This is a genomic window from Paenibacillus filicis (genome assembly GCF_038070315.1).
Classification (GTDB): Bacteria; Bacillota; Bacilli; order Paenibacillales; family NBRC-103111; genus Paenibacillus_G; species Paenibacillus_G filicis.
The window spans coordinates 1-115,343 of the sequence record NZ_JBBPCC010000011.1; the positions used below are offsets into that span (position 1 = coordinate 1).

General features: G+C 55.7%; 110 protein-coding genes, 1 other RNA gene and 1 other annotated feature (1 of these 112 running past the window's edge). Of the genes, 94 read left to right on the top strand and 17 right to left on the bottom strand.

All coding sequences use genetic code 11. The features are described 5' to 3' along the window. On the top strand, window positions 1-2,673 hold a 2,673-nt coding region (locus WMW72_RS17260; protein ID WP_341416772.1), incomplete at its 5' end, for an SbcC/MukB-like Walker B domain-containing protein. Between the two features lie 146 nt (window positions 2,674-2,819). Beyond that, the gene (locus tag WMW72_RS17265; protein WP_341416773.1) at window positions 2,820-5,009 is read left to right on the top strand and encodes a stalk domain-containing protein; all 2,190 of its coding nucleotides are present in this window, start codon (window positions 2,820-2,822) and stop codon (window positions 5,007-5,009) included. Window positions 5,010-5,209: 200 nt separating this feature from the next. Here WMW72_RS17265 and WMW72_RS17270 read toward each other — a convergent pair whose 3' ends face one another. Next, window positions 5,210-7,126, bottom strand: a complete 1,917-nt coding sequence (locus tag WMW72_RS17270; RefSeq protein ID WP_341416774.1) for an FAD-dependent oxidoreductase — start codon at window positions 7,124-7,126, stop codon at window positions 5,210-5,212. Window positions 7,127-7,320: 194 nt separating this feature from the next. On the opposite strand from WMW72_RS17270, the gene WMW72_RS17275 reads away from it, so the two are divergent. From WMW72_RS17275 to rnpB, 24 genes are all read left to right on the top strand, one after another. Continuing rightward, the gene (locus WMW72_RS17275; RefSeq protein ID WP_341416775.1) at window positions 7,321-7,662 is read left to right on the top strand and encodes a histidine triad nucleotide-binding protein; all 342 of its coding nucleotides are present in this window, start codon (window positions 7,321-7,323) and stop codon (window positions 7,660-7,662) included. Window positions 7,663-7,794: 132 nt separating this feature from the next. Then, a complete protein-coding gene (gene rpsU / locus WMW72_RS17280) occupies window positions 7,795-7,968 on the top strand; it encodes a 30S ribosomal protein S21 (protein WP_010491812.1) in 174 nt (57 codons plus the stop codon). A 12-nt stretch (window positions 7,969-7,980) separates the two neighbouring features. Further along, a complete protein-coding gene (locus WMW72_RS17285; RefSeq protein ID WP_341416777.1) occupies window positions 7,981-8,424 on the top strand; it encodes a GatB/YqeY domain-containing protein in 444 nt (147 codons plus the stop codon). A gap of 163 nt (window positions 8,425-8,587) precedes the next feature. Beyond that, on the top strand, window positions 8,588-9,982 hold the full coding sequence (locus WMW72_RS17290; RefSeq protein ID WP_341416778.1) for an NfeD family protein: 1,395 nt from the start codon (window positions 8,588-8,590) through the stop codon (window positions 9,980-9,982). Window positions 9,983-10,024: 42 nt separating this feature from the next. Then, window positions 10,025-11,020, top strand: coding sequence for a flotillin-like protein FloA (gene floA / locus WMW72_RS17295; RefSeq protein ID WP_423227566.1), 996 nt, complete (start codon window positions 10,025-10,027; stop codon window positions 11,018-11,020). Between the two features lie 38 nt (window positions 11,021-11,058). After that, on the top strand, window positions 11,059-11,592 hold the full coding sequence (locus tag WMW72_RS17300) for a hypothetical protein (RefSeq protein ID WP_341416780.1): 534 nt from the start codon (window positions 11,059-11,061) through the stop codon (window positions 11,590-11,592). Window positions 11,593-11,811: 219 nt separating this feature from the next. Next, on the top strand, window positions 11,812-12,090 hold the full coding sequence (gene yqfC / locus WMW72_RS17305) for a sporulation protein YqfC (RefSeq protein ID WP_341416781.1): 279 nt from the start codon (window positions 11,812-11,814) through the stop codon (window positions 12,088-12,090). Window positions 12,091-12,111: 21 nt separating this feature from the next. After that, window positions 12,112-13,293, top strand: a complete 1,182-nt coding sequence (gene yqfD / locus WMW72_RS17310; RefSeq protein WP_341416782.1) for a sporulation protein YqfD — start codon at window positions 12,112-12,114, stop codon at window positions 13,291-13,293. A gap of 23 nt (window positions 13,294-13,316) precedes the next feature. After that, window positions 13,317-14,279, top strand: a complete 963-nt coding sequence (locus WMW72_RS17315) for a PhoH family protein (RefSeq protein ID WP_341416783.1) — start codon at window positions 13,317-13,319, stop codon at window positions 14,277-14,279. A gap of 20 nt (window positions 14,280-14,299) precedes the next feature. Then, on the top strand, window positions 14,300-16,534 hold the full coding sequence (locus WMW72_RS17320) for an HD family phosphohydrolase (RefSeq protein WP_341416784.1): 2,235 nt from the start codon (window positions 14,300-14,302) through the stop codon (window positions 16,532-16,534). A gap of 21 nt (window positions 16,535-16,555) precedes the next feature. After that, entirely contained in the window at window positions 16,556-17,140 is a 585-nt protein-coding gene (ybeY, locus tag WMW72_RS17325) for an rRNA maturation RNase YbeY (RefSeq protein ID WP_341416785.1), read from the top strand. Next, entirely contained in the window at window positions 17,137-17,838 is a 702-nt protein-coding gene (locus WMW72_RS17330) for a diacylglycerol kinase (RefSeq protein WP_341416787.1), read from the top strand. Before ybeY ends, WMW72_RS17330 begins: the two co-directional genes overlap by 4 nt. Window positions 17,839-17,862: 24 nt before the next feature. Then, the gene (locus WMW72_RS17335) at window positions 17,863-18,279 is read left to right on the top strand and encodes a cytidine deaminase (protein ID WP_341416788.1); all 417 of its coding nucleotides are present in this window, start codon (window positions 17,863-17,865) and stop codon (window positions 18,277-18,279) included. Continuing rightward, window positions 18,279-19,202, top strand: a complete 924-nt coding sequence (gene era, locus WMW72_RS17340; protein ID WP_341416789.1) for a GTPase Era — start codon at window positions 18,279-18,281, stop codon at window positions 19,200-19,202. The genes WMW72_RS17335 and era overlap by 1 nt, the downstream gene beginning before the upstream one ends. Window positions 19,203-19,354: 152 nt before the next feature. Beyond that, window positions 19,355-19,501 (top strand): YqzL family protein, encoded by a 147-nt coding sequence (locus tag WMW72_RS17345; protein ID WP_341416790.1) that lies wholly within the window; start codon window positions 19,355-19,357, stop codon window positions 19,499-19,501. A gap of 48 nt (window positions 19,502-19,549) precedes the next feature. Continuing rightward, the gene (recO, locus tag WMW72_RS17350; RefSeq protein ID WP_341416791.1) at window positions 19,550-20,302 is read left to right on the top strand and encodes a DNA repair protein RecO; all 753 of its coding nucleotides are present in this window, start codon (window positions 19,550-19,552) and stop codon (window positions 20,300-20,302) included. Between the two features lie 234 nt (window positions 20,303-20,536). Further along, on the top strand, window positions 20,537-21,349 hold the full coding sequence (locus tag WMW72_RS17355) for a pyruvate, water dikinase regulatory protein (RefSeq protein ID WP_341416792.1): 813 nt from the start codon (window positions 20,537-20,539) through the stop codon (window positions 21,347-21,349). A gap of 129 nt (window positions 21,350-21,478) precedes the next feature. Beyond that, the gene (locus tag WMW72_RS17360) at window positions 21,479-21,931 is read left to right on the top strand and encodes a YaiI/YqxD family protein (RefSeq protein WP_341416793.1); all 453 of its coding nucleotides are present in this window, start codon (window positions 21,479-21,481) and stop codon (window positions 21,929-21,931) included. Window positions 21,932-21,980: 49 nt separating this feature from the next. Then, window positions 21,981-23,819, top strand: coding sequence for a DNA primase (gene dnaG / locus WMW72_RS17365; protein WP_341416794.1), 1,839 nt, complete (start codon window positions 21,981-21,983; stop codon window positions 23,817-23,819). Window positions 23,820-23,867: 48 nt separating this feature from the next. Beyond that, a complete protein-coding gene (gene rpoD, locus WMW72_RS17370; protein ID WP_341416795.1) occupies window positions 23,868-24,992 on the top strand; it encodes an RNA polymerase sigma factor RpoD in 1,125 nt (374 codons plus the stop codon). Window positions 24,993-25,125: 133 nt separating this feature from the next. After that, complete coding sequence (locus tag WMW72_RS17375) at window positions 25,126-25,968, top strand: hypothetical protein (protein ID WP_341416796.1); 843 nt, start codon at window positions 25,126-25,128, stop codon at window positions 25,966-25,968. Further along, window positions 25,965-26,750 (top strand): tRNA (adenine(22)-N(1))-methyltransferase, encoded by a 786-nt coding sequence (locus WMW72_RS17380; RefSeq protein ID WP_341416797.1) that lies wholly within the window; start codon window positions 25,965-25,967, stop codon window positions 26,748-26,750. Before WMW72_RS17375 ends, WMW72_RS17380 begins: the two co-directional genes overlap by 4 nt. Further along, a complete protein-coding gene (locus tag WMW72_RS17385) occupies window positions 26,717-27,832 on the top strand; it encodes a Nif3-like dinuclear metal center hexameric protein (protein WP_341416798.1) in 1,116 nt (371 codons plus the stop codon). The genes WMW72_RS17380 and WMW72_RS17385 overlap by 34 nt, the downstream gene beginning before the upstream one ends. Window positions 27,833-27,939: 107 nt before the next feature. Next, window positions 27,940-28,383: RNase P RNA component class A (gene rnpB / locus WMW72_RS17390), an RNA gene on the top strand. Window positions 28,384-28,472: 89 nt separating this feature from the next. Here the strand turns inward: rnpB and WMW72_RS17395 are convergent. After that, the gene (locus WMW72_RS17395) at window positions 28,473-30,374 is read right to left on the bottom strand and encodes a S8 family peptidase (protein ID WP_341416800.1); all 1,902 of its coding nucleotides are present in this window, start codon (window positions 30,372-30,374) and stop codon (window positions 28,473-28,475) included. Window positions 30,375-30,588: 214 nt separating this feature from the next. On the opposite strand from WMW72_RS17395, the gene WMW72_RS17400 reads away from it, so the two are divergent. The 13 genes from WMW72_RS17400 to WMW72_RS17460 all read left to right on the top strand — a co-directional run bounded on the left by WMW72_RS17400 (window position 30,589) and on the right by WMW72_RS17460 (window position 41,071). After that, complete coding sequence (locus WMW72_RS17400) at window positions 30,589-31,089, top strand: YpuI family protein (RefSeq protein ID WP_341416994.1); 501 nt, start codon at window positions 30,589-30,591, stop codon at window positions 31,087-31,089. A gap of 119 nt (window positions 31,090-31,208) precedes the next feature. Beyond that, the gene (locus WMW72_RS17405) at window positions 31,209-32,369 is read left to right on the top strand and encodes a glycoside hydrolase family 15 protein (protein WP_341416801.1); all 1,161 of its coding nucleotides are present in this window, start codon (window positions 31,209-31,211) and stop codon (window positions 32,367-32,369) included. A 96-nt stretch (window positions 32,370-32,465) separates the two neighbouring features. Then, window positions 32,466-32,678, top strand: coding sequence for a DUF1540 domain-containing protein (locus tag WMW72_RS17410; protein WP_341416995.1), 213 nt, complete (start codon window positions 32,466-32,468; stop codon window positions 32,676-32,678). Window positions 32,679-32,701: 23 nt separating this feature from the next. After that, window positions 32,702-33,169 (top strand): hypothetical protein, encoded by a 468-nt coding sequence (locus WMW72_RS17415; RefSeq protein WP_341416802.1) that lies wholly within the window; start codon window positions 32,702-32,704, stop codon window positions 33,167-33,169. A gap of 159 nt (window positions 33,170-33,328) precedes the next feature. Further along, window positions 33,329-34,024 carry a lytic transglycosylase domain-containing protein gene (locus WMW72_RS17420; RefSeq protein ID WP_341416803.1) on the top strand — a complete coding sequence of 232 codons (696 nt, stop codon included), beginning with the start codon at window positions 33,329-33,331 and terminating at the stop codon, window positions 34,022-34,024. A gap of 98 nt (window positions 34,025-34,122) precedes the next feature. After that, on the top strand, window positions 34,123-35,322 hold the full coding sequence (locus WMW72_RS17425; RefSeq protein ID WP_423227567.1) for a cysteine desulfurase family protein: 1,200 nt from the start codon (window positions 34,123-34,125) through the stop codon (window positions 35,320-35,322). Then, entirely contained in the window at window positions 35,319-36,533 is a 1,215-nt protein-coding gene (thiI, locus tag WMW72_RS17430) for a tRNA uracil 4-sulfurtransferase ThiI (protein ID WP_341416805.1), read from the top strand. Before WMW72_RS17425 ends, thiI begins: the two co-directional genes overlap by 4 nt. 25 nt (window positions 36,534-36,558) lie before the next feature. Then, window positions 36,559-37,221 (top strand): TerC family protein, encoded by a 663-nt coding sequence (locus WMW72_RS17435; protein WP_341416806.1) that lies wholly within the window; start codon window positions 36,559-36,561, stop codon window positions 37,219-37,221. A 217-nt stretch (window positions 37,222-37,438) separates the two neighbouring features. Next, window positions 37,439-39,286, top strand: coding sequence for a translational GTPase TypA (gene typA / locus WMW72_RS17440; RefSeq protein WP_341416807.1), 1,848 nt, complete (start codon window positions 37,439-37,441; stop codon window positions 39,284-39,286). Window positions 39,287-39,413: 127 nt separating this feature from the next. Continuing rightward, window positions 39,414-39,683 carry a YlaH-like family protein gene (locus WMW72_RS17445; protein ID WP_341416808.1) on the top strand — a complete coding sequence of 90 codons (270 nt, stop codon included), beginning with the start codon at window positions 39,414-39,416 and terminating at the stop codon, window positions 39,681-39,683. A gap of 24 nt (window positions 39,684-39,707) precedes the next feature. Further along, window positions 39,708-40,196, top strand: coding sequence for a hypothetical protein (locus WMW72_RS17450; RefSeq protein WP_341416809.1), 489 nt, complete (start codon window positions 39,708-39,710; stop codon window positions 40,194-40,196). A gap of 8 nt (window positions 40,197-40,204) precedes the next feature. After that, complete coding sequence (locus tag WMW72_RS17455; RefSeq protein ID WP_341416810.1) at window positions 40,205-40,477, top strand: hypothetical protein; 273 nt, start codon at window positions 40,205-40,207, stop codon at window positions 40,475-40,477. A 141-nt stretch (window positions 40,478-40,618) separates the two neighbouring features. Then, entirely contained in the window at window positions 40,619-41,071 is a 453-nt protein-coding gene (locus WMW72_RS17460; protein ID WP_341416811.1) for a pyridoxamine 5'-phosphate oxidase family protein, read from the top strand. A gap of 70 nt (window positions 41,072-41,141) precedes the next feature. On the opposite strand, the gene WMW72_RS17465 is transcribed toward WMW72_RS17460, so the two are convergent. Then, a complete protein-coding gene (locus WMW72_RS17465) occupies window positions 41,142-41,693 on the bottom strand; it encodes a YhcN/YlaJ family sporulation lipoprotein (protein WP_341416812.1) in 552 nt (183 codons plus the stop codon). 109 nt (window positions 41,694-41,802) lie between these two features. Between WMW72_RS17465 and WMW72_RS17470 the strand changes: the two genes are divergently transcribed. Then, the gene (locus WMW72_RS17470; RefSeq protein WP_341416813.1) at window positions 41,803-43,137 is read left to right on the top strand and encodes a PhoH family protein; all 1,335 of its coding nucleotides are present in this window, start codon (window positions 41,803-41,805) and stop codon (window positions 43,135-43,137) included. A 92-nt stretch (window positions 43,138-43,229) separates the two neighbouring features. Here WMW72_RS17470 and WMW72_RS17475 read toward each other — a convergent pair whose 3' ends face one another. The 3 genes from WMW72_RS17475 to WMW72_RS17485 all read right to left on the bottom strand — a co-directional run bounded on the left by WMW72_RS17475 (window position 43,230) and on the right by WMW72_RS17485 (window position 45,977). After that, on the bottom strand, window positions 43,230-43,775 hold the full coding sequence (locus tag WMW72_RS17475; RefSeq protein WP_341416814.1) for a hypothetical protein: 546 nt from the start codon (window positions 43,773-43,775) through the stop codon (window positions 43,230-43,232). A 40-nt stretch (window positions 43,776-43,815) separates the two neighbouring features. Continuing rightward, on the bottom strand, window positions 43,816-44,928 hold the full coding sequence (locus WMW72_RS17480; protein ID WP_341416996.1) for a hypothetical protein: 1,113 nt from the start codon (window positions 44,926-44,928) through the stop codon (window positions 43,816-43,818). A gap of 113 nt (window positions 44,929-45,041) precedes the next feature. After that, window positions 45,042-45,977: a hypothetical protein gene (locus WMW72_RS17485; RefSeq protein ID WP_341416815.1), complete on the bottom strand. Its 936-nt coding sequence runs from the start codon at window positions 45,975-45,977 to the stop codon at window positions 45,042-45,044. A 92-nt stretch (window positions 45,978-46,069) separates the two neighbouring features. Between WMW72_RS17485 and WMW72_RS17490 the strand changes: the two genes are divergently transcribed. Beyond that, a complete protein-coding gene (locus tag WMW72_RS17490; protein WP_341416816.1) occupies window positions 46,070-47,194 on the top strand; it encodes a class I SAM-dependent methyltransferase in 1,125 nt (374 codons plus the stop codon). 56 nt (window positions 47,195-47,250) lie between these two features. Here the strand turns inward: WMW72_RS17490 and WMW72_RS17495 are convergent, their stop codons facing one another. After that, window positions 47,251-47,481: a DUF2626 domain-containing protein gene (locus WMW72_RS17495; protein ID WP_341416817.1), complete on the bottom strand. Its 231-nt coding sequence runs from the start codon at window positions 47,479-47,481 to the stop codon at window positions 47,251-47,253. Between the two features lie 304 nt (window positions 47,482-47,785). On the opposite strand from WMW72_RS17495, the gene WMW72_RS17500 reads away from it, so the two are divergent. From WMW72_RS17500 to WMW72_RS17545, 10 genes are all read left to right on the top strand, one after another. Further along, a complete protein-coding gene (locus WMW72_RS17500) occupies window positions 47,786-48,427 on the top strand; it encodes an RsfA family transcriptional regulator (RefSeq protein ID WP_341416818.1) in 642 nt (213 codons plus the stop codon). A 173-nt stretch (window positions 48,428-48,600) separates the two neighbouring features. Next, window positions 48,601-49,596, top strand: coding sequence for a ketopantoate reductase family protein (locus WMW72_RS17505; RefSeq protein WP_341416819.1), 996 nt, complete (start codon window positions 48,601-48,603; stop codon window positions 49,594-49,596). Between the two features lie 27 nt (window positions 49,597-49,623). Beyond that, window positions 49,624-50,019, top strand: a complete 396-nt coding sequence (locus WMW72_RS17510; RefSeq protein WP_341416820.1) for a DUF3397 domain-containing protein — start codon at window positions 49,624-49,626, stop codon at window positions 50,017-50,019. 389 nt (window positions 50,020-50,408) lie between these two features. Then, window positions 50,409-52,073 carry a peptide ABC transporter substrate-binding protein gene (locus WMW72_RS17515; RefSeq protein WP_341416821.1) on the top strand — a complete coding sequence of 555 codons (1,665 nt, stop codon included), beginning with the start codon at window positions 50,409-50,411 and terminating at the stop codon, window positions 52,071-52,073. A gap of 239 nt (window positions 52,074-52,312) precedes the next feature. After that, a complete protein-coding gene (locus WMW72_RS17520) occupies window positions 52,313-53,248 on the top strand; it encodes an ABC transporter permease (RefSeq protein WP_341416822.1) in 936 nt (311 codons plus the stop codon). Further along, window positions 53,245-54,162 (top strand): ABC transporter permease, encoded by a 918-nt coding sequence (locus WMW72_RS17525; protein WP_423227560.1) that lies wholly within the window; start codon window positions 53,245-53,247, stop codon window positions 54,160-54,162. Before WMW72_RS17520 ends, WMW72_RS17525 begins: the two co-directional genes overlap by 4 nt. 28 nt (window positions 54,163-54,190) lie before the next feature. Further along, on the top strand, window positions 54,191-55,222 hold the full coding sequence (locus WMW72_RS17530) for an ABC transporter ATP-binding protein (RefSeq protein ID WP_341416824.1): 1,032 nt from the start codon (window positions 54,191-54,193) through the stop codon (window positions 55,220-55,222). Then, the gene (locus tag WMW72_RS17535; RefSeq protein ID WP_341416826.1) at window positions 55,219-56,175 is read left to right on the top strand and encodes an ABC transporter ATP-binding protein; all 957 of its coding nucleotides are present in this window, start codon (window positions 55,219-55,221) and stop codon (window positions 56,173-56,175) included. Before WMW72_RS17530 ends, WMW72_RS17535 begins: the two co-directional genes overlap by 4 nt. A 218-nt stretch (window positions 56,176-56,393) precedes the next feature. After that, the gene (gene bshC / locus WMW72_RS17540; RefSeq protein WP_341416827.1) at window positions 56,394-58,037 is read left to right on the top strand and encodes a bacillithiol biosynthesis cysteine-adding enzyme BshC; all 1,644 of its coding nucleotides are present in this window, start codon (window positions 56,394-56,396) and stop codon (window positions 58,035-58,037) included. Window positions 58,038-58,070: 33 nt separating this feature from the next. Next, window positions 58,071-59,339: an adenosylhomocysteinase gene (locus WMW72_RS17545; protein WP_341416828.1), complete on the top strand. Its 1,269-nt coding sequence runs from the start codon at window positions 58,071-58,073 to the stop codon at window positions 59,337-59,339. 276 nt (window positions 59,340-59,615) lie between these two features. Here WMW72_RS17545 and WMW72_RS17550 read toward each other — a convergent pair whose 3' ends face one another. After that, window positions 59,616-60,005: a hypothetical protein gene (locus WMW72_RS17550; protein WP_341416829.1), complete on the bottom strand. Its 390-nt coding sequence runs from the start codon at window positions 60,003-60,005 to the stop codon at window positions 59,616-59,618. 183 nt (window positions 60,006-60,188) lie between these two features. Between WMW72_RS17550 and WMW72_RS17555 the strand changes: the two genes are divergently transcribed. The 20 genes from WMW72_RS17555 (at window position 60,189) to WMW72_RS17650 (ending at window position 84,042) form a co-directional block, all read left to right on the top strand. Beyond that, a complete protein-coding gene (locus WMW72_RS17555; protein ID WP_341416830.1) occupies window positions 60,189-61,370 on the top strand; it encodes a DUF4349 domain-containing protein in 1,182 nt (393 codons plus the stop codon). 127 nt (window positions 61,371-61,497) lie between these two features. Next, window positions 61,498-61,935: a division/cell wall cluster transcriptional repressor MraZ gene (gene mraZ / locus WMW72_RS17560; RefSeq protein WP_341416831.1), complete on the top strand. Its 438-nt coding sequence runs from the start codon at window positions 61,498-61,500 to the stop codon at window positions 61,933-61,935. A gap of 33 nt (window positions 61,936-61,968) precedes the next feature. Then, on the top strand, window positions 61,969-62,925 hold the full coding sequence (gene rsmH, locus WMW72_RS17565; protein ID WP_341416832.1) for a 16S rRNA (cytosine(1402)-N(4))-methyltransferase RsmH: 957 nt from the start codon (window positions 61,969-61,971) through the stop codon (window positions 62,923-62,925). A gap of 47 nt (window positions 62,926-62,972) precedes the next feature. Then, the gene (locus WMW72_RS17570; RefSeq protein ID WP_341416833.1) at window positions 62,973-63,416 is read left to right on the top strand and encodes a cell division protein FtsL; all 444 of its coding nucleotides are present in this window, start codon (window positions 62,973-62,975) and stop codon (window positions 63,414-63,416) included. Between the two features lie 28 nt (window positions 63,417-63,444). After that, window positions 63,445-65,826: a penicillin-binding transpeptidase domain-containing protein gene (locus WMW72_RS17575; protein ID WP_341416834.1), complete on the top strand. Its 2,382-nt coding sequence runs from the start codon at window positions 63,445-63,447 to the stop codon at window positions 65,824-65,826. A 74-nt stretch (window positions 65,827-65,900) separates the two neighbouring features. Continuing rightward, window positions 65,901-67,910 (top strand): stage V sporulation protein D, encoded by a 2,010-nt coding sequence (locus WMW72_RS17580; RefSeq protein ID WP_341416835.1) that lies wholly within the window; start codon window positions 65,901-65,903, stop codon window positions 67,908-67,910. Window positions 67,911-67,980: 70 nt separating this feature from the next. Beyond that, window positions 67,981-69,474, top strand: coding sequence for a UDP-N-acetylmuramoyl-L-alanyl-D-glutamate--2,6-diaminopimelate ligase (locus tag WMW72_RS17585; RefSeq protein ID WP_341416836.1), 1,494 nt, complete (start codon window positions 67,981-67,983; stop codon window positions 69,472-69,474). Then, window positions 69,471-70,880, top strand: coding sequence for a UDP-N-acetylmuramoyl-tripeptide--D-alanyl-D-alanine ligase (locus WMW72_RS17590; protein WP_341416837.1), 1,410 nt, complete (start codon window positions 69,471-69,473; stop codon window positions 70,878-70,880). The genes WMW72_RS17585 and WMW72_RS17590 overlap by 4 nt, the downstream gene beginning before the upstream one ends. Before the next feature lie 3 nt (window positions 70,881-70,883). Further along, a complete protein-coding gene (gene mraY, locus WMW72_RS17595; protein ID WP_341416838.1) occupies window positions 70,884-71,846 on the top strand; it encodes a phospho-N-acetylmuramoyl-pentapeptide-transferase in 963 nt (320 codons plus the stop codon). A gap of 2 nt (window positions 71,847-71,848) precedes the next feature. Continuing rightward, window positions 71,849-73,270: a UDP-N-acetylmuramoyl-L-alanine--D-glutamate ligase gene (murD, locus tag WMW72_RS17600; RefSeq protein ID WP_341416839.1), complete on the top strand. Its 1,422-nt coding sequence runs from the start codon at window positions 71,849-71,851 to the stop codon at window positions 73,268-73,270. Window positions 73,271-73,372: 102 nt separating this feature from the next. Continuing rightward, complete coding sequence (gene spoVE / locus WMW72_RS17605; protein ID WP_341416840.1) at window positions 73,373-74,470, top strand: stage V sporulation protein E; 1,098 nt, start codon at window positions 73,373-73,375, stop codon at window positions 74,468-74,470. A gap of 8 nt (window positions 74,471-74,478) precedes the next feature. Further along, window positions 74,479-75,552: an undecaprenyldiphospho-muramoylpentapeptide beta-N-acetylglucosaminyltransferase gene (locus tag WMW72_RS17610; protein WP_341416841.1), complete on the top strand. Its 1,074-nt coding sequence runs from the start codon at window positions 74,479-74,481 to the stop codon at window positions 75,550-75,552. Between the two features lie 205 nt (window positions 75,553-75,757). Beyond that, the gene (murB, locus tag WMW72_RS17615) at window positions 75,758-76,663 is read left to right on the top strand and encodes a UDP-N-acetylmuramate dehydrogenase (RefSeq protein WP_341416842.1); all 906 of its coding nucleotides are present in this window, start codon (window positions 75,758-75,760) and stop codon (window positions 76,661-76,663) included. A gap of 15 nt (window positions 76,664-76,678) precedes the next feature. After that, window positions 76,679-77,947, top strand: a complete 1,269-nt coding sequence (murA, locus tag WMW72_RS17620) for a UDP-N-acetylglucosamine 1-carboxyvinyltransferase (RefSeq protein WP_341416843.1) — start codon at window positions 76,679-76,681, stop codon at window positions 77,945-77,947. Between the two features lie 111 nt (window positions 77,948-78,058). After that, window positions 78,059-78,907, top strand: a complete 849-nt coding sequence (locus WMW72_RS17625) for a cell division protein FtsQ/DivIB (RefSeq protein ID WP_341416844.1) — start codon at window positions 78,059-78,061, stop codon at window positions 78,905-78,907. 219 nt (window positions 78,908-79,126) lie between these two features. Next, window positions 79,127-80,377, top strand: a complete 1,251-nt coding sequence (gene ftsA, locus WMW72_RS17630) for a cell division protein FtsA (protein WP_341416845.1) — start codon at window positions 79,127-79,129, stop codon at window positions 80,375-80,377. A gap of 65 nt (window positions 80,378-80,442) precedes the next feature. Beyond that, window positions 80,443-81,588, top strand: coding sequence for a cell division protein FtsZ (gene ftsZ, locus WMW72_RS17635; protein ID WP_341416846.1), 1,146 nt, complete (start codon window positions 80,443-80,445; stop codon window positions 81,586-81,588). Window positions 81,589-81,881: 293 nt separating this feature from the next. Continuing rightward, entirely contained in the window at window positions 81,882-82,790 is a 909-nt protein-coding gene (spoIIGA, locus tag WMW72_RS17640) for a sigma-E processing peptidase SpoIIGA (RefSeq protein WP_341416847.1), read from the top strand. A gap of 64 nt (window positions 82,791-82,854) precedes the next feature. After that, a complete protein-coding gene (gene sigE / locus WMW72_RS17645) occupies window positions 82,855-83,577 on the top strand; it encodes an RNA polymerase sporulation sigma factor SigE (protein ID WP_341416848.1) in 723 nt (240 codons plus the stop codon). A gap of 99 nt (window positions 83,578-83,676) precedes the next feature. Beyond that, window positions 83,677-84,042 carry a cyclic nucleotide-binding domain-containing protein gene (locus WMW72_RS17650; RefSeq protein WP_341416849.1) on the top strand — a complete coding sequence of 122 codons (366 nt, stop codon included), beginning with the start codon at window positions 83,677-83,679 and terminating at the stop codon, window positions 84,040-84,042. An 84-nt stretch (window positions 84,043-84,126) separates the two neighbouring features. Here WMW72_RS17650 and WMW72_RS17655 read toward each other — a convergent pair whose 3' ends face one another. The 3 genes from WMW72_RS17655 to WMW72_RS17665 form a co-directional block, all read right to left on the bottom strand. After that, a complete protein-coding gene (locus WMW72_RS17655; RefSeq protein WP_341416850.1) occupies window positions 84,127-84,600 on the bottom strand; it encodes an S-ribosylhomocysteine lyase in 474 nt (157 codons plus the stop codon). Continuing rightward, complete coding sequence (locus WMW72_RS17660; protein WP_341416851.1) at window positions 84,548-85,294, bottom strand: 5'-methylthioadenosine/adenosylhomocysteine nucleosidase; 747 nt, start codon at window positions 85,292-85,294, stop codon at window positions 84,548-84,550. The genes WMW72_RS17655 and WMW72_RS17660 overlap by 53 nt, the downstream gene beginning before the upstream one ends. A gap of 62 nt (window positions 85,295-85,356) precedes the next feature. Then, a complete protein-coding gene (locus WMW72_RS17665; protein ID WP_341416852.1) occupies window positions 85,357-86,394 on the bottom strand; it encodes a MerR family transcriptional regulator in 1,038 nt (345 codons plus the stop codon). 220 nt (window positions 86,395-86,614) lie between these two features. On the opposite strand from WMW72_RS17665, the gene sigG reads away from it, so the two are divergent. The 9 genes from sigG to ileS all read left to right on the top strand — a co-directional run bounded on the left by sigG (window position 86,615) and on the right by ileS (window position 94,865). Further along, window positions 86,615-87,397: an RNA polymerase sporulation sigma factor SigG gene (gene sigG, locus WMW72_RS17670; protein ID WP_159883974.1), complete on the top strand. Its 783-nt coding sequence runs from the start codon at window positions 86,615-86,617 to the stop codon at window positions 87,395-87,397. A 141-nt stretch (window positions 87,398-87,538) separates the two neighbouring features. After that, window positions 87,539-87,838, top strand: a complete 300-nt coding sequence (locus tag WMW72_RS17675) for a YlmC/YmxH family sporulation protein (RefSeq protein ID WP_341416853.1) — start codon at window positions 87,539-87,541, stop codon at window positions 87,836-87,838. Window positions 87,839-87,907: 69 nt separating this feature from the next. Then, window positions 87,908-88,771 (top strand): peptidoglycan editing factor PgeF, encoded by an 864-nt coding sequence (gene pgeF / locus WMW72_RS17680; protein WP_341416854.1) that lies wholly within the window; start codon window positions 87,908-87,910, stop codon window positions 88,769-88,771. 81 nt (window positions 88,772-88,852) lie between these two features. Then, window positions 88,853-89,542 carry a YggS family pyridoxal phosphate-dependent enzyme gene (locus WMW72_RS17685; protein ID WP_341416855.1) on the top strand — a complete coding sequence of 230 codons (690 nt, stop codon included), beginning with the start codon at window positions 88,853-88,855 and terminating at the stop codon, window positions 89,540-89,542. Between the two features lie 53 nt (window positions 89,543-89,595). Continuing rightward, the gene (locus WMW72_RS17690; protein WP_341416856.1) at window positions 89,596-90,024 is read left to right on the top strand and encodes a cell division protein SepF; all 429 of its coding nucleotides are present in this window, start codon (window positions 89,596-89,598) and stop codon (window positions 90,022-90,024) included. Window positions 90,025-90,054: 30 nt separating this feature from the next. Then, a complete protein-coding gene (locus WMW72_RS17695; RefSeq protein ID WP_341416998.1) occupies window positions 90,055-90,324 on the top strand; it encodes a YggT family protein in 270 nt (89 codons plus the stop codon). Between the two features lie 10 nt (window positions 90,325-90,334). After that, window positions 90,335-91,123, top strand: coding sequence for a YlmH family RNA-binding protein (locus tag WMW72_RS17700; protein WP_423227561.1), 789 nt, complete (start codon window positions 90,335-90,337; stop codon window positions 91,121-91,123). Window positions 91,124-91,239: 116 nt separating this feature from the next. Beyond that, window positions 91,240-91,719: a DivIVA domain-containing protein gene (locus WMW72_RS17705; RefSeq protein ID WP_341416857.1), complete on the top strand. Its 480-nt coding sequence runs from the start codon at window positions 91,240-91,242 to the stop codon at window positions 91,717-91,719. A 57-nt stretch (window positions 91,720-91,776) separates the two neighbouring features. Next, window positions 91,777-92,040: a binding site (T-box leader), on the top strand. 50 nt (window positions 92,041-92,090) lie between these two features. Continuing rightward, entirely contained in the window at window positions 92,091-94,865 is a 2,775-nt protein-coding gene (gene ileS, locus WMW72_RS17710) for an isoleucine--tRNA ligase (protein ID WP_341416858.1), read from the top strand. A gap of 85 nt (window positions 94,866-94,950) precedes the next feature. Here ileS and WMW72_RS17715 read toward each other — a convergent pair whose 3' ends face one another. Next, the gene (locus tag WMW72_RS17715; RefSeq protein WP_341416859.1) at window positions 94,951-95,712 is read right to left on the bottom strand and encodes a TraR/DksA C4-type zinc finger protein; all 762 of its coding nucleotides are present in this window, start codon (window positions 95,710-95,712) and stop codon (window positions 94,951-94,953) included. 139 nt (window positions 95,713-95,851) lie between these two features. On the opposite strand from WMW72_RS17715, the gene lspA reads away from it, so the two are divergent. From lspA to WMW72_RS17730, 3 genes are read left to right on the top strand one after another with little or no spacing between them, the layout of a single operon-like run. After that, window positions 95,852-96,391, top strand: coding sequence for a signal peptidase II (gene lspA / locus WMW72_RS17720; protein ID WP_341416860.1), 540 nt, complete (start codon window positions 95,852-95,854; stop codon window positions 96,389-96,391). Continuing rightward, on the top strand, window positions 96,388-97,353 hold the full coding sequence (locus WMW72_RS17725) for an RluA family pseudouridine synthase (RefSeq protein WP_341416861.1): 966 nt from the start codon (window positions 96,388-96,390) through the stop codon (window positions 97,351-97,353). Before lspA ends, WMW72_RS17725 begins: the two co-directional genes overlap by 4 nt. A gap of 15 nt (window positions 97,354-97,368) precedes the next feature. Next, window positions 97,369-98,538 carry an aminotransferase A gene (locus WMW72_RS17730; protein ID WP_423227562.1) on the top strand — a complete coding sequence of 390 codons (1,170 nt, stop codon included), beginning with the start codon at window positions 97,369-97,371 and terminating at the stop codon, window positions 98,536-98,538. Window positions 98,539-98,684: 146 nt separating this feature from the next. Here WMW72_RS17730 and WMW72_RS17735 read toward each other — a convergent pair whose 3' ends face one another. Next, window positions 98,685-99,839, bottom strand: coding sequence for an N-acetyldiaminopimelate deacetylase (locus tag WMW72_RS17735; protein WP_341416862.1), 1,155 nt, complete (start codon window positions 99,837-99,839; stop codon window positions 98,685-98,687). A 164-nt stretch (window positions 99,840-100,003) separates the two neighbouring features. Next, entirely contained in the window at window positions 100,004-100,720 is a 717-nt protein-coding gene (gene dapD, locus WMW72_RS17740; protein ID WP_341416864.1) for a 2,3,4,5-tetrahydropyridine-2,6-dicarboxylate N-acetyltransferase, read from the bottom strand. Window positions 100,721-101,277: 557 nt separating this feature from the next. Here dapD and pyrR point away from each other — a divergent pair. The 11 genes from pyrR to WMW72_RS17795 all read left to right on the top strand — a co-directional run bounded on the left by pyrR (window position 101,278) and on the right by WMW72_RS17795 (window position 113,918). After that, window positions 101,278-101,853 (top strand): bifunctional pyr operon transcriptional regulator/uracil phosphoribosyltransferase PyrR, encoded by a 576-nt coding sequence (pyrR, locus tag WMW72_RS17745; RefSeq protein WP_341416865.1) that lies wholly within the window; start codon window positions 101,278-101,280, stop codon window positions 101,851-101,853. Then, the gene (locus tag WMW72_RS17750; RefSeq protein WP_341416866.1) at window positions 101,850-102,755 is read left to right on the top strand and encodes an aspartate carbamoyltransferase catalytic subunit; all 906 of its coding nucleotides are present in this window, start codon (window positions 101,850-101,852) and stop codon (window positions 102,753-102,755) included. The genes pyrR and WMW72_RS17750 overlap by 4 nt, the downstream gene beginning before the upstream one ends. A 70-nt stretch (window positions 102,756-102,825) precedes the next feature. Then, window positions 102,826-104,109, top strand: a complete 1,284-nt coding sequence (locus tag WMW72_RS17755; RefSeq protein WP_341416867.1) for a dihydroorotase — start codon at window positions 102,826-102,828, stop codon at window positions 104,107-104,109. 88 nt (window positions 104,110-104,197) lie between these two features. Continuing rightward, on the top strand, window positions 104,198-105,379 hold the full coding sequence (gene carA, locus WMW72_RS17760) for a glutamine-hydrolyzing carbamoyl-phosphate synthase small subunit (protein ID WP_341416868.1): 1,182 nt from the start codon (window positions 104,198-104,200) through the stop codon (window positions 105,377-105,379). Continuing rightward, window positions 105,366-108,581, top strand: coding sequence for a carbamoyl-phosphate synthase large subunit (gene carB / locus WMW72_RS17765; RefSeq protein WP_341416869.1), 3,216 nt, complete (start codon window positions 105,366-105,368; stop codon window positions 108,579-108,581). The genes carA and carB overlap by 14 nt, the downstream gene beginning before the upstream one ends. A gap of 129 nt (window positions 108,582-108,710) precedes the next feature. Further along, window positions 108,711-109,442 carry an orotidine-5'-phosphate decarboxylase gene (gene pyrF, locus WMW72_RS17770; RefSeq protein ID WP_341416870.1) on the top strand — a complete coding sequence of 244 codons (732 nt, stop codon included), beginning with the start codon at window positions 108,711-108,713 and terminating at the stop codon, window positions 109,440-109,442. A gap of 54 nt (window positions 109,443-109,496) precedes the next feature. Continuing rightward, entirely contained in the window at window positions 109,497-110,156 is a 660-nt protein-coding gene (pyrE, locus tag WMW72_RS17775) for an orotate phosphoribosyltransferase (RefSeq protein WP_341416871.1), read from the top strand. Between the two features lie 158 nt (window positions 110,157-110,314). Continuing rightward, window positions 110,315-110,830: a sigma-70 family RNA polymerase sigma factor gene (locus WMW72_RS17780; protein WP_341416872.1), complete on the top strand. Its 516-nt coding sequence runs from the start codon at window positions 110,315-110,317 to the stop codon at window positions 110,828-110,830. Between the two features lie 15 nt (window positions 110,831-110,845). Beyond that, complete coding sequence (locus tag WMW72_RS17785) at window positions 110,846-112,003, top strand: hypothetical protein (RefSeq protein WP_341416873.1); 1,158 nt, start codon at window positions 110,846-110,848, stop codon at window positions 112,001-112,003. Next, the gene (locus WMW72_RS17790) at window positions 112,000-113,040 is read left to right on the top strand and encodes an ABC transporter ATP-binding protein (RefSeq protein WP_341416874.1); all 1,041 of its coding nucleotides are present in this window, start codon (window positions 112,000-112,002) and stop codon (window positions 113,038-113,040) included. The genes WMW72_RS17785 and WMW72_RS17790 overlap by 4 nt, the downstream gene beginning before the upstream one ends. Then, window positions 113,037-113,918, top strand: coding sequence for an ABC transporter permease (locus WMW72_RS17795; RefSeq protein WP_341416875.1), 882 nt, complete (start codon window positions 113,037-113,039; stop codon window positions 113,916-113,918). The genes WMW72_RS17790 and WMW72_RS17795 overlap by 4 nt, the downstream gene beginning before the upstream one ends. A 58-nt stretch (window positions 113,919-113,976) precedes the next feature. Here the strand turns inward: WMW72_RS17795 and WMW72_RS17800 are convergent, their stop codons facing one another. The 3 genes in view from WMW72_RS17800 to WMW72_RS17810 are tightly spaced (each overlapping or abutting the next) and all read right to left on the bottom strand, a layout consistent with a single transcriptional unit that may run on beyond the window. After that, window positions 113,977-114,621: a methylthioribulose 1-phosphate dehydratase gene (locus tag WMW72_RS17800; protein WP_341416876.1), complete on the bottom strand. Its 645-nt coding sequence runs from the start codon at window positions 114,619-114,621 to the stop codon at window positions 113,977-113,979. Next, a complete protein-coding gene (locus tag WMW72_RS17805) occupies window positions 114,618-115,283 on the bottom strand; it encodes a 2-hydroxy-3-keto-5-methylthiopentenyl-1-phosphate phosphatase (protein ID WP_341416877.1) in 666 nt (221 codons plus the stop codon). Before WMW72_RS17805 ends, WMW72_RS17800 begins: the two co-directional genes overlap by 4 nt. Continuing rightward, window positions 115,280-115,343: the final stretch of a 2,3-diketo-5-methylthiopentyl-1-phosphate enolase gene (locus tag WMW72_RS17810; RefSeq protein WP_341416878.1), read on the bottom strand. 1,217 nt of this gene lie beyond the right edge of the window; only the last 64 of its 1,281 coding nucleotides appear in the window; its start codon lies beyond the right edge, outside the window — the gene reads right to left on this strand; it ends in the stop codon at window positions 115,280-115,282. The genes WMW72_RS17805 and WMW72_RS17810 overlap by 4 nt, the downstream gene beginning before the upstream one ends.

Here is a 115,343-nt window from a genome sequence, read left to right on the forward strand (position 1 = left end):
GCGGCCGAGCTTGCGGCGGAGCTGGCTACGGCCCGCGAGCGGTTGGCGGCTCTAGCCGCGGAGGCTGGGCGCGCAGGCGCAGCACTGGAAGCGCAGCGCGCCGAGGAAGCGCGCGAGCGCGAGCTGCGCGAGAAGGCGCAGCAGCGGCAGGCGCAGCTCAAGGCCGAGCTGGCGCGGGTGGAGACGCCCGCTGCCGCGCGCAGGCGGCTGCAGGATGCGCTGCAGGCCGCCCGCGAGCTGGAGCGCACGGAGGCGCTGGCCGCCGAGCGGCAGGCGGATGCGGATCGGCAGCGGCAGGAGGCCGCGCGGGAGAGCCGCTTGCTGCAGGAGCAGGCGGTGCAGGAGCGGGTCTGGGACGACCGGGCCGCAGCGTGGATGGCGACGGCGGCAGCTATGCGCCGGTCGGCGGATGCTGTGGAGGCGAGGCTGCAGGAGCTGGAGCAGGCCGAGGCCCGCGAGGCGGAGCTGCGGCGCCGGAGCGAGCTGGCGGCGGAGCGCCAGGCGATGGCAGGCGTGCTGGCTGCGCAGCTGAAGGACGGGGAGCTGTGCCCGGTCTGCGGGTCGGCGGAGCACCCTGCGCTGGCCGGACATCGGCATGAGGATGCCGGGCAAGCTGCTGCCAGTCTGGCCGACGAGGCAACTGAGCCTGTGACTAGAGCGGACCATGATGAAGCTGCAGCTGGCGGTGGAATCGGCATTACGGCTGAAGTGAGGGCCGTAACAGAGGATGGTCTCGAGGGCAGCCGCCAGCAGATGCGGGAGGAGCGGTTCGCCGTGCGCCGGCTGCTGCAGAGGCTCGATTCGCTGGAGCGCCAGTATACGTCTACGTTCGGTCAGGCTGTGGATGGATCCGGTCTGTCAGAGCTGCGAGAGGCAGCCCAGCAGGCTGCTGCAGGCCAAGAGCTGCTCGCGGACAGGTTGGTAGGCCAGGGGACTGACGGTCTGGACGGGCTATCTGGGGATCGACATCCACATTCGCTGGCCGCACATCAGGGCGGCAATCACGGTAGCAGCGAAGACGCCAGCCAAGCTGGAGCAAGCCTGTTGTCCGGTCAGCTTGATTCGGGGTCTTATCGAGCCTTTCTTAACACGTTCGAGGCATCTCCGCTGGCTGAACACTTGAGTCCTGAGTTCGCCGGAGCACTGACGGCTGCTGTGGAACTCTGCTCCGAAGGGCTCCGGCGGCTGGAACGATCGGCCGATTCGCTGGAGCAAGGCTGGCAGGAGCTGCAGCAGCAGGTCCGTCAAGGCGAGCGCAAGCGGCAGGAGCTGGAGACTCGCTTGCATTCCTTGCAGCTATCCATCGAGGCGGAGGACCGGAAGGCCGGTGAGTGGAAGCAGGCTCTTGCAGCTCAGCATGCAGTCTGGCAGCAGACCTTCGGCGAGTGGGAGCCTGCCCAGGTCCCTGAGCTAGCTGAGCAGGGAAGACGGCAGGAGGAAGCCGCGGAAGACATACGCCAGCGCCTGGAGAAAAGCGTGTCTTTTCTCCAGGACAAGGACACGCGTCTCCAGCAGCTTCAGCAGGAACAGTCCGGGCTGGAGAAGCAGTCGGTTCGGCTGAGCGCTGAGCAGGAAACGCTGGAGGGACAAATCCGGCAGCAGGCGGAGCGCCTGCTGGGCCTGGTTGGGGAGCAGGAGCCCGGGCGTTTGGCGGCTGAAGCTAACGCTGAGCTGCAGCGGCTGCGGGAGGATGCCGGCTCTGCGAGCAAGCGCCGCGAGCTTGCGGTCGCAGCCGCGCAGACCACAGCTGCCCAGGCTGCTGCGGCCACGCAAGCAGAGCAGTCTGCACACGCGCTTGAGACTGCGACTGAGGCGGAATGGCAGGAGCAGGCCGCAGAGGCCGGGTTTGCCTCGGCTGCGGATGTGGAGGAAGCGCTCGTCTCAGAGGAGCAGAGGAGCGCCTGGCAGCAAGCTGTAGAGGCACATGGCAAGCAGGAGCATCAGGTAGCCGCGCGACTCCGGGAGCTGGAAGCGACCCTTGCGGGACGTCAGGTTTCTGATGAAGAATGGGAGCAGACCGAGCAGGAGCTGGCGGCCTGCAAGCAGCGCGATGAAGAAGCCTTGCAGCATGGCGCCAGGTCCGAGAGGGACTGCGAGGAACTGAGGAGAAAGCATGACCGCTGGCAGGAGCTGGACAGACAGCGATCCGGTCTGCAGCAGGAGCTGACGCTGCTCGGCAAGCTGCAGAGCGTTCTTCGCGGGAATGCGTTCGTCGAGTTTTTGGCGGAGGAGCAGCTGATGCATGTAAGCCGTGCGGCTTCCGAGCGGCTGGGACAGCTGACGCGCCGCAAATATGCCATCGAGGTCGACTCAGGCGGCGGCTTCGTCATCCGGGATGATGCCAATGGCGGTACGCGCCGTCCGGTGACTACGCTATCCGGCGGGGAGACCTTCCTGACATCCCTGTCGCTGGCACTCGCTTTGTCTACTCAGATCCAGCTCAAGGGCGAGTATCCGCTCGAGTTTTTCTTCCTGGACGAGGGCTTCGGCACGCTGGATCCCGAGCTGCTCGATGCGGTGGTCACCGCACTGGAGAAGCTGCATATGGATAAGCTGACTGTTGGGGTCATCAGTCACGTGCCGGAGCTGCGGGCCAGACTGCCGCGCAGGCTGGTCGTGCATCCCGCCGAGCCTGGGGGCAGGGGAAGCCGAGTCGAGCTGGAGACGATGTAAGACGTTACAGGGGCGGTGTGTTCCGGCCCCGGCTGCTTCTTGTCAACGGCTGCTCCAGGTAAGGTATAACCTTACCGTGACGCGCATACTTCATGATATAATGAGTGGGACATGACGGTACTGCCGCATGAGGGGAGAATGACAGAATGCATCATGCAAGACGGACACGGAAGCAAGCTCCTAAGTCCGGTGGAGCCGGGAGTCAACCTGGCGCATCTACACGGTTGCCGACAGGACGGCGGCTTCGGGCAGCCTCGGCATCTGTGCTGGCGCTTGCGCTGGGAGCGGGTTTGCTGCTGTCCCCTGCGCCTGTGGCACACGCGGACGCGATCTGGGACCGCTGGCAGGCCGCGGACAAGGCGGTTAATGCCGGCAATCCGGCGGCTGCGGTGCCGCATTGGAAGTTTCTGGTTGATCATTACGCTGCCGCAGGCGACTGGCAGAACGCGGCATTGTTCAGCGGCAGATTGAATACGTATTTCGACTCCGCCGGAGATTACGAGCAAGCGATCGTCTACTACGAGCGGGAGAATGAATACTGGTTGAAGGACGGCAAGGATTGGGGGGCCGTCGATCTGCAGAGGGCGGAGCAGATCCGGACAACCGTGGAGGCCTATATCTCCACCTCCGATACGGAGGCTCTGCGCAAGCGGGGTCTTCCAGCCCATGGCAAGCTGTCCAAGTTCGAGCCGGATTACGGGATGTATATCGGGATGTATACGGAGCGGGATCCCAAGATGCTCAATTATTTCGACCGCTCCGAGTCGATCTACGGGAAGAAGCATGCTTTGTATCTGGCCTACTCCCAGGTGGGCAAGCCGTTCCCCAAGGCATATGCGGACCGGGCCAAGCAGGCGGGTGCAGGCTTGCAGATTGCCTGGGAGCCGATGAACGGGCTTGATGCCGTGACGGATGCGGCCGTCCGCCAATGGGCCAAGGAAGCCAAGGCTGCGGGCTTGCCGATCTTCCTAAGGTATGCCAGCGAGATGAATGGGAACTGGGTGCCGTGGCACGGCGATTCGGATAAGTACATTCGCAACTTCCGGATGGTACATGACATCATGGCGCAAGAGGCTCCTAATGTCGCGATGGTCTGGAGTCCAGGCGATGTGCCGATGTACTCCATGGATGCTTATTATCCTGGCGACGATTATGTCGACTGGGTTGGCGTGAGTCTGTATAGTGAGCCTTACGAGAACGGCGATCCGAATCAGGGCAATATGCAGGGGACGAGTCCGGTCGAGCGTCTCGATTATTTGTACAGCACCTATGCCGACCGCAAGCCGCTTATGATCAGTGAGACGGCGGTATCCCATTACGCCAACGTGCCGAAGGAGTCGTTCACGGCCTACGGAACGCTGAATCTGCAGCGATTGTACGGCATCATGCCTTACAAATACCCACGGCTCAAGTCGGTTACCTACTTCAACGTCAACCTGGAGATGACAGAGAGCAAGAACAACTATTTGCTTCGAGACAACGAGGCGATGATGGGCTTGTACCAAAAGCTGATTGCCCCGCCGTATTACTTGACCAAGGTGGAGCAGGGGGTTAGGCCCGCCGATCATGCCGGATTTGTTCCGTTGACCTCGGACGCGGTGTTTTATAAGCAGGCGACGATTACGCCGTTCATCAAGATTCCAGATATTTATATCGGCAAAGTGGAGTATTTGCTCAACGGCAAGCTGATCGGCACGCAAACGGCTCCTCCCTATGGGGTGCAGGTGAAGGCGGGCGATGTTCCGGCCGGGTCCACGCTGGGTATCGTCGTCTACAATGAGGCCGGGAAGCAGGCGGCGGTCAAGACCTTCTCGATCGAATCCGGGATCGCGATTACGCTGGATGGCAAGGATGTAGCCTTCGAGCAGCCCCCGGTGATCCGGGAAGGCAATACGCTTGCGCCGATCCGTGCTATCTTCGAAGCGATGGGTGCGACCGTAGAATGGAATGCATCGACCCGGACGGCGACCGCTAAAAAGGGTCCTACGACCGTCTCCGTGACGGCCGGCAGCCGTGAGGCCTTCGTAGGCGGTCGGTCACAGATATTGGAAGTGCCGGCGCAGCTCATCGGCGGCTCGACTATGGTGCCGGCCCGCTTTGCCAGCGAAGCGTTCGGCGGAGCTGTCGGCTGGGACGGCGCCAGCCGGACGGTTCAAATCCGCAGCGACGGCAAGAAGTCAGCCGCCGCCGTTTCTATCGCCTCCGTCAAGCCGGAGACGGTGATGAGCTCTACGGCCATCCCTTCGGATAGCGCAGCACCATCTTCCAGGGGCTGGTTTGGATGGCTCAAGCAGCAGCTCGGGAGGCTGTCGGGTCTGTGGGAGCGCTTTGCTTGATACAGGGACTGCGTGGCTACTGGATATCGGATTGCCGATGCACGGAGCGAAAGCCCACGTACGATAAACGGTTCACCTAAAGCTGTGACCTTTGGCTGGTCTGTAGAGTTGTGTTGACCGGCACCAGCTTCAAGCACATAACAAAGAAGCTTCCAGCCTGATCTCAGGCATGGAAGCTTCTTTGATTTCGCATTTCCCGTTTATGCGTGAACGGCCAGCTCTTCGATCACGGCCTGGGCAGCTTGACGGGCTGTAGAGAAGGCACGCTCGGCGAGCTCTCCCTTGCCATTACATCCGTCGCCACAGAAGAAGAACGGGACGCTTTCCACCCGTGTCGGAAGCAGGCGGTTGCCGGCGATGTTCTTGACGCTGGCGACCATCGCTTTCTTGGAGACGCGCTTGACTTCCGTCACGTCGCGCCAGCCAGGATAGTATTCGTCGAACAAAGCCTCCATCTGCTTGGTCTTCGTATCCAGATAAGCCTTGCGTTCCGCCTCATCTGTGAAGGAATCGCTGAGATAGGCGATGCCCTGGAGCAGTTGTCCGCCTTCGGGCACAAGCGTATGGTCAGTCGCCGATACATCGCTGATAAACAGCTTGTTGTCCATGTCGCTGATATAGCTGAACGGTCGTGCGACGACCTGCTTCAGTCCGATATCGTAGACCATGACCTCGGTAGAGGTATTATGCTCGTATGGAGCGAGGAACGGCTCCCAAGGCGTTTCCTTGAGCAGCTTACATACCTGCTGCACCGGCATGGCGAAGATGACGCGATCGAACGCTTCCTCGCGGTTTTTCGTGCGAATCACATATTGCCGGTCCGCATAGCGGATGCTTTCCACGCCTTCCTGAAGTGCGATCTGCCAATTTCCGGACTGTTCGATTTTTTGCTTGAGCTGGTTCGTGATCACAGCCCAGCTTCCGAGTACGTAGTTAACCGGACGGCTCGACAGGAACAGGTTGTGGTAATAGTCGCTGATTACCGGCCCCGGTACCTTACGCGCCTCTTCCGGAGCGATAAAGAAGTTGGAACAGACCAGATGCTCCCACAATTCCTTAACATCTTCATCTGCGTCCGATTCGGCCAGGTAGTCGCCGAGGGTCGGATAGTTGCGGAGCTGATGAATATTGGCGATAATGGCTGTAATTTCGGCTACGAAGCGTACTTTTTGCATCGGGTTCAGCAGCTCGGTCCGCATCAGATTGACAAAATCGAGCGGTGCTGGAGTTAGCTGTCCGTTCTTCGCGTACATGACCTTGCGCTTGTCGACCTGCTTGGAGCTGAAGGAAAGTCCGAGCTCGCGCTCCATCACGGTCAGCTTGTGGCGGTCGATGCCGTAGACGGCATGAGCCCCGTAATTCAAGGTAAAGCCCGCTTTCTCATAAGTAAAGGCACGCCCTCCAAGCTGCGGGCTCCGTTCGAACAAAACGCCCTGAATACCCTTCTGCTCAGACAAATAGGCGGCCGCAGTCAAGCCTGCAAGTCCGCCTCCGACGATAGCTACTTTCATGTGATAATCCCCTTTCTCTTGATGGTCGGATTCTGTTGTCATCCGGGTGCCCTCATGACGGATTCCCGTCCACACCCAGGTCAATTGAACCTGCATTCTTTCGATTAGATCGCTTCCGTCATCCTGTGAGCACCAGAGCATCAAGGCTCCGAAGTAGGCGGTGACCAGCGCTCCAGCCTTGCCCGGCTCTGGCAGCCAGCGAAGTACGGCTTCGTCCAACGTTTGGCGAAGGCGATCCATCGCTGATTGTAGACTGTCGTTCTGCATAGACAACGCAATCCAACTGCGGATAAAGCGGGCCGAGGGCGCGGCGTGGGCGGCAAGCTCCAGAAACAGGCGGTTGATGTGATGCTCCAAGGAAGGCACCTGGGTCGGCTTCCGCTCCGACCATGCGCGGATAATATCCGTTTGCTGCCGGGGCCAGTCCTGCAGGATCTCGTCTTTTCCCTTGAAATAATGGTAAAAGGTCCCTTTGGACGTACCTGTCGCTGCGATGATATCGTCGACAGAAACCTGCTCGTACCCCCGCTCGATAAACAGTCTGAGAGCTGTTTCCAGCAGATGCTCACGCTTCTTGCGTGTGGCTGCGCGCATGAACCGAGTCACGGAATGGCCTCCTTGTCTGCCTGGCTTCACCTTGCTTATAAGTCTATTATAGGCGAATCCGCCTAGAAATGATACGACATATTAGACTATAAGTCTAATTACAAAAAGCTTGTATCGCGCGCGTTTTCCTTTTTGCCTGAGTTCATGTATCATAGAGGTAATGATTGCTAGAAAACGCAGAGGAGGGAACAGGCTTGGATTGTATTTTTTGCAAAATCGTAGAGGGAACCATTCCTTCCACCAAAGTTTTTGAAGACGAGCGGGTCGTCGGATTTCTGGACATCAGACCGGCGGCACCTGTGCATGTGGTCATCATTCCCAAGAAGCATATCTCCGATATGAACGGGGTAGAGGAAGAAGATCTTCCGCTGATCGCCGATATTCACCGGGCTGCTCGTCAAATCGCGGTGGAGCGCGGCGTTGCCGAGTCCGGCTACCGGCTGGTAAATAACTGCGGTCCAGACAGCGGGCAGGAAGTGTTCCATCTGCATTATCACCTTCTTGGCGGTCATAAACTAGGCTTGCCGATCGCTTAAACAGGTCTTGACGGACGATGTCCGAAGTAGTTCTCAGATTAGGTTGACACACCATAAGCTGTTGCCCTATAATGAGGTGTGATGAATGTCTTTTATCGTCTTGGACGGTCTGTTCGGAGGGAGGGAAAACTGGTGTCAGAAACTCGAGTTCGTAAGAACGAAACGATAGATGCTGCACTCCGCCGCTTTAAGCGTTCCATCGCTAAAGATGGCGTGTTGGCGGAGGTTAAGAAACGTAAGCATTATGAGAAGCCTAGCGTCAAACGCAAGAAGAAGTCTGAGGCTGCTCGTAAGAGAAAGTTCTAGGGGGCTTAATCGATGAGCTTAAGCGACAGATTGAACGATGACATGAAGCTCGCGATGAAGAGTCAAGACAAGTTTAAACTCTCCGTTATCCGTATGGTTCGTGCCGCTATCAAGAACATTGAGATAGATCAGCGAAAACCCTTGGAGGAACAAGAAGTTCTTGATGTTCTGAATCGTGAGGTCAAACAGCGTAAAGATTCCCTCCAAGAATTTGAAAAGGCCGGTCGTGAAGATCTGGCTGAGAGCCTCAGGGCTGAGATCGTCATATTGATGGATTACTTACCGCAACAGCTTTCCGATGAAGAAGTAAAAGCCATTGTACAGCAGACCATCCAAGAAGTGGGGGCTTCTTCAAAAGCGGATTTAGGAAAAGTCATGGGCGCATTGATGCCAAAGGTCAAAGGACGAGCTGACGGCAAAATCGTCAATCAGTTTGTTCAGCAATTGCTTACTTAACGATCATGAGAAACACTCCAGCCGGGGTGTTTTTCTTTGTTTTCGGCAAAATGAATCGTATTGCCGCCCGCTGCGTATTACATAGGCATATAGGCCATTCTATGAGGAAAGGGCAATGATTTCTTGCAGAAGGCAAATGAAGTTGAATAAAGGAGGTGAAGCGATGTTATCCGTTCGTTGGGAGCGCTTTAACGTCCAGGGAGGCCGGGTATGGCTTATTCTTCCCTTGCTTCTGATGCTGTGGACACTACTTGGTCCAGTGGGAGGGAATGCTGCGGCGACTGCGTCATCTCCGCCGATGGCGGCCCCGGTGGTGGTAATTCCGGTACAGCAGACCATCGAGAGCGGTCTTGAGCGATTTCTGCAGCGCTCCTTCCAGCAAGCGTATGATCTGGGCGCGATGCACATCATCCTGGAGATCAATACGCTTGGAGGCAGTCTGGAATCCGCGGAGCATATCGGGCAATTGGTGAAGGAAAGCCAGATTCCCACGATCGCTTATGTGCGGGGCAAAGCCATCTCGGCGGGCACTTACATCGCCCTGAACGCAGAGCGTATCGCGATGGAGCCGGGAAGCTCCATGGGAGCGGCCGCCGTCGTGGATGCAGAGGGGCATGAAGTAGAGCAGGGCAAGGTCATTTCCTACTGGGCAGGCCATATGAAGGCGGCAGCTGAGCTGCGGGGCCGCGATCCTCTGATCGCCCAGGCGATGGTGGATAAGCGGCAGGGGATATCCTTGCCTCAGATCAGCCGGGAGATAGCGGCAGGGGATATTCTCACGCTGACAGCCGGCGAAGCGGTGAAGGTCGGGTATGCGGAAACCTTGGCCGCCGACAGGCAGGCCGTCTATGCGTTTATCGGTGGCGAGGGTCATCCGCTCGTGGAATTGAAGCCGAGCCTTGCCGAGCAGGTATCCCGCTGGGTAACGCAGCCCTGGGTATCGGTCGTCCTGCTGCTGATCGGGATTGCCGGTGTGGCCATTGAGCTATTCGTTCCCGGGTTCGGCATTGCGGGTATTATCGGCGTGCTGGGCTTCGGCCTATACTTTTTCGGCCATTATTTGGCCGGGTTTGCCGGGGTGGAGGAGATCGCATTATTTATAGCGGGCATTCTGCTGCTTGTGATTGAAATGTTCGTCACCAGCTTCGGGATTTTGGGCGTGCTTGGCGCCTTGTGCTTATTCGGCGGAGTCGTACTGTCTGCACATAATATGAAGCTGGGCATGGCTAACCTGGGCATCGCGTTCGTGCTGGCCATTATCGTCGTCGCTATCTTTGTCCGCATCTTCAAGCGCCGCGGAGTGTGGAACAAGTTCATCCTGCGTGAAAGTCTGTCTGCCGATAAGGGCTATGTATCTACGGTTACCCGTTTCGAACTCGTCGGACAAACAGGGCTGGCTATCACCCCTCTGCGCCCCTCGGGAACGGCATCGTTCGGCGAGGAGCGTCTGGATGTCGTCACAGACGGTGAGTTTGTGGCGGCGGGAACCGAGGTTGTCATTCATTCGGTGGAGGGCTCGCGGATCGTCGTCAAGCCCAGGAAAGACCCCTTGGTGTAAAACGTAAAGGTTCAATGAAGAAAAGGAGGAATTTTGTTTATGATGGATACCGGTTTAATCTCTATATTGTTTCTAGTTATCGTCGTGATCATCGCGCTGTCAGTCTTTTTTACCTTCGTCCCGGTTATGCTGTGGGTGGCAGCTCTAGCCTCCGGCGTAAGGATTAGTATCATCACGCTGGTCGCCATGCGTCTGCGCCGGGTTATCCCGAGCCGGATCGTCAATCCGATGATCAAGGCAACGAAGGCCGGTCTGGATGTATCGGTCAACCAGCTGGAAAGTCACTTTCTGGCGGGCGGTAACGTCGATCGCGTCGTCAATGCGCTGATCGCCGCGCATCGCGCCAATATTCACCTCGAATTCGAACGCGCAGCCGCTATCGATCTGGCGGGCCGTGACGTGCTGCAGGCTGTACAGATGAGTGTTAACCCGCGCGTCATTGAGACGCCAACTGTGTCTGCGGTAGCCAAGGACGGGATCGAGGTCAAGGTTATTGCCCGGGTTACCGTGCGTGCCAATATCGACCGGCTCGTCGGCGGCGCCGGCGAAGAGACGATCATCGCCCGTGTCGGCGAGGGGATTGTTACAACGGTCGGTTCCAGCAACTCGCATAAGGACGTATTGGAGAACCCGGATATGATCTCACGGACCGTACTGGGCAAAGGACTGGATGCCGGAACGGCCTTCGAAATTTTATCCATCGATATCGCGGACGTTGACGTAGGCAAGAACATCGGGGCTCACCTGCAGACTGAGCAGGCCGAGGCGGACAAACGGATCGCCCAGGCGAAGGCGGAGGAGCGCCGTGCAATGGCGGTTGCCCAAGAGCAGGAGATGAAGGCGAAGGTCGTCGAGATGAAGGCAAAGGTTGTCGAATCCGAATCCCAGGTGCCGCTGGCGATGGCCGAGGCGCTGCGTGACGGGAAGCTGGGCGTAATGGATTATATGAACCTGCAGAATATTGAAGCGGATACCCAGATGCGCTCCAGCCTGGGCAGAACGGGCGATACCGGGAATAAGCCGGGCGACGAAAGCTAAGGCCTCTCTGCCATGACCGAGAAAGGCGGTGAGCACGGATGAGACTGATTGAATTTCTGCTGAATAATTGGGTATTTGTCGCAATCGCATTTTTCGTGCTGAGTTCCTTGCTCAAGAAGGGCGGCGGCCGTACCGGGAATGCCCAGCGGCCCAATAGTCCCGGTGGCCGGCCGAACTCGATGCCACCGTTCGGAGGAGGCGGTATGGGCTGGCCGTCAAAAGGTGAACCGCCTGCGGCTCGCAGGGCTTCAGCCGAGGCTGAGCCTGCTCCGGGACGTCCTGTGCGGTCTTCCGGCCAGGAATACCAAAGCCCGTCCGGCTCCCGGGAGACATCGGTCTACGACCGGATGGACGAGCCCGCCGGCCCTTCGGCCGCTGCCGTTCCAATCACTCCGCGCTATGCGCGCGAAGGCGTTCAGGCTTCCTCCAGGCCCGCGTCAGACGCGCCTGCCGGCTCTGCTAGCCCCTCTAGCCCTCTGGGCAGCCTGAGGCCTGAGGATGTGGCCCGCGGCGTCATATGGGCCGAGATTCTAGGCCCTCCCCGGGCTAAGCGGCCTTACCGGCGCAAATAAGCAAGCCTGGAACCGTAAATCTGCTCCAGCACGGCCCAGCGCCGTCCTCGCGATTATTCGCAGGGCGGCGCCTTATTTGCGTTTGGCATAAATTCCGATTCACGGCATATCGTGTAAATAGCCCGAGATTTGCTGCCGTATGCGCACACGGATCTTTCCATGTAAGCGCCCTGTATGCGTGCGGCGAACGATATCGCAAGCTGCCGGAGGAGGTGAGGTATGCGCAGTCTGACTCGCAAGATCAATCAGTTTACGGCAAAGCTGCTCGACTTGCCTCAAGATGTCGCCTTGGACTTGCCCCGGATCACGATGATCGGGAACTTGCAATTGTACATTGAAAATCACCGCGGCGTCATTCATTTTTCAAGCGAATCTTTGAAGCTGGCTCTGCCCAAAGGCAGGCTGGAGGTAACCGGCTCCAATCTGGCGATCCGGGCCATCATGCCCGATGAGGTCATGATCGAAGGAACGATCCGCGATGTTCAATATATGCTGTAGTCCGGAAAGGGGAAGAAGAGCTTGAAGCAATCGTTCATTCAGCGCCTGCGGGGTTTTGTGCTCGTTGAGGTTTCGGGCGGCCGGCCCGAGCGTGTGGTCAATCTGCTGTCGGAGAAGCGAATGTCCGTCTGGGACATTCGTTATCTGGACGAGAACCGGATAACCTTTTATGTAACCGTCCGCGACTTTTTCCGGATTCGCCCGCTGCTCAGGGGGACAGGCTCCAGGCTGCGCATCCGCCGCAAGGAGGGGCTTCCGTTCTGGCTGGACAAGCTGGAGAAGCGCAAGTTTTTCGCAGCCGGGCTGCTCGGCTTTGTCATCGGTATCTACCTGCTGTCCTCGCTCGTCTGGCAGGTCAAGGTGGAAGGCAACGAGACGATCCAGGCGGACCGTATCCTACAGGCGGCCAGAGAAGAAGGCGTATTCCGGATGCAGTGGAAGTTCCGGCTGCGCGAGCCCTCTGAACTGTCCAGAGGCCTGCAGAGCAGGCTGCCGGAGGCGGCTTGGATCGGCGTGGAGGTACGCGGCACCCATGTCCTGGTCAAGGTCGTGGAGGCCAAAATTCCCGTGAAGCCCCCGCTGATGAATCCGCGCCATCTGGTCGCCTCGAAGAACGCGCTGGTAACGGAGCTATTCGCCGAGAAGGGGCGACCGCTCGTGAAGCCAAATACGTATGTGCGCAAGGGAGACATTCTGATCTCCGGCATTCTGGGCGACGAGACGCATACCCAGACGGTGGTGGCGAGCGGTGAGGTCAAAGGCATCGTCTGGTACAAGCCGACGATCGAGGTGCCTCTGTCGAGGCAATACAAAGTATATACGGGCGAGAGCAAGACGCGCTCCTATCTCGTGCTGGGAAGCCGCGGCGTTCAACTGACGGGTTACGGGAAAATACCGTTCGAGCAGACGGAGACGCTGCAGGAACGCAAGACGCTCAGCTGGCGCAACTATGCGCTGCCGCTCGGCTGGCTGAAGGAAAAGATCATGGAGGTCCAAATTCAGGAGCATCCGGTCGATCCCAAGGAGGCTGCGGCCATCGGCATGGAACAGGCGAAGTCGTCTATTTTGTCTGAAGCGGGCAAAGGGGCAAGGGTTATCTCGGAAAAAATTTTGCATGAGAAGGCTGAGAATGGTAAAGTTTATATGGAAGTGCTTTTGGAAGTCGAGGAGCCGATCGCAGTGGAACAGCCGATTGTGCCATAACCCTTCATGCTAAGGAGAATTTGATGGAACAAGCGACAACGGTGAAAATATCATTGAAAAACCCGTCCGAGGGCCAGGCGCTCTTCGGGCCACAGGATAAATTCCTGCATCTGATTGAGGAGGAAGTGCAGGCCTCGATCTTTACCCGTGAGGAATCGATTGTCATTCAGGGCTCCGGCGCCGAAGCGGCCCGTCTGGAGCATCTGTTCACGGTACTGCTTGAGTTGATCCGCAACCAGTATGTGCTGACGGAACGGGACGTGAATTACGCGCTTGACTTGTCGCGGGATATGAAGGCCGATCAACTGCTTGACCTGTTCAAGGGGGAGATTGCGGTCACCCATAAGGGCAAGCCTATTCGCGTCAAGACGATCGGCCAGAAGCAGTATGTGAACGAGATCAAGAAGAAGGATATCGTCTTCGGAATCGGACCTGCGGGTACCGGCAAGACGTATCTTGCGGTCGTGCTGGCCGTAGCGGCGCTGAAGGAAGCCAAGGTCAAGCGGATCGTCCTGACCCGCCCTGCCGTGGAGGCAGGCGAGAGCCTCGGGTTTCTGCCGGGCGACCTGCAGGAAAAAGTTGACCCTTATTTGCGTCCGTTGTATGATGCTCTTAACGATGTCCTGGGCCCGGATCAGGTCGTCAAGTCGCTGGAGCGAGGGCTGATCGAGATCGCCCCTCTTGCCTATATGCGCGGAAGAACGCTGGACGATTCTTTCATCATTCTCGATGAAGCGCAGAATACGACGCCCGAACAGATGAAGATGTTTCTGACACGGCTCGGCTTCGGCTCGAAGATGGTGATTACGGGAGACGTGACGCAGATCGATTTGCCGCGCGGGAAATCTTCCGGACTTGTGGAAGCGCAACGCATTCTGGGCAAAATCGAAGAACTTGGGTTCATTACATTTGCAGAGCAGGATGTCGTCCGTCATTCACTCGTGCAAAAAATCATTGTAGCCTACAATGAAGACAAAGAAGGCTGAGAAAGGGCTGACCTTTCATCATGAACAACCGCGTTTCCATTCAGGGCAAATTTCAATACCGGCTTGCCGGCTGGAGATACAGCGCCATCGTGCGCTTTCTTCTATTTTTGGCGCTGGCGGTCTTTCTATATGTGACCTTGCTGCACCGGATTGTTCCGCAGACCTATGATATTCAATTGAACTCGCTGGCCGAGAAAGATATTCCCGCACCGCGGGCCATCCTCAATGAGATAGCGACCGAGAAAGCTAAGGAAGAGGCGGTTGCCCGGGTTCAGCCCGTCTACAAGATCGTCTCGCTGAAGAACGAGACGGCGATTGATCTGATGTTTGAGAAGCTGCAGCAGATTAATGCCGACGCCGAGGTGTCGCTGACCGACAAGGTCAGTATTTACAGGACCGTCATCCCGACGATCTTCAAAGATCATCTAAGCCGTCAGCTCAAGCTATTCGAGAGCAGCGGGCAATACAGTCCGGAGCTGCTTGACGAGATGCGGAAGGCCTTCGAGGATCAGCAGTACCGGATTCCCGAGGAATCGTTCTACAAGCTTCCCCGTCTGACGAAGGACGATCTTACCGCGATGGAGCCTGTTTCCCGCGATATCGTATCGCGTCTGATGACCGATCAATTGCTCGATGCCCAGGTCGGACGCGCCAAGGTGGCAGAGCTGGTCAATGCTTCGACTTTAACCAAAAACAATGTCCGCGAGCTCGTGCAGGAGCTGGTCAGAGCGTCACTGACGCCCAACAAGTTCTATGACCAGAAAGGCACCGACGAAGCGAAGGGACATGCCAGAGACAATGTGAAGCCGGTATATATCAACAAGAATGACGTGCTCGTGCATAAGGGGGAGCAAATCACCGAAGATTTGTACCAGCGTCTGGCTCAGCTGGAGCTGCTGAAAGACGAGCGAAGCTACGGGCCTCATCTTGGACTTTTCATATTCGTAGTGTTGTGCTGCTTGCTGCTGTATATGTATGTGAGGCAAAGCGATTTGCCGGTCAATCACAATAATGCCCAGCTGGTTATGCTCTTGTTGATTTTGTTCGTCACCGTGACGTTCATGAAAGTATTCTCGATGATGCAGGGGCTGGATTACCCGTTTATCGGGTATCTCGCGCCTACAGCGATCGGAGCTATGCTGATTACGATTTTACTTAGTCCTCAGCTTGCTTTTGTCGCTGCGGTTCTGTTCGGGGTGACGGCCAGCATTATTTTCAACTCGGATCATGTCCAGGTGTTCGATTTCCGGTATGGGCTGATGACGCTGGGCACGTCGTTTGCCGCGACCTTCTCCATACAGCGCGCCAGCCAGCGCTCCTCCATCCTCAAGGCGGGCATCATGGTCTCGCTGCTGGCCGTCATGCTGGTTGCCTCTATGGTGCTGTTCGAGGAGCAGGAGACGAAGCGGGATGCGATTTTTGCGGCATCATTCGCTCTGGGCAGCGGTCTGCTCACGGCGGTATTCGTCATTGGACTGCTGCCGTTCTTTGAAGTCGCCTTCGGCATTCTGTCGCCGCTGAAGCTCGTCGAGCTGTCCAATCCGAACCATCCGCTGCTGCGCAAGCTGCTGACGGAGACGCCGGGTACTTATCATCACAGCGTAATGGTCGGTAATTTGTCGGAGGCGGCGGCGGAGGCGATCGGAGCCAACGGGCTGCTCTGCCGGGTCGGGGCGTATTATCACGATATCGGCAAGACGAAGCGACCTAGCTATTTCATCGAGAATCAGACGAATATCGAAAATCCGCATGATAAGATTGACCCGGCGCTCAGCAAGTCGATCATCGTGGCCCATGCCCGGGACGGTTCGGAGATGCTGAAGGAATTCAATATTCCGAAGCCGATCCGCGATATTGCAGAGCAGCATCATGGCACGACGCTGCTTCAATATTTCTATCATAAAGCCCGCAAGCAGGCCGAGGAACGAGGAGAGGAACCTCCGGAGGAGCAGGAATACCGCTACCCCGGGCCCAATTCCCAGACCAAAGAGGCGGCTATCGTCGGCATCGCCGATTGCGTGGAAGCGGCTGTCCGTTCCCTACGCAACCCGACGGTCGAGCAGATCGATTCGATGGTGCGCAAAATTATTAAAAGTCGTCTCGATGACGGCCAATTCAATGAATGCGATTTGACGATCAAGGAACTGGATCAAATCGCCCGTACGCTGAACGAAACGCTGCTAGGCATTTTCCATTCCCGGATCGAGTATCCGGCAGAAGCTACGGTCAAGCAGCCGGATGAGAAGAAAACATAACCAAATGGATGAGGTGTCCCTATGAGTTTGCGTCTGTCATGGAGCAGCGAACAATCTGAAATCGAAATTTCACCGGAGCTGATCGTCAAGCTGGAGGAGCTGCTGAGGCTCGCCGGTCAAGCGGAGGATGTGCCGCATGGTGAGGTGGCGCTGACATTCGTAGACGATGCGGCTATTCAGGAGCTGAATAAGCAGTACCGGGGTCTGGATAAGGCTACGGACGTGTTGTCCTTCTCGATGCAGGAGATGGGCGAGGACGAGATTGAGATTATATACGGCGATGAGGAGTACGATGAAGAGGAGTTCGAATTCGTCGATGCTTCCGAAGGAGCCGAGCTCGACGGGGCTGAAGCTTCGGATATCGCCTTGGAAGAGGATGATGAGGAAGAGAGCTACGAAGAGCCGCTCGGCGACATTATCATTTCCGTGCAGCGCGCCGTAGCACAGGCTGAGGAATACGGCCATTCGGTCGACCGGGAATTGGGTTTCCTGTTCGTTCACGGTTTCCTGCATCTGATCGGTTATGATCACCAGGAAGAGGACGAGGAGAAAGCAATGTTCGGCAAGCAGGAGCTGATTCTGCAGCAGGCAGGCCTAACGCGTTGAGACAGCCTGCCAAGTGGCAGCGCAGCTTCCGGTATGCCTACGAAGGTGTGAAGTATGCGCTCTCGACGCAGCGCAACATGAAGTTTCATTTCTTCGCTGCGTTCGCTGCGTTGGTGCTGGCTCTGCTCTTTGGACTGTCTAAGACAGATGTGCTGTTTATTCTGCTGGCGGTGACGCTGGTCATCGTGGCGGAGCTTATGAATACTGCGATTGAGAAGGCAGTCGATTTGGCTATGCCGGACATTCATCCCCTGGCCAAGATCGCCAAGGACGTAGCTGCAGCCGCGGTACTGGTGACTGCAGCTTTTGCCGTTGTGACGGGGCTCATCGTGTTCTACGAGCCGGTGGACCGGATGATCCGGCTGGGGCGTATGATGGAAGGGCATGGCTTTACGGCCGGTATGGTATGGATTTTGCTATCCTTGGTTATTCTTAGCGTGATCGTGATCCAAACCCGGTTTACCGACAAAGGAACCTGGGTGAAGCCTAGCCTGCTCAGCGCCATCGCCTTCGCGGTTGCGACTCTGATCGCTTACCGTGCGGTCGATACGCTCGTATCGCTGCTCGGCTATCTGCTGGCGGGTGTGCTGACGGCTGCTCTATATGACAAGCGCAGGCGTCCCTTCGGGTCATTGCTGCTGGGGGCGCTGATAGGTACTTTGATTACCGTGTTCAGTTTTTATTTATATGCGAATTAATCGCGGAAAAGGACGTGACACACGATGGAAGCCCGCGAATTGATTGAACTGGCTAGGCAGGCCCGGGAGAGAGCCTATACGCCTTACTCCCACTTCAAAGTAGGCAGCGCCCTGCTGGATTCGGAGGGACATGTGCATCTCGGATGCAATGTGGAGAATGCCGCCTTCGGCCCGACGAACTGTGCGGAGCGCACGGCCCTGCACCGCGCGATCGCAGATGGCGCCGCACCGCGCAGCTTCAAGGCGCTGGCGGTCATCGGCGACACCGCCCAGCCCATCTCGCCCTGCGGCGTCTGCCGGCAGGTGCTGATCGAGCTATGTGCCCCCGATATGCCCGTCTATCTGGCGAACTTGCAGGGGGAGCTGGCGCAAACAACCGTAGGGGCATTGCTGCCTGGCGCTTTTACATCACATGATTTGGACGGAGGACAACGTAACTAATGGCATCATCTTCAACAGGCAATACGCGCAAAGCGCCATTCAAATCCGGCTTCGTCGCCATTATCGGGCGGCCGAACGTCGGCAAATCGACACTTATGAATCAGGTCATCGGCCAGAAAATCGCGATCATGTCCGATAAGCCTCAGACGACCCGCAATAAAATTCACGGTGTGTATACCACTGATCATTCCCAGATTGTGTTTCTCGATACGCCGGGCATTCATAAGTCCCAGTCCAAGCTGGGCGAATACATGATGAAGGCGGCGGAAAGCGCGCTGAAGGAAGTTGAGGCGATTCTGTTCCTGATCGACGTCGTCGATGGCATCGGAGGCGGCGACCGCTATATCATCGAGCAGCTCAAGAAGGTCAAGACGCCGGTCATCCTCGTCATGAACAAGATCGATCAGGTGCATCCTGAAGCTCTTCTGCCGATTATCACCACCTACAAGGAGCTCTATCCGTTCGCTGAGATCGTGCCGATCTCCGCTATGAACGGCAATAATGTCAATACGCTGCTGGAGCAGGTCGTCAAGTATTTGCCCGAAGGGCCGCAATATTACCCGGCGGATCAGATTACGGACCATCCCGAGCAGTTCGTCTGTGCGGAGCTGATCCGGGAGAAGATCCTGCATCTGACCCGTGAGGAAATTCCGCATTCCATCGCCGTGGGCATCGAGGATATGAAGGTGCAGGATAACGGCGTAGTGCATATTTCGGCGGTCATCTATGTGGAGCGCGATTCCCAGAAGGGCATTATTATCGGAAAGAGCGGTGCGCTGCTGAAGGAAGTCGGCAAGAAATCCCGCGCCGATATCGAGGCCCTGCTTGGCTCCAAGACGTTTTTGGAGTTATGGGTAAAGGTGAAGAAGGACTGGCGCAATCAAGAGCGCGTGCTGAAGGATCTGGGCTTCCGCCACGAATAGGCGCGATTCGACGTTTCAAGCTTGACCGAGCAGGGTAAAGAGAGTCATACATGCCAGTTTTTGTGCCGCATACTTCGATGAGCTTCGTATCATCCTAAACCTATAAACAGGTAGTGTATATAAAATACAGGCCATTCAGGGGAGGATGTACCATGAAAGACTTTTCGTGGAAGTATTTTTCAATGACCGGCGACGTGGATGCTTACCTGCTTTATAAAGAATCGAACGGCGACGATGCGGAAACTGCAGAGCCTGAGGAATCCCGGGGATTTGCGGAGGAAACGGACTGGATCCAGTAGCGGGCCTCCCATAGAACTTGCCCCGGGGGAGCAGGAAAGAGGGGAACGATGCAGTACAGACTGCAAGGCATTATCATTCGAAGCATGGATCACGGGGAAGGCAATAAGATCGTGACGATCTTCACCAGAGAATACGGCAAGATGAGTGTAGTCGCCCGCGGCGCCAAAAAAGTGAAAAGCCGCTTCGGGTCAGCCGTTCAACTGTTTACGTTGGGCGACTTTTCTTTTTTCAAATCCGGTCAGAGCGGTCTGGGGTCCATGAGCCTGGCCGAGATTGTAGAAGCGTTTCATCCGCTGCGGGAAGATCTCCATCTCGCGGCGTATGCGTCGTATCTCGCCGAGCTGACCGATAAAATGTTCGGAGACCAAGAGGGGCATCCTTACCTGTACGAGCAGCTGAAAGGAAGCTTCCAGGCGCTCCAGCAAGGCAAGGATATTCAGATTATCGTCCATATGTACGAGATGAAGATGCTGATGCAGGCAGGATATATGCCTGAGCTGAATCAGTGTGTCGTGTGCGGCTCCCAAGCGGAAGCGGTTGCGCTGAGCGTCGGGCTTGGCGGCATACTGTGCGAGCGGTGCAAGCTTCGGGACCCGCAAGCGATCCCGCTTACGCCGGGTGCGCTCAAGCTGCTCCGTGTACTCGGACAAGCCGATGTCAAGCGGCTCGGCTCTATTGACGTGAAGGCGCCGACCAAAGAGCTGCTGAAGCTGGTGCTTCGCACTTATTTCGATACGCATGTCGGCCTCCGGATGAAATCACGTGATTTCATCGATCAGATGGAACGTTATGGCATCTAGCAGACCCTGAAGGCTGTGGAAGAGGGGCTAGGAATAAATTGACTGGCTTTTGCTATACTGTTATTATACAAGGATACGTTTTTTTGAATTTCTCGTTACGGAGTCTGTCAGGATAGGGCAGGGCTTTGGGTAGCGGGATTTTTTGTTGCCTGGATGAAACATCCAGAAGCAAATTCTCGTACATGACAATGAGGGTTTAACGCATAGTTATTTTAGAAGAGGGGCGTGTGCCAGATGGGTACGAAAGCTAAGCCGGTTATTTTCGTGGCATCGGATTCCGCCGGAGACACAGGAGAAGCCGCCGTCCGCGCCGCCGCCGTGCAATTCGATCCGCAGCATGTGGAAATCAGGCGCGTGCCGTTCCTGCATGATACATCCGACATCGACCGATTGATCCGACATGTCGTGGAACGGAGCGGCGCCATCGTATTTACGCTGGTACTGCCTGAGCTGAGGGACTACCTGATTCAGGAGTGTGAGCGTACAGGCGTCACGTATATCGACCTGCTGGGCCCGATCATCCGGCTGCTGGAGCATACGCTGAACCAGGAAGCCCGCCATGAGCCCGGGATGATCCATAGGCTGGACGAGGATTATTTCAAGAAGGTCGAGGCGGTGGAGTTTGCGGTCAAGTATGACGACGGCCGGGACTTCAACGGCGTACTGCAGGCGGACATCGTGCTCGTGGGTGTATCCCGTACTTCCAAAACTCCGCTCTCGATGTATCTGGCCCACAAGACGTTCAAGGTAGCGAATGTTCCGCTCGTACCTGAGATTGCGCCGCCCGAGCAGCTATTCACCGTATCCCGCAACAAGATTGTGGGCCTCCGCATCGACCCGCTCAAGCTGAATGCGATCCGGACGGAACGATTGAAGGCGCTAGGCTTGCCGGGCAACGCCACTTATGCGAATACGGAACGCATCAACAAGGAGCTGGAATTCGCCGATAAGATTATGAAGCGGATCGGCTGCGAGGTCATCGATGTATCCAACCGGGCTGTGGAGGAGACGGCCAGCCTGATCATTGATTTATTCCGTTCCCGATAAAGCGACAAGTTGTTCATTTGTTTGAAGCGGAAAGCAGGATTTTTTGTAATTTCATCGTATTAATATTAGGGACGGCAGCTTCTATGATCATGATCACAGTGTCAAAGTCCTACATCCGGTGGTATCCAAATGACGTATAAACTAATTGTAGATGCTGATGCTTGTCCTGTGAAAGCCGAGATCCGGAGCGCAGCTGCGGCCTTTAAGCTCGGTGTGGTGATGGTCGCCTCGTTCGATCACCGACTTCAGCCGGAAGAGGGCGTCGAAACCGTGCAGGTCGACCGTTCCGACCAGTCCGTGGATCTGTACATCGCCAACCGGATTCGTCCTGGCGATGTGCTAATCACGCAGGACTTCGGACTTGCCGCTCTGGCGCTGGGCAAGAAAGCCTACGCCATCTCGAACCGGGGCCAGCTGTTTACGGAACGAACGATTGATTTTCTGCTGGACAGACGTCACGAGCAGGCGAGACTCAGGCGCGGCGGCAAGCATACGAAGGGTCCTAAGGCCATGACGGCCGTAGACCGGGAGGAATTTCTACAATCTTTGACAAAACTTTTGACCCGGTTGCAGGAGAATTAAACGAAACAGCGAATAGTTATACGTGTTATTGGAATGAAGGTGGATAAGAATGAGTAACGGACGCATACCCGATGATGTCATCGATGCCGTACTTAAGGCTCATGACATTGTGGAAGTCGTCGGCAGGCACGTTCATTTAACGAAACAGGGCCGGTATCTCAAGGGACTTTGTCCATTCCATTCCGAGAAAACGCCGTCCTTTACCGTATCGCCCGAGCGTCAGACTTTTCATTGCTTCGGTTGCGGGGCCGGCGGGAGCGCGATCCGGTTTATATCGGAGATCGAGGGCTTGTCCTTCGGCCAGGCGCTGCGTAAGCTGGCCGAGGAAGCGAAGCTGTCGGTGAGTCTGGGCGGAGACGGCACGGAGCGGAGCGAGCCGAGGGAAAATCCCGAGCGCGCCAGGCTGCAGGCCGGTTATGAGCTGGCGGATAAGCTGTATCAGTACATCCTGCACAATACAGAGCAGGGTAAGGTTGCTAAGGAATATTTGAAGCAGCGCGGGATCGACGACAAGCTGATGGAGGCCTTCGGCATCGGCTATGCGCCTGACCGGTGGGATACGCTGGTCAAGCTGCTGGACAAGAATCAATTTCCGCTGACCCTTATGGAGCAGGGAGGATTGATTTCGGCCAAGCAGGATGGCAGCGGCTATGTCGACAAATTTCGCGACCGTGTCATGTTTCCGATTAAGGATTGGAAGGGGCAGACGATTGCCTTCGGTGGCCGGATCATGGGTCAAGGCCAGCCCAAGTATATGAACAGTCCGGAGTCGATGCTGTTTCATAAAAGCCGGATCTTATACAATCTTCATGCGGCGAGACCGCAAATCCGCAAAACGCAGGAGCTCGTGCTCTTCGAAGGTTATATGGATGTTATGCGATCTTGGGATGCAGGCGTGCATAATGGAGTGGCCACGATGGGGACGGCGCTTACGCAAGAGCATGCGGAAGCGATAAGGCGCCTTGCGGAACGGGTGATCATAGCGTATGACGGCGATGGTGCAGGTCAGACGGCAGCGTACAAGAGCATCCCGATTCTGGAAAATGCGGGCTGCCAGGTCCGGGTAGCGGTGCTGCCGGGCGGACTTGATCCGGATGAGTTTATCGCCAAACATGGTTCTGAGCGATTCGTACGAGAGGTTGTTGAGGCCGCCGTACCGTCGATCAAATATAAACTGCTTTATTATCGCAGAAATTACAGGATGCAGGAGGATGGGGAGAGGCTACGATACATTCAGCAGGCGCTGAGGATGATAGCAGGACTCGTGTCGCCGATTGAGCGGGAGCACTATGTGAAGGATATCACGTCCGAGTTTCGTTATTCCTTTGAAACCGCTATGCAGACGGTCAACGAGATCAGGCTGCAGGCGGAAAAAAGCGACAGTGGCGGGGATAATAAGCCCAATCCGTGGAATAATGTTAGGAATGATGCCAAACCGCGCGAGAAGACTCCGAAGATCATACCAGCCTACCAATTCGCAGAGCGGCAGCTGCTAGCGGTTATGATGCTGGATCGGGATGTGGCGCAGTATGTGGAGCGCCGGCTGGGCGACGGGTTTATCCTCGATGTCCATACCGCTATTGCAGCAGGGCTGTATGCTTATTACGGGCAAGGCTATGAACCCAATGTAAGCATGTTCATCGGGACGCTTCAAGATGACAAGCTCGAGAGCTTGGCAAGCTCCTTGACCTTAATAGATCATCGCGGCGGTGTGAATGAAGCCGTCATCGATGATTATATCCGCGAAATCAAGAAGTACCCGCTGATGCAGGAACTGGAACAAAAGAGAGAATGGGTTAAGCAGGCGGAACGGGAGGGAGATATCCCGAGAGCTGTGCAGCTACTTAGTGAAATCATATCCTTGGAAAAGCAATTGAAGTCATCCTGACAGTTGTGACGGGTTTTCGGGAGTTTCCAAGGAGGAGGGAGTTGTATTATGGCGAACGATCAACGTACTGAGATAGAGACAGAGTTGACGTTGGAGCAAGTGAAAGACCAATTGATTGAGCAAGGCAAGAAGCGTTCGGCCATTACGTACAAAGAGATCATGGAGAAGCTGGCGCCATTCGACCAGGACCCGGAGCAAATCGATGAGTTTTTCGAGCAGCTTCAGGAGATGGGCATCGATGTCGGCAACGAATCCGATGAGGAAGAAGAACTCGGCGGAGGACGGCTCGAGCGAGAGCATGACGAGTTCCACTTCGACGATGACCTTTCCTTGCCGCCGGGGATCAAGATCAATGACCCGGTCCGGATGTACTTGAAGGAAATCGGCCGGGTACCGCTGCTCTCCGCAGAGGATGAGATCGGGCTCGCCAAGCGGATCGAGCAGGGCGATGAAGAAGCCAAGCGCCGCCTGGCAGAAGCGAATCTTCGTCTGGTCGTCAGCATCGCGAAGCGTTATGTAGGACGCGGTATGTTATTCCTGGACCTGATTCAGGAAGGCAATATGGGTCTCATCAAGGCGGTCGAGAAATTCGACCACGACAAAGGCTTCAAATTCAGTACGTATGCGACCTGGTGGATTCGTCAGGCGATCACACGGGCCATCGCGGATCAGGCAAGAACGATTCGGATTCCGGTACATATGGTAGAAACGATCAACAAGCTCATCCGGGTATCCAGACAGCTGCTGCAGGAGCTTGGACGCGAACCTACGCCGGAGGAAATCGCTAAGGAAATGGATCTCAGCACGGATAAAGTGCGTGAGATTATGAAGATCGCCCAAGAGCCGGTATCGCTGGAGACGCCGATCGGCGAAGAAGACGATTCGCATCTGGGAGACTTTATCGAGGATCAGGAGGCGCTCGCTCCCGCTGATGCGGCTGCCTACGAATTGCTGAAGGAGCAGCTCGAGGACGTGCTGGATACGCTGACGGAACGGGAAGAGAACGTGCTCCGCCTGCGTTTCGGTCTCGATGACGGACGGACAAGAACGCTGGAGGAAGTTGGCAAGGTATTCGGCGTAACCCGTGAGCGGATTCGCCAGATTGAAGCCAAAGCGCTCCGGAAGCTCCGTCATCCCAGCCGCAGCAAGCGGTTGAAGGACTTCCTGGAATAGAGCGTTGCCTGTTTTCTCTCGAACCATCCATTGGACCTTCTGCGATCATGCGCAGCAAGGTCTAATTTTTTATGTCCCTGCCGCCGATAATGATTAGAAAGTACATGACAGGGCTTGGGGGAAATTGTTGGATATGGATGAAAAAAAGAAACTGCTTATCCGTGAAATTGAGCATTGGCGCCGCAGCCGGCTGCTGCCGGAGCAATATTGCGACTTCCTGCTGAATATTTATGTAGATGCCGACTCGAAGGCGGCAGGCGATTCCAAGCCAACTATTCTAGGTCTATCCTCTTCAAGTATAAAGAACAGCAATTGGAAAATATGGGTTTTGATTTTGGTGTTGGCTAGCGCTTTATCCTTTGCTGCTCTTAATTTTAACGCTTTTGAATTACCATTGCAAATGGGTATTTCGTTTATCATTCTTGGGGCTTTATACATCTGGGGCGGATCGAAGCGGGAAAAGGAGCCGATGGCGGCACAAATTCTGCTGGGGATGGCCTCTTTGTTCCTGCTATTCATAGGCGTGTATCTGATGAAGCTGCATGGAGCGGAAGCGCCGGTGATCGCCGTGGGGTATGTATTTCTGACCAGCCTGATCTGGATCATAACGGGGCTTGCAGCCAGGTTCGCGCTCTTCCAGCTATGCGGGTGGGTCGCCCTCGTCTTCTGCTACGGATGGCTGCTGCATCATCAGCTTGATACGATAGATTGGATTACGCTGGAGCTCAGTTGGGCACCGCTGGCTGTATTGTTCTGCTGGATGTCCTGGATGGTGCATGAGCGAAGCAAACAGATCGGACTCGTATTTTTCCTACTCGGGCTGATCGTTTGGTACATGCCGGAATTGTATGGTATGCTGTATGCCGAGAAGTACGGAGTGCAGGCTATCCAATGGCTGCTGCTCGGCAAAATGTGCGTACAGGCTATCGTGCTGTTCGCTTGGCGCAAAAAATGGACGGTGTGGGTATTATCATGATACGGTTATCGAAAAGATTGGAATGGATTGCACAAGAAGTGCCGAAGGGAAGCCGGCTGGCGGACATAGGGTCCGACCATGCCCTGCTTCCTTCTTACTTGGCCCAGCAAGGCATCATTACGAGCGGGGTTGCGGGCGAGGTCAACGCCGGTCCGTATGAGGCGGCTTCCCGGCAGGTGCGCGCTGCAGGGCTTAAGGAGCGGATCGAGGTCCGTCTCGGGGACGGGCTGGCTGTACTTGCTCCCGGTGAAGTGGATGTGATCACCATAGCCGGGATGGGCGGCGCACTCATTGCCTCGATTCTCGAGGCGGGTCAGGAGAAGCTGGCTGGCGTAAGCCGTCTCGTGCTTCAACCTAATGTGGCAGAGGACGCCGTGCGTCGCTGGCTGTTGGCTCATGGCTGGGAGCTTGTGTCGGAGCGAATTCTGGAGGAAGACGGGAAAATCTATGAGATCTTGACAGCGGTCTCTTCCGCCCAGGCAGAGGAGACGGGAACGCGTGCCGGAGAGCGGCTGTATGAGCCTCTGAGCTTGGCCGAAGGCATCACGCTTGACCGGGAGGAGCTGCAGAAGTTCGGGCCGCATCTGGTCCGGGAAGCTCCCACGGTCTGGCAGGCCAAATGGCGTCTGGAGCTGGACAAGCTGGAGCATGTCTGTATGCAGATGAGCCGTTCGGATACGGAGGCGGCCCGCTTGAGAGAGCAGGAATTCCGGTTGGAGATGAAACGGATTGAGGAGGTATTGAACGCATGTATGCCAAAGGACAAGCCGTCATTCAATTGATGGAGGAGCTCGCTCCCAAATCCTATGCGGTGGAAGGCGACAAGATCGGGCTGCAGCTGGGTACGCTGCAGAAAGAAATTCCAGTGGCGCTGGTAGCTCTCGATGTGACAGACGAGGTCGTGGAGGAAGCGATCCGCGCAGGGGCTAACCTGATTATCGCGCATCATGCGATCATCTACCGTCCGCTCGCGAATCTGCAGACGGATACGCCTGCGGGCCGGATCTACGAGAAGCTGATCAAGCATGATATCGCCGTCTACATCGCGCACACGAATCTTGATGTGGCGGACGGAGGCATCAATGATATGATGGCTGAAGCTATTGGGCTTCAGGTTACGGAGCCGCTAGATGAGGTGCACACAGACAAGTTGAAAAAGCTGGTCGTGTTCGTTCCGGTCGACCACGCGGATAAGGTTCGCTCGGCGATGTTCGAGGCGGGAGCCGGCAGCATCGGCGACTATAGCCACTGCAGCTTCAATATCGAAGGCGTAGGCACCTTCAAGCCGGGGGAAGGCACGAAGCCTTACCTCGGCAGGCAGGGGAAGCTGGAGCAGGCTCAGGAGATCCGCATCGAGACGATTGTCCCGCAAAGCGCGGAACGCCGCGTCGTCCAGGCGATGCTCAAAGCGCATCCGTATGAAGAGGTCGCGTATGATCTGTACACTTTGGATTTGAAAACCCGCACCTTCGGCTTGGGACGTGCGGGGAAGCTGCAGGCACCGGTCACGCTGGCAGAATTATGCGAACGGGTCAAGGCTGCTTACGACGTGCCGATGCTTCGCGTAGTCGGAGACCCTGACCGGATGGTCCGCAAGGCCGCCGTGCTCGGAGGTTCGGGCAGCCGTTATGTCCGCCATGCGATGTTCGCGGGAGCCGATGTGCTGATCACCGGCGATATCGATTATCATACGGCTCATGATGCGCTGGCCGCCGGTATTGCGCTGATCGATCCCGGCCATAACGTGGAGAAGATTATGAAGCAGGGAATTGCCGATTACTTGCAGCGCAAGCTGGATGCCCGCAAGTGGACGACCCGTGCAATTGCGTCCGAGGTCGAAACGGAGCCGTTTCGATTCGTTTAATACCTGGAGAAAGCGGGCTCTGCCATGATCTGACGCTTGCGCCAGACAGAGGCACTTGAGTTTTCGTAAGAATCCTTGTATACTAGCAAATGCATCTGTTGCAAAAGAAAGTTTGACAGACAATCGCTGGCGGCTTCGCGCCGCGAGAGGAAAGTCCGGGCTCCATAGGGCGATGATGCTGGATAACGTCCAGTCAACGCGAGTTGAAGGCTAGTGCCACAGAAATGGACCGCCGATGGATGACTGGCGGCAAGCTCCGCACTTCGGTGCGAGGGAAAGCCACAGGCATCACAGGTAAGGATGGAACCGTGGTGTAAGAGACCACGAGGAGCCATGGTGACATGGTTCCTGGTAAACCCCATCTGGAGCAAGACCTAATGGAACGCTAGCTCCCTTGAGGGGCAGCCTCGGCCCGGGGCGCGTTCGGGTTGGTCGCTTGAGCCAGGCAGCAATGTCTGGCCTAGATAGATGATTGTCGCTTCCATGGTGGCAGGGTGGCCCCCGTTATGACCACTGGACGCACAGAACCCGGCTTACGGCAAGCTTTCTTTCAGCCATCCGGCAACGGGTGCATGCTATGCAACTTGACAAAGAACCCGCCTCATGAGGCGGGTTCTTTGTGTTTGCCGGCAGCAGGCTTTTAGGAGCCGAACAGGCTGCGCACCCAGTCGGACCATGATGAGGATGAGCCCAGACGGGCTTGGCCGGGGGAGGACGCTTCTTGCTGCCGGCCGGTCTGGCCTGCTGCTTTGGGCTGGGCGGCCTGTAGGGCGCGGGCCACGTCGATCAGCCCGTAGCCGAAGTATTTATCTTTCCCGGGGGAACCGAGGTCGGTAGCGGTATCGCGCATCAACTGCATAACCTCGGTATTTTTCAGCCCCGGGTTCGCGGACCGGATCAGAGCGGCCAGTGCCGTGACGTGGGGACTGGCCATCGAGGTGCCCGACAGAGCCGCATACTGGTTATGCGGGTACGTGCTGGCGATGCTGACGCCCGGCGCCGAGACATCAATATAGTCTCCGTAGTTGGAGAAGGACGCCTTAGTCTTATTGGCATCCACCGCAGCGACGGCGAACACCTCGGGATAAGCTGCGGGATAGCCCGGCCGCTCGGAGTTGTCATTGCCGCTGGCGGCGATCATGACTACGTCGCGGTCGAATGCATAGCGGATGGCGTCATGCAGAAATTCGGCATCGGCATAGTTGCCCAGGCTCATATTGATGACCTTGGCTCCATGATCGGTCGCCCAGATAATGCCCTGAGCTACCGAGTAGGTGCTGCCGGCTCCGGTGGCGTCGAGGACCTTCACCGGCATAATCCGGTTGTACCAGCTCATTCCGGCTACGCCGAGATTATTGTTCACGAGCGCGCCGATGACCCCGGCTACATGTGTGCCGTGACCGACATCATCCTGCGGCTGGGCATCGCGATTCACGACATTATAGCCGCTGATCAACTGATCCTTCAGATCCGGATGGGTCAGATCAGCTCCCGTATCGACAACCCCCACGATTACATTTTCCGAGCCCTTCGTAATGCTCCAGCCAGCCTCCGTCTCGATCTGAGGCAGGTTCCACTGGTACCGCCGGTACAGCGCGTCATTGGGCTGAAACACTTGGTTATCCGTGTGGTCTCCAGGGCCAGAAGGAGCGGGAGTAACGGAAGAGTTGGTCAAATACAAGTAATGAGGCTCGGCGTAAGAGACATTCCATTTGCGGAAATACGCCATAAGTGCCTGAGCCTCCAGCTTGTCGGATTCAAACACGTACGTGTAGCCGAGCTTATGCATCGAGCCGCCGCCGATTTCATCGCGGATCTGCGAGAATTGAGCTTCCGTAGGCTCTTGGTTGAATTTGACGACCACCTGATTTTTGTGATAGTGGCTCGTGCCTTCATTCTCTTCCGGATGATCCACATGCACATCGCGGAGAGTATCGGTATCGACGGATTCGATCTTGTATCTCCCTTCGGCCGGATAAGGGACAAGGCGGAGGTTCTTGCGCTGGTGATCGGCTACCTGGCTGAGAATATGCTGCTGGACGACGGCAAGAACCCCACGGCTTCCATCATCGGCTGGCTCGCCGAGCACGAAATACCGGTGGCCATTCACATCCAGCGGCGGTGATTGATAAGCTTGTCCGGCATCTAGACGCAGCTTGGCCTGGTCAATCTGGGACTGGGTCTGTGTTCTGACCGGCTCTGTTAGCTCTCCGACGGCTTCACCCGGGAGTATGGGTTGTCCGCGCTTCACAGCGGCCAGCCACTCCATATGCGGATGATCCTGCTTGAGCGCTGACAGCTGCTTGGGTGCCGTCGAATCACCGTCTTGTCCGATGGCGCCGGCTACGCGGCGCAGCTCGTAGCTGCATTGCAGCCTGCAGAGCTCATCGGTGCGCTCCAGATCCTGAGTCATAGTCGCTTCCTTCATACGGAGTTCAGCCTGCGGCGAAAGTGCCTGCGGAACGGTCTGTTGGTCGCCTTTGGGGAAAAGCAGCAGCGCGCCTGCCAGCACAACAAGAACGGAAAGTGCATATTTCCACATAAGTCATATAGCCTCCTGCCAAAGGTAGATGGGATAAGGCTACTATGCCCTTGTCCGGTGCGGTACATCAGCAGCAAAGTTACCCAATAGATGAACAAGCAGCGCAAATGTTTTTTTCATGTTACTTTTAGACGTGATTTATGGTACGATATTGATATTACTGTTTGTTTTTATAATCATGTTGGTTTTAAATGTTGAGGAGGTCTATTCAGCCATGGCTGTAGTACATGTTAAAAACCTATGCGAATCGACAAGAGCGAAACTGAGCGAAGCCATCGCCAAAATGGAACAGTTTTTAAATGGAAGCTCCTTACAGCTCCTGAATTCCGAAAATGACACCGCTATGGAAGAGTTTTATAAAGGATATCTCTCCGATACCAGGCATCTGCTGGTTTTCTCCGAGGTTTCTTACGAGAAGCTGGGGGTTGCTCTGCGCCGTCCCAATTTCAACCTTGATTATTCCGAAAAAGTGCTTTACGACGTTTACCACAGCTCGGTCAACAGCTTCTTCTATCCGAAGAACGAATGCTACTCCGAAGACGGCCGCTATGCGTACACCGGTCAGGACGCGATTCGTTTCCGTAAAAAACCGAACCGCGAAGTGCGCGATCTGACAATCGAGCTCTCCAAAATTTTCGAGACGCTTCGTGAAGATTTGGCTTATTACGAGACCGATTATATTACGCAAAAACGGATGCAAGGTGAGAAAGTCTAGCTTAGCTGCCGCGTTCTCACGCATTTTTGTATAAATCATCCCATGATCCATACACTTAAGATAGAGGTGCTGTCTAACCAGCATCTCTTTTTTCATAGGGAAAGGATGTGCAGCAAGCCATGGCAAAGGCATGGACAGCAGAGCAGCTGGCGGAGGAGAGCGTCCGCCTGATCGCATGGAATCAGCATGTAAGGGGAGGTTACACGGCTTCACCCTTATTCGCTCATTATGGATACGGATGGCTGCGAGATGGAAGCTTCACCGCTTACAGTATGGACTTGTCAGGCCGCCATGAGAGCGCAGCACTGTTCCATGAATGGGTCTGCCGGATTATCGAGCGCAAGCGTGCGCAGATTGAGGATCTGATCAGCCGCAAGTCGAGAGGGGAATATATCGAGCGGCGGGATTTCTTACATACGCGTTACCAGTTGGACGGGCGGGATGATGCAGACTCCGAGTGGGGACATTTCCAGCTTGACGGTTACGGTACTTGGCTGTGGGGCTTATCTACTCATCTGCGGATGACCGGTCATAGCTCTATCCCAGCATCCTTCCGCAGTGCGGTGGATGCTGTCTATGCATACCTGGAAGCGTTCTGGGAATATACGAATTTCGATTGCTGGGAAGAGTATAGCGAATTTGTTCATCCTGCTACGCTTGCCTGTATATACGGAGGGTTGCAGGCTATTGCTGAACTAAGCGGCTCTGGAAAAACGCCAGCCCTATGCGAGCATATCCGTGAATTTCTGCTTCAGCATGCGATACATCCGGACGGTTACTTCGTCAAGTCGCTTCGTCCGCTGTATCCTGAGGGCCGGGTAGAGTACGAATTCGGTCTCGACGGTGTGGATGCGAGCCTGCTCTGGCTGTGCGAGCCCTTTCATGTGTTCGAGCCGGAGCATCCTGCCATGCAGGCTACGATCGAGCGGATCGGGGCTGATCTGCGGACCGCCCAAGGTGGCGTCAGAAGGTATGCCGGCGATTCGTATTACGGGGGCGGAGAGTGGCTGCTGCTTACCGCATGGTACGGCTGGACAGCATGGGCTCAAGGTCAGTGGGAGACGGCGGAGGAGACACTCGGCTGGATCGTATCCAAAGCAGACGAACTCGGCAGGATGCCGGAGCAGGTCCCGGATGCGCTGGTTAATCGGAGCGGATATGAGGACTGGGTGAACCGCTGGGGACCCCCTGCCTCTCCGCTGCTGTGGTCTCATGCGATGTTTGTTATTTTACACCATCATATTCGCAAGAGTGCGAGTCAAAGGCAAGCAGAAGGCTAAGCCCCTTTGCAGGTAAGAATTGCGGTTCTGTCTGCGTGTCGCTGGCAGGAATACCCCCTGAATGGAGCGGGCAAGCTGTTGACGGGGGTGATGACAATGCCAGATGTAAAATGCAGCGTGGCCAATTGTGCCTTTTGGGCTCAAGGGAACAACTGCAACGCCAATGCCATTATGATTGATGTGGATCAGCATGCGAAGGTTGCTTTCGATTCTGAGTTTGCATCTGAATTCACCGAACACCAGGACAAGGCGGCCAGTATTCAAAACACCTGTTGCCACACCTTCGAGCCGAAGAAAAAATCCAACTAACTCTTCACAAGGAGGGTCTTGGAATGAAGCGAAAGCTCGGAGGACAAGCGTCAAGCTCGCCCGGTATGACACGTTCGGAGGCGGCTTTGCACCGTTATAAGCTGCAGCAGCTCCATCGTGAGACGGGTGGACGCGGGAAAGAGGAATTTGCTGCAGAAGCCGGCTTCGCAGGCTATCAGACTCCCGTATGGCGGGAGTCTGACGAGCGGAACGATTCGCAGCGAAAGCGGAAGAAGGGGGAGCTGCTCAGGGCAGGCGAAGGACGGTCTCAGCTGGAACAGTATTCGTCAGCGGCCCAGTGGCCGGGCTATGTCGCCCTGCTTCTCTCGGCACTTGCACTGTTTATTTATCCGGCTGCTCTGGCGGCCGCTGGATCCGTGCTGGCCGTATTCGCTTACTGGCAGGGACAGCGGAAGCTGGGGGCTTGGGCGCTCGTGATCGGCTTGCTGGCGCTGGGCGGCTATCTGATTCTGCTGCCGTTCTATTCCTGACCAGCCTCTCTCACCCGGACAGCTTGACTGGACAATCAGGCGACACAGGCAGACCGCGAGCTGCGGCCTGCCTGCTTTTGCATTTCAGGGTGGATGACAAACGCAAAAGCGTGTACAATAGAGCTATGTAAATTATGGACACAAGGGGAATCGCGTTTCATGACCATCAAGGTGGATACGACCGACCCGAAGGTGCTAAGCCAGCTACAATCCCGAGTCGGCAGCAAGACCCATCCCGCTGTATCTGGTGAGTCAGAAGGCCAGACAGGGGCAGCAACAGAGGAATTTGTCAACGTGCTGGACAAGTTGCTCGCAACGCAGGCGGCACAGCAGCAGGCTGCTCAACATCGCTCGCCTGCGACAGCTGCTTCGCCTGGCAGCTCGCCAACCGCTGCATGGGGGGCGTACCGGCCTTCCTTCCTGGAGCCGAGCAAGCCAACCGAGTATGAAAGCCTGATTCAAGAAGCAAGCCAAACCTACGGGGTGGACTCCAGTCTCATTAAGGCCGTGATCCAGGCCGAGTCAGCGTTTAACTCCAATGCGGTATCACGCGCAGGGGCCAAGGGGCTGATGCAGCTGATGGACGAGACGGGAGCGGGACTCGGTGTGACGAATCCGTACGACCCGGCACAGAACATCGCAGGGGGAACGCGTTATTTATCCAATCTGCTGATGAGGTACAACGGCAATCAATCGGTGGCACTGGCTGCCTACAATGCAGGCCCGGGCAGGCTTGACCGGCTTGGAATCAGCACCGATCAGCAGTTGAACGACAAGCTCCAATGGCTTCCTACGGAGACCCAGCAGTATGTGCGCAAGGTGCAGCAGCTGCAGACAGATTTCTTAACCTATTAATACTCAACGGGCCAATCCCCCTCCTTCCCGCTGTGGAAGGAGAGGATTGGTCTTGTTTTTCGTTAGATCAGTACTGTTTGGAAGCGAGGTTCAATAAATTGTTATATATGGATTATGCGGCGACCACGCCGATGCATCCTGATGTCATCGATACGATGACTCAGGTGATGCGAGATCATTATGGAAATCCGTCCTCCCTTCACCGGCTGGGTGTCGAGAGCGAGATGCTCCTGCGGCGCAGCAGGGAGACGATTGCAGAAGCATTGCGCTGCCGGCCGGAGGAGATCCGGTTCACTTCCGGCGGTACGGAGAGTAACAATGCAGCCATACGCGGGGCTGTTTATAAGCACCGTCATCGTGGGCAGCATATCATTACAAGCGCAATCGAGCATTCCTCTGTACACGAAACGTTCTGCCAGTTGGAGAAGGAAGGCTTTCACGTCACCTATGTCCCTGTCTCCCGGACTGGCCACATCGATCTGGATGCGCTGAGTGCCGCATTGTCGGACGATACGATTCTCGTGAGCCTGATGATGGTAAATAATGAGATGGGGAGCGTGCAGCCGGTACAAGCCGTAGGTGAGCTGCTGCGCGGCCGGCCTAAGACATTGTTCCACATCGATGCGGTACAAGCCGTCGGAAAGCTGCCGGTTATTCCTTCCGAGCTCGGCGCCGACTTGCTGACAGGCGCGGCTCATAAGCTCGGAGGCCCGAAAGGGGTGGGGCTGCTCTATGTGCGCTCCGGCCTGGAGCTGGAGCCTCTGTTGTTCGGAGGCGGCCAGGAATTCGGCTGGCGCTCCGGCACGGAGAATGTGCCGGCGATCGTGGGTATGGCCAAGGCCATCCGGCTGGCCGTCGGGCAGCAGGCTGCCTTTGCGGAGCGCACAGCCGCGCTGCGGACGGGTCTGGTCGAGGCGATCTCCCAATTCCCGCAGCTTCGATTGTCGGGTTCGGGAACAGTTACCGGCGAGGCCACGGGTGGAGAGCAGATAGCGCCCCACATCGTTCATTTCGTTTATCCGGGAATGAAATCCGAGGTGCTCGTGCATGCCTTCGAGCAGCAGGGCATCTGCGTGTCCGCACGCTCCGCCTGTTCGTCCTCGGTCGAGAAGCCGAGCCGGGTGCTGCTGGCGATGGGCTATAGCGCGGAGGAAGCGCTCGGCGGGATCAGGGTCAGCTACTCCGCTGACCAGGACCCGCTGGACACAGCGGAGAAATTCCGCATGGCGCTTACCGAGGTCATCGCCAGACTAAGTCCGCAAGCGGCGCCATCAGGCAGGAGAGGGAGAAGAAGATGAAAGAAACAGCTACGATGGCTATACTCCGCTATGGAGAACTGGTATTAAAGGGAAAGAACCGGCATCGGTTTGAGAAAACGGTGTACGAGCAGGTTAAGCGGGCCTTGCGCCCGTTTCCTTCGATCGGTTATGACCGGGAATTTGGACGGATTGTCCTGCATCTGAACGGGACACCCTACGAGGAGGCGCTTGAGCCGCTGCGCCGCATATTCGGCCTCGCCTCGATCAGCCCCGCGGTTACCGTTGAACTCGAATCGCAGCATATCCAGGAGGCCGCAGCCGAGATGATGCAGGAGCTGGAGCCATCTCCGGCTACCTTCAAGGTTACCGTTCGGAGGGTGAACAAACGGTTTCCTCATGATTCCCAGGAGATGAACCGGATCGTCGGAGGCGCCGTGCTGCGGGCGATGCCTGGACTTCGGGTGGACGTGCATCAGCCAGAGGTCGAGCTGAAGGTAGAGCTACGCGAACAGGGAGCGTGGCTCTATGCCCGGACGGACGAGGGAGCGGGCGGCTTTCCGTACGGCTCCAACGGACGGGGCATGCTGATGCTGTCCGGCGGCATCGACAGCCCGGTGGCGGGTTATCTGGCGATGCGGCAAGGCCTGCGGGTGGAGGCTGTTCATTTCCACAGTTACCCCTACACCAGCGAGAAATCGCAGCAGAAGGTTCGCGATCTTGCGGAGAAGCTTACGGCGTTCGGCGGATCGGTGCGGCTGCATATGGTGCCCTTCACGGAGGTGCAGACGCGCATTCATGCCGCCTATTCGGATAATCTGCTGATTACGCTGCTCCGCCGGGCGATGTACCGGATCACCGAGAAGCTGGCCGAAGCCTCTGGTGCCGGTGCCATCGTAACTGGAGACAGCCTGGGCCAGGTGGCCAGCCAGACCTTGTCCAGCCTGGATGCAATTGGCCGGGCCGTCCAGTTGCCTGTTCTCCGGCCGCTGGTCTTTATGGAGAAGAAAGAAATTATCCGCATCGCGGAGAATATCGACACCTTCGAGCTGTCCATTCTGCCCTATGAGGATTGCTGTACGCTGTTCCTGCCGCCGAGTCCGAGCACGAATCCGAATCTGAATGTCATTCGCAGCATTGAGGCGAATATGCCTTGGCTGGATGAGGCGATTGCGGATGCGGCTGCACGCACGGAATCGATCTGGATTGAGAGGGGACAAGTTAAAGAGGATCGCTTCGCCTCGTTTTTCTAAAAGCTGATCATACGGAGGGCTGCACATGTTCTGGGAAGGTCTGCTGCTGTTTTTCGAGATTATGCTGATTAATATCGTGCTGAGCGGAGATAATGCGGTTGTCATCGCGCTCGCCAGTAAAAACCTCCCGGCGGCCCAGCGAAAGCAGGCCATCTGGTGGGGGGCGTTCGGCGCGATCGGCTTGCGTGTCGTGCTGACGATTGTAGCGGTCTATGTGCTTAACATTCCTTATATCCAAGGAGTCGGCTCGCTGCTGCTCCTGTGGATTGCCATCAAGCTGCTGGTCGATGACGAGGGCCATGCGGACGTGAAGGAAGCATCGACGCTCGGCAAGGCGATTGGCACCATCATCCTCGCGGACCTCGTGATGAGTCTCGATAACGTGCTGGCCATTGCTGCAAAGGCCAAGGGGGAGATCGGGATTATTATTCTGGGCATCGGGCTCAGCATCCCGATTATCATCTGGGGCAGCAATCTGGTCGTGAAGCTGCTGAAGAGGTTTCCGCTGCTCGTCTTTCTGGGAGCCGGTATTCTGGGCTACACCGCAGGCGAGATGTTTCTGGCCGATACGAAGGTCTCGCATCTGCTGCTGGGCGACACGCCCCATTTCATCGTGCCCCTTGTGGCGACGGTCATTGTGATCACCAGCGGGCTGATCAAGAAGCTGATCACCCCCAGACATGCGTAGCCGCTGCGGATTTGCGGAGATGGCTGGAATAACTGCCAAGGCTTGTGAGAGTAAGCGTTTCATCCAAAATTCGACGTAAAATGCGGGCTTCTTCCTTGCCTTTTGATCCAAACGCACGTATAATAAATTCGAATGCTAGCGTCGGCGCTTCGGTGGTCGGCGCTTCTTTGATGAACGGGCTGGACAGCCAAACCAGAAGAGAGGATTTTGTACACTTATGCATGCAAGAGAAAAGATCCGCAATATTGCCATCATCGCTCACGTCGACCATGGTAAAACAACGCTCGTCGATAAGCTGCTCCAACAGTCCGGAACATTCCGCGACAACGAAGCCGTACAGGAGCGCGCCATGGACTCCAATGATTTGGAGCGGGAGCGCGGCATTACGATTTTGGCGAAAAACACTGCGATTAATTACAAGGAATATCTGATTAATATCATGGATACGCCGGGCCATGCCGACTTTGGCGGCGAAGTAGAACGGATTATGAAGATGGTTGACGGCGTACTCCTGGTCGTCGATGCCTTCGAAGGTACGATGCCGCAGACGAAGTTCGTACTTCGCAAAGCACTCGAGGCGCATCTGACGCCGATCGTTGTCGTGAATAAAATCGACCGTCCGAATGCACGTCCAAGCGAAGTGGTCGATGAAGTATTGGATTTGTTCATCGAGCTCGGCGCCGATGACGACCAGCTGGAATTCCCTGTCGCTTATGCTTCCGCACTGATGGGTACATCCGGTCTGGAGCCAGACCCCGACAAGCAGGAACACAACATGCAGGCGCTGTATGAGACGATTGTTAATCATATCCCGGCACCGACGGAGAACGTTGAGGAGCCGCTGCAATTCCTCGTTACGCTGATGGATTATAATGAATACCTGGGCCGTATCGCGATCGGCCGTGTCAACCGCGGAATCGTGCGCCAAGGCCAGCCAATCGCCGTCATCAACCGCGAAGGGCAAGTGAAGCAGGCAAGAGTTGAGAAGCTGTTCGGCTTCCAAGGTCTGAAGCGTTTGGAGATCGAAGAAGCGGGAGCGGGCGATATCGTCGCGATTTCCGGTATCAAGGACATCAATATCGGCGAAACGCTTGCTGATCCGGCGAACCCAGAGGCACTCCCCGTTCTGAAAATCGACGAGCCTACGCTGCAGATGACGTTTGTCGTTAACAACAGCCCGTTTGCCGGCCGCGAAGGCAAATTCGTAACTTCCCGCAAGCTGCGTGAGCGTCTGTTCAAGGAACTGGAGACCGATGTATCGCTTCGCGTAGACGAAACCGACAGCCCGGATGCATTCATCGTGTCTGGCCGCGGAGAGCTGCATCTCGGGATCCTGATCGAGAACATGCGCCGCGAAGGCTTCGAGCTGCAGGTTTCCAAGCCTGAGGTTATCATCAAGCAGATTGACGGCCAGAAGATGGAGCCGATCGAGCGCATGGTTATTGATGTGCCGGAGGACAGCATGGGTGCCGTTATGGAAAGTCTGGGAACCCGCAAGGCCGAGATGGTCAATATGATCAACAACGGTAATGGCAACGTACGTCTGGAGTTCCTGATTCCAGCCCGCGGCCTGATCGGTTACCGCACTTACTTCCTGACGCTGACGCGCGGCTACGGCGTCATGAATCATGCCTTCGACAGCTACGGCCCATTCCTGGGCAGCGGTCTAGGCGGCCGTCATGAGGGTGTGCTGGTTTCCAGCGAAACCGGTTCGTCCACCTTCTATGGCATGTTGTCTGTTGAGGACCGTGGTATCCTGTTCCTCGAGCCAGGTACTGAAGTGTACGAGGGTATGATCGTTGGCGAGCATAACCGCGATACCGATATCATCGTCAATATCTGTAAGGAAAAGCAACTGACCAACGTTCGTTCCGCTACCAAAGAAGAAACGGTCAGATTGAAGACTCCTCGCATCCACTCCATGGAGCAGGCACTTGAGTACCTGAACGATGACGAATACTGTGAGATTACACCGAAGTCGATTCGTCTGCGGAAAAAAATCTTGAATAAGAGCGAGCGCGAGCGTGCTGAGAAGCATCGTAAGACGGCTGAAGCCAACGCGTAAGTTCATGCATAGAAACGGAGAAAGCTCTGAGCGATCAGAGCTTTCTTCGCAATATGCGGAGTTTGCAGCATGAGCGTGTCGTATCCAGAAATTACAATGAACTGACTTAGGGGAGGTGTTCCTTGCTATGACGGACTGGTTCCGCGAGTATCCATGGATCGCATATATCCTTATTTTTGTGCTGATTACTTATGTGTACAACAAAGTATTCCGCTCCCGCAAGCTGCCGCTGCTGAAAGATGCCATCATTTATTTGATGCTGGCGCTCGGATCGGTTATGCTGCTGTTTTTTCAATTGGCGGGTTTGCCCATCATTATAAGTCTGTCGGTCGCCGTAGGGCTGATGCTAATGGTTAGAATCCGTTATTTCGTCCAGGAACGGCAACAACGGAAATAGGCCAAGTCCCGGGAGGAAAGCCTTATGACGACGTATTGGCTGGTGCCTGTAAGCTTGGAAGGGCCGGCGGTTATTTTCGGAAGCGAACGCTTTCAACTGGAGCCTGAGGAACTGCGCATGCGGTTCAGCCGCTCACTGCAAGGCGTCCATCCCCGGCTGCTGCTGCCGTTCAAGGCGCATCTGCTGCTGTCTGATGCGGAGGCGGAAGCCTGTGGAACGGATGAACTGCCATTTGCGCTGGGCGATGCTGTTGATATTGTGCTCTATGCTGAGGGTAAGCTGCCCAAGGCCATATCAGAGCCGGATAGCCATTCTGCTGGCGATTTGCTGGCTCACGGAGCCTGGGAAATATCCCACTGTGCGGGCGCTTACCTCTCCGGTCTAATGTCACCGCTGGAGGCTGAGGACAAGCTGAAGCTTGCCAAGGAGGAGCCGGGAGCTGAGGCATGGTATGCTGCGATACGCAGGTGGCTGTCTGAAGGACGCAGGGTGATGATGTTGAGGGAGGATTGAGGCGGATCATGAAGCTGCAAGATGCGATATTCAACTGGCTGCAAATCAGCATGGTGTCGGAAGCCCGCCCGGAAGACGGGGCTGCTAAAGAGACAAAGGATTTTTTCGAATTGATTCTTCGTGAGGATCACAAGCTGGAGCAATTCAGCTACGCATGCGATGAAGACGTTTGCATCATTGAATATAAGCAGGAGGGAGAGCTCGCGAAGGTCCGCTATGACCGGGAGCTGGCCGAGCAATTGCTGACCGATATTATTTCCAATCCCAAATATAATGAATGACATATCTCCCTTCATGTTTAGATAATATAAATCATATGGACGTGAAGGGAGTGTTAAGTTGGTTTGCCGTCAGTAGCTGTTCCATCTACCCTATGGTATAATCGAGGTGCAACAGTGATTTCTATCACGGGAGGGGACCTTATGGCAGAAACGGTCACAGCTTTATCCGACCAACTGATTGAGCACCTGCAGCAAGAGGCGTTGACGCTGCTCAGCACGATTGATCATGAGCACGGCTCGCCGACGATGAACGCGGTCTCCTGGTTGTTTGCCAAGGACGCTTCCACGATTCGCTTTGCCGTGGATCAGCGTTCGCGTATTGGAACGAATATCAAGGTCAATCCGCTTGTGACCTTGACTTATGTTGGCGCTGGTTCGGTCCATGCCATCTATGGCAAAGCCCGCCTAGTCGCCGAAGCGCTTGAGGAAGTACCCTTTAAGCTAGTTTGCTTTGATATCAATATAACGGAAGTACGCGATGCGATGTTTTACGGGGCGCGTATTTCGGTTCAACCTGAATATGAGAAGACGTATGACAAGCGTGCCGCGGATAAGCTGGACACGCAGGTGTTCAGCGCCATGAGAAAAGCCTAGAGCCGATTAACGTTTCTAGGCTTTTTGATTACCTTATCTTGGCACCGCAGCAAGTACAGGGCGGGACAGCTTACAGCGAACGATTCGGAAGCTGAGGCTCAGCCTGGGCCGGCGGATTCTCTATCGGATCCACATCCCTTGGCATCTGCGGGATGATTCTGCCGATGATGGCTGCCATTTCCTCAGCCATGCCGTTAAGGCCCCGGCCGCTTTGCATCTGATCCCGGATTTTATGCAGGCGCTGGCCGAGATCCATATCGGCAGTCACAAAAGCATCTACGCCGTAGGGGTCTTTCTTGAGCGCCTCGGCAACTGAGAGCTTGACGGTACCGACTTTGGCGCGGTCCAGGTCATGAGGCACATTGATGCCAACAATGGCTGTGTTTCCGAATACGACGCAGTTGGCACTTTCCACATTGGGAACCGTAGCCGCGATTTGTTCCAGACGCTGAGCGACCGCTTGCTTATCTGTAATTTCTTTCTTCTGGGGGGCCGTTTGCTGAACCCTCACCTGTCTGTTGACATCCTGGGTTTGGGAAGGGGCGGCGCCGGGTTTCCCCGGGGAACTGCAGCCTGCAAGAGCGGCTGACAACAACAAGATTACCGAGACAAACTTCATCATGGATCATCATTCCTTTCTTTGCGGTATCAGCTTTGGCTAGTTTGTCCTTACAGGCTATTTACTATGTAATGCGCTTTGAGCCAAACACCAAACCCTGGGAGGGACTCGCATGAAAAAAATATATGTATTGGACACCAATGTGCTGCTGCAGGATCCCAATGCGATTTATGCCTTTGATGATAATGAAGTGGTCATCCCCGCGGTGGTCTTGGAGGAAATTGATCTCAAGAAGCGGAATGCAGACGAGCTCGGGCGCAATTCCCGCCAAATTTCCCGTATGCTGGACTCGCTCAGGGAAGGCGGATTTTTATATGAAGGTATCGAGCTGCCCAATGGGGGCCGCTTGAAGGTTGAGCTGAATCATAAGAGCTTTGCGAAGCTGCAGGAGGTATTCGCAGAGGCAACCAACGACAACCGCATATTGGCGGTGGCGCTAAACTACCACTTGGAAGAAAAAGAAAAGTCCGTTCCGCGCCCTGTCATCCTGGTCAGCAAGGATATGCTGGTCCGGATCAAAGCCGATGTGCTCGGGATTACGGCACAGGATTATTTGACAGACCGGGTCGTGAATGTAGCGGATGAGATTTATTCCGGCCACCTGAACCTGCACGTGCATCCGGCCATTATCGACGAATTTTACTCATACAGGTCCCTAAGCGTTAGTTCCCTGAACCTGACCTATCCGCTGCATCCCCATGAGTTCGTCATCCTCAAGGACGAGATGGGCACCAGCAAGTCCGCGCTGCTCAAGGTGAATGCGGACGGGAAGAAGCTGGAGCCGCTATATCTGAGCAATGACCCCGTCTGGGGCATCGCCGCCCGCAACGCCCAGCAGCGGATGGCACTGGAGCTGCTGCTTAACGATGATATACCGCTGGTTACGCTGACGGGCAAGGCCGGCACCGGCAAGACGCTGCTGACGCTTGCGGCCGGTTTGATGAAGGTGGAGGATGAGCGCAAGTACAAGAAACTGCTGATCGCCAGACCCGTCGTGCCGATGGGCAAGGATATCGGGTACTTGCCAGGGGAGAAGGAAGAGAAGCTCCGCCCCTGGATGCAGCCGGTCTACGATAACCTCGAATATTTATTCGATACGAAGAAAACTGGCGATATTGACAAAATATTGGCCGGTCTGGGCAGTATCCAGGTGGAGGCCCTCACGTATATCCGCGGACGGTCGATTCCTGGTCAGTTTATCATTATCGACGAAGCGCAGAATCTGTCCAAGCACGAAGTCAAGACGATCGTCTCCCGGGTGGGAGAGGGTAGTAAGATCGTACTGCTAGGCGATCCGGAGCAGATCGATCATCCGTATCTGGACGCTTCAAGCAACGGTCTGACGTACGTTGTGGAGCGGTTCAAGGAGCAGAGCATTAGCGGGCATATCATGCTGGAGCGCGGAGAGCGTTCCCATCTGGCTCAGCTGGCTGCGGATTTGCTATAAGCACAGGCATTATCTTGATGGGTTGCACCAAAAAGCCGTACGACGCCAGCAATCGCGTCGTACGGCTTTGATTTGTGCTGGGCGGCTGCGGCTTAGGGCCGGTACAGCCACTCGACCCGGCATCCGTAGGCTCTGGCGATGCCTTCCGCCAGTTCGTCATGCTGTGCTTCGAGTGCGAATACGGGGGACCCGTCTGCATCCCGCCAGTCGCCCAGCATATGCTCTCCGAGTTGTGCTACGGCGGAAGCCGGGTTGAAGCTGCGTACGGGTCTGACAGGCTCCTCAGAAGCCTCCTGGAGGCGGAAGAGAACGGCAAGCTCCGCGTACAAGTAGCAGATGCCCTCCAGTCGGCTCACGAAGCCGAAATCTGTGAACGTGGCTCTAGTCCGCAAGGAGCGCGGCAGGCGAAGCAGCTTCAGCTCCTCGGCGGAGGCTTCGTACGCCTCCGCAAGCTGCCGGGCTTCCTCCATATCGTCAGCCGAGGTGAAGACTAGCAGCTCCTTGTCCTGATCGTATCGGATGTTCCTGTTCTTCAAGGCTTGCAAGATCGGCTCGAAGCCGTCGGTACGGGCTTGGTTGGGCGGGCTTAGCTCCAGGGCATAGGCTAGGCGGAACAAAAAATCGACTTGGCTAGACATGATGAAGCATCCATCTCCCTCGTGTGTGCATGGATTTTCCTTACAGGACAAGCTTCAGTACGATCCGAAGCACACCTTCCTCCAGCCGGACATCGGTCGCCTGAAGAACGGGAGCCAACTTCTCGGGATAGATGCTGAGATCCACACTTTTCTCCAGCGATTCTACGGTCGTCGAGGGAAGCAGAAAGCCGTTAAAGCTCAGCTCCTCAATGCGGAACCGGATAAAAGGCTTAGCCTTGGGATCTTCCTTATAAGCAATCGAATAGGAGCCTTGCACGGACAAATCCATGCCTTCGTGACTACCGGAAGCTATGACTTTACCCGTCGTAAACTTGAATGTGAGATGCTGGAACATCGGGTGCTTGGAGCGCAGATAATCGTTAAGCTCGCTATCCGTCAACTGAAAGGTTGAGTTTAATCCATTATCGAATAAACTGAGGTTTTTGCTCTTGGCTCCGGACGTGCCGGGCGACATCGCCTGGGGCAATTCCTGCATCGCCTTGGCCAGCTCGTTCAAGTACGCTTTGAAGGCCGGGAGGCCCTGTTCAAGCCACTTCCGGTTTAAATCGAGCATCTGCGCCTGCAGTGTGGCGGCTTCAGCGTCAGAATGGGCCCGAGCCGCCACCTGCTTATCGAGCTCGGCTTGGAGGGCTATCTGCTTGTCCCGCTGGTCCTGGAAGCGGCGCTTGGCCGTTTGGAGCGCCAGCCCCGATTCAGCCAGCTCTTGCTTGTATTGCGCTTGCTTGCTATAGGCTTCCTTATGCCGGGTTAAAGCGACCCTGTCGTTCCCGAGAATCATCTGTAAATACTCGAAGATCGCCAGCCCGTCCGAAAATGAGCGTGCCGAAAACAGCAGCATCCAAAGGGAATCCCGGTCTCCCATATAATAAGCGCGTACGACCTTGGCCGCGTGCTCACGTGTCGTCTGCACCGCTCCGGCTGAGCCTGCGAGATCGGCCTCCGCTTTGGCTATGCGGACCTGCAATTCGCTCTCGAGTCCTTCGATCCGCTTCAGCTCCTGGTCGATTTCAAAAATCGTTAGTCCTTGCTGCAGCAAATCGCGGTTAGGCTGAGCGGTCTCTGCAGCGACAGGGTGCAGGACTGAGAGGCAGGAAGCAGCCAACAGCAGTACGGTCAGCAATCGTGTTCGCATCTTCACCAATTTGTCCCTCCAATCCTCTCAAGTACAGATTATCATGGGAGCAGGGAAAACATGACAATAACTTCAAAAAAAGCTGCCGACGCATGATCGGCAGCCCTGAAACTTTATTTACCCGGTGCTTTGGGGAGAAGCTTCAGAATATCCGCGAGGGGCTTTGCCTGCTTGGGTGGTTCCTTGGAGAAGGCCGGAGGCTCGTTCACGGCGTCCGTCCGGTGTGTCCAGGTTACGGTATGCACAGGTCCGCCTTCCTTGAGGCTGAAGCGGAGCTCGCCCTTCTGCTGCCGGATGAAGCCTTGGGCGTCGATCCAGATATCCAAGGTAGATGGGGCAGCCAACTGCAGCGAACCGAGCGCTTCCTTCCATGCCTTGGTCTGAGCATCGCTCAATAATCCGCTTGTCGTCCATTCCTCGAGAGCGGCGGGGATCGCCTGGGCTAGATACTCAGAGACCTGCTTCCGGTTTTTATCGGTAACCTGCAGGGTGATTCGGGTGGCAGTCTCTCCGGTTGCTAGCTTCTCGTCCTTGCCGCCTGCTTCCAGCCATGCCGGGTCAACCCCCTGCAGCAGCTTGGAGCTTACAGCGGCAGAGAGCCGTCCGGTCTGATTCAGCCGTTCGGGCTGCGCGGTCAATGGCACCGATACATATTCGTCGGCCTTGCTGATGATTGGCAGGTGTAGGTATAATTTGTTATCTTTAAGTACAACGGGCATATCGAGTCCGGTATCGGACCCTTTCGCCGAGAGCTTGAAATCCGCCTCGGCCTGCGCAGGCTCCTTCAATGAGGCTTTGCCCTGATACGTAAGCTTACCTTCCTTGAAGGCGGAGAGCATAGCGGCGGTCAATGGCTGAGCGCCTTGAAACAAGGACGGGTCCAACTGAAAGCCGGCTTCCCCGGCAAATTGATAGCTTTGCATCTGTTCCTGCTTGGCTGCGGCCTGCAGCCATTCATCCTTTAACTGCTTGCGGTCGGTACAGCCTGAGATGAGCAGTACCGCGAAGCCGATAACGGCCGCTTGACGAATAAAACGCGATGGATTCAAGGCTGCTGCTCCCTTCTGTTTAAACTACCGTATTATTATAACGATTCAGGGAGAGTTTGTCTGTAGGAAGATAGGAAGAGGAGGCGAATCGGATGTCACAAGCAGCAGGTGTGGAAGGAAATACAGAGCTGCTTAGGCGAATAGCGCTTCGTCTGGAGCAGAGCCCGGACGGCTGGCTCTCTTTCCGCGATTATATGGAGATGTGTCTGTATGAGCCGGGTTGCGGTTATTATACCAGTGAACGGGAAAAGCTCGGGCGAACCGGCGATTTCTATACGTCCTCATCGCTAGGAGGGCTGCTGGGCGAATGCTTGGCCCACTACATAGACAGGGAGATGAATCAGGCCGAAGGCCCGCTGCATCTGGTGGAATGGGGGGGCGGCAGCGGCCGGCTGGCCCGGCAGGTGCTGGAGGCGCTGCAGGAGCGAAATCCGGCTTTATACGATAGGCTCACGTATACTGGAGTCGAGACAAGCCCTTATCACCGGCGTCTCCAGAACGAAGCGCTGCAGGCTCACGGAACGCGTATCCGCATTATTCCGCCTGAGGCTTGGAAACCTTCGTCTGGACAGGGACGGACGCTTGTGTTCTCCAATGAGCTGCCGGATGCGTTCCCCGTACACCGGGTCGTATACCGGCCGGAGGGGTGGATGGAATTGGGCGTTAGACGGAGAGTCGTGGACGGACAGCTGGAGGAAGCGGAGAGGCCGGTAAGCGGAGGCGAGCTGGAGCATTATATAACCTCCGAACGATTGCCGCGGCGTGAGGGACAACGCTTTGAAGCGGGATTGGACGCGCTTCGCTGGTACAGAAGCCTAGCCTCCAAGCTAGCGCCGCAGAGCCTCGTTGTGACGATCGATTACGGCGATGTACGGGAGGAGCTTCACGCGGCTCACCGGATGAACGGGACGCTGCTCTGCTACCGTCATCATGCGGCCAGCGATACGCCGCTGATTGACGCAGGTGAGCAGGATATGACGGCGCATGTCAATTTCAGCGCATGGATGGAGACGGGAGAGAGGGCTTCGCTGTCAACCGTGACGTACCAGACACAGAAGCAGTTTCTGGTGGAACAGGGGATTTTGGGCCTCCTGCACGATCATGACGCCAGGGACCCGTTCTCCGAGACGGCCAAGCGGAACCGGGCGATCCGGCAGCTGCTGTTGTCCGACTCGATGAGCGAGCTGTTCAAGGTGCTGATCCAAATAAAAAAGTGAGCCGCATGCCATCATGCGTCTCACTCTGTTTGGCGTTCTTTCGATTTTCGTTCCGATTAGATGGACATCTTGAAGAATGACCAATACGTAACACCAGTGAACGAGAGAATCATGTAACCCCAAAATAATAATATGTAGGTGCGCTCGGACAGCTTCAAGTAACCAAGCAGTACGAAGACGGCAGTCTGAGCGAAAAAGACCAAAGCCATCGGAATCAAATCCCCAGCCAAAGCCATTAAGCCGATAGCGAGCGTCCAGAAGCCGAGTACGCGAAACATGCGATCCATTGTGCATCCCCCTCTCTACAGTCACGTTTCGAAATGAACATTACTATCCAACATTATAACGAAAGCACGGTTTCGTGTAAATGTCCAATCGGTGACGAATTTAAGTCATTTGCAGATGTCTTCTTATAGTATGGGCGCAAATCTGAGGAATGATGTATGAAGGCTGAGAAAAATGGCAATACAAATTACTAGAAAAGTATTCTATGAACTCTACCACAAGCATAGAGTTAAAGTAATACAACACGTTCAGCTATAGTTCAATCATAGATGATGAATAACGCGAGGGGTTAGGAGGCCTGCATGGATGACGGCAATTAGACAGGACGCATGGAGCGACGAGGACGACTTGATCTTGGCGGAGGTTACGCTTCGTCATATTCGAGAGGGAAGCACGCAGCTTTCCGCTTTTGAGGAAGTAGGAGAAAAGATAGGCAGAACGGCTGCAGCTTGCGGCTTCCGCTGGAATAGCTTTGTACGGAAAAAATATGAAGCGGCGATTCAGATTGCCAAGGCACAGAGACAAAAGCGGAGCCAGCAGCGCAAGCATTCGAATGCATTCGCAAGCGTTTCCGGTGCCGTCGAGGTAGCCGAGCCGCCAGGACTGCGTTCCGACGGTGTGGTGGAGGAGCTGTCGATCGACGCGGTCATTCGATTTCTCCGGCAGTGGAAAGGCAGCTACCAGGAGATGGTCCGTCATCTTCGGCAGCTTGAGAAGGAGATCAATGAGAAGCATGACGAGCTGGAGAAGCTGCGCGGGGAAAATGATCTGCTGAGCAGGCAGGTGAACGCTGTATCGACGGATTACCGGGTCGTCAACGACGATTACAAAGCGCTGATCCAGATCATGGACCGTGCCCGCAAGCTGGCGTTTCTGGCCGAGGAGGACGACGAAGCCAAAGCGCGATTTAAGATGGACGAGAACGGAAACCTGGAGCGAATCGATTAAGCAATCGGGTCTGCATACAGAATCATAGGGAAGCCTCGGAATGGGAGTGCGGAGCACGTATCCGTCTATCATTCCGGGGCTTTTTGCGTGCCTATGTTTTTCTCTGGCGACAGCTACGATGAGTAAGAGCTATAATGAGAACAGAATAGGTTGTTTGCGAAGGGGGAGCAAGTGTGAGCCGCTATACGTTGATTGGCGCCGGAGCGTTAGGCATCTTGTTCGCCGTCAGACTGGCCCGGACGGGGGTATCTGTCGAGATGGCGGTGCGCCGGGAGGAGCAGGCCAGCCTTATTGCCGGGCGTGGACTCTCGCTGCTCGAAGCGGGAGAGCACGAGCTTGTGGCAGAGCCGTCTGTACGGTTGCTATCAGATCCAACGGTTAGAGTCAGAGGGGGGATAAAGGAAGCCGAGGACGCCGGACGGGCGGACGGCCCCCACTTCATCATTCTGGCTGTCAAGCAGCATGCCATAACCTTGGAGCTGGCCGAGAGCATACGGGGGCTAATGGGGCCAGACACCTGGGTCGTCTGCCTGCAGAATGGCATCGGGCATGCCGAGAAGCTGGCCCGAAGTATCCATCCGGAGCGTCTGCTGCTGGCTGTAACGACGGAGGCCGCGCTGCGGTTATCGGATAGAGCCTCCTCCCACACCGGACAGGGGGAAACTCATATCGGCTCGTTCACCGATGGGCTAGAGGCCCAGCTTAGCCAGGCAGCCAAAAAAAAACTTGTAAAAGAGCTGGAAATGGCAGGATTCCGCAGTTTTCTGTCGAATAACATCAAAAGCCGTATTTGGCAAAAGCTGCTGATCAATGCCGCGATAAATCCGCTGACAGCGATTCTGCAAGTACATAATGGAACGTTACTTGAGCTGGATGGAGCCCTTGAGCTCATGCATGAGCTGGTGAATGAAGGCACTCGCCTTGCTGAAGCTTACGGCATCGGGCTGGAGAATGACCTGTGGCTGACTGTCCGGGAGGTATGCACGCGTACCGCGGCCAACCGCTCTTCTATGCTTCAGGATCTGGGAGCAGAACGTCCGACCGAGATTGAAGCGATTACGGGCAGTATGCTGGAGCTGGCCCGTGAATCAGGGCTCGAACTGCGCTCTCATCAGAGCGTGTACCTGCTTGTGAAGGCGCTGGAGAGCCGCAAAGCTGCAAACGATTGAACCATTAAGGTCGAATCGGGTGATGGTATGAATGTGATATGGAATCTGCTTCATCAATTGTATACTTTGCTTGCGCTTGTGCCGTTTGTGGCTTTTTTTATCACTTGGTTCATCGTATACCGTATGACCGGCGATAAGCGCAGAGCGACGCATCTCAGTATGGACATCACCACGCTTTTTCTAATCGGTTCGGTAGGCTTTATCAGCCGCAATTTATTCGGCTCTGCTTTTTTACTATGGATGATTATTTTGCTATTTTTGGTGGCGGCTGGACTGCTCGGCAGTATGCAGACCCGGATGAAGGGGCGCGTTAACCTGATGAAAATTACCAGGACGCTGTCCAGACTCGGGTTTCTCATATTGACAGCCTGCTACGTGCTGCTGCTAGTGGTCGGGATCGGGACGTATATGTTTCAATCGTAAGCTATGCCCCTCCGGAAGCAGGGTACATAACGGAATATCTGCTTTTTTACGACCTACATACGCATAAAAAGATACCTGAAAAGGGAGCCTAATCCATAGGCTCTTTTTTTGTTTTTGTGACCAAATGAAGTCTACCATTTTGTAATTTCTAACAAGAATTGACCAATGACAAAAAATAGTACTAGATTTTATTAACCTTCGGTTGTATAATTTCTCATTGATAACGGTTACAGATGTTTACAAAATGTCGAGAAATATGTATGATCAAATGGCTGTCTTTATTTGACCATGTAATTGACCGCGAATTGACCATGTAATTGACCAGATGATAATTCTGGAATATTTTTCAGGATTAACATATAATTACATATTCACAAAGGAGGATTCATATGAAGTTGAATAAACTTCTAGTTCTGGCTTCTGTTACGGCCATGCTGGGCGCAACCGTTGCCGGATGCTCAAGCAGCACGACACAGGAACAAGGGGGCGGCGCAACAAACAACAATAAAGCGCCGGCGCAAGAAATCCGTATCAATTTGGCGGCAGAACCGCCGGCATTGGATAGCTCCATTGCTACTACAAACCCATCATTCACGATCCTCAACGCTGTCAACGAAGGCCTGTACCGTTTGGATGCGGACGGCAAGCCGCAACCTGCTCTGGCCAAGGAGCTTCCTAAAATTTCGCCTGACGGCCTCGTATATACCGTCACGCTGCGCGACGGGCTGAAATGGGCAGACGGATCCGCTCTGACTGCCAATGACTTCGTTTGGGCTTACCAGCGTACACTGGACCCTGCTACCAAGGCCAAGTATGCCAGCATGCTTGCTTGGATCAAGGGTGGTAATGATCTGAACAAAGCAAAGCCTGAAGAGCTGGAAGCTAAGAAAGCTGCTCTGGGCATCAAAGCTAAGGACGACAAAACGCTGGAAATCACGCTGGAGCGTCCGGTTGCGTTCTTCGTAGACCAATTGGCTATGCCATTGTTCTTCCCGCAAAAAGCTGACTTCGTCACCAAGCAAGCCGACAAAAACGGCGCAGATGCGGACAAGGTTCTCGGCGCAGGTCCTTTCAAGCTGGAGAAATGGGATCATGAGCAGCAGCTCGTTATGGTTAAGAACGAAAACTATTGGGACGCTGCCAACGTGAAGCTGAACAAAGTGACCGTCAACATCGTGAAAGACCCTAACACGTCGCTCAACATGTTTGAAACGAACCAAGTGGATCTGACTGTGCTTCGCGGTGAGCAAGCTAAGATGTTCCAAGGCAAGCCTGAGCTGGCGATCAAGAAAGAATTCGTATCCGCTTATGTGATGTTCCAAAACAAGAAGAACCCGGCGTTCGGAAACGCAAAGATTCGTCAAGCGCTCGGTATGGCGATTGACCGCAAGGCCTACAACGAAGTCGTACTCGGCGGAACGTCGATCCCTTCGACAGGCTTGGTTCCGGGAACGATGCTCGACGGCAATAAGCAAGAATTCCGTAAAACAGCTGGCGATACTCAATCCGCTTTCGATGTAGCGAAGGCCAAGGCGCTGCTGGCTGAAGGTCTGAAAGAACTGAACATGACGGCACTGCCTAAGTTCAAGCTGACTTCCGACGATACCGAGACTTCGAAGAAAACGATCGAATTCATTCAAGCTCAATGGAAACAAAACCTCGGCGTTGACGTCGACGGCGAGCCGCTTCCTTTCGCGCTTCGTGTGAAAAACATGCAGGAAAACAACTTTGACGCTCTGATCGCACTGTGGGGCGCGGATTACAACGACCCGATGACCTTCCTCGACATGTGGTTGTCCGATAACAAATCGTTTAACTACGTGCAATATAACAGCCAAGCGTATGACGATCTCGTAAAAGGCGCTGACAAAGAAGTAGACTTGGCCAAACGCGCCAAGCTGCTTGCCGATGCTGAGAAGACGCTGATGACGGATGCTCCGATCTATCCGCTGTACTTCCGTACAAGTCCTTATGCGAAGAACGCTAACGTGGACGGGCTGATTCTGCCTGCTATGTCCAAAGAGTGGGAGCTTCGCTGGGTTAGCATCAAGTAATACGTCTGCCCGAGCTGTGTGAAGTGAAAGAGGGGGGCCGTTCTGATCTTGGAGAACGGCCTCGCTTTTTGCTCGTCATCCCCCGATTCGTGAGGGATCAGGCAATGCGGAGCTGTTTCTCAAACATAGCCTCTTCGGATGACTATGCTTGCGAAGCAGCTCGGCTGCCAGTGGCCGAGCTGTCCGCTATGAAAGTGACTTCGATTCAGTAGTTTTCTTACTAGTTCAGGAGGTGTGCCATGCTTCGTTACTTGCTGCGGCGTCTGGTTTATATGGTGATCACTCTGTGGCTGATCGTAACGTTTACATTTGTTCTGATGAAGAACTTGCCAGGCGATCCGTTTGGGGAAGACTCACAGAAAATGACCGCCGAACAGCGCCAGATTTTATATGCCCAGTATGGTCTGGATAAGCCGGTTTGGGAGCAGTATCTGAAATACATGAATAATGTCCTACATGGCGATCTGGGCGTGTCTTATGCATTCCCGACTCGTAAAGTGACCGACATCATCCAGCAGGCTTTTCCTGCGTCGCTTGAGCTGGGGCTTTGGGCGCTCGCCGTTGCGATTGTGGTCGGACTTATCTTGGGTATTATCGCCGCGCTTAACCATAATAAGGGTCTGGACGTAACAGCGATGTTCACGGCGATCGTGGGGATTTCGATTCCATCTTTCGTACTGGGGCCGCTTTTGTCTTATTTTGTCGGGGTCAAGCTCGGCTGGTTGCCTCCGGGCATGTGGACCGGCCCTTCATCGCGGATCCTGCCGGCGCTTGCCTTATCCTTCGGTACGATTGCCATCCTAGCCAGGCTGATGCGTACCTCGATGCTCGATGTCTTGAATCAGGACTATATCAAGACCGCTAGGGCTAAGGGGTTATCCTCATCGACTATCGTTATACGGCATACGATCCGAAATGCTATTCTGCCGGTCGTTACGGTACTTGGTCCTGTATTTGTCGGTCTGATTACCGGTACGCTCGTTATCGAGCAGATTTTCGTCGTACCTGGACTGGGCAAGCATTTTGTGCAGTCGATTTATTCCAATGACTATACCATGATCACGGGCTTGACGATTTTCTATGCATTTATACTCGTGGTTGTGCTGTTCATTACGGACATCATCTATGGATTGATTGATCCGCGGATTCGTCTGACGAAGGGAGCAAGCAAATGATGCGCGTGTCCAAAGAGCTGTTTCAACCCGCCTCACGTGAGCAGATCGGCCGCGATGCCATCGTGCGGCCTTCGCTGACTTATTGGAAGGATGCCTGGAGGCGCCTGAAGAAAAATAAGCTGGCCATGTTTGGTCTCATTACGCTCTGTACTTTGGCGCTGCTGTCGATCTTCGGGCCGATCTTCTCCAAGTTCGACTATGCTACCCAGAATTATGATATCAAGAACTTGGGTCCTTCCGCTGAACACTGGTTCGGCACGGACGACTTCGGCCGCGACCTGTGGGTCCGGGTATGGTGGGGGACGCGTATATCGCTCGCCATCGGGCTTACGGCAGCGCTGCTCGACTTGGTGTTCGGCGTGATTTACGGAGGCGTCTCGGCATACTATGGGGGACGCGTTGACGATATTATGCAGCGGATCATCGAGATCGTGTATTCGATTCCTTTTCTGCTGATCTCCATTTTGCTCATTATCGTATTAGGACCGGGCTTCAAAACCATCATTATTGCGTATGCAATAACCGGATGGGTACCCATGGCGAGGCTCGTACGCGGTCAAGTCCTGCAGCTCAAGGAGCAGGAGTACGTACTCGCGGCCAGAACGCTTGGTGCTGGCGGGGCCCGCATCATTTTGAAGCATTTGGTGCCTAATGCGCTCGGTTTGATTATTGTTCAAATTACATTTATCGTGCCATCGGCGATTTTTGTAGAGTCCTTCTTAAGTTTTATCGGTCTTGGTATACGGGTTCCGCTCGCTTCGCTCGGCTCGCTTCTCTCCGACGGTGCGAACTCGATCCGGATGTACCCGCACCGGGTCGTTTCCCCGACGATTATTTTCAGCTTGATTTTGATGAGCTTCAACCTGCTCGGCGACGGTCTGCGTGATGCTCTCGATCCGAAGATGCGTAAATAGGCAGTCATTCATTCGGAGGTGACTATAGATGAGTAAGAATAAACCGATATTGGAAGTTAAGGATCTGCGGGTATCCTTCCGCACGTATGCCGGTGAAGTACAAGCGGTACGCGGCGTATCCTTTCATTTGAATAAAGGTGAGGTGCTCGCCATCGTGGGCGAATCCGGTTGCGGCAAGTCCGTTACGGCGCAAACGATCATGCGGCTGATTCCGACACCTCCCAGCTTTATTAAAAGCGGCTCGATCCTGTTCGACGGGAAGACCGAGATCACCAAGCTGTCTAACTCCAAGATGGAGAAGATTCGCGGCTCTGAAATGGGCATGATCTTTCAGGACCCGATGACATCGCTGAACCCGACGATGACCGTAGGCAAGCAAATCACGGAAGGTCTGATCAAGCATCAGGGTTTGAGCCGCGTTGCAGCTGATGAGCGGGCGCTCGAAATCTTGACGCTGGTCGGGATCTCGAATCCGCAAGGACGCATGAAGCAGTATCCGCATGAGTTCTCTGGCGGGATGCGCCAGCGCGTGATGATTGCCATTGCGCTCGCATGTAATCCGAAGCTGCTTATCGCCGATGAGCCGACGACAGCGCTCGACGTGACGATTCAGGCACAGATTATTGATCTGATGAAGAAGCTGTCGGAGCAGACGGACTCCGCGATCATCGTCATTACCCATGACCTGGGCGTCGTGGCGGAGATGGCGCAGCGGGTTGTCGTGATGTATGCAGGCAAAGTCGTGGAGCAAGGAACGGTGGATGAAATCTTCTATCGATCCCGGCATCCGTACACCTGGGGACTTCTGCGTTCCGTTCCGCGTCTTGATCAGGAGAAGAACAGCGAGCTGGTGCCGATACCTGGCACGCCTCCCGATCTGTTCGCTCCGCCGAAGGGGTGTGCGTTCGCTGCGCGGTGTCCATACGCGATGAAGGTATGTCAGGAGTACGATCCGGAACAGACGCAGCTCACCGAGACGCATTCTGCGGCCTGCTGGCTGCTTCATGAGGATGCACCGAAGGTTGAGCGCCCGGTAGAAGCGGGAGGTACGGCACGATGAGCAAACAACCGATTCTGGAAGTGAAACATTTACAGAAGCATTTTGATCTGGGCAGCGGTAAAACGCTGAAGGCTGTGGATAATCTAAACTTCTCGATCGACCGCGGGGAAACCTTCGGGCTGGTCGGTGAATCCGGCTGCGGCAAGTCGACGGCCGGCCGGACGATCATCCGTCTGTACGAAGCGACGAACGGCGAGGTGCTGTTCAACGGCGAGAACGTTCATAAGCTGCGCGGACGCAAAATGCAGGAATTCCGCCGCCAGATGCAGATGGTGTTCCAGGATCCCTATGCATCGCTCAATCCGCGGATGACCGTAGGCAATATCATCGCCGAAGGGCTGGATATTCACGGCATTATCTCCGGCCGTCAGCGCAAGGAGCGCGTGTCTGAGCTGCTGGACGCGGTAGGTCTGAACGAAGAGCATGCGAGCCGTTTCCCGCATGAATTCTCTGGCGGTCAGCGGCAGCGGATCGGGATTGCCCGGGCGCTGGCCATCGAGCCGCAGTTCATCATCGCGGATGAGCCGATTTCGGCCTTGGACGTGTCTGTACAAGCACAGGTCGTCAATCTGTTCAAGAAGCTGCAGAAGGAACGCGGCCTTACGTATCTGTTCATCGCGCATGACCTGGCGATGGTTAAGCATATCTCTGACCGGATCGGTGTGATGTATCTCGGGAAGCTGGTTGAGGTGACGACTGCGGAGGAGCTGTACGCGAATCCGCTGCATCCGTATACCCAATCCCTGCTGTCCGCGATTCCGATCCCCGACCCGGAAATTGAGCGTACGCGCGAGCGGATTATTCTCGAGGGCGAGATCCCAAGCCCGCTGAATCCGCCGAGCGGCTGCCCGTTCCGGACCCGCTGCCCGAAGGCGATGCCTGAATGTGCGGCTGCGATGCCGGAGTTCAAAGAAGTGAAGCCGGGCCATTTTACCGCGTGTCATTTATATTAGAAGAAACAGGCTTGCCGTGAACGCTTCGATGCGTTTCTGGCAAGCTTTTTTTGTCATTCATGAGCTGGCGGGGATTATAACAGGGCTTGTCTCATGGGAGATTACCCAGCGTGTTGTTTTCTTTTGACGATTCTGGTTATCCTGTGTACAATAAAGTTGTTTGCAGCCTTACGTACAAACGGGAGGCAACTAACCAAACATAAGAGAGGCGGGCGGGTATGTTACGGATGGACGAGATCGACTGGAATTCCGGCCAGCCTTTGACGGACGACTACATACGTCGGTATGCCCAGACGGGCGAACTGTTTGATTATAATCCTTGGTCAGCCTCCGGCTGGGAGCAGCGGGCAGCCTGGCTGGATACAGAGCGTGCCTACGGGGCAGACCGCGGCAGGTTGGCTGATGCACTCTATGCGTTCAATGAACGCGCAGGCAATGGGCTTGAGGCTTTGAACGCGATCGAGCGGCTGCGGGATCCCCGTGCGCTTTGCGTGGTAGGCGGACAGCAGGCGAGCTTGTTCACGGGTCCGCTGCTCGTTCTCTATAAGGCGGTCTCTCTGATCCAGGCGGCACGTCAGGCGGAGGCGAGGCTTTCCCGGCCTGTGATTCCGGTATTCTGGATTGCCGGCGAGGATCATGACTTTGAAGAAGCCAATCATGTCCAGGTGCTGACCTCGGACAACAAGCTGGAGAAGATCAAGCTGGCGCATCCGGGCGGCCCACGCACATCTGTGAGCCGGACAGTGATTACGGCGGAACAATGGGAGGAAGCGCTGGCCCTGTTCGAGCAGTCACTGATGCCCACGGAATATAAGGAAGGGTTTGTCGCGCGGCTGCGCGCGGCTGTGCAGGGCTCCTCATCGCTGGTCGATGCGTTCGCGCGGCTGATGGCGTCGCTGCTGGGCGGCGAAGGACTGGTGCTGCTGGATTCCGACGACCCCGCGCTGCGGGAGCTGGAAGGACCGATGTTCCGAAGGCTGGTGGAGCAGAGCGGCGAGCTGAACCTGGCTCTGGCGGAGGGAAGCAGCAAGCTGCAGTCGCTAGGCTACGAGCCTCAGGTAGAGCTGCACCCGCGGGGAGCTAATCTATTCGTTTACGATGACGCCGGAGAGCGCATCCTGTTGTATGCGGACGAATCGGGAACGGGATTTACGGACCGCCGAGGCGAGCGCCGCTTCAGCCGGGATCAGGTGCTGCGGTGGGCAGATGAAACTCCAAGCCGACTGAGCAATAATGTGCTGACGCGTCCTCTGATGCAGGATTACCTGCTGCCCGTATTGGCTACCGTATTAGGTCCGGCCGAGATTGTATATTGGGGACAAACGAAGCTGGCGTTTCATAAGCTAGGTATGCGGATGCCGGTCGTTGCTCCTCGCCTCGTGTTCACCCTCCTCGAAGGCTCTGTTCAGAAAAATATGAAGAAGCTCGAGCTTACGCTTGACGACGTGATGGAGCGGTTGGAGGAGAAGCAGGAGGCTTGGCTGCGACAGCAGGATGAATGGCAGGTGGAGCGCCGGTTTGCAGAGGTTGTAGAGCGCTTCAAGGCCGATTATGAGCCGCTGGTGGCTTCGCTGGGTCAGATTAACCCTGGGCTGCAGGCGCTGGGAGCGACCAATATCGGCAAGATCGTCGAGCAGATGGATTTTTTACGCAACAAGGCAGAGGACGGACTACGTACACAGAACGAGGCTGGACTTCGCCAATTTGCCCGTGTAGGGCAATCCCTGAACCCTGGGGGGAAACCGCAGGAGCGGGTGCTGAATATAGCAGCATATTTGAACAAATACGGGGAGGACTGGCTGTTTGAGCTAGTGCGGGCGAATGTTCCCCTCGACGGCAAGCTGCGTATCTGTTATATGTGATATAGGTGGAATTATATTTAGGAGGTATGCACATTGGCTAATAGCACGGAAAACCGCAGTATTATTCGCGACATCGCGCTCGCACCCGAGGGACATTTGAAAATCGATTGGGTTAATGCCCATATGCCAGTATTGAATAAGATCCGTGAGCAATTCGAGAAAGAGCAGCCCTTCAAAGGGTTGAAGGTAGCGATTGCCCTTCACCTAGAAGCTAAAACCGCTTATCTGGCCAAGGTTGTGCAAGCGGGTGGCGCCGATGTAACCATTTGCGGAAGCAACCCGTTGTCTACCCAGGACGATGTATGTGCGGCGCTGGTGGAAGACGGCATTACCGTATTCGCGAAGTACAATCCGGACCCTGCCGAATACAAGGAACTGATGATCAAGACGCTGGAGACCGAGCCGGACCTGATTATCGATGACGGCGGCGACCTCGTGACGATCCTTCATTCCGAGCGTAAGGATCTGGCTAAGAATGTACGGGGCGGCGCTGAAGAGACGACGACTGGCATTCTGCGTCTGAAGGCGCTGGAGAAGGAAGGCCAGCTGCAATTCCCCATGGTGGCGGTTAACGATGCCTACTGCAAACATTTGTTCGATAACCGTTATGGCACCGGGCAATCGGTCTGGGATGGCATCAACCGGACGACGAACTTGGTGGTTGCGGGTAAAACCGTCGTTGTCGTCGGCTATGGCTGGTGCGGCAAAGGCGTAGCACTTCGTGCAAAAGGATTGGGCGCGAACGTCATCGTTACGGAGATCGATGCGATCAAAGCCGTGGAAGCGTATATGGACGGCTTTGCCGTGATGCCGATGATTGAGGCTGCCAAGCTGGGTGACTTCTTCGTCACCGTGACGGGCAACCGCGACGTGATCCGCGGCGAGCACTACAAAGTGATGAAGGACGGCGCAATCTTGTCCAACGCCGGTCATTTCGACGTTGAGGTGAATAAGCCGGAGCTTGAGGCGCTGTCCGTCTCCAAACGTACGGTACGTCGCAACATCGAAGAATACACGCTGCAGGACGGTCGCAAGTTTTACATTCTAGCGGAAGGCCGTCTCGTGAACCTGGCCGCTGGCGACGGACATCCTGCGGAAATTATGGATATGACGTTCGCCCTGCAGGCAGTGTCCTTGAAATATGTGAACGATAACTACAAGCAGATCGGCAGCAAGGTTGTGAATGTGCCTTACGAGCTGGATGAGCAGGTCGCTCGCTTCAAGCTGGCGGCTCTGGGCTTCGGTATCGACGCGTTGACCGATGAGCAGAAAAACTACCTGGACAGCTGGACTGAGCATTAAAAACAAACAGGCCTGGCGCTTCTAGCGGCAGGCCCTACATAACCCGTACATGCGAAAGAACCGTCCGTCTATGAATGTGCATAGCGGGCGGTTCTTTCGCATGCCTTGCAATTGTGAATGAGCGTACAGCATGAACCGGCGCCTGGTTCAGATCAGCATGTAATATGGCTTCCGGGGCTACCGTCGCGTATCCCCTGCTAATCCGAATAGGCCGCTTCAAATCAGATTTCCTGAAGAGGATGCTTGACCCGATGCATGATGGAGCAAGGCAATCGCCTACCTCTGATAAACGGATTTGGTAACAGCCGTCGTCGTCTTCGTATTTGTCTTCTCGCCTGTTCCCTGCTTCTGAACAGGGGGAGCCTCCGTCTTCGGAGGGGATGGCGGCTTGGTCTCGCTGCCCTGCTGGTTGCCTCCCGGTAAGGTCACCGTGTTGCCGCCTCCTGTTTGTGAGGGGGCAACAGGAGGAATAATCTGCTGCTGATCGGAGACGGAGGGGGTATCCGCTGCCTTCACCGGTGCGCTGTTGAGCGGCTGATTGGCTGCTGATGCGGGTCGCGCTCCCTGCTGGCGAATGGATTGTTCCCAATGCCGATTGCCCCAAACCATGACGATAATAAAGATGACGAAGAGAATAATGACACTCCAACGTTGTGCGTTAATCATGAGAAGCCGTCCTCCTGCTAACTCCGGTATTCGTAACTAGAAGTATAGCACAATTTTACCAGGAAAAAACGCTTAGGTGTAAAGCTGATGCAACAACCGGCGGATCTTGTGCGTTAGAGGGGTAGCGGGTGTATATATTTCCTCGGAAATACACTACCTACATAAGATCAAGGGGGCTGGGATATGCAAAAACACAGAAGCAATCCTTCAGATGCACGACCTGTGGGTATAGGCGGATTTTGGTGGCCAGGTTTGCTGATGGGGCATAAAAGGTCAGGTAAACGGGGAGTAAAGGTTGCGCTCGTAGGTCTGGCAACTATTATGCTTGTTACCGGCTGCGGTGCGGCGGATATGGATAAGTCTAGTTCCAATACAGCCGCGAATAGCAAGCAGGAGTCGCCGCAAGCTGACAACAACCGTCCTGCGGAGGCCAGCTCGGAGGGCAAGCCTTCTGCGAAGGATGCGGGACCGGGGTTTAACGGGAATGGACAGACGGCTGCGGAGGATCCCTTCAGCCGCAAGATTATATACAAAGCCAATCTGAACATGCAGGTTGAAAGTTACAAGGACACGGAGGCACTTGTGCAGGAGGCGGTGCGGAAAGCAGGGGGCTATGTGCTGCAATTCAGCGAGAACACATCGGCCAAGGAGAAGTATGGCTCCTTCGTCATCAAGGTTCCGGCCGCCGGGTTCAATTCTCTATTAACTGAGTTCAGTAAGATCAATCCGACGATGCGCAAATCGATGGAGGGCCAGGATGTAACCGAAGAGTATGTGGATCTGACTTCCCGCCTGAAGGCTAAGGAGCTAATGGAGTCCCGGCTGACTGCCTTCATGGAAAAAGCGACCAAAACCGAGGAGCTTGTGTCCTTCTCCACGGAACTTGGCAAGGTACAGGAAGAAATCGAACGGATCAAGGGAAGGATGCGGTATCTGGAGCAGCATGTTTCTTTCTCCACAATTGAATTGTATATCATTCAAAAGATGGCTTCCGCCGAAGTCATCGGCGCTTCGGACCGCGGTCCGCTCTTCAAGCGCGCTGCCCAGGCACTGGACGGCTCGATGGCGGCGCTGGGCTGGTTGTTCCAGGGTATCGTGGTCGTCGCAGCCGGCGCACTGCCTGTTCTAGTGGTGGTCGTGCTGGTAGGTCTCCCCATCTGGTGGGTCAGACGCAAACGCAAGGCAGGTCAGGCTGAATTGCGGCGTCAACAGGTGGAGGCGAACCGCCTGCTGGAAGCCTCCCGGAGGCAAGAAGAGCCTGCTCCGAAGCTGGCGGATAACGAGGATAGGGGGCAACAAGGCCCACTGACAACGGAACCCAAGACTGTACAGACCACAGAACAAAAGCCTGATCGAATGGAATAGACGGAACGTTCTCAAAAAAATCCTGCTTCTTCTTTCGGAGAAGCAGGATTTTCGTATATTTAGGAGAATAGTTACTGTACAGGTGGTGGAAAGTGGGGTAAAGTGGGTAAAAAGGGGGTGGCAAGTGGTGTTCATGGGGGAATATCAGCATACGATCGACGAAAAAGGCCGAATGATTATCCCGGCTAAGTTTCGCGAAGCCCTCGGAGCATCATTCATCGTCACCCGTGGTTTGGATCAATGCTTGTTCGTTTACCCCATGCAGGAATGGTCGGTTTTGGAACAAAAGCTTAAAGCGCTGCCTTTGATGAAATCGGATGCCCGCGCTTTCACGCGTTTTTTCTTTTCCGGCGCAACGGAGTGCGAGCTTGACAAGCAGGGTCGGGTCAATCTGCCCAATATGCTCGTTGACCATGCCAAGCTCGAGAAAGATTGCGCCGTCATCGGCGTTTCCAATCGGGTGGAGATTTGGAGCAAGGCGATCTGGGAAAGCTATTTCCAGCAGTCCGAAGAATCGTTTGCGGAAATTGCAGAGAAGCTCGTCGACTTCAATTTTGATTTTTAGCCCGGCAGCATGCCGATGTAGGAGGATGAAGCCGTGTTTCATCATGTGACTGTACTTAAACAAGAAGCGGTGGAAGGTTTACATATTCAGTCTGACGGGATTTATGTCGATTGTACGCTTGGAGGTGCCGGGCATAGCCTGGAGATTGCCTCTCGGCTTGGACCGGGCGGGCTGCTCATCGCCTTCGATCAAGACGATGCGGCACTGGCGAATGCCAAGGAACGCCTAGCTGGCGTTTGGGACCGGGTACGGCTGGTGCGCAGCAACTTCCGTTACCTGGAGCAGGAGCTGGCGAAAATACCGGAGGCATGCCGCGACGGTAAGCCCCAGGTGAACGGGATACTCTTCGATCTCGGCGTATCGTCGCCCCAGCTCGATGAAGCCGACAGAGGCTTCAGCTATAACTATGACGCCGAGTTGGACATGCGCATGGACCAGACGGCGCCTCTGACGGCCAAGGATATTGTGAATGATTGGTCGGAGAAGGAAATCGCCGATATTTTATTCGAATATGGCGAGGAGAAGTTCTCCCGCAGGATCGCAGCCAAGATTGTCGCTGCGCGGAGCGTGGCTCCGATCGAGACAACCGGGCAACTGGTCGAGCTGATCAAGGAAGGTATTCCTGCCGCTGCCCGTCGTACAGGCCCTCATCCGGCCAAGCGGAGCTTCCAGGCGCTGCGTATCGCGGTGAACGATGAGCTCGGAGCCTTCGAAGATGCGCTCAAGCAATCGGTACGCTGTCTCGCTCCAGGCGGACGGGTAGCCGTCATCACGTTCCACTCCCTGGAGGATCGGATCTGCAAGCAAACCTTCGCTGGGTACATCGCGAAGTGTACATGCCCGCCGGATTTCCCTGTGTGCATCTGCAATCCGCAGGGGGAGCTAAAGCTGGTGAACCGCAAGCCTATCGAGCCGGGCAGCGAGGAGCTGGAAGCTAATCCGCGTGCAAGATCCTCCAAGCTAAGAGTCGCCGAGAAGCTGTCAACCTAACGTATCGATACAGAAAGCTGATAGAAGGAATAAAGGAGGAAACCTAGTTGCCGGCATACATGCATGGGAATCTCGCAGTAGAACAGCGGACGGAGCAGCAGCAGAAGCCCAAGGTTCAGGAAACGAAGCGGGTCGTTTATCGCAGGAAAACGCTGCCTCTGCAGGAGAAGCTGCTATATTTATTCACCGTTGCCATTTGCGTTGTTGTAGCGGGCGTCATTATTTTCCGCTACGCGCAAATCTATGAGATGAGCTCTCAGATCCGAACGATCGAGCAGAAGATTACGAAGCTGGAGTCGGAAAACAGCATTCTGAAGCAGAAGCTGGATGCTGCGATTGAGCCCCACCGCATGCTGGAGCAGGCCAAGGAGCTCGGCTTCAGCACGGCCGATCCGAACCAGGTGAAGCCAAACGCCGGCAAGGCTGCGAACTCCAAGACGACGGACACGAAATCGACGGCAACTGCGAAGAAGACGAAGGATCAGCCCTGATCCGAGAGGAACAAGGGGGATATAAGCGATGACGAAAAAAGTAAAACTACGTTCGCTGCTGATCGGAGGGGCATTCACCCTCCTTTTTGCTGTTGTGGTGGTCCGGCTCTATTTCGTGCAGGTTGTGCAGGGGGAATGGCTGCTCGCCCAGGCGAAGACAAAATGGGAATTGGATGAGAAGATTCCGCCTATTCGCGGATCGATTATGGACCGCAACGGTAAGCTGCTTGCCGAGGACGCTCCGGCCTATACGATTGTCTTGTATCCGCAGACGATTCAAAACCAAGGATTAGAGCTTGATATCGTCAAAGGTTTGGCGCCTATCCTTGCACCAGAGAATGATCCGGGAGCTGTGTCGGCCATGGAGGCGTTTATTCGTTCACGGCTGAATAAAACGCGCGAAGACGGGAAAACCCTTCTAGGAGAAACGATGCTGGGAAACGATGGCTGGAAGATCGATGCTGTCGTCGGCGACAGAGTCAAGGCGCTGCGCGAGGAACTGAAGCTCAAGCTGAAAACTCAGCAGGATGCCTTGAAGCTCACACCTAATCAGCGGAATATCGATACCGGAATCGTGCTGCTTCCCGAGCAAAAGCGCTTTTATCCAGCCGAAAAGCTCGCTTCCCACCTGATTGGCTATATGAACAAGGAAAATAAGCCGATTATGGGGCTCGAGCAAACGCTTAACGACTATCTGAAGGGAGAGCCGGGTGCCCTTTACTACGAAAAAGCGCCAAGGGGTGTCGGGCTTCCTGATCCCAAGAACCGCTATACCCCGGCCGTCAATGGTAATAACATCAAGCTGACGATCGACAAAAACATCCAGTTTTATATGGAAAGCGCGATTGACAAAATGTATGACAAGTTTAAGCCCAAAAGCATGACCGCCATTGCCGTAGACCCGCACACGATGGAGATCCTCGGGATGGCTAACGCTCCGAGCTTCAACCCGAACAGATATTGGGATACGAAGGACCCGCGCGATTTTATGAACCACGCGATTGCTTCCCAGTATGAGCCTGGTTCGACGTTCAAGATTGTCACGCTGGCCGGGGCGGTCGAAGAAGGGCTGTTCAACCCGGAGGAACCGTTTCAATCGGGTTCTGTTCGCGTAGCGGACCGGACGCTGCATGACCATAATATTTCGGGATGGGGACGGATTTCTTTCTTAGAAGGTCTAAAGCGTTCAAGTAACGTAGCTTTCGTCAAACTGGGTCTTGAGAAGCTGGGGAATGAGCGGCTGCGCCAATATATCGACAAGTTTGGCTTTGGATCGAGAACCGGCATCGATATCCCCGGCGAAGTGAAGGGGATCGTCAACATGAAGTACGCTCCGGAATATGCGACCGCGACATATGGGCAAGGCCTGACGGCTACGCTGCTGCAGCAAACCTCCGCCTACGCGGCCGTAGCCAACGGGGGCAAGCTGATGAGACCCTATGTCGTCAAAGAAATTATGGATCCTGAGACTGGCGAAACTGTAAAGAAAACGGAGCCCGAGGTCATTCGCCAGGTAATCTCCGAAAAAACCTCGAAGCAGGTCGGCGAGTATCTCGAGCAGGTCGTCGCCGACCAGGCGATCGGAACCGGTAGACAGGCTTATATTGATGGCTACCGGATTGCTGGCAAAACCGGTACGGCCAACAAGGTACTTCCAGGAGAGAAACGCTATGCCGAGGGTAAATGGGTCATCTCGTTCATCGGCTATGCGCCTCTGGAAAATCCCCGCATCCTCGTGGCTATCGTAGCTGACGAGCCGGATCTCGGAGGCGACTACCACCGCGGCGGCGAGGTGGCGGCTCCGGCGTTCCGGGAGATCGTCTCCCAGACGTTGCGTTACCTGGGTATTGCGCCATCGGTGGTGGCTCCGCCGAAGACGCCGGCTGTGGTCGAGAAGACGAAGATGCCTGATCTGACGGGCCTAAGTCTGGATCAAGCGAAGGGCCAGATGAATAAGCTAGGAATCACGGTGGAGCCACTCGGCAAAGGAAGTGCCGTGCTTGGCCAAAATCCGGCGGCTGATACTGAAATCGGAACCTCTCAACGAATCTATGTATTGATGGATAAAGCGGCAGATGTTGCCGTGCCTAATCTGATCGGCAAATCGTTCCGGGACGCTCTAGAAGTGTGCTCTCTGCTGGCAATGACCTGCCAATCTACGGGTGAAGGCTATGTAGCGGATCAGTCCCTCAGCGGGGAAGGCGAGAGCCGCAACTTGACACTGACGCTGCGTCCGTACAGCGAGCTTATTAATGAGCCTGCGGGAGATTCCGCGAAGAAAGACGAGAAGGCGCCAGCCAAAAATAATACAGCCGATAACGGATCAGCGGCAGGAACGAAAACAAATACGCAAGGTGGCGCGAAATCAGGCTCCGCCTCTTCGTCCAAAGAGAACCAGACCACCCGATAGCTTGTTCTAACCACGGGTTGTCCTGAATAGGGATGTTATGAAACCATTCTTGTTCAGGAAGGGACGAAGCGGGCATGAAAGCATCGAACGTAACGGTTCGCCGACGATTATTCGCCGCACTGATCATAGGTACGATTCTGTTCCTCGCGCTGGTGGTGCGGCTCGCGTATGTGCAGATCTGGATGGGGCCGAAGCTTACCCAGGAGGCGGAGGAGAACTGGCGCCGGGATATCAAAGTGACGGCCAAGCGGGGAGAAGTGCTGGACCGCAACGGCGTTCAGCTTGCTTATAACATCAGCACGCCGACAGTGATGGCTATTCCTGTCCAGATCAAGGATCCGAGCATGACGGCAGCCCGTCTGGCCGAGGCGCTCGGAACGGACCAAGAGACAATCTACAAGCAGATCATCGTCCGCCAATCGCAAGTGTATATCAAGCCCGGAGGCCGCAAGATTACGCAGGAGAAGGCACAGGAAATCCGCAATCTGCAGCTTCCGGGCATCGTTGTGGCTGAGGATAATAAGCGCTATTATCCGTTCGGAGGCTTGGCTGCGCATATTCTGGGCTTCACGGGCGGCTATAATCAGGGGCTCACCGGCGTAGAATTGAGGTATGACAAGCTGCTGCAGGGCATCAACGGCAGCATTCAGCATATGGTGGATGCGGCAGGCAAACCGATGCCCGGCTCGAGTGAGCTGTACCGTCAGCCGCAGGACGGGCTGAATCTGCAGCTTACGATCGACAGCAACATCCAGGCCATTCTGGAGCGCGAGCTGGATCAGACCATGGTCAAGTACCAGCCGAAGCATGTGATCGCCATCGCGATGGACCCGAACAACGGGGAAATTCTAGCTATGGGCTCGCGGCCGGGCTTCGAGCCGGGCAACTACGGGGCTTACCCGGTGGAGAACTACAACCGCAACCTGCCGATCTGGATGACGTATGAGCCGGGCTCGACGTTCAAGATTATTACGCTCGCCTCCGCACTGGAGGAGAAGAAGATCAAGCTGACCGATCCGTTCTACGACAAGGGCTCGATCGAGGTAGCTGGTGCGCGTCTGCGCTGCTGGAAGCGTCAGGGCCATGGCAGCGAGACCTTCCTGCAGGTGGTGGAGAACTCCTGCAACCCGGGCTTCGTCGTGATGGGAGACCGTCTGGGCAAGGAGAAGCTGTTCAGCTATATCAGCAATTTCGGCTTCGGCAAGAAGACGGGGATCGATCTCGGCGGGGAAGAGAACGGCATTATGTTCAAGCCGTCCCGTGTCGGGCCTGTCGAGCTGGCTACGACTTCATTTGGCCAAGGCGTATCGGTGACCCCGATCCAGCAGGTGACCGCCATCTCGGCTGCGATCAACGGCGGCAAGCTGTATCAGCCTCATGTGGCGAGGGCTTGGTATAAGCCGGAGAACGGGGAACTGGTGCAGAAGGTTGAACCCAATCTCGTGCGCCAGGTGATCTCGGAGGAAACGTCCAAGCAGGTCCGGGAGACGCTGGAGAGCGTCGTCGCCAACGGAACCGGACGCAACGCCTTTATCGATGGCTACCGCGTAGGGGGCAAGACGGGAACGGCGCAGAAGGTGATCAATGGTCGGTACTCCTCCGATGAGCATATCGTGTCCTTCATCGGCTTCGCGCCTGCAGACGATCCGAAGGTTGTCATCTATGCCGCTGTCGACGATCCGCAGGGCATCCAGTTCGGCGGTGTGATCGCAGCACCGCTGGTAAAAAATATGCTGGCCGACACCTTGCGCTACATGAAGGTTCCACCGCGCCAGGATCAGATAAACCGCAAGTACGTGTATGGGGACACGCCGGTCGTGGTCGTGCCCGATCTGGTAGGCCGTACGATTACGGATATCTACGAGGACTTGAACATGAACTTCCAACTGGCGCAGTCAGGTGCGGGGAAAACGGTGATCAATCAGGTGCCGAAGGCAGGAAGCCGCGTCGAGCAGGGTTCTACCATCCGTATCTACTTGTCTGACACGGGAACGCAAGGCGAACAGGCTCCGACAATCGTGCAGCCGGCCGTGCGGGAGCCGTCTTTTTGGGACAGGGTTCGGGATATTTTCAACAGATCATAGTAAAATAGGCTTTTCAGCGTACTATTTTTTGTACATAATAGATACCATGTGTAAAACGGAGGGATGTTCAATGCGGCTGAAGGAATTGTTCGCCCAGCTTCTCGTAAGCCGGTTGATCGGCGACGGCGATACGGAGGTCACCGGACTCGCCATGGACTCCCGGAAGGTGAAGACGGGGGACGTATTTTTTTGCATCCCCGGTCTGACGAGCGACGGTCATGACTATGCCGAGACAGCCGTCCGGCGCGGTGCAGTCGCCCTGGTTGCCGAACGCGAGCTTGAGCTGGGCGTTCCGGTGCTGGTGGTTCGTGATGCTAGAAGCGCGATGGCGTTTCTGGCGAATGTGTACTATAGCCATCCGAGCCGCGAGCTGAAGCTGATCGGCATCACGGGGACGAATGGCAAAACAACAACGACCTATATTCTTGAGCATATTCTGAGCGATCTGGGGTATAGGACCGGCCTGATGGGCAATATCCATATTAAGGTAGGAACTGAATACCGGGAGAATAAGGCGACGAATACGCAGGAGGCGCTGGAGCTGCAGCGTGTGCTGCGCGAGATGGCGGATTGCGGCACGGATTATACGCTGATGGAGGTTTCCTCGCACGGTCTGGATATGGGCCGGGTGAAGGGCTGCCGCTTCCGTACAGCGATCTTTACGAACCTTACGCAGGATCATCTGGACTATCACGGAACGATGGAACGCTATCGCGAGGCCAAGAGTCTGCTGTTCTCCAGATTGGGCAATGAGTATGCAGCTGATCCGGCAGATGGGCAATTCGCCGTGCTGAATGCGGATGATCCCGCTTCCGAAGTCTTCCGGCAAGTGACGGCTGCACAAACGCTTACCTATGGCATCGATAACCCGGCAGCCGACGTCAGGGCCGAGGGGATCGTCATGACCGGAGGCGGAACCCGCTTCCGCTGTGTCACATTCAAGGGCAGCGCCGAGATCGAGATCCGTGTGGTCGGACTCTTCAATGTGTACAATACGCTTGCAGCTGTCACAGCTTCTCTGGCAGAGGGTTTAGAGCTGGAGCGTATTGCAGAGAGTCTGGCACGCCTGCAGGGCGTGGAAGGGCGCATGGAGGTCGTTAGCGAAGGTCAGCCTTATCTAGTGCTTGTGGATTACGCGCATACGCCTGATGGACTGGAGAATGCGCTGTCGACGATTCGGCAGTTTGCTGAGGGACGAGTGATCAGCGTCTTCGGCTGCGGAGGCAGCCGAGACCGCACGAAGCGACCGGTCATGGGAGCGATTGCCGCCAAGTACAGCGACTATGTGTATGTGACTAGCGATAATCCGCGTACGGAGGATCCTGAGCGCATACTGCTTGATATTGAGCCGGGCGTGCTGGCGGCAGGAGCATCTTCCGATCGTTACGAGCTGCTCGCCGACCGCAAGGAAGCGATCCGCCGGGCAGTCGGAAGAGCCACAGCTAAGGACGTGGTACTGATCGCCGGCAAGGGACATGAAACGTATCAGGAGATTGGCGGCGTCAAGCATCCGTTCGACGACCGGCTGATTGCAAGACAAGCGATAAGGGGAGATTTGACGTGATTCAACGAACTTTGGAAGAAATAGCCGCGATGGCGGGAGGCAAGCTTCAGAATGCCTCCTATGGCGGGCTTTCCGTCAGCGGTGTGTCCAAGGATACGCGTACACTGGCTCCCGGCAATTTGTATATTCCATTGATCGGCGATGCATTCGATGGTCATCTCTTTGCCGAGACGGCGTTCGAACGCGGAGCAGTGGCTTCCCTGTGGCAGCAGGACCGGCTCTCACCGCCACAGGGAAGACCGCTGATCCTGGTGGATGACTGCCTGGAGGCGCTCCAGCGTCTGGCTGTCGCCTACAGGGAGCAGCTGCCGGCCCGGATCGTGGGCATCACGGGCAGCAACGGCAAGACGACGACCAAGGATCTGACGGCTTCCGTGCTGTCCACGGCATTCCGGGTTCACAAGACCGGCGGTAATTATAACAATCATATCGGTCTTCCGCTCACGCTGCTGGAGCTTGAAGAGGATACGGAAATTGTTGTGCTGGAGATGGGCATGAGCGGCCGAGGGGAAATTGAGCTGCTCTCGCGTCTGGCGGAGCCGGAGATCGCGATCATTACGAATATAGGCGACGCCCATCTGCTTCAGCTTGGAAGCAGGATGGAGATCGCCCGGGCGAAGACGGAGATCCTGGCAGGCTTGCAGCCGGGCGGGACGCTTGTGTACAATGGCGATGAGTCCCTGATGGAGACCGCGCTGGCGGAGCTGGAGCAATCCGGTGTCAGAACGCCGGGCGACTATGGCCGTGTGCGGTTCGGGCCGTCTGAGGGGAATGACTTGTTTCCGTCCGGCATAAGCATGGATAGGAAAGGCTCGCACTTTACCTTGGGCGAGTCGGGCGAACAGGAATTTTACATCCCGCTGCTTGGCGCGCATAATGTAGCCAATGCGCTGGCTGCCTGTGCGGTCGGACGTTATTTCGGACTGGATGATGCTTCGATCGCTAGGGGCCTGGCGGAAGTCAAGGTAACGGGCATGCGGATCGAGGTGCTGCAGGCACCGGACGGGCTGACCGTCTGGAACGATGCCTACAACGCCAGTCCTACGGCTATGAGAGCGGCATTGACGCTGCTTCATGAAGCCGAGGGCTTCGGTCGGAAATTCGCGTGTCTCGGTGACATGCTGGAGCTGGGACCGGACGAGGCCGAGCTGCACCGGGAGATCGGGCGGTTCCTGGACCCGGCTCAAGTGACAGGGGTATTCGCCTTCGGTCCGCTATCGAAGCATCTGACCGATGGAGCAGGGGAACGGTTTCCGGACGGAGCCGTCCGGCATTTTCAGGATAAAGAGGAACTGGCGACGGCACTGCGGGCTGTCGCAGGGCCACAGGATGTAGTGCTGATCAAGGGATCTCGCGGCATGCGCATGGAGCAGGTAGCCGCTTTTGTTATGCAATTGGGGGGGTAAACGGTGGATTTCAATATTGTAATGATCACGCTGGGGGTTTCATTCCTGCTGGCGCTGATTATGGGGCCGCTCGGCATACCGCTGCTGCGGAGACTGAAGTTCGGACAGCAGATCCGGACCGACGGGCCTCAAGGCCATTTGAAGAAGGCGGGCACGCCGACGATGGGCGGTATTCTCATTATGCTGGCGCTTGCGCTGGCGGTTCTGCGCTTTGGAGAGAAAAATCTGGAGACCGTCATCCTGCTGCTGGCTTCGCTCGGCTACGGGCTGGTGGGCTTTCTGGACGATTATATCAAGATCTTGTTCAAGCGCTCCCTTGGCTTGACTGCCAGGCAGAAGCTCTTCGGGCAGCTTCTGATTGCGGCAGTAGTCTGCGTGCTGCTCGTGATCTCGGATCACAGCACAGCCGTTCATATTCCTTTGCTGGATATTAGCTTCAATCTGGGCTGGCTGTACTTCCCGTTCGTTGTCTTCCTGATGCTGGGTGCTTCCAACGCGGTAAACTTTACGGACGGCCTGGACGGTCTGCTGGCAGGTACCAGCGCGATTGCTTTCGGCGCTTATACGATCATCGCGCTCAACAACTCGCAGCCGAACGTGGCGATCTTCTCAGCGGCCATGGTTGGAGCCGTGCTTGGCTTCCTGGTCTTTAATGCGCATCCAGCCAAAGTGTTTATGGGCGATACCGGCTCGCTCGGGATTGGCGGAGGCTTGGTGGCCGTCGCGGTGCTGACGAAGGCGGAGATTGCGCTGGCCTTAATAGGCGGCGTGTTTTTAATCGAGATTCTTTCGGTCATTATTCAAGTCGTTTCCTTCAAAACCCGCGGGAAGCGAGTGTTTAAGATGAGCCCGATACATCATCACTTCGAGTTAGTGGGCTGGTCGGAATGGCGCGTCGTCATTTCCTTCTGGACGGCGGGACTTATCCTGGCAGGTGTGGGACTTTATATTAATGAGGTGTTGTAGGGATGGAGCATCCTGCTGCTTATCGCGGCCGCCAAGTTGTTGTACTCGGCTTGGCGCGCAGCGGCGTGGCTGTAGCCCGCTGGTTTCATGAAGCGGGCGCGCACGTGACGGTTAACGATAAAAAAGAGCGTGAAGCATGCCCTGAGGCCGACGAACTGGAGGCTCTGGGTATTTCTGTTGTTTGCGGGGGACATCCAGCTGGTTTGATTCACGAGGGCGTTGCCCTCGTGGTGAAAAACCCGGGTATTCCGTACAGTGTGGAGCCTATCCGTCGTGCCGCGGAGCTGGGGATTGAGACCGTTACAGAGGTGGAGGTGGCGGCCCGGCTCTGCAAGGCGCCGATCATCGGTATCACCGGGTCGAACGGGAAGACGACGACGACGACCTGGACGGGCTTGATGCTGGAAGCCGGCGGACTGAAGCCGATTGTTGCCGGCAACATCGGGCGGGCGCTGACGGAAGCGGCGCTGGAGTCGCAGGAAGACAACCGGATGGTTGTCGAGCTCAGCAGCTTTCAGCTGAAAGGCACACAAGCCTTCCGGCCTTCCATTGCTTGCCTGCTCAATATATATGAGACTCATCTGGATTACCACGGCTCGATGGAGGATTATGTCGTCTCCAAGCAGAAGCTGTTCGCCAATCTGCAGGCAGAGGACACGGCTGTACTGAACTGGGACAATGCCGTATGCCGGGCTACGGCAGAGAAGCTGAATTCCCGCGTGCTGCCGTTCTCTGTGCGTGAGGAGCTGGACTACGGCTTGTTCGCCAAGCCACCGCTCGCAGAAGCCAAGGCAGCCGGACAGGCATCAGTACTCATCTACAAGGATGAGGAGGGTGTCGAGCATCCGATCTTGAAGCATGACGAGCTAGGCATTCCGGGAAGTCATAATGTCGAGAATGCGCTGGCGGCGAGCGCCATAGCCGTCGCTTCAGGCGTGGCGACGGATGTGATTGCCCAGGTACTCCGGGAATTCCACGGGGTCGAGCATCGTCTGGAGTACGTAGCGACCAAGCAGGGTGTCTTGTTCTACAACGACTCCAAGGCAACGAATGCGACGGCGACGATCAAGACCATCGAGTCCTTCTCCAAGGATATCGTTCTGGTGGCCGGCGGACTTGACCGGGGCTCGGATTATATGGAACTGCTCCCGGCGTTCGAGCGCCAGGTCAAGGGGCTTGTTGCGCTGGGCGAGACCAAGGAGAAAATCGTCCGTGTCGCGAAGCTGGCAGGCATGAGCCGGGTGAAAACCGTCGATACTGCTAAGCATGTGCAGGATACGGTTGACGAGGCGGTGCGCGAAGCATTCGCCCTGGCGAATCCGGGCGACGTCGTGCTGCTTTCGCCGGCGTGTGCCAGCTGGGACATGTTTCCTTCCTATGAGGAAAGGGGACGCATGTTTAAGCAGTCCGTGCATAACCTTTAAACAGGAGGGTGACAAGCTCCGGGTGATGCACGGCTGCGGCCGGCAGACCGGTCTCATGGCTTTACACCTCCTAATTTAACCAGGTTAGAGGTGTGAGGCGTAATGGTCAAACCACGGTCGGCTCCGGATCTGTATTTGCTAGGCTCTACGTTGCTGCTGCTCGTTATCGGCGTGGTGATGGTGTACAGTGCCAGCGCAGTGCTGGCATTTCGCGAATTCGGCGACGCATTTTATTATTTGAAGCGCCAGGCGCTGTTCGCCGCCCTTGGCGTTATCGCTATGTTTTTCACAATGAACACGGATTATAACGTGTGGAGAAAATATGCCAAAATTGCCCTTATCGGCTGTTTCATTCTATTGGTCGCCGTTCTTATTCCCGGCGTCGGCGTCGTCCGGGGCGGTGCGCGAAGTTGGCTGGGCATAGGCTCCTTCGGCATCCAGCCGTCGGAATTCATGAAGATGGGGATGATTATGTTCCTATCGCTCTGGCTCTCCGGCCAGCAGCATCCGATTACCCGGTTCACTCAGGGGCTGCTGCCCCCGCTGGGACTGGTCGGGCTGGCCTTCGGCCTGATCATGCTGCAGCCAGATCTAGGGACGGGCGCAGTACTGGTCGGCGCTTCATTGCTTATTATTTATGCCGCCGGCGCTCGTCTGCGCCACTTGTCTTATCTCGGCCTCGTCGGCGTAGCCGGCTTTGTCGGACTGATTCTGGCGGCTCCGTATCGCCTGAAGCGGATCACGGCTTTCCTGGATCCGTGGCAGGACCCGCTCGGCGCAGGCTACCAAGCCATCCAGTCGCTGTATGCGATCGGACCGGGCGGACTGGTCGGTCTGGGTCTCGGCATGAGCCGGCAGAAGTACAGCTATCTGCCGGAGCCGCAAACGGACTTTATCTTTTCTATAATTGCTGAGGAGCTGGGTTTTATCGGAGGCTCCTGCGTGCTGCTGCTATTCATGGTGCTGGTGTGGAGAGGCATGCGTACGGCGATTACAGCTCCTGATGCGTTCGGGAGTCTGCTGGCTACCGGCATTGTCGGAATGATTGCCGTACAGGTGGTCATCAATATCGGCGTTGTTATCGGGATGTTTCCCGTCACAGGCATCACGCTCCCACTCATCAGCGCAGGAGGCTCGTCGCTCACGCTCATGCTGACTTCGATCGGCGTACTGCTTAACATTTCCCGCTACTCGAGGTGAATCCGGCTATGACTAAAATTGTATTCACCGGCGGAGGGACCGCCGGTCACGTGACGCCCAATCTGGCGCTTATGACGCGCCTGCGCGAACGCGGGTGGGAGATGGCTTACATCGGCTCCCGCGACGGCATCGAGCGCGAAATCATCGATCATGAGGGCATTCCCTTCCACCATATCGCCTCCGGCAAGCTCCGGCGGTATTTCGATCTGAAAAACCTGAAGGACCCGTTCCGTGTGCTGCAGGGTGTGGGTCAGGCTTACGGACTGCTGCGGCGGCTCCGGCCGCATATCGTATTCTCCAAGGGCGGCTTCGTGTCTGTTCCGGTGATCGTAGCGAGCCGGATGCTCGGCATTCCCGTCATCTCGCATGAATCGGATCTGACTCCTGGACTGGCGAACCGCATCTCGATGCCCTTCGTCTCCCGGATCTGTGTAACCTTCCCCGAGACGCTGACTCATGTCAGCAGCGCCAAGGGCGAGTGCACGGGCCTTCCTATCCGGCAGCAGATGCTGCAAGGCAAGGCGTCTCGGGGCATCTCGCTGTGTGATTTTCATACGCAGAAGCCGATCTTGTTCATCATGGGCGGCAGTCTTGGAGCTCAGCGCATCAATCAGGCGATCCGCAGCTCGCTCGATTCGCTGCTGCAGCGCTATCAGATTATACATATCTGTGGCAAAGGACATGTGGACGAATCGCTCTCAGGCGTTCGCGGGTACCGGCAGTTCGAGTACGTGAAGGACGAGCTGCCCGAGCTGCTGGCTTGCGCCGATCTGGTCGTCTCCCGGGCGGGCTCGACGTCCATCTTTGAATTTTTGGCCTTGCAGAAGCCGATGCTGCTTATCCCGCTATCCCGGCAGGCAAGCCGGGGCGATCAGATTTTGAATGCAGAATCATTCGCCAGACAGGGCTATGCGCATGTCCTGCAAGAGGAGGAGCTGACCCCCGAAGCGCTGGAGCAGGAGCTGTCGGCTCTCCAGGCGGATGCGGACGCGATGAAGCTGCGGATGGCAGCGAACCCGTACGGCAACGGCACGGATTCGATTGTCAGCCTGATTGAACGATTCAAGCTTCCCGGCACTTGACGAATTTTGCAGATAGGCGATTGTCACACTCTGAAGCAATCCACATAAACTACACTATAACCGTGACAGACACCCGGCGACGCGGCTGTAACGCGGGTCACCCGGAGAAAGTGAGGACCGGAGCCCCGCGGAAAGCCGTCATCGATTGCAGGCTGGACTGATGCTGCATATCGTGCCTTGGCGTTCTGTGAAGGAGGTTGATCCCATGCAACAAGTCATATCGGAATTGATGAACGGATCATTCGGAGAAGTCAGACTCCAGGAACCGCTGGCCCCGTATACCACATGGAAAATTGGAGGTCCGGCCGATTGCCTGCTGATCCCCAGGGATAAAGAGCAGCTGATCGGTGCGGTGAAGCTGCTCCATGCCCATGGAGTTCCCTGGATGGCGCTGGGGCGAGGCTCCAACATGCTGGTCGCTGACAAGGGCATTCGCGGCGTTGTCGTGAAACTCGGAGAAGCGCTGAATACCGTGCGGATTGAAGGGGAGTCGATTATAGCCGGCGGCGCATATTCGTTCATCAAGCTCTCGGTCATTGCCGGCAAGCAAGGCTTGACCGGACTTGAGTTCGCCAGTGGCATTCCGGGAACTGTGGGAGGCGCCGTCTACATGAATGCCGGGGCGCATGGCTCTGACGTGTCACGAATTTTACAGCGGGCTGAAGTGCTGCTCCCTACCGGGGAGTTGGTACCATTATCCAATGAGGACTTGGGGTATGCTTACAGGCATTCTGCTCTGCAGACCAGACCTGGCATCGTCACTGAAGCGGAATTTGCGCTCCGGCACGGCGATCGCAAGGAAATTGCGGCTGCACTGGCGGCCTACAAGGACCGCCGGCTGCGAACGCAGCCGCTTCAATTGGCTTGCGCGGGCAGTGTCTTCCGCAATCCGGAGGGCCACCACGCGGCGCGATTGATCGAGGAGGCGGGCCTGAAGGGCCTGCGCGTCGGCGGTGCCCAAGTCTCTCCCTTGCACGCCAACTTCATTGTCAATACGGGGCAGGCGACAGCCCACGACGTGCTCACCTTAATTGAACAAATCATAGCAGAGGTCCATACCCGATTCGAAGTTAAGCTCGTACCTGAGGTTTTGGTGGTCGGTGAGCGGTAAATCGGAGGTGGGATTTTGGAAAAGTTGGTTATCGAAGGCGGGAAACCTCTATCGGGAGCCATCAAAATTCACGGCGCAAAAAACGCCGCTCTGCCGATTCTGGCAGCGAGCATCATGGCCGAAGGCACCGTTGTGCTGAACAATGTACCGGATCTTTCGGATATCGGCGTGATGCTGGGGATTTTACGTTCACTCGGTTGCAAGGCGGAGCAGACCGGCGAGAAGGTAACGGTGAATACGGCTGCTGTCCATCAGTTTCACATTCCTGAGCATCTGATGAGTCAGATGCGCTCCTCCATCTTCCTGATGGGTCCGCTCCTGGCCCGTCTGGGCAGGGTTGAATTGTACCAGCCCGGGGGCTGCGCGATCGGGGAACGAAAGATCGATCTGCATCTGAAGGGGTTGGCCGCTCTGGGCGTGCATATTGAGGACAACGGCACCCGGATCGTATGCACGGCAGCCCAGCTGACCGGCGCCGATATCCTGCTCGACTACCCGAGCGTTGGTGCGACGGAAAATATTATGATGGCGGCCACCATGGCCCGCGGCCAAACGACGATTACCAATGCGGCCCGGGAGCCTGAAATCCAGGACCTGCAAAATTTCCTCAACGCCATGGGGGCGAAGATTATCGGAGCCGGCACGGACACGATTACGATCGAAGGCGTCCCGGAGCTCGTCCCTTGTACTTACCGCATTATTCCCGACCGTATCGTAGCCGGCACGCTGATGATTGCCGCCGCTGTGACCCGGGGGAATGTTACGCTGGAAGGCGTATGTCCTGCCCATCTGACCTCGGCTATTCACGTCCTGAAGCGGTCAGGTGTTCAAATCACAATCGACAGTGATATAATGAATATATGCGCACCATCTCGTCTCAAAGCCGTAGAACGAATTGTCACCAGTCCCTATCCGTCTTTTCCGACGGATCTGCAGTCTCAGATTATGGTTTTACTCAGTCTCGCAGATGGCGTAAGCATCGTGAAGGAGACGGTCTTCGAAGGACGCTTTAAGCATGTTGATGAGCTATCCCGCATGGGCGCCGATATACGCGTCGATCTGAACGCCGCTATTATCCGGGGCGTGCCCAGGTTGTATGGCGCTACGGTAGAGGCTACCGATCTGCGTGCTGGCGCGGCGCTTGTGATTGCCGGTCTTGCCGCCCAGGGTACGACGGTCATCGAGCAGATCCATCATATCGACCGCGGCTACGACCGCATCGAGTATATGCTCCGCTCGCTCGGAGCAAACATTAACCGGACGACTCCCGTCGTCATGGAATGATCGGAATTATCTATTATACAGCATATGAAAGCTGCCGCCGGGTTATCCCTCCTTCCTCAGGAGGCGTAGGGATAATCCCCGGTTTACATACCCCGTGAAGAGGAGGCCGTCATGAGGGAGAGACTGCCCGTCATCAAGCAAGACAAGCCGCGAACCCGCAGCAGCAGGAAGCTGCTGGTATTTTTATTCCTGTTCTTTATCACACTGCTGCTGATTTTGTTCTTTCAGTCCTCGCTGAGCAAGGTTACGGAAGTTACGATCGATGGACAAGCTCTAGTGGCTGAGGAGCAGATCCGCCATGCGGCGGGTATTGTGCCGGGCGATCATTTTTTCTCCGTATCCTCCGAGCGTGTGTCTTCACAGATCAAGGCACTGCGGATGATCGAATCCGTGGAAGTGAACAAGCGCTTTCCTGGCCGCATCGACATTCACGTCAAGGAGTTTCCGAAGGTCGCCTATCAATTCGGAGAAAACGGTCAGGTGGAGGCGCTGCTGGCTGACGGCAGCGTAGTGCCCGTCACGATGCAGGGAGCGAAGCTGGACATGCCGATCCTGTCGGGCTGGAGCAAGGATGATCCGCTCAAGACGGAGCTATGCCGGGTGATGGCCAGCCTGGACCGGGCGCTATTCGCGGATGTGTCGGAGATTAAGCCGTCGCCGAGCCATTCGTTCCCAGACCGGATCAAAATGTATACGCGTACGCAGTTCGAGGTGATCACCACCGTTGAGTTTTTGCCGCAGAAGATTCCTAACATGGGAACGTTTATCGCGAGTCTGCGCGAGAATCAGATTACCAGCGGCGTGCTGACCATGCTGCTGGCCGACTCGCATGCCCCCTTTCCTCCTGCAGAATCACAGGCAGGCACGAAGAAATCGACGGATGCGTCAACCAAGCAGGGGAGTAAAACGACCGTACCTCCGCAAGGAGGCAAGGATGTTAAGACAGCTCCCAAAGAATAGTCGATCTTCTCCGACAGAGTCTATAGGCCTACTTCTAGTTCCAAAGTTCCTACTTTTGAGCGCTAATCAATGATATTATTAAAGTTATGGGATATTTTAAGCGTGCGTTCAAAAAAGAATGCGAAAAAAAGAGGAAACCGCAGACCCGTGTGGAATAGTTACAAGCAGGTTTGTTGACCAAGGCTCATTTATACTACATATTACAGGAGGTGCCACGGGTTGAGCAGCAATGACATCATTGTTAGTTTGGACATCGGTACATCCAAAGTTCGTGCTATTATTGGAGAAGTCGTTAACGGCGCCATTAATATAATTGGAGTTGGATCTGCCGACTCGCAAGGAATTCGTAAGGGTGCCATCGTGGATATCGATCAGACGGTGCAGTCGATCCGCAGCGCAGTGGATCACGCGGAACGGATGGTCGGCATTCAGATCGCCGAGGTATACGTAGGGATCTCAGGCAACCATATCGCCTTGCAGTCGAGTCATGGCGTCGTCGCCGTGTCCAATGAGGACCGCGAGATCGGCGATGAAGATATCGAGCGCGTCATTCAGGCAGCTAAGGTGATTCCGCTGGCTCCAGAACGGGAGATTATCGGAGTTGTGCCGAACCAGTATGTCGTGGATGGAACGGATCAGATCTACGATCCCCGCAGTATGATCGGCGTCAGGCTGGAAGTTGAGGCTACGATTGTTACGGGGACCAAGACAGCGATTCATAATCTGCTGCGCGTCGTTGAGAAATCGGGGCTGAAGGTTTCGGGGTTGATTCTCATGTCACTGGCGGCTGGGCATCTGGCCTTGTCCAAAGACGAGAAGGCGATTGGAACCGTGCTTGTCGATATCGGAGCAGGCGCTACCACGGTCGCGATCTTCGATGAGAATCGGCTGGTTGCGACCTCCACGCTGCCGATCGGCGGAGAATTCATCACGAACGATATCGCTTACGGGCTTCGAACCCAGGCGGATATTGCAGAGAAAATTAAGCTGAAATTTGGCTGTGCGGTGGTGGAGCATGCTGCCCCCGATCAGGTATTCAAGGTAAACCGGATCGGCAGTAATGTGGACAAGGAGTTCTCACAGGTCGACTTGGCGAACATTATCGAGCCGAGGGTGCAGGAGATTTTTCACTTGATCCGGCTGGAGGTTCAGCGGCTTGGTTACGCCGAACTGCCAGGAGGTTATGTTCTCTCGGGAGGAACGGTATCCATACCGGGCGTTCTGCCTATCGCTCAGATTGAGCTTGCATCTTCCGTGCGGATTGCCGTTCCCGATTATATTGGGGTGCGCGATCCTTCCTTTACAAGCGGAGTCGGAATCATACAATACGCATCCAAGTATGTTCGCGGTTCCAAGCAAGGTTCTGGAGCCAAACGGACAGTCAGCAGCAATAAGAAGGCGTCTTCCAGTCAGGAGCAGAAGCCCTCGGCTATGGAACGTTTTAAAAATTGGTTAAGCGAGTTTATTTAATCCGATCGTAATCGCGCGGTCGGAAGCCTGCACGGTTAATGCCTAATGAGGGGGAAGACGCTAGTATGTTTGAATTTGATATGGATACTGACCATCTGGCTAAAATAAAAGTCATCGGCTGCGGCGGTGGCGGGAGTAATGCAGTTAACCGGATGATCGAAAACGGCGTAAAGGGCGTAGAATTCATCACGGTGAATACGGATGCGCAAGCGCTGCATCTGTCCAAGTCCGATACCAAGCTGCAAATCGGCGATAAGCTGACACGCGGCCTCGGAGCAGGCGCTAACCCTGAGGTAGGAAAGAAGGCTGCCGAGGAATCCCGCGAATTGATCTTGAATGCGCTCAAGGGCTCGGATATGGTATTCGTAACCGCAGGTATGGGCGGCGGTACAGGAACGGGGGCAGCCCCGGTCATTGCAGAGATTGCCAAGGAAGTCGGCGCTCTGACCGTTGGCGTCGTGACGCGGCCGTTCACGTTCGAGGGCCGCAAGCGTGCGCTTCAAGCGGATCAGGGCATCGCTGCGTTGAAGGAGAAAGTGGATACGCTAATCGTCATTCCGAATGATCGCCTCCTCGAAATCGTCGATAAGAAGACGCCGATGCTCGAAGCATTCCGTACCGCGGACAACGTACTTCGTCAAGGCGTGCAAGGGATTTCGGACTTGATCGCCGTTCCCGGTCTGATCAACCTGGACTTCGCCGATGTGAAGACGATCATGACAGAGCGCGGCTCCGCCCTGATGGGGATCGGCGTAGGAACAGGTGAGAACCGTGCGGCGGATGCCGCCAAGCAGGCGATCATGTCACCGCTTCTGGAAACGTCCATCGACGGCGCACGCGGCGTTCTGATGAACATCACCGGCGGAGCGAACCTGTCGCTGTACGAAGTCAATGAAGCGGCTGATATCGTCGCATCCGCTTCCGACCTGGAAGTCAACATGATCTTCGGTGCCGTCATTGATGAAAGGCTGAAGGACGAGATCATGGTTACGGTGATTGCGACAGGCTTCGAGCATAAAAACCTGACAGCTCCTCCGGCTAAGAAGCCTGCTGCTCCAGGCGCTCAAACTGGAGCAAGCCAGCAGCCGCAGGATTCTTCAGATTCCCGGTTAAACAACCTGCGTCCGTTCGGAGGACAATCCTCGAACGACCAGCTTGATATTCCAGCCTTCCTGCGCAACCGCAACCGCGGTGGCTTCGACAACAAATAAACCATCATCAACCGCTTTGCCAGCCGATCCGTGAGGATCGGCTTTTTTGTATGCTGATGTTAATTACGCCTTCTCTTGCTGCTTATTATCAGAGACCACTGAGTTCTGCAGGTAGGTCAAGTATACACAGGTTGGCCGAGTCTGTTTTGCGTTCATAAAGCATTCGTCCGCCCCACAAACCGACAAAAATAGTCCCGTCGCAGCGGCATGATTAGACAGACTTTGGAATAGGATTACTATATACTTGTCTCATTCGCGGAAATGCCGGCGGCGCGCGGAGGAGGTGACGGAAAATGGTGGTGTACCTCGATATCATTTTCCTCTTAAATGTGCTGATCGACGGTGCATTGATGTGGACCACCGCTTGGTCGCGAAAGCTGCGTTTCCGGTTCTGGAGGCTTCTGCTTTCTGCTGTGATCGGCGGCAGCTATGCCGTGTTTTTATTTTTTCCGCCGCTTGGGTTCCTGTACACCTTTCTGGTCAAATTTCTCTTCTCGCTCGTCATGCTGGTAACGGCATTCGGCTTCGGCGGGCTTCAGCATTTTTTACGGAATTTGGGAACGTTCTATATGGTCAACTTTGTGGCCGCTGGCGTTGTAGTAGGGTGTATGTATGCCCGGCAATCCGCAGACGAGCTGCTGAATGGTATTCTGCTGGGCCGGGGTCTGACCGGAACCTTAACCTTGGTCTTTGTCGGGATTCCCCTTGCGGTCTGGATCTACAGAACGGTGATCCAGGCGCTGAAGCGCAAGCAGGAGATGGTCTCGCTGATGGCCCAGGTTCATGTGCATATCGACTGTGTAGAGTCAAGCTGCACGGGGCTGATCGATACGGGAAACCAATTGTATGATCCGCTGACGAGGACGCCTGTGATGGTCATGGAAGCCTCGCAATGGAGGGAGTGGATACCCGAAGCCTGGATGGAGAAAATACGCCGGGCTGAGGTAGACCAGATCATCAGTGCGATTGGCACGGATGCCTTCATCTGGCAGGACAGGCTTCGCCTCGTTCCCTATCGGGGCGTGAACCGAAGCACGCAGTTTATGCTTGCGCTAAAGCCGGACAAGGTCATTATCACGACGGAGCAGGGGCAGACCGAGACGCTCAAGGTGCTGATCGGTCTGGACGGAGGCCGGCTCAGCTCGGACAACGCTTATCAAGCCATCATTCATCCTTCGCTTGTGGAGACAAGCAGCGGATAACGGTGCGCTGTGCTTTTGCCGGAGGGCCTCGATCAACTACAACCGGAAGAGGAGGAAGCCGAACATGCTCATCAAATGGAAGCTGACGCTGCAACTCATGTATTTCCGTCTGTTGCTGCTGCTGAGGATCAAAGGAAACGAGATTTACTATATCGGAGGAAGCGAGGCGCTCCCGCCACCGCTCACCCGTGAGGAGGAAGAGTATCTGCTGGGTAAGCTTCCGTCAGGGGATGCGGCTATCCGGGGGATGCTGATCGAACGCAATCTGCGTCTGGTCGTCTACATTGCGCGCAAGTTCGAGAATACAGGTATTAATATCGAGGACCTGGTGTCCATCGGGGCTATCGGCTTGATCAAGGCGGTCAATACGTTCGATCCGGAGAAGAAGATCAAGCTAGCTACCTATGCTTCGCGCTGCATCGAGAACGAAATTCTGATGTACCTGCGGCGCAATAGCAAAATCCGCACAGAGGTATCCTTCGACGAGCCGTTAAACATCGACTGGGACGGCAACGAGCTGCTGCTGTCGGATGTGCTCGGCACGGAGAACGATACGATCTACCGCAATATCGAGGAACAGGTGGACCGCAAGCTGCTGCACAAGGCGCTCGACAAGCTGACGGAGCGGGAACGCATCATCATGGAGCTGCGCTTCGGGCTGCAGAACGGGGAGGAGAAGACGCAGAAGGATGTAGCGGATATGCTGGGCATCTCCCAATCTTACATATCCAGGCTGGAGAAGCGGATTATTAAGAGATTGCGCAAGGAGTTTAATAAAATGGTATAAGTTAGTTTTCATACATTTTTTCTGGCTTTTCTATGTAAGATAAAAGAACAAGGAGGCCTGCCAGGGTCGAAGTGATCAACGAAGAGTGGGGCTGAGAGAATGAGCAAGGACGTGTTGTCGATCGGGCAGATCGGACAGACGGTGAGCGTGCGTCAGGGAGAGGTGATCTTCCGGGAAGGAGACCCTGCGCGTCATATGTATGTCGTCAGAGAAGGGATCGTCGAAATCTGGCTGGAGCTTGAGGAGAAGCGGATTCCGGCAGCACGTCTCGGTCCTGGGGATTTCTTCGGCGAGATGTCGCTGCTGGAAGCGCTGCCTCGCAGCGGAACCGCCATAGCCGCCGAAGCCTGCACGCTGTTCCTGCTGGAGGAGGAGGCCTTCCACCAGCAGATGGCTCTATCGACCCGGCAGATGACGGAGCTAGCGGACCGGCTGACGAAGATCGCCGATTCGCTGAAGGCTTGAAGCCGGTCCTCGCGATGGCTGAGTGACACAAACAAGGACTACCGGATTCAACATCCGGCAGTCCTTGTTTGGCGTTCTCGTGACTTATTCCGCTTGCTTCCACACCTGAGGCCACTCGGCCCGGCGCTCCAGCATACCCGAAGCCAAGGCTTTCGCTCCGGACAGGCTGTGGCTGGCTGCCCAGCCGCATTGTACGACATTGCAGGCGGGCACAGCTTCAGCTTGCAGCACGTCCTCAAGCGTCCGCTCTAGAATGCGCAGCACATCGTTATAATCCTGATGGTTGATCACGGTCAGGTAGAAGCCAGTCTGGCAGCCCATCGGGCTGAAATCGACGACCTGATCCGTGTGATTACGGATATGCTCGGCAATCAGATGTTCCAGCGAGTGCAGATCCGGCATCTCCATATGCTCCTCATTGGGCTGGCAGAAGCGGACGTCGTATTTGTAGACTTCGTCCCCGTGCTGTCCTTTTTTGATGCCGGCCAGGCGCACGTACGGTGCGCTAACCTTTGTGTGATCCAACTGAAAGCTCTCCACATTCGTTTGGTCTGTCATGTTCCATCTCCTCCAGGCATAGTAGGGTAAATCGGGCTGAGTTCTGCGCGGCGAGCACCAGATTATCGTCGTACAGCTGCCGGGCCTCGGCGCCGGCGATATCCGAGATGGAACGGACGATCAGGAACGGCGTCCCGAAGGCGTAGCAGACCTGCGCAACCGCGGCTGCCTCCATCTCTGCGGCATACAGTCCCGGCAGCTGGCTGCGGATCTGCTCGACACGGGCTGCATCGTTCATGAAGGAATCGCCGCTGGCGATCAGCCCCTTGGCGTAGCTTCCTGCAAAGCTCCGCAAGCCGACGCGGTTGGCTGCGGCCAGAAACCGGTCGTCCGGCCGGTAGCGGGCGGGCATCCGCGGCACTTGCCCGAACTCGTAGGCAAATACCGTGGCGTCCACATCGTGGTACAGTACCTCGGCGGATGCGACGATATCACCGATCTTGAGCCCTTCGGCGAAGCCTGCCGCCGAACCGAGATTGATGATGCCGTCCGGCTGAAAGCGCTGGATCAGCAATGTCGTGCCGGTCGCGGCATTGACCTTGCCAATGCCGCATTCCAGCAGCACGACATCGGTATGCCCGCATGTTCCGGTGTAGAATGTGGCGCCTCCGGTACTGAACTGCTCGTGAATAACCATCGCGCTCAGTACGTCCTCGATTTCTTCTCTCATCGCTCCGATGATTCCAACAACCATCCAGGTCACTTCCTTTTTTCTGTTCCGCCTCTTGTTTGGCGAGGGACAGCTCTATCTAATGCTTAAGACTTGCACGCATGAACAATATGCAGCAAGGGACTGTACGTCTCATGAAATACCTCGCAGCCCGCTTCCTCCAACACCTTACGGAGTCCAGAGAGGAACGCATAATCCTCGATCTCCTCGCGCGGCACGCGGCTGAGATCGTCGTACCGGTGGCGTTCGGCAAGAAATTGTTCCTTATGTGCTTCATCCTCGAACATGAAGTCCGAGATGCACAAGCGCCCTCCGGGCCTGAGCACGCGCAGCATCTCACTGACCGCGATCGGCTTCTGCTCCGCGGACAAGTAGTGAAAGGCAAAGCTGGTGGCCACGAAGTCGAAGTGGCTGTCCAGATAAGGAATCGCCAGAAAATTGCCGAGACGGGTCTCGAGCCCGGGAAATTTGGTTCGGCATTGCTTCAGCATTTCCTTGGAGCTGTCAATGGCACACATGACAGCGCCCTGGAACAGAAGCTTGCCGGCCAGATTGCCCGTCCCCGTGCCAATGTCAAGACCACGCTCCCCAGGCTCCGGGGCGAGCCGTCGTACGATATAATCCAGCGCCTGATCGTACTTCACTCTAGCTCCGGAAGCCGTCTCGCCATTGCGTACGCGCTCGTCGTAGTAGGAGGCCTGGACATCGAAGTTCCAGGCGCTCTCCTTGCGGCTGCGGATTTCTCTGAGCCGCTTGGAGCTTTCGGCGAGCGGGAACAAATCCTCCGGGGCGAGTGTCTGCTGGCGGTCCAGCAGCTCGATCATGCGGTCGGTTGTTTCCATCAGCTGCTTCAATTCGAGCCAATGCGTGAAGGTGGCGGATCGCTGCAGCTCCAGATAGTGGCGCAGCTCGCTGTTGTTGCCTTCCTCGATATGCGCCAGAGCCTGCTTGATTTCGCGCAGCGACAGACCGATTTCCCGTAGGGAGATGATGGTCTGCAGCCGCCACAGCTCGCTCTCAGAGAAGACCCTGTATTGATTGCCGCTGTCCTTGTCCGGCTGCAGCAGCCCTTTTTCTTCGTAGAAACGGATGGTTCGGGTTGAAATATGCAGGCGTTCAGCCACTTCCTTGATGCGGATAAGAATTCACCGCCCTTCTTCCATTTACCTGATTAGGTTCATTATAAACGTTCACGCAGCGTGAAGGTCAATGCCCATCTTATTCGGGGAAGGCGGGTGGATGCAGGCGGGGAAAGGCTTTGAGACGAGCCTGGAAAATTACGCATAAAAAAATGACCCGCGGGGATAATGTACATTAATGTTTCTCCTTGGGAGGTAATCACGAATGACCCGAAACAAAGTCGAAATATGCGGCGTCGATACGGCAAAGCTACCGGTTTTGACCAATGCGGAAATGCGTGAACTGTTCGTCGCTTTACAGACGAGGAATGAGCGATCGGCAAGAGAGAAATTAGTAAACGGCAACCTTCGTCTGGTGCTTTCCGTCATTCAGCGCTTCAACAATAGAGGGGAATACGTCGACGATTTGTTTCAGGTCGGTTGCATCGGCTTGATGAAAGCTATCGATAATTTCGATTTAAGCCAGAACGTGAAGTTTTCCACCTACGCAGTACCGATGATCATCGGGGAAATCCGGCGGTATCTGCGCGACAATAACCCGATCCGCGTGTCGAGGTCTCTGCGGGACATTGCTTATAAAGCGCTGCAGGTCAGAGACCAGCTGACGAACCAGAATTCGCGCGAGCCGACGATCTACGAAATTTCGGAGGCGCTGAACGTGCCGAAGGAAGATGTCGTATTCGCTCTGGACGCTATTCAGGACCCTGTCTCGCTGTTCGAGCCGATCTATCACGACGGCGGCGATCCAATCTATGTGATGGATCAGATCAGCGACGACCGCAACAAGGATGTGTCCTGGATCGAGGGGATCGCGCTGCGCGAGGCGATGAGGAAGCTGAACGACCGCGAGAAGATGATCTTATCCATGCGCTTTTTTGACGGAAAAACGCAAATGGAAGTGGCCGATGAGATCGGCATTTCACAGGCCCAAGTATCCCGGCTGGAAAAGTCGGCGATATCGCAGATGCAGAAGCATGTGAAAAACTAAAGTCTGCCCGTCCACCATGTGAAGCTACGACCTGATCCGCCAGTTACCTGACGGAAAAGGTCTTTTTTGTTGCGATCAGATATTTTGCCTGGCTGACACATACATATAGGTTAATGACAAACGCACGGTGGTGAGAGCTGCTTGAAAATTTCCGATTTTCAGATGAAGGATGTCATCAATATCGTGGATGGAAAGAAGCTCGGTCAGATCAGCGACCTGGAATTCGACCTGAGAGACGGACGGATCGAGGCGGTCATTGTGCCCCATTCGCAGCGCTTCTTCGGGCTGTTCGGACCGACGACAGAGGTCATTATCCCGTGGCATAATATCATCAAGATCGGGATGGATGTTATTCTCGTCAAAGTCGATGACGTTCGGACCTACCGGTACGAGGATATGGAGATGAATTATGATCTGAGCCGCGACTACCGCCGAAATTAGGGAAGGCGGGTGTGCTTTTGAAGCGGATCGTGTATACTGAAGGATAACAGATGACAGGGGGCGCGGGACATGGAACCATTTGTGCTGAAGCAAGCCGATAACGGCTGCGGACTGCTGGAGCTGGAGCCGTTTGCACGCGCCTATCCGCAGCTAGCTGCCGGCTTTACGACCCGCATCGGCGGGGTGAGCGGGGCGCCGTTCGACAGTCTGAATTGCGGGCTGCACGTGCCTGACGATCCTAAGGACGTGATAGCGAACCGGAGAAAGCTGGCAGAGGCGCTGGCGTTCTCCTTCGAGAGCTGTACGTATGCCGAGCAGGTGCACGGGAAGGAAATTCAGGTCGTGACAAGTCGTGAGCGCGGAGCGGGCAATGATTCGCGCGACACGGCATTGCAGGCCAAGGACGGATTCGTTACCAACGAACGCGGAGTGCTCCTGCACGCGTTGTTCGCGGATTGCGTGCCTTTATACTTCTACGATCCGATCCGTCAGGCAGTAGGATTGGCCCATGCAGGCTGGAAGGGAACCGCCCTGCAGATCGCGAGGTCGCTGCTGGAGACGATGAGCGCCGCTTATGGCACGAAGGCACGGGATGTGAGGGCCGCCATCGGACCGTCGATCGGTGTGTGCTGCTACGAGGTGGATGAGACGGTTATCCGGAGGATGGATCGTGTCATCGCTGAGCTTGGGCCTGCTGTTCCGGGTGAAGAGGGTCAGATTCCCTATTATCATCCGCAGCCGGATGGCAAGTACAAGTTGAATTTGCAGCAAGTCAACCGACAAATTATGTGCAAAGCAGGAATTTTGCCGTCTCATATCGAAATAAGTGGTTTATGCACAAGCTGTCGTACCGATTTGTTCTACTCGCACCGCAAGGAAGGCGGAAGGACGGGACGTATGGTGGCCTGGATCGGCCTGCGCGAATCGCAGTAGACTTGTCAGACAGGAGCGTGTCCGCTGTTTGTCTGCTGCTCTGCACGATTCGGGAGGCATCAGACAAGGGGAATCGCATTCATGAACAGTCAACTGCAACAACGCATACAACAGGTACAGGAGCGTATCAGCGCAGCTTGCGAGCGCTCGGGACGCGAGCCGCACGATGTCAGGACTATAGCGGTGACGAAGTACGTATCGCTGGAGACCACCGGCGAGGTACTCCGCTCGGGCCTCGATCAGATCGGCGAGAACCGCTGGCAGGACGCCGCTGAGAAGTGGGAGGCGTTCGGCTCGCAGGGCACCTGGCATTTCATCGGACACCTACAGACCAATAAGGTCAAGGAGGTTGTCGGACGGTTCGCCTACATCCACTCGCTGGACAGGCTGTCCCTGGCCAAGGAAATTGACAAGAAAGCAGTAGCGCTCGGCATTCAGGTGCCATGTCTCTTGCAGGTGAATATCTCCGGCGAGGAGACGAAGTATGGGCTGGCTCCAGACGCCCTGTTGCCGTTCGTGGAGGAAATCCGCGGACTGACAGGGATCCGCATCGCAGGTCTGATGACGATGGCTCCTTACGAAGCCGAGGCCGAGGAGACAAGACCCGTATTCCGCGGTCTGCGGGAATGGCGTGATAGGTTAAACGAAACCGGAATCCTCGATTATGAGGTGAAGGAATTATCGATGGGCATGTCCAATGACTTCGAGGTGGCAATTGAGGAAGGCGCTACCTGGGTGCGTCTCGGGTCCGTCCTCGTGGGTAAGGAATAGAAGGACTGACCGCCGTAGGCGGCACTCAGAATGATCAAGGAGGCTAATCAACCATGGGCGTATATAACAAATTTATGAATCTGATCGGCTTGCAGGAAGAGGAAGTGCTCGTCGAGCGCGAGCGGCAAACCGAACAGCATGAAGAAGTTGAAACCCCGACGCAGGATTCACGTAAGAATAAGGGGAACATTGTCAGCATTCATTCGCAGAAGAATATCCGGGTCGTTCTTCAGGAGCCGCGTTCCTATGAGGAAACCCAGGAAATTGCCGATCATTTGCGCAACCGTCGTCCGGTTGTCGTGAATTTGCACCGGGTCCGACCTGACCAGGCTACGCGGATCGTCGATTTTCTGAGCGGTACGGTATACGCCCTGAACGGTTCGATTTCTAAGATCGGCCCGAATATTTTTCTCTGCACGCCGGACACGGTGGAGATTCATGGCTCGATCTCTGAATTGCTGCATGCCCAACCGGAAGAATAAGCACTCCAAACATAAGACGAGGTGAACAGCTTGCACTCCATCGAGGGTTATATTCTCACGCTTGTAAATATTTATCAATATGTACTGATCGCCTACGTGCTGCTGTCCTGGCTGCCCAGCGCGCGCGAAAGCTTCATCGGCGAAATTCTGGGCAAGCTATGCGAACCTTACCTGGGACTATTCCGCCGCTTTATTCCCCCGATTGGCGGCATGATCGATATTTCCCCGATCGTAGCGCTATTTGCTCTGCGCTTTATCGGAATGGGGATTGTCGTCGTGATCGGCTACATTATTCCTTAATTGCAGGTGAATGGAACTGGCAAACGATAATATCTACGTACATTTTCACCCTGATGAGCACCGTTTCGTCGATCAGGCGACGGAATGGATCGGCCGGGCTGAGCAGCATGCCGTCAAGCTGACGGATTTTCTGGACCCCCGGCAGGCCTTCATCCTGAATTCGCTGGCGAATGCCCATCCTGACGTTCACGTCCGCTTTGAAGGCGGACATGAAGGCGCAGAACGCCGCCGGGCCATCGTCGCGCCGGACTATCGGGTGCTGGAGGACGAGGACGCGGGGATCCGGGTCATCGCGGTTAGCTCGCCAGACGATAGCTTGGCTGAGCTGGACCATGGCGACTACATGGGAGCCATCCTCGGGCTCGGGATGAAGCGGGACAAGATCGGTGACATTTATCCCCGCCCCGACGGCTGTCATATCGTGGTCGCCGCGGAGAGCGCCGACTATCTGTCCCTGCAGCTTAGTCAGGTGCACCGTGTGCATGTTCGCACCGAGATTCTAACAGCCGAGCGGCTTCAGCCAACAGAGACTAGGCTGGAGGAGCAGCAGCTTTCTGTCGCATCGCTGCGTCTGGACGGGATCGCGAGCGACGTATACCGCTTGAGCCGAGCCAAGGTTCTCGTGCCGATCAAGGCGGGCCGCTGCAAGGTGAATTGGAAGCAGGAGGAAGACCCCAGTAAGCCGCTCAAGGAAGGCGATGTCGTCTCCATGAAGGGCTTCGGGCGCTTCACGCTGCTGGAAGTGGAAGGCCTGAGCAAGAAGGGCAGGCACCGGATTCGAATCGGCAAATATGTATAATTGCCGATTTTTTTGTATGCGTGTGCAGGATTATGCTGGCAACTGTCGAATATAGCAGTACGCATGGATGCCGAATTGTCCGGGCCTAGCTTGTCAAATTTGCAGGAGGTGCAACAATGGCTTTAACACCGCTCGATATACATAACAAAGAGTTCAGTCGCTCGTTCCGCGGGTATGACGAGGATCAGGTCAACGAGTTCCTGGATCAGGTGATCAAGGACTATGAAGCGTTGATCCGTGAGAACAAAGAGCTGCAAAATCAGCTTGTGACGATTCAAGAGCGGCTGGATCATTTTGCAAACATCGAGGAAACACTGAGCAAGACGATTATCGTGGCTCAGGAGGCGGCCGATGAACTGAAGCTGAACTCCAAGAAGGAAGCGCAGCTTATTATAAAGGAAGCGGAGAAGAATGCCGACCGCATCATCAATGAATCCCTCTCCAAGTCCCGCAAGGTGTCCGTGGAGATTGAAGAATTGAAGAAGCAGGCGTCTATCTACCGTACCCGCTTCCGCACGCTGATCGAGGCGCAGCTGGAGCTGCTTAGCAAGGAAGACTGGAATTCGCTCGAACGGACTGAAATCGAGCAACCGTAAGGGGCGAAGTTGACGATACGCGGATTTTTGGATATACTCCTGTATGAGTTGGAATAATCGAAAGCGATGACTGGGACGAGTACTTGGCGTCCGGCCGATGCAAGCGAACCGGGGGCTGGTGGGAGCCCGGACTTCGGCAGCCAAGGAATATCACCCAGGAGCGTCTCTTGAACCGGAATGGAAGTAGAGAGCATCGGGTGATCCCGTTATCGATCGCCAAGCGAAGACGTGAAGCAAGCATGCAGAGGTGTCTATGTCACCTCGTCATGCCTAGGCCTGCGTCTTAATCAGGGTGGTACCGCGAGACTTCTCGTCCCTTTGGGATGTGAGGTCTTTTTTTGTTGAACCTTAGTAAGGAGTGAAAAGAAGCGATGTCAAACGTAGATTATGGAAAAACGCTCAACCTGCTTCAAACGGAGTTTCCGATGCGCGGGAATTTGCCTCAGGCGGAGCCCAAGCTGCAGCAGCATTGGGATGAGGTGGATATGTACAAGCTGGTCCAGGAGAGCCGCCGGGGCAAGCCTAAATTTATCCTGCACGACGGTCCTCCGTATGCCAACGGAGATATCCATATCGGTCACGCACTGAACAAAGTACTGAAGGACATTATCGTACGCTTCAAGACCATGCAGGGCTATGATGCTCCTTACGTACCGGGTTGGGATACACACGGTTTGCCGATTGAGCAGGCCATCGCCAACGGCGGGAAGGTCGACCGCAAGAAGATGAGCGTGACAGAGTTCCGCGATTACTGCAAGGAATATGCGCTGGAGTGGGTCGAGAAGCAGAAGAAGCAATTCCGCCGTCTCGGCATCCGCGGCGATTGGGACAATCCGTATGTGACGCTCCAGCCGAAGTACGAAGCGCAGCAAATCCGCGTGTTCGGCGGCATGGTGAATAAAGGCTACATCTACAAAGGCTTAAAGCCTGTTTACTGGTCCCCTTCCTCGGAGAGCGCACTTGCCGAAGCGGAGATCGAGTACAAGGACAAGACTTCGACGTCCATCTATGTAGCGTTCCAGGTACAGGATGGGAAGGGTAAGCTGCCGGAGGATGCGTCAATCGTAATCTGGACGACCACGCCGTGGACGCTGCCTGCGAACCTGGGGATCAGTTTGCATCCGGACTTCGACTATGTGCTTGTGGAAGCGGCAGGACGGAAGTTCGTGCTGGCCCAAGGACTGCTGGAAGCGGCAACCAAGGAAATCGGCTGGCCCGACGTGAAGGTGCTCTCGACCTATAAAGGAAGCGAGCTGGAGCATGTGCTGTGCAAGCATCCGCTGTATGACCGCACCTCGCTTGTAATGGTAGGAGAGCATGTAACGCTTGAAGCCGGTACGGGCTGCGTTCACACGGCCCCTGGCCACGGGGAAGACGACTTTGCCATCGGCCAGAAGTATAACCTCGGCGTCCTGTGTCCGGTGGACGATCAAGGACATTTCACCGCAGAGGCTCCGGGCTTCGAAGGCATGTTCTACGAGAAAGGCAATAAGCTGATCACGGACATGCTTCAGGAGAGCGGCCACGTGCTCCAAGCTACGACGATCCAGCATCAGTATCCGCACGACTGGCGGACGAAGAAACCGGTCATTTACCGGGCGACCGAGCAGTGGTTCGCCTCGATCGATAAATTCCGCCAGGAGATGCTGGATGAGATCAAACGGATCAATTGGACGCCGGAATGGGGCGAGATCCGTCTGCACAATATGATTGCCGAGCGCGGCGACTGGTGCATTTCCCGTCAGCGTGCCTGGGGCGTGCCGATCCCGATCTTCTACTGCCGCAGCTGCAATGAGCCGCTCGTGAACGAAGCGACGATCGAGCATGTAGCGGGTATCTTCGAAGCCGAGGGCTCGAACGCTTGGTTCGAGCGTGACGAGAAGGAGCTGCTGCCGTCCGGAACGGTATGTTCCTGCGGACATGATCATTTCCGTAAGGAAACGGATATTATGGATGTCTGGTTCGACTCCGGCTCCAGCCATGTAGCTGTGCTGGAATCGCGTGAGGAGCTGCAATGGCCGGCCGATCTGTACCTGGAAGGCTCGGACCAATACCGCGGCTGGTATAATTCGTCGCTGATCACGGGTGTCGCCGTCAAAGGAAGCTCTCCTTATAATGGCATCCTCAGCCACGGATTCACGCTCGACGGTGAAGGACGGAAGATGTCCAAGTCGCTTGGTAACACGATTGACCCGAATCAGGTATGCGACAAGCTGGGTGCCGATATTCTCCGTCTATGGGTATCGTCGACGGACTTCCAGGCGGATCAGCGCATCTCGGATAACATCCTGACGCAGACATCGGAGGGCTACCGGAAAATCCGCAATACGCTGCGCTTCCTGTTGGGCAATCTCTCCGACTTTAATCCGGCAGTTGACCGCGTAGCAGTGTCGGAGCTTAGCGAGCTTGACCGCTTCGCACTGATCCGGCTTCACCGGATGACAGATAAGGTCATCCAGGCTTATGACAAGTATGAATTCCATGTCGTGTATCAGGCGATCCATCACTTCTGCGCCGTAGAGCTGAGCGCGTTCTATCTGGATATCCTGAAGGATCGCCTGTATGCCAGCGCAGCGAACGATCCGGGCCGGAAAGCAGCGCAAACCGTATTGTATGACACGCTTACGGCAATAACTAAGCTGATTGCGCCTATTCTGCCGCATACGGCGGATGAAGTGTGGAAGTATATTCCGGGCGTGGAGCTGTCCACTGTGCAGGTGGCTTACTTGCCGGAGGTGGATGCTTCCTTGTTCGACAAGGAGCTGGAGGAGAAGTGGGAGAAATTTAGCTACCTCCGCGACGATGTGCTGAAAGCACTGGAGGAAGCACGTAAGAGCAAGCTGATCGGCAACTCGCTGAGCGCCGCGGTACATCTGTATCCGAATGGGGAAGCAGCCAAGCTGTTGTCCGGCTTCGACCGTCTGGATCTTCTGTTCATCGTTTCCGAGGTAGTCGTTCATCCAGCAGGCGATGCCGCTCCTGAGGATGCGACAGCGTTCAAGGAGTTAAGCGTCCGCATCGCGGTCGCAGGCGGCGAGAAGTGCGAGCGCTGCTGGATCGTGACTCCGGAAGTGGGCCAAGACGAGGAGCATCCTACGCTCTGCAAACGCTGCGCGAGTGTGATCCAGGCAGGCGCCGCGGTATAAGGATCTAAGCTACACCGGATTGAATAAGGGCCGATTGCGGCCCTTACTCCGGTTATCCACTTTCATTTACCCACGGTTGAACGGCTTAATCATAGCTGTCCTCCAGCGTTGTGTCGGGCTCAAGCAGCCCGTCGCCTTCTCCGTTCTGCATATAATCATGATAGGCGCGGTTGCGAACGACGGAGACATGCTGTCCGTACAGGTCGGTAGCGAGGAAGCTTTCGAAGGGTTCCACGTAGCCGTCCTGTTCGTCGGCCTCGATCTCCATCTGGCCGTAGCCGGAGGAAACGTTAGGATTCTCCGCCATCGCGGGCGAATTGGAGGAGCCCCAGCTTTCGACGATCTGCCAGGCGTCTTCGCCGTCAAATCGGTTCTGTTCAGTCCGCTCGTCGAGACTGGTCCGGCCGAAAGGCGGGGACAGCAGCTTCTCTTCAACGGGCCGGCGCTCTGATTCGTGCGGATCAGGCACATGCTCCACACAATACGCGGCCGTCGGCAGCGCCTGCAGGCGCTCGAAGGAAATCTGCTCGCCGCAAGTCAGGCAGCGCCCGTATTCCCCATTGTCCATACGGGATAATGCAGCGTTGATATCGGTGAGATGGCGTTCTGCATTTTCGAGCAGAGCAACATCCTTGCCCCGCTCGAAGGTTTCGCTGCCGAGATCGGCAGGGTGGTTGTCATAGGCTGACAACTCACCAGTGCCGTCACGCAGGGAGTTATCCAGACCGTGATGTCCGTTTTCGGACAGGTGCTCTTCCAGCCAGAGTCCCTCTTGCTGAAGCTGCTGCTTGATTTCATGAAGCTGAGATTCGGTCAAGCCGCTCGACCGGGATGGTTCAAGGGACATGTTCATCGCCTCCTTGGCGTGAGTGCTTTGTTGTCTTGTTCATGCTATGCCATATCATCTTGTAGTGTAAGCGGAGGGGTAATTTTTTAGCTAGGTAAATCCTTGTAGGTACGTTCAGAGGCGATAAGGGGCTGTGACCATGAAATTTCTCAAATATTATATCATCGCGTTCGTCGTGCTCGTGCTGGATCAAGTTACCAAATGGGTTATTGTCAACCGGCTCATGCTCAATGAATCCCGTTCGGTTATCGGAGAATTCTTCCAGATCACTTCGCACCGGAATAAGGGTGCCGCATTTGGCATTTTGCAAAATCAACGATGGTTTTTCATCGTCATTACGATTGCGGTCGTTGTTGGCATCGTCTGGTACTTGAAGAAAACCATCGATGAAGGCAAGCGGCTGCTTCCTCTTGCACTGGGCTTGCTGCTCGGAGGAGCTGTCGGCAATTTCGTAGATCGTGCCCTGTTCGGCGAGGTCGTTGATTTTCTGCAATTTAATTTCGAGTTCAACTTCCTTAACCCACCGGTCTATTACACGTTCCCAATCTTTAACCTCGCAGACTCGGCCATCGTGGTCGGGGTTGCCTTGATTTTCCTGGATGCGCTGATCAGCTGGCGCCGCGAGGCCAAGGAGAATGCCAAATCATCGAATCAAGAAGGCGGGGATGTACAGCCGTGAGTCAGACAGAAGAAGAACAGGTTCCCACTGCAACAGAATGGGAGCAGCGCCAGGAATGGACAGTCGAGGAACATGACGCCGGGGAGCGCATCGATAAATTTCTAACGGAAGCGCTCGAAGAGGATACATCCCGTACCCAGGTGCAGCAATGGATCAAGGACGGCTGCGCTACGGTGGACGGACGGACGGTCAAGCCCAATTATAAGCTGAATGCCGGAGAAGTGCTTTCCCTGCTCATTCCCGAGCCGAAGGAACTGGAGGTTGTAGCTGAGCCGATCCCGCTTGATGTGGTTTACGAGGACTCTGATCTCATCGTGGTCAACAAGCCCCGCGGTCTGGTGGTTCACCCCGCGGTAGGGCATTATAACGGCACGTTGGTCAACGGCTTGCTGTATCATTGCAAGGATCTGTCGGGGATCAATGGCGTCATGCGTCCCGGAATTGTGCATCGCATCGATAAGGATACCTCAGGGCTGCTGATGGCGGCCAAGAATGATCTGGCTCATGGCGGCCTCGCTGCGCAGCTCAAGGCGCACACGGTAAACCGCAAGTACATCGCACTGGTTCACGGCAATGTGCCTCATGATAACGGTACGATCGATGCGCCAATCGGGCGGGATCCGAAGGAACGTAAGCTTTACACCGTAACAGAGCGCAACAGCAAGCATGCTGTGACCCACTTCCTCGTGCTGGAGCGCTTCGGAGACTACACGCTGCTGGAGCTCAAGCTGGAAACGGGCAGAACGCATCAGATCCGTGTGCATATGAAGTTTATCGGGCACCCGCTGGTTGGAGATCCGGCTTATGGACCTTCCAAGAGCAAGGGAGTCGTCATGGAAGGGCAGGCGCTTCACGCGGCTGTGCTCGGATTCGATCACCCGAGGACGAATGAATATCTGGAGTTCGAAGCACCGGTTCCCGAAGATATGCGCCGGTTGATCGATGTACTCAAATTGCGATAAGGACGGAGTCAAGGGATGGAGCAGCTGGAAAACCTCATTAACCCCCGCGTCAAGGAAATTGAAATATCCGGTATCCGGAAAATTTCGAATCTGGTCGCCAAGTATCCGGGAGCCATCACACTGACGATCGGGCAGCCGGATTTCCCGACGCCGGAGCATATCTTGCAAGCCGGGCAGCAGGCGATCGCGGCGAACAAAACGACGTATACGCCCAATGCAGGCTTGCCTGAGCTTCGTGAAGCTATCGCAGGCTTCGTGCGCAGCAAATATAGTCTGCACTATGCCGCGTCTGACGAGATCATCGTGACCGCCGGAGCGAGCCAGGCGCTGGACATTACGCTGCGGACGCTGCTCACCGAGGGCAGCGAGGTGATATTGCCAGGGCCGATCTATCCGGGCTACGAGCCGCTCGTCCGTCTGTGCGGCGGGGTGCCGGTCTATGTCGATACGTCGGCGAACGGCTTCAAGCTGACGGCCGAGCTGCTTGCCCCTCATCTGACGGACAAGACGCGCTGCGTCGTGCTTTGCTATCCTTCCAACCCGACAGGCCGTGTGTTGTCTGCTGAGGAGCAGGATGAGATCGGGCGGCTGCTGGCTGGCCGGGATCTGTTCGTCATTTCAGATGAAATCTATAGTGAATTGATCTATGATTGCACTCATCGTTCGTTTGCAACCGTGCCGGGTATGCGGGAGAAGACGGTCGTGATCAACGGCTTGTCCAAGTCCCATGCGATGACCGGCTGGCGGATCGGCTTTACGCTGGCGCCTGCGTATCTGTCCAAGCATATGGTGAAGGTGCATCAATACAATGTCACCTGCGCCAGCTCGATCAGCCAATACGCAGCCGTTGAGGCCTTGACGCACGGCATCGACGATGCGCTGCCGATGAAGGAAGAATACCGCCGCCGCCGGGATTATACGTATGACCGTCTGATCGCGATGGGCTTCGAGCTGGACAAGCCGGAGGGGGCTTTCTACTTGTTCCCGTCGATCGGGCGCTTCGGGCTTCCGTCGATGGAATTCGCGATGAGGCTGCTGGATGAGCATCTTGTCGCTGTTGTTCCGGGTGATGCATTCTCGACTTTCGGTGAAGGCTATATTCGCTTGTCTTACGCGTATGCGATGGATGTTCTCGAAGAGGGGCTGGATCGGCTCGAGGCGTTCGTGAGGAAGCTGGAAGCTTAATGCAAGGAATGTGCGTGAACAATGAAAAAGCCGCTGAAGAGCGGCTTTTTTGCTGTATCTAGGGTTACGGATCGGACGCAGGCAGGAGAAAAAGCGTGGAGCGTAGGTGGGACGCTTCCGCGCTTTGCGCTTTCTTCAGGCTCAGCCTACTGCTCCGACCGCCAGGTCAAGTAGCGGGTCATGACGCCGATCGCGACGTCAATCGCGCCCTCATCCGGCTCCAGCTTGGCATGATGCAGACCGTAAGGCGTGTTGACGCCCAGCCAGAACATGAAGCCGGGAATGGCCTCGAGGAAATAGCCGAAGTCCTCACCGGTCATTGCTTCGGTGCATTCATGCAGCGTGACGCCGTGCGAGCCTTGTGTTTCGCGGAGCCAAGCCATGAATTCGCCTGTAACCCTTTCCTCATTATACACCTGTCTGTAATTGGAGCCGTAATCGATCTCGGCCCGGCAGCCAAAGGAAGTCTCGATGCCGCTGACGACAGCTTCAAGCCGCGACTTGACGAGATCCATCGTACCGGCGGATAGCGTGCGGATCGTGCCTTCGAGCCGGGCGCGCTCGGCGATAATATTTTGCTTGGTGCCGCCGTCGATTTTGCCGATGGTGATGACAGCCGAATCCAGCGGATTGACGTTGCGGGATATGATCGTCTGCAATTGTCCGACAAGCTGGCAGGCCGCGATAACCATATCATTGGCGTTATGAGGGAAAGCCGCGTGTCCGCCCTTGCCGATCAGGTCGATAAACAGCTCGGAGGTGTTGGCGAACAGAATGCCGGGCTTGACGGCAATCGTTCCGACCGGATATTCCGGCGCAATATGCAGAGCGAAGATTTCGTCAGGACGCAAGTCCTGGAACTCTTCGCTTTGAAGCATGGGAAGCGCCCCGCCCGGACCTTCCTCAGCCGGCTGGAAGATGAAGGTTAGATCGTCGCCGATTGGATGCTCGGCAAAGTGGGTCAGCACTCCGAGCCCGATGCTCATATGAAGGTCATGTCCGCAGGCATGCATGAGCCCGGGGTGGGTCGATTGAAAGTCATAACCCGTATCCTCCTGGATCGGGAGGGCATCGATATCCGCGCGGTAGCCGAAGCGGCGGCGGGGAGCGGGCGAAGTGCCCTTGACATTAACGAATATGCCCGTGCGCCAGGTCCGGACCTCCAGACGTTCCTGAGGGAGGGAGGCGATATAATCGAGCAGATAGGCCTGCGTCTTGAATTCCTGGAAGCCCAGCTCGGGAATCTGGTGCAGCTCACGGCGCACCTTGACGAAACGGCCGGGTGATGGGTTGACGGTCATGCTAGGACTCAGCCTCCTTGGATACGTATAGCCGCCGGATGAGATGCAGCACTCTAAGTGTATATGGCTTCCGGCTGGACCAGCAGTGTGCAAACGTGCAAAACGTGCAAAGGAAAACCCGGCGCTACAAAGCACCGGGTTCCGTGAAGCTTCCTGGCCCGATCTTACAGGGTGCGCAGGTCTTTCAAAATTTCGGTTTTCGACTTGGTCTTGTCGTCGACCTTCTTGATAACGCGTGCTGGAGTTCCGGCAACGACGCTGAAAGCAGGTACATCTTCAACAACGACTGCGCCAGCAGCTACGACGGAGCCTTCGCCAACGCGTACGCCTTCGAGGATAACGGCATTAGCGCCAACCAGTACGTCGTCTTCGATCACAACAGGCTGTGCCGAAGGCGGCTCGATGACACCGGCCAGTACGGCGCCTGCGCCGATGTGGCACATTTTGCCGACTTTCACGCGTCCGCCGACCACAGCGCCCATGTCAATCATCGTGCCTTCGCCAATGGTAACGCCGATGTTGATGACAGCACCCATCATGATGATGGCGTTGTCGCCGATGCCAACCATATCGCGGATGACCGCGCCCGGCTCGATGCGGGCATTGATGCCCTTCAGGTCCAGCAATGGAATGGCGGAGTTGCGGCGGTCGTTCTCTACCACATAATCCTCGATTTTAGCGCCTTGCTCGTCCAGGACAGCCTTGATATCCGTCCACTCACCGAACAATACGCCGCTTTTGCCAGAGACGAAAGCCTGAATGCCGTCGCCGAAGGCGATGCTTTCCAGGTCGCTTCCTTTAACATATACCTTCACAGGTGTTTTCTTCTTGCTTGTTTTAATGAGATTGATAACCTCTTCAGTATTCATCTCGATCGACATAATAGTAAAATTCACTCCTTCAGTTAAGTTCCCGCCTGCGGACAGGCGAAAGACGAACTACATCTTTTATAGCATAATCGACAGGTTCTAGCAATGTTTGTGCCGAGCTATCTTGGGGATGCAGTAGATGTAGCAGAAAAGGAGGAATCCGGGTGCTTTCTGTTGTCCATGGTATACAGGTCTACGGGAGGAATGGTTACGGACGAATCTAAAGGAGGAAATGACTAATGGAAGCGCGACGATTCATGCTGTTAGCTCATGGAAGCTTTTCTAGTCGGATGACAAGGATCTTATTCGACAACTATTGACATTCTGCAGTCTACGTGGGATAATGCTGGTAACTGAAAAGCACCTTTAAATACAGTCCCGTGAGACTGACAAGGTGATCGACGAATCGAACGGTCCAGGACCGGATCGCTTCCGACAGGTGAGTCCTGCCGGAAGTTTTCTGACGGACATGTTCTTTTTCCGCGCACACAACCTTGTCTATACGGCAAGGTTTTTTTCTTGCCGCATGGACCGAAACAAGCAAGAGCGGTGAGGAGGGTCTGAGATCTATGCAGCAAACGGATCACGTCCTGATGGATGAAACAGCGATTCGCAGGGCGCTCACGAGAATCGCCCATGAAATACTAGAACGCAACAAGGGCTTCGAGGATTGCATCCTCGTAGGGATACGTACCCGGGGAATCTACCTGGCCCGGCGGATAGCCGACAGGATTCACGAGATCGAAGAGGCGACCGTGCTCGTCGGGGAAGTGGATGTCACAAAGTATCGCGATGACCGCACGGTTTCACTGGAGACGGTAGGCGCACTTGGCGGAGTGGCTGAAGCTGACCAGGTTCAGGAAGAACTGGCTGTGCATAATAAGAAAATCATTCTGGTTGACGATGTGCTCTACACAGGAAGGACCGTGCGTGCCGCCATGGATGCGCTGATCGACCTAGGCAGGCCGCAAATGATCCAGCTGGCGGTGCTTGTCGACCGGGGGCACCGGGAACTGCCGATCCGGCCCGACTATGTCGGCAAAAATGTTCCGACCTCGCGGATGGAAAGCATTGAGGTGCAGCTCACGGAATCGGACGAAACGGATCAAGTGTTGATCACAGGACAGAGGAGGCCAAGCGAATGACACAGCTACTTCAATCCAGCAAGCACTTGCTCGGTACGAAAGGCTTGAGCGAGAGCGAACTGATCTCGATCTTGGATCGGGCGGCTTATTGGGAGCAATATCCGGTCAAGGTTACGGGCCACCTGCAAGGCAGGTTCGTCGCTAACATGTTCTTCGAAAACAGCACGCGAACGCGATTTTCCTTCGAGGTCGCCGAGAAACGTCTCGGCGCCGAAGTTCTGAACTTCGCGGCTGCGGTATCCAGTGTGCAGAAGGGCGAGTCGATCTACGACACGGTGCGGACACTGGAGTCGATGGGCATCGACGCGGGCGTCATCCGCATGAAGCCGAACGGATTGCTCCAGGAGCTAGCCTCCAAAATCAAGGTGCCTCTGATCAATGCAGGGGATGGCAACAGCGAGCATCCAACCCAGGCTTTGCTCGATCTGTATACGATGCGCAAGCAGTTCGGGGAATTTAAGGGGCTGAAGGTAGCTATCATCGGTGACATCCAGCATAGCCGCGTAGCCCGATCGAACCTGTGGGCGCTGCAAACGCTCGGTGCTCAGGTAAGCTTCTGCGCACCGCCGACGATGCGGGCCGAAGAACTGGCCGAGCATGCTCCTTATGTGACGATGGACCAGGCTCTTCAATCGGACGTAGTCATGATGCTGCGGGTGCAATTGGAACGCCACGAGGGTACGGTGTTCGGATCGCCGGAGGAATACCGGGCGGCTTACGGTCTGACGGCAGAGCGAGCTTCGAAGATGGCGCCGCATGCGATCATCATGCACCCGGCTCCATTCAATCGCAATGTCGAGATTGACGATGAGCTGGTCGAATGCGAGAAGTCGAGAATCTTCGAACAGATGAGCCACGGTGTTCCGATCCGGATGGCTGTGATCGAGCGAGCCTTGAGTTAGGAAGGAACCGACTACACAAGATAAGCGGTACTAGACGCTTCCACTATATACAGCTAACTGGAGGTTACTAATGGGCATTTGGATATTGAACGCCAGCGTTGTCGGCACAGGCAATGAACGGGCGGCTAAGCATGTACTGGTCGAAGGCCAGATTGTAGCGCGCATTCTGGACGGTGGAGCAGCGATTCCCGATACGACAGGCCACACGGTAATCGACGCTGCAGGAAAGCTGCTAACGCCGGGACTGATCGACATGCACGTGCATCTGCGGGAGCCGGGGTTCGAGCATAAAGAAACGATCGCCACCGGAACCCGTTCGGCTGCGCAGGGTGGATTCACAACGATCGCCTGCATGCCGAATACAAGACCGGTTATCGATACCGTCGAGACGGTGAAGTACGTTCTGGATAAAGCCGAGACGGAGGGCGTTGTCCGCGTATTGCCTTACGGATGTATCACGAAAGGCGAACTTGGCCGAGAGCTTACCGACTTTGATGCGCTGAAGGAAGCCGGCGTTATCGGCTATACCGATGACGGCGTCGGCGTGCAGAGCGCACAGATGATGAAAGATGCAATGGCCAAGGCTGCCTCGATCGGAATGCCGATCATCGCGCACTGCGAGGACAATACACTGGTCGAAGGCGCAGCCTTTTCGGAAGGCGCATTTGCCCGCAAGCATGGCTTGAAGGGGATTCCGAACGAGTCGGAAGCGATCCATGTCGGCCGCGATATCCTGCTGTCGGAAGCAACAGGCGTCCACTATCATGTGTGCCATGTGAGCACCGAGCAGTCGGTACGCCTGATTCGTCAGGCCAAGCAGATCGGCATCAAGGTTACCGCCGAGGTTTGCCCGCATCACCTGCTGCTGTCCGACGAGGACATCCCGGGCATGGACGCGAATTGGAAAATGAACCCTCCGCTGCGCACGCCGCGCGATGTACAAGCCTGCATCGAGGGGCTGCTGGATGGCACGATCGATATTGTCGTCACCGACCATGCTCCTCATAGCGAGGAAGAGAAGGCGAGGGGCGTGCAGCTGGCACCGTTCGGTATCGTCGGCTTTGAGACGGCCTTCCCACTGCTCTACACGAAGTTTGTCGCAACGGGCGCATGGACGCTGGAGTTTCTGGTCGACAAGATGACGAAGCTTCCGGCTGAGGTGTTCGGACTTCCATGGGGCACGATCGCCGAAGGCAAGCCGGCGGACCTGACCTTGATCGACTTGGAGACGGAGCGCGAGGTCGATCCGGCATCGTTCGCTTCCAAGGGCCGCAACACGCCGTTCACAGGCTGGAAGCTGCAAGGCTGGCCTACCCTGACGATGGTGGACGGCAAGGTCGTCTACAACGCGTAAGTTAAGCGGATAAGCTGCGGAGGACCCGACACCAGGCGGACCTTCGCGATCAAGATAGCTAGACCATTTACAGAAGGAGTGAAGATCGATGCAGGCAAGATTGTTGTTGGAAGACGGTACTTTGTTTACCGGCAAAGCATTCGGAAGTACCGGCGACTCGGTTGGCGAGGTCGTTTTTAATACAGGCATCACGGGATATCAGGAGGTACTTTCGGATCCTTCTTACTGCGGCCAGATCGTCACGATGACGTATCCGCTGATCGGCAACTACGGGATTACACGGGACGATTTCGAATCGATTCGTCCGTTCATTCACGGATTTGTTGTGCGGGAGCATGAAACGATTCCAAGCAACTGGAGAGCGGAATATTCGCTCGACAATCTGCTGAAGGAATACGGCATTATCGGGATCAGCGGCGTTGATACGCGGATGCTGACCCGCCGGATCCGCCACCAAGGGGTTATGAAGGGCATCCTCACGACGTCGGATAAACGCGTCGAAGAGCTTCTGGAGCAAATGAAGGGAACGGCGCTGATGACGGATCAAGTATCGCGCGTTTCTACTAAGAGTGTATATAGCGCACCAGGTACGAAAGAACGTATCGTACTGGTCGATTTCGGCTCGAAGAGCGGGATTTTGCGCGATTTGACCAAGCGCGGCTGTGACGTGGTTGTCGTACCGCAGGACGCTACCGCTGAGCAAATCCGTCGCCTCGCACCGGACGGCGTACTGCTGTCCAACGGCCCTGGGGACCCTAAGGATGTACCGCAGGCGGCAAGTGTGATAGCCGAGCTGCTCGGCGAGTTCCCGATCTTCGGCATCTGCCTTGGGCATCAGCTGTTCGCTCTGGCGAGCGGTGCAGATACCGAGAAGCTGAAGTTCGGACACCGCGGGGGCAACCACCCGGTGAAGGATCTGATCTCCGGACGCTGCTACATCACTTCGCAGAACCACGGCTACACGGTCAAGGAAGAATCGATCGCGGGCACCGAGCTGGAAGTTACGCATATCAACAACAATGATAAAACGATCGAAGGCTTGCGTCATAAGAAATTCCCGGCCTTCTCCGTCCAATACCATCCGGAAGCAGCTCCGGGTCCATTCGATTCGAGCTACTTGTTCGACGAGTTCCTGACCCTGATCCGCGACCATAACCGGAATTCGCCGAAGGCTCCTCGCCAGGCACAAATCGCTGCGGCTTACGAGGCTTCCAAGACTGCTGCAGCCGGAGCCGACTCGAAAGGGGAATTATCCTATGCCAAAAAATAATGAACTCAAAAAAATTCTCGTGATCGGTTCTGGACCGATCGTCATCGGCCAGGCAGCGGAGTTTGACTATGCGGGAACGCAAGCTTGTCAGGCGCTGAAGGAAGAGGGCTACGAAGTCGTTCTCATTAACAGCAACCCGGCCACGATCATGACCGATACGAACATGGCTGATAAAGTATACATCGAACCGATCACGCTGGAATTCGTGACGCAAATCATCCGCCAGGAACGTCCTGACGGCCTGCTGCCGACACTTGGCGGTCAAACCGGTCTCAATATGGCTGTAGAGCTGGCACGCGCAGGCGTGCTGGAGCGAGAGAATGTGAAGCTCCTGGGTACGCAGCTGACAGCTATCGAGAAAGCCGAAGACCGCGACTTGTTCCGCGACCTGATGCGTGAGCTCGAACAGCCGGTACCGGATAGCGTTATCGTCACGACGGTTGAGGAAGCCGTTACTTTCGCGAATGAGATCGGCTATCCGATCATCGTCCGTCCGGCATACACCCTCGGCGGTACGGGCGGCGGGATCTGCGCTAGTGAAGAAGAGCTTCGCGAGACGGTCGCATCGGGGATTCGCTACAGCCCGATCAACCAGTGTCTGATCGAGAAGAGCATCGCAGGCATGAAAGAAGTCGAGTACGAAGTCATGCGCGACGCCAACGACAACTGTATCGTCGTGTGTAACATGGAAAACTTCGATCCGGTAGGCGTACATACGGGCGATTCCATCGTCGTAGCGCCAAGCCAGACGCTGTCTGACCGTGAATACCAGATGCTGCGTTCGGCTTCTCTGAAAATCATCCGCGCGCTGAGCATCGAAGGCGGCTGCAACGTGCAGTTTGCCCTCGATCCGCACAGCTTCCAATATTATGTTATCGAAGTAAATCCGCGTGTCAGCCGCTCCTCGGCGCTGGCTTCCAAGGCAACCGGCTACCCAATCGCCAAGATGGCAGCCAAGATCGCTATCGGTTACACGCTTGACGAGATCGTTAACCCGGTTACGGGCCAGACTTATGCCTGCTTCGAGCCGACCCTGGACTACATCGTATCGAAAATCCCTCGCTGGCCGTTCGATAAGTTCACGGCAGCGAACCGCAAGCTGGGCACGCAGATGAAAGCGACCGGCGAGGTTATGGCCATCGGACGTACGTTCGAAGAGTCGATTCATAAAGCCATCCGCTCGCTGGAGATCGGGGTACATCGCCTGTTCCTGAAAGAAACCGACCTGCTGGATCAAGCGACGCTGGAAAGCCGTCTGATCAAGCCTGACGACGAGCGGATGTTCCTGATTGCCGAAGCGCTGCGCCGCGGCTACTCGGTGCCTCAGCTGCAAGATCTGACCAAGATCGACTGGTGGTTCCTGTACAAGCTGGAGGGTCTGATCAAGTTTGAAGAGCAGCTGCAAGCGGTGGAGCTGTCTGCCGAGCTGCTGCTGGAAGCGAAGCGCAAAGGCTTCACGGACCGCGCGATCGCCGAAGTCCGCCGCGGGGCGGACAAGGGTCTGAACCTGACTCAGGAAGCCGACGTGCGCGCTTACCGTCTGGGCCTCGGCTTAAAACCAGTCTACAAAATGGTCGATACCTGCGCAGCCGAGTTTGAGGCGACAACGCCTTACTACTACTCGACCTACGAGACAGAAGACGAAGTCAAGGAAACGACGAAGCAGAAGGTCGTTGTCCTCGGCTCTGGCCCAATCCGGATCGGACAAGGTATCGAGTTCGACTACTCGACCGTTCACGCGGTGTGGGCGATTCAGGCAGCCGGCTATGAGGCGGTTATTATCAACAACAACCCGGAAACTGTCTCGACGGACTTCAACACGTCGGACCGTCTCTACTTCGAGCCTCTGTTCTTCGAGGATGTCATGAACGTAATCGAACGCGAGCAGCCGATCGGCGTTATCGTCCAGTTCGGCGGTCAGACGGCGATCAACCTCGCAGCTCCGCTGTCCGCAGCCGGTGTGCGCATTCTGGGCACCGATCTGGAAAACATTGATGCGGCGGAAGACCGGAAGAAGTTCGAAGCGCTGCTGCGCAGCCTGGACATCGCTCAACCTCCGGGTGGTACAGTAACCTCGGTGGATCAGGCGGTAGGCATGGCAGCCAATTACGGCTATCCGGTGCTTGTGCGTCCTTCCTACGTCCTGGGAGGCCGGGCGATGGAAATCGTCTACTCCGACGAAGAGCTGCTGAGCTACATGGAGTATGCGGTTAAGATCAACCCGGAGCATCCGGTACTGATCGACCGCTATATGCTCGGCAAGGAAGTAGAAGTCGACGCGATCTGCGACAAGGATACGGTTCTGATCCCAGGGATCATGGAGCATGTCGAACGCGCAGGGGTTCACTCCGGCGACTCGATCGCGGTCTATCCGACGCAAACGATCTCCGATGAGCTGAAAACGAAGATTATCGAAATTACGACGAAGATCGCCCGCGGTCTGCAGGTGGTCGGACTGGTCAACATCCAGTTCGTCATCTATCAGGATGAAGTATATGTCATTGAAGTGAACCCGCGCTCCTCGCGTACGGTGCCGTTCCTCAGCAAGGTGACGAAGATCCCGATGGCGAATGTGGCTACACGGGTGATCATGGGCGAGACGCTGAAGGATATGGGCTACGAGACGGGTCTGTGGCCGGAAGACAGTTACGTCTCCGTCAAAGTGCCGGTGTTCTCCTTCGCCAAGCTGCGCCGCGTAGACACGACGCTCGGGCCGGAGATGAAGTCGACGGGCGAAGTTATGGGCCGCGATAAGACTTTTGCCAAAGCCTTGTACAAAGGTTTGCTCGGCTCGGGGATGAAGGTTCCACCGACTGGTGCCATCATCGCGACGGTTGCAGATAAGGATAAAGCAGAAGCTACCGAAATTCTTCGCGGCTTCGATACGCTAGGCTACCGGATCGTAGCGACCGGGGGCACAGCGGATGCACTGGAGGCTGCGGGTCTTAATGTGACACGCGTCAACAAGCTGAGCGAAGGCACGCCGAACATCTTGGATCTGATCCGCAACGGCGAAGCGCACTTTGTCGTCAACACCCTGACCAAGGGCAAGACGCCGGAGCGCGACGGCTTCCGGATTCGCCGCGAGGCGGTTGAGAATGGCGTGGTCTGCATGACTTCGCTGGATACGGTCAAAGCACTACTTCACGTTTTGGAATCGATCTACTTCCAGTCGACGGCTATGCCTGCACATCACGGATAATTGGACATAATCGCTTAAGCAGTAGCACAGCGTCTCCCGGGAGGGAGGCCTGTGCTACTCCCTTGATGGGAGCCATTTTCAGGCGGATAGCCGCCCGTATGGAGCAAATCGACTGGAGGAGAAAGAGCTATGAGTGAGAACCTGACATCAGTGGCCGAGCGAATTATCGTCGCTCTGGACTATCCGAATGCCCGGGAGGCCGAGGCGCTCGTGGGCTCCTTGGAGGGGATTCCTTGCTATCTGAAGGTAGGCATGCAGCTGTTCTACAGTGAGGGTCCGCAGTTCGTGGCGGGATTGAAGGAAAAGGGCTACAACGTATTCCTGGATCTGAAGATGCATGATATCCCGAATACGGTCAAGGGCGGTGCGGAAAGCATCACAAGACTGGGCGTAGACATGTTCAATGTTCATGCGGCAGGCGGCAAGCAGATGATGGAGGCGGCCCGTGAGGGCGTGGACAAGGCCTGGACCGGAGCTGGTCGGAACGGCAAGCGTCCGCTGCTGATCGCGGTCACCCAATTAACCAGCACGAGCCAGGCTACGCTGAATGACGAGATCGGCATTGCCGGCACCGTGGAAGAAGCGGTGGTCCGCTATGCGGAGCTCACGCGCTCGGCTGGACTAGATGGTGTGGTGGCCTCTGCGCTGGAGGTTGTACGTATCAAGGAAGCCTGCGGAGCCGGCTTCGTTACCGTTACACCGGGCATTCGCCCCGCTGGAGCGGATATCGGAGACCAGTCCAGAATTATGACGCCTTCGCAAGCGTTCGCACAGGGCACGGACTTTGTGGTCATCGGGAGGCCCATTACAGGGGCGGTTGACCCTAGAGCGGCTCTAGAGGCGATTGTTGCTTCTATCTAAGCTTTATATCGCCTGATCGCCCTACATTATATCGAACCTAAGGAGAGATCTCTCATGAGCTCAACGACCATTCGCATTAACCCGCAACTTTCCGAGCAAATTGCCGCCGACCTGCTGGAGATTGGGGCCGTGGCGCTCCGGCCGCAGCAGCCGTTCACCTGGACCTCCGGACTGAAATCGCCGATTTATTGCGATAATCGTCTGACGATCTCATTTCACGATATCCGCGAGCGGATCGCCGAGGGGTTCGTTACGCTGATTCGCGAAAATTTTCCTGAGGCCGAGGTCATCGCAGGAGCTGCGACCGGCGGAATTCCGCATGCTTCCTGGGTAGCCGCCAAGCTGGGGCTGCCGATGGTTTATGTGCGCGATAAGGCGAAGGGGCACGGCAAAGAAAATTTAATCGAAGGCTTGATCAAGCCAGGCCAAAAGACCGTCGTGATCGAGGATCTCATCTCCACAGGCGGCAGCTCGCTCAAGGTAGCGCTGGCGGTCAACGAAGCCGGGGCTGAGGCTTTGTCCGTGCTTGGCATCTTCTCTTACCAGTTCGACAAAGCCAGAGAAGCGTTCGAGCAGGTCGGCATTCCGTTCGAGACGCTGACGAACTACACGACGCTCGTCAATGTGGCCGTTGAGCGTGGAGGCATTGAGGAGAAGGATGTGGCGGCTCTCCAGGCTTGGAGAGCGAATCCGAGCGAATACGGCAAGGCTTGAGCAAGGAGACATTATAGTATATACGGTTCGGAACAGGGAAGACTTCGGCTAAGTGCAGCCGGAGTTTTTTTTGATTCGTCATATCGCAGTCTATTCTGCTATAAAAAACGTCCGGTCGACGTCTTATGTATAGCTGCAGCCGAAAGGAGGCTTATCCATTGGAAAATCCGGATTCCGATTATTTCAAAGATATATTTTATGCGCATTATCCATCTGTACGTCGCAAGCTGATCGCACTGCTCCGGGATGAAGGCGCTGCTGAAGATTTAGCGCAGGAAGTCTTCCTGCGGTTGTACCGCAACCCGCCGGACGAGCCTGGAGCGATCGGAGCATGGCTCCAGCGCGTGCTGACGCGCATCGCCTATGATCATATGAGAAAGAAAGCCCGTGAAGCCGCCTTGCAAACGAAGCAGGAGCAGGCAATCCAGACGTTGTCGCAGCAGCAGCCCTCGAGCGAGGAACAGCTTCTCCTGCAGATGGAGCATGAGGAACTGAAGCAATGGCTGGAGAAGCTGCCTCAGCGTGACCGCGAGGTGCTGCTGCTTCGTTACTCAGGCTATAGCTACGCTGAGATTGCTGAGAAGATGAAGGTGAATCCACCCTTGATCGGATCTTGGCTCCAGCGTGCAACTGTAAGGTTAAAGCGGCAGGCCGAATCAGGTTCATTGAAATAGAAGGGAGTGATTGGTATGTCAACACGAGATAAAGATTGGCGCGGGAATCCAAATAAATCCGGAGAGGGATCTCCTGCAGACCTAGAGCTGACGGCACAGGCATGGGAGAAGCTGCAGAGCAAGCTGCAGGTGGAAGAACGCGCCCCTCAGTGGTCTGCATGGTCCCATAACATGAAGTCGCCCCAAGCTTCGGAGACGATTACAGGCCAGCTGGGTGCAGCCGCAGGTGATAAGCTTCAGGATGAGGATTCTCCGTCAGTCCTCGGTCAGGCTGAAGCTTCAAGCACTAAAACAGGCCGTTCGAACCGCTGGTCAGCCCGCTCACGGAGATGGGCGGGTGCGGCCGTAGCCGCATGCCTAGGCATTGCCATTGTAGCTACCCCTACAGGCAACCAGGCGCTGGCTGCGCTGCTCAATCAGTTCCGCATGCAGCAGGTAACCGAGGTACAGGAGAATGATTTGGAAAGCTTGTTGATGTTTGCCGTTGGCGACGGCAATCGGAGGGAAGAAATCAATAAATTCGGTACATTTACGCGAGAGTCGGGGCCCTCCTACGGGAAAGTCACGGCTGAGCAGGCCGAAGCCGTCATCGGCCAGCCACTCGTACTTCCTAGCGATTTCAAGGATAGTCCATATACCCTGTATCTATCGTCTACAGATGAAATGACGTTCACGATCCACGTGGATGAAATCAACAAAGCGATGAAGCGTATGGGAGCATCCAAGCTGCTGCCGGTGTCGGTGGACGGTAAGACGATTAAGTTGAAGCAGAGTCCTACCCTCCGTATTTCGCAGGAACAAGATGGCGGCTACTCGATTTCTCAACAGCCTGCTCCTGTCATTGAAGTAGACCCCTCTGTACCGGTGTCGGAAGCGTTAGAGGCTGTGTTGGACTTCCCGCTGCTTCCTGAGTATTACAAAGAAAGCTTGCGCCGTTCGGAAATCACCGGAGGGGGCAGCATTCCGCTGCCAGTGGTGACTGGACAGCAGGCTGAGAAGATAAGGATAGGCCTCACCGACGTATTGCTGCTGCGGTCAGAACTGATGAACAAGAAGTTTCACTACCGTGCGGTTTGGGTGCAGCATGGCATGCTGATCGAGCTGAGTGGCGATAAGCTGCTGACCAGTCGGGAAGCGATGGTGGAGAAGTTGAAGGAGCTGGTCGGGAAGTGAGTCAGGCAGCTATCGAAGCGGTAGCCTTAACCAAGGAATATGAGAATGGACGTGGCTGCCGTAACATTACGCTGCGAGTGGAACAGGGGGAAGCCTTCGGCTTCCTCGGTCCCAACGGCGCAGGCAAGAGCACCTTCGTCAAAATGCTCGTCGGTCTTGTCGGGCCCACAAGCGGACAAGCGACGATTTGGGGTCAGCCTATCGGCTCTCTGGAGGCGAGGAGGCTGATTGGCTATTTACCGGAGCTGTATAGGTACCAGGAATGGCTTACGGGGCAAGAGGTGCTGATGCTGCACGCGCGTTTGTGCGGCTTGTCCAAGGATGAGGCGAAGCGGACATTGCCGGAGCTGCTGGAGGAAGTGGGCATCGGACTTCGCGGGCAGGATCGCGTCAAGCATTATTCCAAGGGCATGCAGCAGCGGCTTGGACTCGCCTGTGCTTTGGTTGGAGGACCAAAGGTTGTGTTTCTGGATGAGCCGTCTTCTGCGCTTGATCCGTTGGGACGGCTCGATGTTAGGCATTTGCTGCTGCGTTTGCGTCAGAGAGGCATCACGATATTCCTCAACTCGCATCTGCTGGAGGAAGTGGAGACATTATGCGACCGCGTCGCACTGTTGAACGACGGCCGTATTCTTCAGACTGGAGCGGTAAGAGACGTTCTGCAGGAGAAGGCGAAGTGGCAGTTCCGTGTGGGCGGATGTACGCTTCCTGCCTTAGAGTGGCTGCGGGAGATGTCGGGGTTCGACATCACAATTCGGAGTGCGGAAGGCAGGGATCCGGAGCGGGGAAAGGCGGTTGCCGGGCCGGAAGTTCGATTGGAGGTTGAAGGAAGCCTGGGGGATGAAGGGTACGGATTGGGAACAGGAGAAGTTTGGCTGGAGATTATGCTGGAGGACGATGAGCAGGCGGGTTGGGTGAACCAACTGCTGTTCGAGCAAGGATTGACGCTGTATGAGGTTCACAAAGCGAAGGCTAGATTGGATGAATGGTTCCTCGGCGCTGTCTCCGGGCTGAATCACAGGGGGGAAAGGCAATGATGACGATAGTTCGCATGACGTGGCTGGAGCTGCTGCGCAAACGGGTACTGTTGATCACCCTGCTGATGAGCGTACTATTTTGTCTAGCGTTTTCCTATGTAGGGGATGCGATCAGCTCCGAGCTCAGGAGACCTGGACTGGATATGAACAGCACCTCCTTTCTGATCGAGAGCTTCGGGCGCGGAGCGATGATCCTGTCACTGGGCTTCTTCTTCGGCTCATTCGTGCTAGCCTTTCTATGCATCTTCAGCTCCTTTTCCGTGATCTCGGGAGAGGCGGAGCAGGGAGTTCTGCTGTCCGTACTGCCAAGACCCTTGCCCCGTACCCATTGGTTCGTCGGCAGATGGATCGGCTTTGTCAGCTTTGGGATCGTCTATGCGGGGCTCTTTTTTGCCGCTATACTCCTGATCACGAGCATGTATGCGTCCATTCCCCGCGACCCGGCAGCTATCGTGGTTTCTTTTCTTTTATTTGCAGCGGTGGTTCCGTTACTGGTATCGCTCTCCATGCTGGGTTCCTGTCTGTTCACGGGCATCGGCAACGGCGTAGTGCTGACCATGCTCTACGGCGCCGGCTGGCTCGGAGGTATGATCGACAAGGTGGCCGGAACCTTTGGGCTGGACGATAAGGCCATTAAGCCTCTCCTGGCTATTGCCGGAGTGATCTCGCTGCTGATGCCGGCCGATTCTATAGAGCGAAGAATGCTGGCCGAGCTGTTGGGCTTCCAGGAGCTCGGCGAGCTGGTGAATATCCAGCGTGTGCTGGGCTTATTTAATCTGGGTGTCGTGCCTTCCAATGCTTTTCTGATTTACACGGCTTGCTACACGGTCTGTGCCTTTGCCTTGGGACTATGGCTGTTCCGTCGCAAAGATTTTTAAATGCAAATTCAAAAAAACGACCCCCGCAAGCGGAAGGTCGTTTTCGGTATTTCATGGACTATTTCTTCAGTAAAGCCAAACGGTACGCGTATTCGAATAAAAATTCGAAGGCCTCCAGATGGCGCTTGGCCTCGAAGGCATTAGCCCCCCAAGCGCAAATCCCGTGCTTGCGGATCAAGATGCCGGGGATGCGCGGGAGAATGGAACGCTCCACAAGCTCTGCGATCCGCGGAATTTCTGCGTAGTTCGGCACGATCGGAATCTCGATCTGCGCTTCCTCGTCCCAGATGTTGAACGCCTTGATCAGCTCAACGCCGTCGATCGGCACACTTCCCCGTTCGGCGTAGAACTCGGAGATGACGTTATTGAACACCGTATGGACGTGGAAAATCGCTCCCGCGCCAGTTGCCTTGTAAATCTCGCAGTGAATCAGCGTTTCGGCAGATGGACGCAGCGATGTGGCTTCGATGGCCTTCCCGTTCTGATCGACCAGCAGGTAGTCGGACGGGGTGTGCACGGATTTGTCCTTGCCGCTCGCCGTTACCGCGAAGGCAAACTGCTCGCGCTCGAATGGACCTACCCGAACCGACAGATTGCCGCTTGTCCCTGGGAACCAGTTACGGCTGGCAAGCAGCGTCTTGATCTCCCGCAGCTCGGCGAAAGCCTGCTGCTTTTCCTCTAAGGTAATGTGGCTGAAGCTCACCTTGCTTTCATCTCCTCCAAGTGGTTGATCACGTCATGAAAGGTTTCGAAGGGTCTATAGTTCAAGCTCAGCTCCTCGCACAGATCAATCAGATGAGCGCGGGCGAATACCGTATCGACCAGCTTCGCGCCAGCGAAGTCGGTCACACTGTCTCCGATCAGGATGCGCTCGTATTGATCTGCGGGGTAGCGGCGGATGATGGCCGTCTTGCACATGCCGCAATCATTGTCGCAGTGCTCGTCGCAGGCATGCGGCCATTCGATGCGGATCTGCGGGCCGCTGAAGTCACTGCCGTTGCAGTAAATATGTTCCTTCGGAATCGGAAAGGCCGACAGCACCGGATAGACGAAGAAATCGATGCCACCGCTCGTCACGAGAAAGTGAATCTGCTCCCGCTCGCAATAGGCGAGCAGCTCGGCAAAGCCGGAGCGGATCTGCACATTGCCGATCGCATAATCCACAATCTCTTGCTTACGGGAGGTAGGGAGCAGGGCGAACATACGCCCTACGCCGTCCCGGATCGAAATCTGCTTGCTGACGACCTGCTCGACGAGCTTGTCCCAGCCCTCAGGCCGGAAATGCTTCATGATCGCTACGATATTGTCATTCACCGTGATGGTTCCGTCAAAATCACAAAAGATAATGCGCTTCTTGGCTGTCATTCCCGAGTCCCCCAAGCGTCTATAGCGGCCTGCAGCTCCGGATGCCCTTCTGCGGCATAG

What these genes read in the sequence shown, in the direction of transcription:
- WMW72_RS17265 (WP_341416773.1), top strand. Translation starts at nt 2,820, where the DNA reads ATGCATCATGCAAGACGGACACGGAAGCAAGCTCCTAAGTCCGGTGGA.
- WMW72_RS17285 (WP_341416777.1), top strand. Translation starts at nt 7,981, where the DNA reads ATGAGCTTAAGCGACAGATTGAACGATGACATGAAGCTCGCGATGAAG.
- WMW72_RS17290 (WP_341416778.1), top strand. Translation starts at nt 8,588, where the DNA reads ATGTTATCCGTTCGTTGGGAGCGCTTTAACGTCCAGGGAGGCCGGGTA.
- floA (WP_423227566.1), top strand. Translation starts at nt 10,025, where the DNA reads ATGGATACCGGTTTAATCTCTATATTGTTTCTAGTTATCGTCGTGATC.
- WMW72_RS17300 (WP_341416780.1), top strand. Translation starts at nt 11,059, where the DNA reads ATGAGACTGATTGAATTTCTGCTGAATAATTGGGTATTTGTCGCAATC.
- yqfC (WP_341416781.1), top strand. Translation starts at nt 11,812, where the DNA reads ATGCGCAGTCTGACTCGCAAGATCAATCAGTTTACGGCAAAGCTGCTC.
- WMW72_RS17315 (WP_341416783.1), top strand. Translation starts at nt 13,317, where the DNA reads ATGGAACAAGCGACAACGGTGAAAATATCATTGAAAAACCCGTCCGAG.
- WMW72_RS17320 (WP_341416784.1), top strand. Translation starts at nt 14,300, where the DNA reads ATGAACAACCGCGTTTCCATTCAGGGCAAATTTCAATACCGGCTTGCC.
- ybeY (WP_341416785.1), top strand. Translation starts at nt 16,556, where the DNA reads ATGAGTTTGCGTCTGTCATGGAGCAGCGAACAATCTGAAATCGAAATT.
- WMW72_RS17335 (WP_341416788.1), top strand. Translation starts at nt 17,863, where the DNA reads ATGGAAGCCCGCGAATTGATTGAACTGGCTAGGCAGGCCCGGGAGAGA.
- era (WP_341416789.1), top strand. Translation starts at nt 18,279, where the DNA reads ATGGCATCATCTTCAACAGGCAATACGCGCAAAGCGCCATTCAAATCC.
- WMW72_RS17345 (WP_341416790.1), top strand. Translation starts at nt 19,355, where the DNA reads ATGAAAGACTTTTCGTGGAAGTATTTTTCAATGACCGGCGACGTGGAT.
- recO (WP_341416791.1), top strand. Translation starts at nt 19,550, where the DNA reads ATGCAGTACAGACTGCAAGGCATTATCATTCGAAGCATGGATCACGGG.
- WMW72_RS17355 (WP_341416792.1), top strand. Translation starts at nt 20,537, where the DNA reads ATGGGTACGAAAGCTAAGCCGGTTATTTTCGTGGCATCGGATTCCGCC.
- WMW72_RS17360 (WP_341416793.1), top strand. Translation starts at nt 21,479, where the DNA reads ATGACGTATAAACTAATTGTAGATGCTGATGCTTGTCCTGTGAAAGCC.
- dnaG (WP_341416794.1), top strand. Translation starts at nt 21,981, where the DNA reads ATGAGTAACGGACGCATACCCGATGATGTCATCGATGCCGTACTTAAG.
- rpoD (WP_341416795.1), top strand. Translation starts at nt 23,868, where the DNA reads ATGGCGAACGATCAACGTACTGAGATAGAGACAGAGTTGACGTTGGAG.
- WMW72_RS17375 (WP_341416796.1), top strand. Translation starts at nt 25,126, where the DNA reads ATGGATGAAAAAAAGAAACTGCTTATCCGTGAAATTGAGCATTGGCGC.
- WMW72_RS17380 (WP_341416797.1), top strand. Translation starts at nt 25,965, where the DNA reads ATGATACGGTTATCGAAAAGATTGGAATGGATTGCACAAGAAGTGCCG.
- WMW72_RS17385 (WP_341416798.1), top strand. Translation starts at nt 26,717, where the DNA reads ATGTATGCCAAAGGACAAGCCGTCATTCAATTGATGGAGGAGCTCGCT.
- WMW72_RS17395 (WP_341416800.1), bottom strand. Translation starts at nt 30,374, where the DNA reads ATGTGGAAATATGCACTTTCCGTTCTTGTTGTGCTGGCAGGCGCGCTG.
- WMW72_RS17400 (WP_341416994.1), top strand. Translation starts at nt 30,589, where the DNA reads ATGGCTGTAGTACATGTTAAAAACCTATGCGAATCGACAAGAGCGAAA.
- WMW72_RS17405 (WP_341416801.1), top strand. Translation starts at nt 31,209, where the DNA reads ATGGCAAAGGCATGGACAGCAGAGCAGCTGGCGGAGGAGAGCGTCCGC.
- WMW72_RS17410 (WP_341416995.1), top strand. Translation starts at nt 32,466, where the DNA reads ATGCCAGATGTAAAATGCAGCGTGGCCAATTGTGCCTTTTGGGCTCAA.
- WMW72_RS17415 (WP_341416802.1), top strand. Translation starts at nt 32,702, where the DNA reads ATGAAGCGAAAGCTCGGAGGACAAGCGTCAAGCTCGCCCGGTATGACA.
- WMW72_RS17420 (WP_341416803.1), top strand. Translation starts at nt 33,329, where the DNA reads ATGACCATCAAGGTGGATACGACCGACCCGAAGGTGCTAAGCCAGCTA.
- thiI (WP_341416805.1), top strand. Translation starts at nt 35,319, where the DNA reads ATGAAAGAAACAGCTACGATGGCTATACTCCGCTATGGAGAACTGGTA.
- WMW72_RS17435 (WP_341416806.1), top strand. Translation starts at nt 36,559, where the DNA reads ATGTTCTGGGAAGGTCTGCTGCTGTTTTTCGAGATTATGCTGATTAAT.
- typA (WP_341416807.1), top strand. Translation starts at nt 37,439, where the DNA reads ATGCATGCAAGAGAAAAGATCCGCAATATTGCCATCATCGCTCACGTC.
- WMW72_RS17445 (WP_341416808.1), top strand. Translation starts at nt 39,414, where the DNA reads ATGACGGACTGGTTCCGCGAGTATCCATGGATCGCATATATCCTTATT.
- WMW72_RS17450 (WP_341416809.1), top strand. Translation starts at nt 39,708, where the DNA reads ATGACGACGTATTGGCTGGTGCCTGTAAGCTTGGAAGGGCCGGCGGTT.
- WMW72_RS17455 (WP_341416810.1), top strand. Translation starts at nt 40,205, where the DNA reads ATGAAGCTGCAAGATGCGATATTCAACTGGCTGCAAATCAGCATGGTG.
- WMW72_RS17460 (WP_341416811.1), top strand. Translation starts at nt 40,619, where the DNA reads ATGGCAGAAACGGTCACAGCTTTATCCGACCAACTGATTGAGCACCTG.
- WMW72_RS17465 (WP_341416812.1), bottom strand. Translation starts at nt 41,693, where the DNA reads ATGATGAAGTTTGTCTCGGTAATCTTGTTGTTGTCAGCCGCTCTTGCA.
- WMW72_RS17470 (WP_341416813.1), top strand. Translation starts at nt 41,803, where the DNA reads ATGAAAAAAATATATGTATTGGACACCAATGTGCTGCTGCAGGATCCC.
- WMW72_RS17475 (WP_341416814.1), bottom strand. Translation starts at nt 43,775, where the DNA reads ATGTCTAGCCAAGTCGATTTTTTGTTCCGCCTAGCCTATGCCCTGGAG.
- WMW72_RS17480 (WP_341416996.1), bottom strand. Translation starts at nt 44,928, where the DNA reads ATGCGAACACGATTGCTGACCGTACTGCTGTTGGCTGCTTCCTGCCTC.
- WMW72_RS17490 (WP_341416816.1), top strand. Translation starts at nt 46,070, where the DNA reads ATGTCACAAGCAGCAGGTGTGGAAGGAAATACAGAGCTGCTTAGGCGA.
- WMW72_RS17495 (WP_341416817.1), bottom strand. Translation starts at nt 47,481, where the DNA reads ATGGATCGCATGTTTCGCGTACTCGGCTTCTGGACGCTCGCTATCGGC.
- WMW72_RS17500 (WP_341416818.1), top strand. Translation starts at nt 47,786, where the DNA reads ATGACGGCAATTAGACAGGACGCATGGAGCGACGAGGACGACTTGATC.
- WMW72_RS17510 (WP_341416820.1), top strand. Translation starts at nt 49,624, where the DNA reads ATGAATGTGATATGGAATCTGCTTCATCAATTGTATACTTTGCTTGCG.
- WMW72_RS17515 (WP_341416821.1), top strand. Translation starts at nt 50,409, where the DNA reads ATGAAGTTGAATAAACTTCTAGTTCTGGCTTCTGTTACGGCCATGCTG.
- WMW72_RS17520 (WP_341416822.1), top strand. Translation starts at nt 52,313, where the DNA reads ATGCTTCGTTACTTGCTGCGGCGTCTGGTTTATATGGTGATCACTCTG.
- WMW72_RS17525 (WP_423227560.1), top strand. Translation starts at nt 53,245, where the DNA reads ATGATGCGCGTGTCCAAAGAGCTGTTTCAACCCGCCTCACGTGAGCAG.
- WMW72_RS17530 (WP_341416824.1), top strand. Translation starts at nt 54,191, where the DNA reads ATGAGTAAGAATAAACCGATATTGGAAGTTAAGGATCTGCGGGTATCC.
- WMW72_RS17535 (WP_341416826.1), top strand. Translation starts at nt 55,219, where the DNA reads ATGAGCAAACAACCGATTCTGGAAGTGAAACATTTACAGAAGCATTTT.
- bshC (WP_341416827.1), top strand. Translation starts at nt 56,394, where the DNA reads ATGTTACGGATGGACGAGATCGACTGGAATTCCGGCCAGCCTTTGACG.
- WMW72_RS17550 (WP_341416829.1), bottom strand. Translation starts at nt 60,005, where the DNA reads ATGATTAACGCACAACGTTGGAGTGTCATTATTCTCTTCGTCATCTTT.
- WMW72_RS17555 (WP_341416830.1), top strand. Translation starts at nt 60,189, where the DNA reads ATGCAAAAACACAGAAGCAATCCTTCAGATGCACGACCTGTGGGTATA.
- WMW72_RS17575 (WP_341416834.1), top strand. Translation starts at nt 63,445, where the DNA reads ATGACGAAAAAAGTAAAACTACGTTCGCTGCTGATCGGAGGGGCATTC.
- WMW72_RS17580 (WP_341416835.1), top strand. Translation starts at nt 65,901, where the DNA reads ATGAAAGCATCGAACGTAACGGTTCGCCGACGATTATTCGCCGCACTG.
- WMW72_RS17585 (WP_341416836.1), top strand. Translation starts at nt 67,981, where the DNA reads ATGCGGCTGAAGGAATTGTTCGCCCAGCTTCTCGTAAGCCGGTTGATC.
- murD (WP_341416839.1), top strand. Translation starts at nt 71,849, where the DNA reads ATGGAGCATCCTGCTGCTTATCGCGGCCGCCAAGTTGTTGTACTCGGC.
- spoVE (WP_341416840.1), top strand. Translation starts at nt 73,373, where the DNA reads ATGGTCAAACCACGGTCGGCTCCGGATCTGTATTTGCTAGGCTCTACG.
- WMW72_RS17610 (WP_341416841.1), top strand. Translation starts at nt 74,479, where the DNA reads ATGACTAAAATTGTATTCACCGGCGGAGGGACCGCCGGTCACGTGACG.
- murB (WP_341416842.1), top strand. Translation starts at nt 75,758, where the DNA reads ATGCAACAAGTCATATCGGAATTGATGAACGGATCATTCGGAGAAGTC.
- WMW72_RS17625 (WP_341416844.1), top strand. Translation starts at nt 78,059, where the DNA reads ATGAGGGAGAGACTGCCCGTCATCAAGCAAGACAAGCCGCGAACCCGC.
- ftsZ (WP_341416846.1), top strand. Translation starts at nt 80,443, where the DNA reads ATGTTTGAATTTGATATGGATACTGACCATCTGGCTAAAATAAAAGTC.
- spoIIGA (WP_341416847.1), top strand. Translation starts at nt 81,882, where the DNA reads ATGGTGGTGTACCTCGATATCATTTTCCTCTTAAATGTGCTGATCGAC.
- sigE (WP_341416848.1), top strand. Translation starts at nt 82,855, where the DNA reads ATGCTCATCAAATGGAAGCTGACGCTGCAACTCATGTATTTCCGTCTG.
- WMW72_RS17650 (WP_341416849.1), top strand. Translation starts at nt 83,677, where the DNA reads ATGAGCAAGGACGTGTTGTCGATCGGGCAGATCGGACAGACGGTGAGC.
- WMW72_RS17655 (WP_341416850.1), bottom strand. Translation starts at nt 84,600, where the DNA reads ATGACAGACCAAACGAATGTGGAGAGCTTTCAGTTGGATCACACAAAG.
- WMW72_RS17660 (WP_341416851.1), bottom strand. Translation starts at nt 85,294, where the DNA reads ATGGTTGTTGGAATCATCGGAGCGATGAGAGAAGAAATCGAGGACGTA.
- sigG (WP_159883974.1), top strand. Translation starts at nt 86,615, where the DNA reads ATGACCCGAAACAAAGTCGAAATATGCGGCGTCGATACGGCAAAGCTA.
- pgeF (WP_341416854.1), top strand. Translation starts at nt 87,908, where the DNA reads ATGGAACCATTTGTGCTGAAGCAAGCCGATAACGGCTGCGGACTGCTG.
- WMW72_RS17685 (WP_341416855.1), top strand. Translation starts at nt 88,853, where the DNA reads ATGAACAGTCAACTGCAACAACGCATACAACAGGTACAGGAGCGTATC.
- WMW72_RS17690 (WP_341416856.1), top strand. Translation starts at nt 89,596, where the DNA reads ATGGGCGTATATAACAAATTTATGAATCTGATCGGCTTGCAGGAAGAG.
- WMW72_RS17700 (WP_423227561.1), top strand. Translation starts at nt 90,335, where the DNA reads ATGGAACTGGCAAACGATAATATCTACGTACATTTTCACCCTGATGAG.
- WMW72_RS17705 (WP_341416857.1), top strand. Translation starts at nt 91,240, where the DNA reads ATGGCTTTAACACCGCTCGATATACATAACAAAGAGTTCAGTCGCTCG.
- ileS (WP_341416858.1), top strand. Translation starts at nt 92,091, where the DNA reads ATGTCAAACGTAGATTATGGAAAAACGCTCAACCTGCTTCAAACGGAG.
- WMW72_RS17715 (WP_341416859.1), bottom strand. Translation starts at nt 95,712, where the DNA reads ATGTCCCTTGAACCATCCCGGTCGAGCGGCTTGACCGAATCTCAGCTT.
- lspA (WP_341416860.1), top strand. Translation starts at nt 95,852, where the DNA reads ATGAAATTTCTCAAATATTATATCATCGCGTTCGTCGTGCTCGTGCTG.
- WMW72_RS17730 (WP_423227562.1), top strand. Translation starts at nt 97,369, where the DNA reads ATGGAGCAGCTGGAAAACCTCATTAACCCCCGCGTCAAGGAAATTGAA.
- WMW72_RS17735 (WP_341416862.1), bottom strand. Translation starts at nt 99,839, where the DNA reads ATGACCGTCAACCCATCACCCGGCCGTTTCGTCAAGGTGCGCCGTGAG.
- dapD (WP_341416864.1), bottom strand. Translation starts at nt 100,720, where the DNA reads ATGTCGATCGAGATGAATACTGAAGAGGTTATCAATCTCATTAAAACA.
- pyrR (WP_341416865.1), top strand. Translation starts at nt 101,278, where the DNA reads ATGCAGCAAACGGATCACGTCCTGATGGATGAAACAGCGATTCGCAGG.
- WMW72_RS17750 (WP_341416866.1), top strand. Translation starts at nt 101,850, where the DNA reads ATGACACAGCTACTTCAATCCAGCAAGCACTTGCTCGGTACGAAAGGC.
- WMW72_RS17755 (WP_341416867.1), top strand. Translation starts at nt 102,826, where the DNA reads ATGGGCATTTGGATATTGAACGCCAGCGTTGTCGGCACAGGCAATGAA.
- carA (WP_341416868.1), top strand. Translation starts at nt 104,198, where the DNA reads ATGCAGGCAAGATTGTTGTTGGAAGACGGTACTTTGTTTACCGGCAAA.
- carB (WP_341416869.1), top strand. Translation starts at nt 105,366, where the DNA reads ATGCCAAAAAATAATGAACTCAAAAAAATTCTCGTGATCGGTTCTGGA.
- pyrF (WP_341416870.1), top strand. Translation starts at nt 108,711, where the DNA reads ATGAGTGAGAACCTGACATCAGTGGCCGAGCGAATTATCGTCGCTCTG.
- pyrE (WP_341416871.1), top strand. Translation starts at nt 109,497, where the DNA reads ATGAGCTCAACGACCATTCGCATTAACCCGCAACTTTCCGAGCAAATT.
- WMW72_RS17785 (WP_341416873.1), top strand. Translation starts at nt 110,846, where the DNA reads ATGTCAACACGAGATAAAGATTGGCGCGGGAATCCAAATAAATCCGGA.
- WMW72_RS17795 (WP_341416875.1), top strand. Translation starts at nt 113,037, where the DNA reads ATGATGACGATAGTTCGCATGACGTGGCTGGAGCTGCTGCGCAAACGG.
- WMW72_RS17805 (WP_341416877.1), bottom strand. Translation starts at nt 115,283, where the DNA reads ATGACAGCCAAGAAGCGCATTATCTTTTGTGATTTTGACGGAACCATC.